The 114643-nt window shown below is 64.1% G+C and carries 98 protein-coding genes and 4 pseudogenes (2 of these 102 only partly in view); 38 read left to right on the forward strand and 64 right to left on the reverse strand.

Translation table 11 applies throughout. From position 1 onward, the window contains the following. From AC3RCJ_RS17060 to AC3RCJ_RS17070, 3 genes are all read right to left on the reverse strand, one after another. Positions 1–2925: the 5' portion of an efflux RND transporter permease subunit gene (locus AC3RCJ_RS17060; protein ID WP_492958576.1), read on the reverse strand. The gene continues 135 nt to the left of window position 1, outside the view; 2925 of the gene's 3060 nt are visible here — the first part of the coding sequence; the start codon lies at positions 2923–2925; the stop codon falls past the left edge of the window. After that, a complete protein-coding gene (locus tag AC3RCJ_RS17065; RefSeq protein ID WP_492958574.1) occupies positions 2922–4031 on the reverse strand; it encodes an efflux RND transporter periplasmic adaptor subunit in 1110 nt (369 codons plus the stop codon). The genes AC3RCJ_RS17060 and AC3RCJ_RS17065 overlap by 4 nt, the downstream gene beginning before the upstream one ends. An 84-nt stretch (positions 4032–4115) precedes the next feature. Beyond that, on the reverse strand, positions 4116–4736 hold the full coding sequence (locus AC3RCJ_RS17070) for a TetR/AcrR family transcriptional regulator (RefSeq protein ID WP_492958572.1): 621 nt from the start codon (positions 4734–4736) through the stop codon (positions 4116–4118). A 96-nt stretch (positions 4737–4832) separates the two neighbouring features. Between AC3RCJ_RS17070 and AC3RCJ_RS17075 the strand changes: the two genes are divergently transcribed. Continuing rightward, on the forward strand, positions 4833–6305 hold the full coding sequence (locus AC3RCJ_RS17075; protein ID WP_492958570.1) for an efflux transporter outer membrane subunit: 1473 nt from the start codon (positions 4833–4835) through the stop codon (positions 6303–6305). 14 nt (positions 6306–6319) lie between these two features. Here AC3RCJ_RS17075 and AC3RCJ_RS17080 read toward each other — a convergent pair whose 3' ends face one another. The 6 genes from AC3RCJ_RS17080 to AC3RCJ_RS17105 all read right to left on the reverse strand — a co-directional run bounded on the left by AC3RCJ_RS17080 (position 6320) and on the right by AC3RCJ_RS17105 (position 12497). Next, on the reverse strand, positions 6320–7411 hold the full coding sequence (locus AC3RCJ_RS17080) for a porin (protein WP_492958568.1): 1092 nt from the start codon (positions 7409–7411) through the stop codon (positions 6320–6322). 30 nt (positions 7412–7441) lie between these two features. Beyond that, entirely contained in the window at positions 7442–8086 is a 645-nt protein-coding gene (gene maiA / locus AC3RCJ_RS17085) for a maleylacetoacetate isomerase (protein ID WP_492958566.1), read from the reverse strand. Continuing rightward, positions 8083–9438 (reverse strand): MFS transporter, encoded by a 1356-nt coding sequence (locus AC3RCJ_RS17090; RefSeq protein WP_492958564.1) that lies wholly within the window; start codon positions 9436–9438, stop codon positions 8083–8085. Before AC3RCJ_RS17090 ends, maiA begins: the two co-directional genes overlap by 4 nt. A gap of 66 nt (positions 9439–9504) precedes the next feature. Continuing rightward, on the reverse strand, positions 9505–10212 hold the full coding sequence (locus AC3RCJ_RS17095) for a fumarylacetoacetate hydrolase family protein (RefSeq protein ID WP_492958562.1): 708 nt from the start codon (positions 10210–10212) through the stop codon (positions 9505–9507). 21 nt (positions 10213–10233) lie between these two features. Continuing rightward, positions 10234–11286: a gentisate 1,2-dioxygenase gene (gene gtdA, locus AC3RCJ_RS17100; RefSeq protein WP_492958560.1), complete on the reverse strand. Its 1053-nt coding sequence runs from the start codon at positions 11284–11286 to the stop codon at positions 10234–10236. Next, on the reverse strand, positions 11283–12497 hold the full coding sequence (locus AC3RCJ_RS17105) for a 3-hydroxybenzoate 6-monooxygenase (protein ID WP_492958558.1): 1215 nt from the start codon (positions 12495–12497) through the stop codon (positions 11283–11285). Before AC3RCJ_RS17105 ends, gtdA begins: the two co-directional genes overlap by 4 nt. A gap of 148 nt (positions 12498–12645) precedes the next feature. On the opposite strand from AC3RCJ_RS17105, the gene AC3RCJ_RS17110 reads away from it, so the two are divergent. Both AC3RCJ_RS17110 and AC3RCJ_RS17115 read left to right on the forward strand, forming a co-directional pair. After that, the gene (locus AC3RCJ_RS17110; RefSeq protein WP_492958556.1) at positions 12646–13566 is read left to right on the forward strand and encodes a LysR family transcriptional regulator; all 921 of its coding nucleotides are present in this window, start codon (positions 12646–12648) and stop codon (positions 13564–13566) included. A 48-nt stretch (positions 13567–13614) separates the two neighbouring features. Beyond that, the gene (locus tag AC3RCJ_RS17115) at positions 13615–14076 is read left to right on the forward strand and encodes a GNAT family N-acetyltransferase (protein ID WP_492958554.1); all 462 of its coding nucleotides are present in this window, start codon (positions 13615–13617) and stop codon (positions 14074–14076) included. A 156-nt stretch (positions 14077–14232) separates the two neighbouring features. Here the strand turns inward: AC3RCJ_RS17115 and AC3RCJ_RS17120 are convergent, their stop codons facing one another. Beyond that, positions 14233–14628, reverse strand: coding sequence for a winged helix-turn-helix transcriptional regulator (locus tag AC3RCJ_RS17120; RefSeq protein ID WP_070291514.1), 396 nt, complete (start codon positions 14626–14628; stop codon positions 14233–14235). Positions 14629–14790: 162 nt separating this feature from the next. Here AC3RCJ_RS17120 and AC3RCJ_RS17125 point away from each other — a divergent pair, with 162 nt between their 5' ends. From AC3RCJ_RS17125 to AC3RCJ_RS17140, 4 genes are all read left to right on the forward strand, one after another. Beyond that, a complete protein-coding gene (locus AC3RCJ_RS17125; RefSeq protein WP_492958552.1) occupies positions 14791–15363 on the forward strand; it encodes an FMN-dependent NADH-azoreductase in 573 nt (190 codons plus the stop codon). A 120-nt stretch (positions 15364–15483) separates the two neighbouring features. Next, complete coding sequence (locus AC3RCJ_RS17130) at positions 15484–15771, forward strand: putative quinol monooxygenase (protein ID WP_492958550.1); 288 nt, start codon at positions 15484–15486, stop codon at positions 15769–15771. 79 nt (positions 15772–15850) lie between these two features. Beyond that, a complete protein-coding gene (locus AC3RCJ_RS17135; protein WP_492958548.1) occupies positions 15851–16417 on the forward strand; it encodes a hypothetical protein in 567 nt (188 codons plus the stop codon). Beyond that, positions 16417–17148 carry a hypothetical protein gene (locus tag AC3RCJ_RS17140; RefSeq protein ID WP_492958546.1) on the forward strand — a complete coding sequence of 244 codons (732 nt, stop codon included), beginning with the start codon at positions 16417–16419 and terminating at the stop codon, positions 17146–17148. The genes AC3RCJ_RS17135 and AC3RCJ_RS17140 overlap by 1 nt, the downstream gene beginning before the upstream one ends. A gap of 15 nt (positions 17149–17163) precedes the next feature. Here AC3RCJ_RS17140 and AC3RCJ_RS17145 read toward each other — a convergent pair whose 3' ends face one another. The 5 genes from AC3RCJ_RS17145 to blaOXA form a co-directional block, all read right to left on the reverse strand. Continuing rightward, positions 17164–17532: a helix-turn-helix domain-containing protein gene (locus AC3RCJ_RS17145; RefSeq protein ID WP_492958600.1), complete on the reverse strand. Its 369-nt coding sequence runs from the start codon at positions 17530–17532 to the stop codon at positions 17164–17166. 9 nt (positions 17533–17541) lie between these two features. Further along, positions 17542–17901, reverse strand: a complete 360-nt coding sequence (locus AC3RCJ_RS17150; RefSeq protein WP_492964658.1) for a type II toxin-antitoxin system HigB family toxin — start codon at positions 17899–17901, stop codon at positions 17542–17544. Further along, the gene (locus AC3RCJ_RS17155) at positions 17902–20364 is read right to left on the reverse strand and encodes a penicillin-binding protein 1A (protein ID WP_492958544.1); all 2463 of its coding nucleotides are present in this window, start codon (positions 20362–20364) and stop codon (positions 17902–17904) included. It abuts the gene before it with no gap. 318 nt (positions 20365–20682) lie between these two features. Beyond that, the gene (locus tag AC3RCJ_RS17160; RefSeq protein ID WP_492958542.1) at positions 20683–21078 is read right to left on the reverse strand and encodes a hypothetical protein; all 396 of its coding nucleotides are present in this window, start codon (positions 21076–21078) and stop codon (positions 20683–20685) included. Beyond that, entirely contained in the window at positions 21075–21887 is an 813-nt protein-coding gene (blaOXA, locus tag AC3RCJ_RS17165; protein WP_492958596.1) for a class D beta-lactamase, read from the reverse strand. The genes AC3RCJ_RS17160 and blaOXA overlap by 4 nt, the downstream gene beginning before the upstream one ends. A gap of 220 nt (positions 21888–22107) precedes the next feature. Between blaOXA and AC3RCJ_RS17170 the strand changes: the two genes are divergently transcribed. Then, positions 22108–23097, forward strand: a complete 990-nt coding sequence (locus tag AC3RCJ_RS17170) for a hypothetical protein (protein ID WP_492958540.1) — start codon at positions 22108–22110, stop codon at positions 23095–23097. On the opposite strand, the gene AC3RCJ_RS17175 is transcribed toward AC3RCJ_RS17170, so the two are convergent. After that, positions 23094–23276 carry a hypothetical protein gene (locus AC3RCJ_RS17175; protein WP_492958538.1) on the reverse strand — a complete coding sequence of 61 codons (183 nt, stop codon included), beginning with the start codon at positions 23274–23276 and terminating at the stop codon, positions 23094–23096. The two genes, AC3RCJ_RS17170 and AC3RCJ_RS17175, sit on opposite strands and share 4 nt — an antisense overlap. 10 nt (positions 23277–23286) lie before the next feature. Continuing rightward, positions 23287–24225 carry a GTP cyclohydrolase FolE2 gene (folE2, locus tag AC3RCJ_RS17180; RefSeq protein ID WP_492958536.1) on the reverse strand — a complete coding sequence of 313 codons (939 nt, stop codon included), beginning with the start codon at positions 24223–24225 and terminating at the stop codon, positions 23287–23289. Positions 24226–24347: 122 nt separating this feature from the next. Here folE2 and AC3RCJ_RS17185 point away from each other — a divergent pair, with 122 nt between their 5' ends. From AC3RCJ_RS17185 to AC3RCJ_RS17195, 3 genes are read left to right on the forward strand one after another with little or no spacing between them, the layout of a single operon-like run. After that, positions 24348–24683 (forward strand): ArsR/SmtB family transcription factor, encoded by a 336-nt coding sequence (locus AC3RCJ_RS17185; protein WP_492958534.1) that lies wholly within the window; start codon positions 24348–24350, stop codon positions 24681–24683. 15 nt (positions 24684–24698) lie between these two features. Then, entirely contained in the window at positions 24699–24956 is a 258-nt protein-coding gene (locus AC3RCJ_RS17190; protein ID WP_492958532.1) for a hypothetical protein, read from the forward strand. A 38-nt stretch (positions 24957–24994) separates the two neighbouring features. After that, entirely contained in the window at positions 24995–25426 is a 432-nt protein-coding gene (locus tag AC3RCJ_RS17195) for a hypothetical protein (RefSeq protein WP_492958530.1), read from the forward strand. Here the strand turns inward: AC3RCJ_RS17195 and alkB are convergent. Continuing rightward, positions 25398–26060, reverse strand: a complete 663-nt coding sequence (gene alkB, locus AC3RCJ_RS17200) for a DNA oxidative demethylase AlkB (RefSeq protein WP_492958528.1) — start codon at positions 26058–26060, stop codon at positions 25398–25400. The genes AC3RCJ_RS17195 and alkB overlap by 29 nt on opposite strands. A gap of 47 nt (positions 26061–26107) precedes the next feature. Here alkB and AC3RCJ_RS17205 point away from each other — a divergent pair, with 47 nt between their 5' ends. Further along, positions 26108–26647 carry a heme-degrading domain-containing protein gene (locus tag AC3RCJ_RS17205; RefSeq protein WP_492958526.1) on the forward strand — a complete coding sequence of 180 codons (540 nt, stop codon included), beginning with the start codon at positions 26108–26110 and terminating at the stop codon, positions 26645–26647. On the opposite strand, the gene AC3RCJ_RS17210 is transcribed toward AC3RCJ_RS17205, so the two are convergent. Genes AC3RCJ_RS17210 through AC3RCJ_RS17220 form a run of 3 tightly spaced genes read right to left on the reverse strand, consistent with a single transcriptional unit; the run spans position 26648 to position 28851 of the window. Beyond that, positions 26648–27340: an aspartate/glutamate racemase family protein gene (locus tag AC3RCJ_RS17210; protein ID WP_492958524.1), complete on the reverse strand. Its 693-nt coding sequence runs from the start codon at positions 27338–27340 to the stop codon at positions 26648–26650. A 34-nt stretch (positions 27341–27374) separates the two neighbouring features. Then, positions 27375–28142 carry an SDR family NAD(P)-dependent oxidoreductase gene (locus AC3RCJ_RS17215; protein ID WP_492958522.1) on the reverse strand — a complete coding sequence of 256 codons (768 nt, stop codon included), beginning with the start codon at positions 28140–28142 and terminating at the stop codon, positions 27375–27377. Further along, positions 28117–28851: a GntR family transcriptional regulator gene (locus tag AC3RCJ_RS17220; protein WP_492958520.1), complete on the reverse strand. Its 735-nt coding sequence runs from the start codon at positions 28849–28851 to the stop codon at positions 28117–28119. Before AC3RCJ_RS17220 ends, AC3RCJ_RS17215 begins: the two co-directional genes overlap by 26 nt. Positions 28852–28986: 135 nt before the next feature. Between AC3RCJ_RS17220 and AC3RCJ_RS17225 the strand changes: the two genes are divergently transcribed. Then, a complete protein-coding gene (locus AC3RCJ_RS17225; protein WP_492958518.1) occupies positions 28987–29430 on the forward strand; it encodes an acyl-CoA thioesterase in 444 nt (147 codons plus the stop codon). Between the two features lie 16 nt (positions 29431–29446). On the opposite strand, the gene AC3RCJ_RS17230 is transcribed toward AC3RCJ_RS17225, so the two are convergent. Next, positions 29447–30130 (reverse strand): YoaK family protein, encoded by a 684-nt coding sequence (locus AC3RCJ_RS17230; protein WP_492958516.1) that lies wholly within the window; start codon positions 30128–30130, stop codon positions 29447–29449. 189 nt (positions 30131–30319) lie between these two features. Between AC3RCJ_RS17230 and AC3RCJ_RS17235 the strand changes: the two genes are divergently transcribed. Beyond that, entirely contained in the window at positions 30320–31684 is a 1365-nt protein-coding gene (locus AC3RCJ_RS17235; protein WP_492958514.1) for an amino acid permease, read from the forward strand. A 74-nt stretch (positions 31685–31758) separates the two neighbouring features. On the opposite strand, the gene AC3RCJ_RS17240 is transcribed toward AC3RCJ_RS17235, so the two are convergent. Further along, positions 31759–33387 carry a hypothetical protein gene (locus AC3RCJ_RS17240; protein ID WP_492958512.1) on the reverse strand — a complete coding sequence of 543 codons (1629 nt, stop codon included), beginning with the start codon at positions 33385–33387 and terminating at the stop codon, positions 31759–31761. A 263-nt stretch (positions 33388–33650) separates the two neighbouring features. Between AC3RCJ_RS17240 and AC3RCJ_RS17245 the strand changes: the two genes are divergently transcribed. The 3 genes from AC3RCJ_RS17245 (at position 33651) to AC3RCJ_RS17255 (ending at position 35967) form a co-directional block, all read left to right on the forward strand. Further along, complete coding sequence (locus AC3RCJ_RS17245; RefSeq protein WP_492958510.1) at positions 33651–35009, forward strand: sensor domain-containing protein; 1359 nt, start codon at positions 33651–33653, stop codon at positions 35007–35009. Positions 35010–35073: 64 nt separating this feature from the next. Next, complete coding sequence (locus AC3RCJ_RS17250; protein ID WP_492958508.1) at positions 35074–35442, forward strand: hypothetical protein; 369 nt, start codon at positions 35074–35076, stop codon at positions 35440–35442. An 81-nt stretch (positions 35443–35523) separates the two neighbouring features. Then, a complete protein-coding gene (locus tag AC3RCJ_RS17255) occupies positions 35524–35967 on the forward strand; it encodes a DUF411 domain-containing protein (RefSeq protein WP_492958506.1) in 444 nt (147 codons plus the stop codon). Positions 35968–36056: 89 nt separating this feature from the next. Here the strand turns inward: AC3RCJ_RS17255 and AC3RCJ_RS17260 are convergent, their stop codons facing one another. Next, complete coding sequence (locus tag AC3RCJ_RS17260; protein WP_492958504.1) at positions 36057–38288, reverse strand: NADP-dependent isocitrate dehydrogenase; 2232 nt, start codon at positions 38286–38288, stop codon at positions 36057–36059. A gap of 430 nt (positions 38289–38718) precedes the next feature. Here AC3RCJ_RS17260 and AC3RCJ_RS17265 point away from each other — a divergent pair. Next, positions 38719–38838: pseudogene (locus tag AC3RCJ_RS17265) on the forward strand (hydrolase); the annotation flags it as partial. Here AC3RCJ_RS17265 and AC3RCJ_RS17270 read toward each other — a convergent pair. Further along, positions 38832–39581, reverse strand: a complete 750-nt coding sequence (locus tag AC3RCJ_RS17270; protein ID WP_492958502.1) for an FCD domain-containing protein — start codon at positions 39579–39581, stop codon at positions 38832–38834. The pseudogene AC3RCJ_RS17265 and the gene AC3RCJ_RS17270 overlap by 7 nt on opposite strands. A gap of 194 nt (positions 39582–39775) precedes the next feature. Here AC3RCJ_RS17270 and AC3RCJ_RS17275 point away from each other — a divergent pair, with 194 nt between their 5' ends. From AC3RCJ_RS17275 to AC3RCJ_RS17290, 4 genes are all read left to right on the forward strand, one after another. Then, a complete protein-coding gene (locus AC3RCJ_RS17275; protein ID WP_492958500.1) occupies positions 39776–40621 on the forward strand; it encodes a fumarylacetoacetate hydrolase family protein in 846 nt (281 codons plus the stop codon). A 59-nt stretch (positions 40622–40680) separates the two neighbouring features. After that, on the forward strand, positions 40681–42447 hold the full coding sequence (locus AC3RCJ_RS17280; protein WP_492958498.1) for an FAD-dependent monooxygenase: 1767 nt from the start codon (positions 40681–40683) through the stop codon (positions 42445–42447). Then, on the forward strand, positions 42447–43406 hold the full coding sequence (locus AC3RCJ_RS17285; RefSeq protein WP_492958496.1) for a VOC family protein: 960 nt from the start codon (positions 42447–42449) through the stop codon (positions 43404–43406). Before AC3RCJ_RS17280 ends, AC3RCJ_RS17285 begins: the two co-directional genes overlap by 1 nt. An 87-nt stretch (positions 43407–43493) precedes the next feature. Beyond that, positions 43494–44213 (forward strand): SDR family oxidoreductase, encoded by a 720-nt coding sequence (locus AC3RCJ_RS17290; protein ID WP_492958494.1) that lies wholly within the window; start codon positions 43494–43496, stop codon positions 44211–44213. A gap of 183 nt (positions 44214–44396) precedes the next feature. On the opposite strand, the gene AC3RCJ_RS17295 is transcribed toward AC3RCJ_RS17290, so the two are convergent. From AC3RCJ_RS17295 to AC3RCJ_RS17315, 5 genes are all read right to left on the reverse strand, one after another. Continuing rightward, positions 44397–45080: an RNA polymerase sigma factor gene (locus AC3RCJ_RS17295; protein ID WP_492958492.1), complete on the reverse strand. Its 684-nt coding sequence runs from the start codon at positions 45078–45080 to the stop codon at positions 44397–44399. Between the two features lie 173 nt (positions 45081–45253). After that, entirely contained in the window at positions 45254–58042 is a 12789-nt protein-coding gene (locus tag AC3RCJ_RS17300; protein WP_492958490.1) for a filamentous hemagglutinin family protein, read from the reverse strand. A gap of 290 nt (positions 58043–58332) precedes the next feature. After that, positions 58333–59331: a FecR family protein gene (locus tag AC3RCJ_RS17305; RefSeq protein WP_492958488.1), complete on the reverse strand. Its 999-nt coding sequence runs from the start codon at positions 59329–59331 to the stop codon at positions 58333–58335. A 123-nt stretch (positions 59332–59454) separates the two neighbouring features. Continuing rightward, positions 59455–59970, reverse strand: a complete 516-nt coding sequence (locus AC3RCJ_RS17310) for an RNA polymerase sigma factor (protein ID WP_492958486.1) — start codon at positions 59968–59970, stop codon at positions 59455–59457. A 2-nt stretch (positions 59971–59972) separates the two neighbouring features. Beyond that, the gene (locus AC3RCJ_RS17315; protein ID WP_492958484.1) at positions 59973–60794 is read right to left on the reverse strand and encodes a hypothetical protein; all 822 of its coding nucleotides are present in this window, start codon (positions 60792–60794) and stop codon (positions 59973–59975) included. A gap of 233 nt (positions 60795–61027) precedes the next feature. Here AC3RCJ_RS17315 and AC3RCJ_RS17320 point away from each other — a divergent pair, with 233 nt between their 5' ends. Beyond that, the gene (locus AC3RCJ_RS17320; RefSeq protein ID WP_492958482.1) at positions 61028–61447 is read left to right on the forward strand and encodes a hypothetical protein; all 420 of its coding nucleotides are present in this window, start codon (positions 61028–61030) and stop codon (positions 61445–61447) included. Between the two features lie 48 nt (positions 61448–61495). On the opposite strand, the gene AC3RCJ_RS17325 is transcribed toward AC3RCJ_RS17320, so the two are convergent. After that, positions 61496–61840, reverse strand: coding sequence for a KfrB domain-containing protein (locus tag AC3RCJ_RS17325; protein WP_492958480.1), 345 nt, complete (start codon positions 61838–61840; stop codon positions 61496–61498). A 320-nt stretch (positions 61841–62160) separates the two neighbouring features. Continuing rightward, entirely contained in the window at positions 62161–62580 is a 420-nt protein-coding gene (locus AC3RCJ_RS17330; protein WP_492958478.1) for a hypothetical protein, read from the reverse strand. A 660-nt stretch (positions 62581–63240) separates the two neighbouring features. Here AC3RCJ_RS17330 and AC3RCJ_RS17335 point away from each other — a divergent pair. Next, positions 63241–63736, forward strand: a pseudogene (locus AC3RCJ_RS17335) (transposase); the annotation flags it as partial. A 92-nt stretch (positions 63737–63828) separates the two neighbouring features. Here AC3RCJ_RS17335 and AC3RCJ_RS17340 read toward each other — a convergent pair. From AC3RCJ_RS17340 to AC3RCJ_RS17355, 4 genes are all read right to left on the reverse strand, one after another. Then, positions 63829–65418, reverse strand: coding sequence for a hypothetical protein (locus tag AC3RCJ_RS17340; RefSeq protein WP_492958476.1), 1590 nt, complete (start codon positions 65416–65418; stop codon positions 63829–63831). A 393-nt stretch (positions 65419–65811) separates the two neighbouring features. Next, on the reverse strand, positions 65812–68184 hold the full coding sequence (locus tag AC3RCJ_RS17345) for a membrane-bound PQQ-dependent dehydrogenase, glucose/quinate/shikimate family (RefSeq protein ID WP_492958474.1): 2373 nt from the start codon (positions 68182–68184) through the stop codon (positions 65812–65814). 60 nt (positions 68185–68244) lie between these two features. Next, positions 68245–69489 (reverse strand): multidrug effflux MFS transporter, encoded by a 1245-nt coding sequence (locus tag AC3RCJ_RS17350; protein WP_492958472.1) that lies wholly within the window; start codon positions 69487–69489, stop codon positions 68245–68247. A gap of 125 nt (positions 69490–69614) precedes the next feature. After that, entirely contained in the window at positions 69615–70520 is a 906-nt protein-coding gene (locus AC3RCJ_RS17355; RefSeq protein WP_492958470.1) for a LysR family transcriptional regulator, read from the reverse strand. 118 nt (positions 70521–70638) lie between these two features. Between AC3RCJ_RS17355 and AC3RCJ_RS17360 the strand changes: the two genes are divergently transcribed. The 5 genes from AC3RCJ_RS17360 (at position 70639) to AC3RCJ_RS17380 (ending at position 73597) form a co-directional block, all read left to right on the forward strand. Then, positions 70639–71067: a (R)-mandelonitrile lyase gene (locus tag AC3RCJ_RS17360; RefSeq protein ID WP_492958468.1), complete on the forward strand. Its 429-nt coding sequence runs from the start codon at positions 70639–70641 to the stop codon at positions 71065–71067. A gap of 67 nt (positions 71068–71134) precedes the next feature. Next, positions 71135–71545 carry a carboxymuconolactone decarboxylase family protein gene (locus AC3RCJ_RS17365; protein ID WP_492958466.1) on the forward strand — a complete coding sequence of 137 codons (411 nt, stop codon included), beginning with the start codon at positions 71135–71137 and terminating at the stop codon, positions 71543–71545. A gap of 12 nt (positions 71546–71557) precedes the next feature. Continuing rightward, positions 71558–71875, forward strand: coding sequence for a carboxymuconolactone decarboxylase family protein (locus AC3RCJ_RS17370; protein WP_492958464.1), 318 nt, complete (start codon positions 71558–71560; stop codon positions 71873–71875). Between the two features lie 15 nt (positions 71876–71890). Then, positions 71891–72397, forward strand: coding sequence for a (R)-mandelonitrile lyase (locus AC3RCJ_RS17375; RefSeq protein ID WP_492958462.1), 507 nt, complete (start codon positions 71891–71893; stop codon positions 72395–72397). 21 nt (positions 72398–72418) lie between these two features. Then, on the forward strand, positions 72419–73597 hold the full coding sequence (locus tag AC3RCJ_RS17380; protein WP_492958460.1) for an MFS transporter: 1179 nt from the start codon (positions 72419–72421) through the stop codon (positions 73595–73597). Positions 73598–73634: 37 nt separating this feature from the next. Here the strand turns inward: AC3RCJ_RS17380 and AC3RCJ_RS17385 are convergent. From AC3RCJ_RS17385 to AC3RCJ_RS17415, 7 genes and pseudogenes are all read right to left on the reverse strand, one after another. After that, a pseudogene (locus AC3RCJ_RS17385) lies at positions 73635–73880 on the reverse strand (DNA cytosine methyltransferase); the annotation flags it as partial. Between the two features lie 336 nt (positions 73881–74216). Then, positions 74217–74756, reverse strand: coding sequence for a GNAT family N-acetyltransferase (locus AC3RCJ_RS17390; RefSeq protein WP_492958458.1), 540 nt, complete (start codon positions 74754–74756; stop codon positions 74217–74219). 12 nt (positions 74757–74768) lie between these two features. After that, positions 74769–75329 (reverse strand): AAA family ATPase, encoded by a 561-nt coding sequence (locus tag AC3RCJ_RS17395; RefSeq protein ID WP_492958456.1) that lies wholly within the window; start codon positions 75327–75329, stop codon positions 74769–74771. 42 nt (positions 75330–75371) lie between these two features. Beyond that, positions 75372–76643, reverse strand: coding sequence for an amidase family protein (locus AC3RCJ_RS17400; protein ID WP_492958454.1), 1272 nt, complete (start codon positions 76641–76643; stop codon positions 75372–75374). A 154-nt stretch (positions 76644–76797) separates the two neighbouring features. Next, positions 76798–78144, reverse strand: coding sequence for a flavin monoamine oxidase family protein (locus tag AC3RCJ_RS17405; protein ID WP_492958452.1), 1347 nt, complete (start codon positions 78142–78144; stop codon positions 76798–76800). Positions 78145–78347: 203 nt separating this feature from the next. Further along, positions 78348–79073: a hypothetical protein gene (locus tag AC3RCJ_RS17410; RefSeq protein ID WP_492958450.1), complete on the reverse strand. Its 726-nt coding sequence runs from the start codon at positions 79071–79073 to the stop codon at positions 78348–78350. Next, entirely contained in the window at positions 79070–79768 is a 699-nt protein-coding gene (locus AC3RCJ_RS17415) for an aspartate/glutamate racemase family protein (protein WP_492958448.1), read from the reverse strand. The genes AC3RCJ_RS17410 and AC3RCJ_RS17415 overlap by 4 nt, the downstream gene beginning before the upstream one ends. 89 nt (positions 79769–79857) lie before the next feature. On the opposite strand from AC3RCJ_RS17415, the gene AC3RCJ_RS17420 reads away from it, so the two are divergent. The 3 genes from AC3RCJ_RS17420 (at position 79858) to AC3RCJ_RS17430 (ending at position 83829) form a co-directional block, all read left to right on the forward strand. Continuing rightward, a complete protein-coding gene (locus AC3RCJ_RS17420; protein WP_492958446.1) occupies positions 79858–80676 on the forward strand; it encodes a helix-turn-helix domain-containing protein in 819 nt (272 codons plus the stop codon). A 668-nt stretch (positions 80677–81344) separates the two neighbouring features. Further along, a complete protein-coding gene (locus tag AC3RCJ_RS17425) occupies positions 81345–82520 on the forward strand; it encodes a tyrosine-type recombinase/integrase (RefSeq protein ID WP_492958444.1) in 1176 nt (391 codons plus the stop codon). Between the two features lie 412 nt (positions 82521–82932). After that, positions 82933–83829, forward strand: a complete 897-nt coding sequence (locus tag AC3RCJ_RS17430) for a TrbL/VirB6 family protein (protein ID WP_492958442.1) — start codon at positions 82933–82935, stop codon at positions 83827–83829. A 230-nt stretch (positions 83830–84059) separates the two neighbouring features. On the opposite strand, the gene AC3RCJ_RS17435 is transcribed toward AC3RCJ_RS17430, so the two are convergent. The 12 genes from AC3RCJ_RS17435 to AC3RCJ_RS17490 all read right to left on the reverse strand — a co-directional run bounded on the left by AC3RCJ_RS17435 (position 84060) and on the right by AC3RCJ_RS17490 (position 99503). Next, the gene (locus tag AC3RCJ_RS17435) at positions 84060–84854 is read right to left on the reverse strand and encodes a cyclase family protein (protein WP_465046826.1); all 795 of its coding nucleotides are present in this window, start codon (positions 84852–84854) and stop codon (positions 84060–84062) included. Between the two features lie 120 nt (positions 84855–84974). Next, positions 84975–86057: a porin gene (locus AC3RCJ_RS17440; protein WP_492958440.1), complete on the reverse strand. Its 1083-nt coding sequence runs from the start codon at positions 86055–86057 to the stop codon at positions 84975–84977. A gap of 78 nt (positions 86058–86135) precedes the next feature. Further along, entirely contained in the window at positions 86136–87731 is a 1596-nt protein-coding gene (locus tag AC3RCJ_RS17445) for a phytoene desaturase family protein (RefSeq protein ID WP_492958438.1), read from the reverse strand. Between the two features lie 32 nt (positions 87732–87763). Then, complete coding sequence (locus tag AC3RCJ_RS17450) at positions 87764–89344, reverse strand: phytoene desaturase family protein (protein WP_492958436.1); 1581 nt, start codon at positions 89342–89344, stop codon at positions 87764–87766. A gap of 353 nt (positions 89345–89697) precedes the next feature. After that, positions 89698–91083 (reverse strand): MFS transporter, encoded by a 1386-nt coding sequence (locus tag AC3RCJ_RS17455; protein ID WP_492958434.1) that lies wholly within the window; start codon positions 91081–91083, stop codon positions 89698–89700. 69 nt (positions 91084–91152) lie between these two features. Continuing rightward, positions 91153–91743 carry a flavodoxin family protein gene (locus tag AC3RCJ_RS17460; protein ID WP_492958432.1) on the reverse strand — a complete coding sequence of 197 codons (591 nt, stop codon included), beginning with the start codon at positions 91741–91743 and terminating at the stop codon, positions 91153–91155. Position 91744: 1 nt separating this feature from the next. Beyond that, positions 91745–92509: a maleate cis-trans isomerase family protein gene (locus tag AC3RCJ_RS17465; protein ID WP_492958430.1), complete on the reverse strand. Its 765-nt coding sequence runs from the start codon at positions 92507–92509 to the stop codon at positions 91745–91747. Positions 92510–92522: 13 nt separating this feature from the next. Then, a complete protein-coding gene (locus tag AC3RCJ_RS17470; RefSeq protein WP_492958428.1) occupies positions 92523–93431 on the reverse strand; it encodes a fumarylacetoacetate hydrolase family protein in 909 nt (302 codons plus the stop codon). A 25-nt stretch (positions 93432–93456) separates the two neighbouring features. Then, on the reverse strand, positions 93457–94566 hold the full coding sequence (locus tag AC3RCJ_RS17475; RefSeq protein WP_492958426.1) for a cupin domain-containing protein: 1110 nt from the start codon (positions 94564–94566) through the stop codon (positions 93457–93459). After that, a complete protein-coding gene (locus AC3RCJ_RS17480; protein ID WP_492958424.1) occupies positions 94559–95608 on the reverse strand; it encodes a carbon-nitrogen hydrolase family protein in 1050 nt (349 codons plus the stop codon). Before AC3RCJ_RS17480 ends, AC3RCJ_RS17475 begins: the two co-directional genes overlap by 8 nt. 21 nt (positions 95609–95629) lie before the next feature. Next, entirely contained in the window at positions 95630–97231 is a 1602-nt protein-coding gene (locus AC3RCJ_RS17485) for an indolepyruvate oxidoreductase subunit beta family protein (RefSeq protein WP_492958422.1), read from the reverse strand. Beyond that, complete coding sequence (locus tag AC3RCJ_RS17490; RefSeq protein WP_492958420.1) at positions 97224–99503, reverse strand: thiamine pyrophosphate-dependent enzyme; 2280 nt, start codon at positions 99501–99503, stop codon at positions 97224–97226. The genes AC3RCJ_RS17485 and AC3RCJ_RS17490 overlap by 8 nt, the downstream gene beginning before the upstream one ends. A 149-nt stretch (positions 99504–99652) precedes the next feature. On the opposite strand from AC3RCJ_RS17490, the gene AC3RCJ_RS17495 reads away from it, so the two are divergent. Further along, positions 99653–100555, forward strand: a complete 903-nt coding sequence (locus tag AC3RCJ_RS17495; protein WP_492958418.1) for a LysR family transcriptional regulator — start codon at positions 99653–99655, stop codon at positions 100553–100555. 127 nt (positions 100556–100682) lie between these two features. Continuing rightward, complete coding sequence (locus tag AC3RCJ_RS17500; protein ID WP_492958416.1) at positions 100683–101069, forward strand: transposase; 387 nt, start codon at positions 100683–100685, stop codon at positions 101067–101069. Between the two features lie 20 nt (positions 101070–101089). Here AC3RCJ_RS17500 and AC3RCJ_RS17505 read toward each other — a convergent pair whose 3' ends face one another. Together AC3RCJ_RS17505 and AC3RCJ_RS17510 are read right to left on the reverse strand one after the other, a co-directional pair. Beyond that, entirely contained in the window at positions 101090–101707 is a 618-nt protein-coding gene (locus AC3RCJ_RS17505) for a flavin reductase family protein (protein WP_492958414.1), read from the reverse strand. 8 nt (positions 101708–101715) lie between these two features. After that, entirely contained in the window at positions 101716–102171 is a 456-nt protein-coding gene (locus AC3RCJ_RS17510; protein WP_492958412.1) for an acyl-CoA thioesterase, read from the reverse strand. Positions 102172–102415: 244 nt separating this feature from the next. On the opposite strand from AC3RCJ_RS17510, the gene AC3RCJ_RS17515 reads away from it, so the two are divergent. The 3 genes from AC3RCJ_RS17515 to AC3RCJ_RS17525 all read left to right on the forward strand — a co-directional run bounded on the left by AC3RCJ_RS17515 (position 102416) and on the right by AC3RCJ_RS17525 (position 107508). Beyond that, positions 102416–104779, forward strand: coding sequence for a bifunctional salicylyl-CoA 5-hydroxylase/oxidoreductase (locus AC3RCJ_RS17515; RefSeq protein ID WP_492958410.1), 2364 nt, complete (start codon positions 102416–102418; stop codon positions 104777–104779). A 75-nt stretch (positions 104780–104854) separates the two neighbouring features. Continuing rightward, positions 104855–106393, forward strand: a complete 1539-nt coding sequence (locus tag AC3RCJ_RS17520; RefSeq protein ID WP_492958408.1) for a methyl-accepting chemotaxis protein — start codon at positions 104855–104857, stop codon at positions 106391–106393. A 98-nt stretch (positions 106394–106491) separates the two neighbouring features. Continuing rightward, on the forward strand, positions 106492–107508 hold the full coding sequence (locus AC3RCJ_RS17525) for an AraC family transcriptional regulator (RefSeq protein WP_492958406.1): 1017 nt from the start codon (positions 106492–106494) through the stop codon (positions 107506–107508). Between the two features lie 19 nt (positions 107509–107527). Here AC3RCJ_RS17525 and AC3RCJ_RS17530 read toward each other — a convergent pair. The 6 genes and pseudogenes from AC3RCJ_RS17530 to AC3RCJ_RS17555 all read right to left on the reverse strand — a co-directional run bounded on the left by AC3RCJ_RS17530 (position 107528) and on the right by AC3RCJ_RS17555 (position 113152). After that, positions 107528–108252: pseudogene (locus AC3RCJ_RS17530) on the reverse strand (SphA family protein). A gap of 293 nt (positions 108253–108545) precedes the next feature. After that, the gene (locus AC3RCJ_RS17535; RefSeq protein WP_492958404.1) at positions 108546–110138 is read right to left on the reverse strand and encodes a phytoene desaturase family protein; all 1593 of its coding nucleotides are present in this window, start codon (positions 110136–110138) and stop codon (positions 108546–108548) included. A gap of 23 nt (positions 110139–110161) precedes the next feature. Beyond that, positions 110162–110419, reverse strand: a complete 258-nt coding sequence (locus AC3RCJ_RS17540; protein WP_492964659.1) for a hypothetical protein — start codon at positions 110417–110419, stop codon at positions 110162–110164. Between the two features lie 38 nt (positions 110420–110457). Then, the gene (locus AC3RCJ_RS17545; protein WP_465046804.1) at positions 110458–111024 is read right to left on the reverse strand and encodes a flavin reductase family protein; all 567 of its coding nucleotides are present in this window, start codon (positions 111022–111024) and stop codon (positions 110458–110460) included. Between the two features lie 9 nt (positions 111025–111033). Continuing rightward, positions 111034–112281 carry a styrene monooxygenase/indole monooxygenase family protein gene (locus AC3RCJ_RS17550; protein WP_492958400.1) on the reverse strand — a complete coding sequence of 416 codons (1248 nt, stop codon included), beginning with the start codon at positions 112279–112281 and terminating at the stop codon, positions 111034–111036. Between the two features lie 82 nt (positions 112282–112363). Further along, the gene (locus AC3RCJ_RS17555; protein WP_465046802.1) at positions 112364–113152 is read right to left on the reverse strand and encodes an SDR family oxidoreductase; all 789 of its coding nucleotides are present in this window, start codon (positions 113150–113152) and stop codon (positions 112364–112366) included. A 299-nt stretch (positions 113153–113451) separates the two neighbouring features. Here AC3RCJ_RS17555 and AC3RCJ_RS17560 point away from each other — a divergent pair, with 299 nt between their 5' ends. Next, positions 113452–114240, forward strand: a complete 789-nt coding sequence (locus tag AC3RCJ_RS17560) for an IS5 family transposase (protein ID WP_492958398.1) — start codon at positions 113452–113454, stop codon at positions 114238–114240. Between the two features lie 219 nt (positions 114241–114459). On the opposite strand, the gene AC3RCJ_RS17565 is transcribed toward AC3RCJ_RS17560, so the two are convergent. Then, positions 114460–114643, reverse strand: the end of a protein-coding gene (locus AC3RCJ_RS17565) for a methyl-accepting chemotaxis protein (RefSeq protein WP_492958396.1). 1478 nt of this gene lie beyond the right edge of the window; 184 of the gene's 1662 nt are visible here — the last part of the coding sequence; its start codon lies off the right edge, out of view — the gene reads right to left on this strand; the stop codon is at positions 114460–114462.

Consider the following 114643-nt stretch of genomic DNA (forward strand, 5'->3'; position numbering starts at 1 on the left):
CGGGATGAAGGCCAGGATGGCCGCCAGCGCCGTGAGGATCACCGGCCTGGCCCGCTGCACGGTCGCTTCGACGACGGCATCGAAAGGCGCCAGCCCGGCCGCCTCGTTATGGTGGATCTGGCCGATCAGGATCAAGGTATTGCGCATCAAGATGCCCGACAGGGCGATCAGGCCGACCAGCGCGTTGATGCCGAACGGCTGCTGGAACAGGATCAGGGTGGGTACGACGCCGATCAGGCCCAGGGGACTGGTCAGGAAGACCATGACCATGGCCGCCATCGAGCGCACCTGCAGGATGATCATCAGCAAGGTCAACGCCAGCATGATGGGGAACAGGGGCAGCATGGCCTGCGTCGCCTTGGCCGATTCCTCGATCGAGCCGGCCTGCTCGATGCGGTAGCCGCCTGGCAGCTTGTCGATGATGGGCCGCAGCTGCGCCGTGATGGCGCCCGACACGTCCGGCGGCTGCATGCCGTCGGCGATGTCGCCGCGCACCGTGATCGTCGGCTGGCGATCTCTCCGGCGCATCACCGGTTCTTCCCAGCGTACCTCCACGGCCCCCACCTGCGACAGCGCGATGCGCTCGCCATTCGCACCGGCCAGGGTCAGGTCGGCGATACGGGCCGGGTCCAGGCGCATGTCGCCGGCCGCGCGCGCCACCACCTGCACCGTGCGGATATCTTCGCGCACGGCGGTGACGGGCACGCCGCTGAGCAAAAACTGCAGTTGCTGCGCCACGGCGCCCGAACTCAGCCCCATGGCCTGCAAGCGCTCCTGCTGCAGGCTGAAATGCAGGGTGGGCGTGCGCGTGCCCCAGTCGGTATTGACGGTGCGCATCATCGGACTGGCCTGCATCACGCGCCGCACCTCGTCGGCGATGCCGCGCAGCACCTCGGGGTCCGGGCCGCTGACCCGGTAGGCGACGGGAAACGGCGAATACGGGCCGAACACCAGCTGCGTGACGCGCACGCGCGCCTCCGGCGCCAGGCCGGCGGCAACGGCCCCGCGCAAGCGCTGCCTGAGGCTGTCGCGCGCCTGCTGGCTGTCGGTGCGCACGACGATCTTGGCAAACGAAGGATCGGGCAATTCCGGCCCCATCGCCAGGTAAAAGCGCGGCGCCCCCTGGCCAACATAGGCCGTGACGATCTTCGCCTCGGGCTGGCGCGCCAGCCAGGCTTCCACTTTCGCCGCCGCACCGCTGGTCTGCCCGATCGCGCTGCCGTAAGGCAGTTGCACTTCGATCAGCACTTCAGGACGGTCGGAGACGGGGAAAAACTGCTTCTTGACGATGGCCATGCCCAGCACGGCCAGCACGAACAGGCCGATCACGCTGGCGAACACCAGCCATTTGCGGGCGATCACGCGTCCCAGCAGGCGGCGAAAGCGGTGGTAGCGCGGCGTGTCGTACAGCGCATCATGGCCGCCGGCGACCTTGTTCAGCTCGGGCAGCAGCTTGACGCCCAGGTAAGGCGTAAACACCACCGCCACCACCCATGAGGCGATCAGCGCGATGCCGACGATCCAGAACATATTGCTCGTGTACTCGCCGGCGCTGGAGCGGGCAAAGCCGTTGGGCATGAAGCCGACGGCCGTGACCAGGGTGCCGGCCAGCATGGGCGCGGCCGTATGGCTCCACGCATAGGCGGAGGCGGCGATGCGGCTGTAGCCCTCCTCCATTTTCACGACCATCATCTCGATGGCGATGATGGCATCGTCCACCAGCAGGCCGAGGCCCAGGATCAGGGAACCGAGGGTGATGCGGTCGAAATTCTTGCCGGTCGCGGCCATTACGATGAACACGACGGCCAGGGTCAGCGGCACGGCGGCGGCCACGACGATGCCGACGCGCCAGCCCATGCTGACAAAGCACACCAGCATCACCACCAGCAGCGCGGCAAGGAACTTGAGCATGAATTCATCGACGGCCGCGCCGATATTGACAGCCTGGTCGGTGACCTTGGCCAGGCTCATGCCGAGCGGCATTGCCGTGCCGATGGCCGTCACTTCCCGCTCCAGCGCCTTGCCCAGGTCCAGGCCGTTCCAGCCCTCGCGCATGACCACGCCCAGCAGCAGCGCAGGCTCGCCGCCATTGCGCACCAGGAAGCTGGCCGGGTCCTCGTGGCCGCGGCGCACGGTGGCGATATCGGACAGGGCCACCGTGCGCCCCTGCGCCACCACGGGCGTGTCACGGATCTTTTGCAGCGCGTCGAGCGCGCCGTCGAGGCGGATGAACACTTGCGGCCCCCGCGTCTGGACCGAACCGGCCGGCGTGAGCGCATTCTGGCCGTGCAGCGCCGCAAACACATCCTGTGCCCGCACGCCCAGGGTGGCCAGGCGCTCCTGCGAAAACTCCACATAGATCCGTTCGGCCTGCTCGCCGATGATATTGACCTTTTTGACGCCCGGCACGTGCAGCAGGCGCTGGCGCAAGGTTTCCGCCTCGCGCACCAGCAGGCGCTGCGGCTCGCCCCGCGCCTTGAGCGCAAACAGGGCAAAGGTGACGTCCGCGTATTCGTCGTTGATCATGGGGCCGATGACGCCGGCCGGCAGATTGGCCGCCTCGTCGCCGGCCTTCTTGCGCGCCTGGTAGAACTCGGCCTGCACCTGCCCGGGCGGCGTGCTGTCGAGCAGAGTCAGTGTCGTGAACGCCAGGCCCGGCGTGGTATAGGTTTCGGCGCGCTCGTACCAGCGCAGCTCCTGCAGGCGCTTTTCGATCTTTTCCGCCACCTGGTCCTGCATTTCGCGCGCGCTGGCGCCGGGCCAGGCGGTGACGATGGTCATCACCTTGACCGTGAAGGCCGGGTCTTCCGCCCGTCCCAGCTGGAAGAAGGACAAGAAGCCGGCCAGCGATATCAGGCAGATCAGGAACAGGGTGACGGAACGCTCGCGCACGGCCAGCGCCGACAGGTTGAAGCCGGCGCTCATGGCCGCGCTCCCGCGCCCGCCCGCTCCAGCGCCACCTGCTCGCCGTCGCGCAGCAGGTGGGCGCCCAGCGCGACGATGCGCTCGCCGCTTTTCAGCTGGCCGCTGACGTCGGCGCCGTCATCGTGCAGGCGGCGCACCTTGACGGGCCGCCAGGCCAGGCGCGCCGGCTCGCCCTGGATCAGCCACACGCCCGGCCCCTTTCCGGCGTCGTGCAGGGCCGCGAGCGGCACCCGTACGGCATCGCCGGCATCGGCGCTGCCGGCGATGCGCACCGTGACGGTGGCGCCCAGTGGCGCGCTTGAGAGCGCCGCGTCGAGCACATAGCGCGCCTCGAAGGTGCGCGTTTGCCGGTCCGCGTTCTGCGACAGCTGGCGCAAGGTGGCTGGCACGCTGGCGCCCTGCCGGCCAAACAGCGTGGCCTGGGCGGTCGAACCCAGTGCCGGGCGCAGGGTTTCCGGCAGCTGGATCGCCGCTTCGCGCCGCCCGTCATGGACCAGGCGCACGGCCGGCTGCCCGGCGGCGAGCACCTGGCCCGGTTCGGCCAAGGTATCCGTCACGATGCCGTCGGCATCGGCCAGCAGCACCGCGTAGCGCAGCGCATTGCGCGCCACTTCGGCCTGGGCCTCGGCGGCCTTGAGCTGGGCCGCCGCGGCGTCGGCCAGCGCCCTGACCTGGTCGTAGGCTGAGGCCGAGATGGCGCCGGTGCCGCGCAGGTCGCGGTAGCGCGCCTCCTCGTCAGCCGTCTGGCGCGCGCGGGCGCGCTCGGCCGTGACCGCGTCCTGGCGTGCCTGGGCCAGCAGTTGCAAGTCTTGCGCATCGAGGCGCATCAGGGCCTGGCCGCGCCGCACGGCCTGGCCGGCATCGACCAGGCGCTCCTGCACCTTGCCGGCGACGCGGAATCCCAGCTCGCTTTGCACGCGTGGCGCGACCACGCCGGTAAAGCTACGCGCGCCCGATTCGGCACCCTGCACCGTGACGGCGCGCACCAGCGGCATGGCACTGCGGGGATCGGCTTGCGCCTTCTCGCCGCAGGCGGTCAGCCCCAGGGACAAGGCCAGGGGCAAGGCGGAGATGACAGCGGATGAAGCAAGACGGCGCCAGCGCATAAGAATCCCGTGAACGAATTGAACAGGGTTCTCATTCTGGTACTAGTGACCAAATAAGTCAACAGTCACAAACCAGCATTGCGATCAGGGTGACAAGCTGCGCAACACCAGGCTGGACAACTGTACCGGCGCCGTCTCGCTGGTCTCCAGGCTGTGCTGCAGCAGCAAGGGATTGACGTAGGGACGCATCACCAGGTAGATCGCGCTGGCCGTTTCGTCGAGCGGCGTCTTGCGCTCGAAGTCGCCCGTCTTGCGGCCCTGCTGCAGGATATCCTGCAGCAGCGCACCCATGGCCAGCTCATAGGCCTGCACGGCAGGCCAGCGCCCGGTGGCGGCCGAGGCGGCGATGTCGTACAGCTTGCGGTCCTGGAAGAACAGCCGCAGGCTGGCCTCGACGCTGGCCTTGAACATGCGCCGCAGCTTCTCTGGCGGCTGGCCGGCGGCGTCCACCGCGGCTCTCACCTCGGTTTCGATCTGCCGCAGGCAGTTGCCGCAGATATGCTCGCCGATGGCTTGCTTGGACTCGAAGAACTTGTAGATATACGCCTTGGAAAAGCCGATGGCCTTGGCCAGGTCGGACACGGTGGTCTTTTCATAGCCATACAGGCTGAAATATTCGGTGGCGGCGGCGACGATCTGGTCGCGCACGTCGTGGCCGGCCGGGCCGCGCGCAGGGGTCGGTAGTTCGGGTGTGATGGAATTCATGGCGACAGCTTAACGCGCCACGCCAAAATGCACAATAAGTGACCAAACTGTATTATAGTCACTCACCATTCCATTTTTGACGAACAGGACGATCCCATGCCCATCCCGCCCATCGCGCCCCTTGTGCGCCTCCCCCTCATGCTGCTTGCCGCCGGTGTGGCGGCCGGTTGCACCGCCGGCGCCGATTACCAGCGGCCCGCGCTGCCGCAAGCGGCGCAGTATCTGCACCAGTCGGCAGTCGGCTTGCGCCAGGATGCCGATGCGGCCGAACTGCAGCAGTGGTGGACGGCGTTTGGCGATCCGCGCCTGACCCGGCTGGTGACGCTGGCATTGGCGCAAAACCTCGACCTGGCACAGGCGGCGGCCAGGGTGCGGCAGGCGCGCGCGGCGCTGGGCGCGGCCGACGCCGCCCTGCTGCCCTCGGGCGATCTCGATGGCCAGACCGCGCGCGCCTATCAATCGGTGCAGACGCCGCTGGGCAAGGTGCTCGATGCCACGCCCGGATTCGCGCGCGCCGGCAGCGCGCACGAAGTCCAGCTGGCAGCGTCGTGGGAACTCGACCTGTTCGGCGGCCTGCGCCGCGAACGTGAAGCGGCGCGCGCCGACTACGAGGCGACGGCAGCGGGATGGGCGGCGGCGCGGCTGGCCGTGGCGGCGCAGACGGCCGACTTGTACCTGACCATCCAGGGCCTGCACACGCGGCTCGCCCTGGCGCGCAGGCAGGTCGACACCCAGGCGGCGGCGCTGGACATCGCCGCGCTGTTGTACGGCAAGGGGCTGCTGAACGAGCCGGCGCTGCGGCAGGCCGAAGCATCGCTGGCGCAGGCGCGCGCGGCCATGCCGGGCCTGGAAACGGCGCGCGACGTGGCACTGCATGCGCTCGACGTGATGCTGGGCGCGGCGCCCGGCAGCCATGGCCAGGAACTGCCCGCCAGCGCCATCATCGCGCTCGCGCCGCGCATCACGGCCGGCGCTACGCCGGGAGACCTGCTGCGGCGCCGGCCCGACCTGATCGCGGCCGAGCGGCGCCTGGCCGCAGCCAGCGCGCGCACCGGCGCGCAAATGGCCGAGTATTATCCCAAGCTGGGCCTGGGCGCCCTGCTCGGCAGCGCCACCGCCGGCGGCACCCTGTTCGGCAGCGGCTCCGGCCAGGCCGCGGGCGTACTCGGGCTGCGCTGGCGCCTGTTCGATTTTGGCCGCATCGCTGCGCAGATCGACGCCGCCCGGGGCCAGGAAGCCGAGCTGCTGGCGGCCTACCGGCTGGCCGTGCTGCATGCCACGGAAGACGTGGAGAATGCCTGTTCGGCATTGCTCGGCCACGAACGGCAGGCAGGCCTGCTGGCGCAAAGCGTCGATGCGCTCGGGCACGCGCGCGCCTCCGCGCTGGCGGCCTTTCAGAAAGGAGCGATCAGCCGCGACGAGGTGCTGCAGGCCGAGGCCCGGCTGTTGCGGGCCGAGGATGCGCGCGCGCAGGCGCAAACGGCCGCCGCGCGCGCCGCCGTCGCCACCTACAAGGCGCTGGGCGGCGGCTGGCAGACATCCGCGCCCGCGGCCCTGGCGGCGCGGTAAAACCGGGACAGCGCTCAGAAAAAGTGGCGCATCCCCGCCATCACGCCGTTCTGCGTGCGCCCAGCGCCCACGGTGCCGCCCGCGTCCAGCGCCACGGCAGCCGCGCCGTCGTTGTCCATGCGGCCGACGGCGCCGTAGACGGCCGTGCGCTTGGACAGGTGATACGTCAGGCGCATGGTCGCCAGGGTGGCATCGTTCGCACTGTCCTTGACGGCCAGTTTGGCCACCTGGCCATCCAGCACCAGCGCGGGGGCCAGCGGATACGCGACGCCGAAGTACAGCAGCTGCGAGTCGACCGGCCCCGTGGCGGCGCGGATCGTGCGGTCGATGATGCCGCCGCCGATTTTCAGCTGGCCGGCCATGGCGTAGGCGCTGGCGATCACGCGGCGGTCGAAATGGCGGCTCGACGTCAGGCCGTTGGCCGCGCCCGCGTTGCCGTACAGGATGTCGTACGACGCCGTGGCGCCATAGCGGCCCGTGTCGTAGCCGAGCAAGGCGGTGATCTGGCGGCAAGCCTTGGCATTGCCCGCCACCTCACCCGCGCAGCCCGTGGCGGCCGGCCCGCCCGCCGCCGAGGCGTCGCGCCCCAGGCTGTAGGTGGCGCCCACGGTCACATTGGAAAACGTGCCCAGGTAGCCGATGGCGTTGTCGCTGCGGGCGTTGGGCAGGTACAGATCGAGGCTGCTGATGGAAAACAGGGCCGGGCCCATGATGTCGGACTTTTGCGTGGCCCAGAACGACATATTCATTTGCCGCCCCAGCATCACGCTGCCATAGCGCCCCTTCAGGCCCACCCACGACTGGCGGCCGAACAGGCGTCCGCCCTGCCCCGCGATGCCCGTATCGACGCCGAAGCCCGATTCCAGCGTGAAGATCGCCTGCAGGCCGCCGCCCAGGTCTTCCACACCCTTGAAACCGAAGCGCGACGGCAGTGAGCCCGTGAGCGTCGGCATTTTCACCTGGCTGTCGCCGGCCGCATTGACATTGCTCGTGTAAGCCACGGAGCTGTCCAACACGCCGTACAGGGTGACGCCGCTTTGCGCGGATGCGGTGCCGCAGGCGCACGCGCCCAGCAGCGCCATGGTGATGGCCTTGATTTTTCTCATGCTTGTCTCCGTTTTTTGGTTTGTATTGTTTTATTCGGCGTCTGGCTGCGCATCCGGGTGCGCCTGCCGGAACGCCGGCAGCGCCTCGCAGTGCGCGACGATGCGGCGTATCACCGGATACAAGGCCAGGTCGCACTGGAAGCGCAGCGCGTTGTACACCTGCGGCACCAGGCAGCAGTCGGCCAGGGTCGGCGTGTCGCCATGGCAGAACAGGCCCGTGTGGGGACTATTTGCCAGCTGCGCTTCCAGCGCGGCCAGGCCCAGATGGGTCCAGTGCTGGTACCACGCATTCTTCTGCTCCTGCGACAGGGCCAGGGGCCCCGTCAGGTAATTGAGGACGCGCAGGTTGTTGAGCGGGTGGATGTCGCAGGCGCACACCATGGCCAGCTGGCGCACGCGGGCGCGGCCAGCCGCATCGGCCGGCAGCAGTTTTTGGCCCGCCTGCGTCTCGTCCAGGTACTCGATGATGGCCAGCGATTGCGTCAGCACGGCGCCGCCGTCCTCCAGCACGGGCAGCAGCTGCTGCGGGTTCAGGCTGGAAAACGCGGGCGTGAACTGCTCGCCGCCATGGCGGCTCAGGTGCACATAGGCCGTGTCGGCATGCAGCTGTTTCAGGTTCAGCGCGATGCGCACGCGGTAGGACGCGGAACTGCGGTAATAGCCATGCAATTTCATACGGTGCTCTCTTTCAGAGTAGCGGGAATGGCGCCGGCGGCAGTCCTGGCGCGCATCAGGCGTCCCATGGCCAGCAGCGCCAGGGAGGCCAGCACGGCGGGAATGGCCAGCAAAAAGAAAATGGTTTCGTTATCGAGTTTCAGGGTCAGCATCAGGCCGCCGGCCATGGAACCGAGCACGGAGCCGCTGCGGCCCACGGCAGCGGCCCAGCTGACGCCCGTGGCGCGGCTCGACGTGGGGTAGAAGGCGGCCGCCAGCGCATTGGCGCCCACTTGCGAGCCGCTCACCCCAAAGCCCACGCCAAACACGGCCAGCACCAGCAAGGCCAGGCTGCTGCCCGACAGGGCCACGACGACGATGCAGCCGGCGGCCGCCAGGTAGGCGATGCTCAGCACTTTATGCGGGCTATGGCGGTCCATCCAGCGGCCCAGCAGGATGGCGCCGACGGTGCCGCCCACCTGGAACATCATCGTCACCAGCGAGGCGTTCGACAGGGACAGGCCATTGCCGTTAAGCAAAGTCGGCATCCAGCTCGACAGCAGATAGATGATCAATAAGCTCATGAAAAACGTGGACCACAGCAGCAGGGTGCCGCCGATGACGCCGGGGCGGAACAATTCCGCCATGGGCGAGCCGGCCAGCTTCTTGTCGCTGACGACCAAATGCGGCAAGGCGGCCACGGTGGGTGCGATGCGGCGCATGATGGTCTGGCTGCCGTCGCGGCCTTTCAGTACGAGCCAGCGCAGGGATTCGGGCAGCGCCAGCAGCAGCACGGGCACCAGCAGCAGCGGCAAGGCGCCGCCCAGCATCAGCACGCCGCGCCAGCCGATCAGGTGCAGCAGCTGCGCCGAAGCCAGGCCACCGAGCGCCGAACCGATGGTAAAGCCGCAAAACATCATGGTCACGAGGCCGGAACGGCGCCGCTGCGGGCAGTATTCGGACGTCATGGTCACGGAAGTGGGCATGGCGCCGCCCAGGCCCAGGCCCGTCAAGAAGCGCAGCACCAGCAGCATCGTCAAGTCCGTCGACCAGGCCGACAGCAGGCTGGCCGCGCCAAAGAACGCGACGGAGACGATCAGCACGGGGCGGCGGCCGTAGCGGTCCGCCAGGGGGCCGAACAAAAACGAGCCGGCCATCAGGCCAAACAGACCGGCGCCGAACAGGGGCGCCAGCGCGGCGGGCGTCAAGCCCCATTCGGCGCGGATGGCGGGCGCGATGAAGCCGATCGAGGCCGTGTCGAAGCCGTCGATGGCGACGATGAGAAAGCATAGCCAGAGGATCAGCTTCTGGTAGCGGGAAAACGGGTGGCTGTCGAGGAAGTGCTGGACGTCGGTGCCGGCGTGGGTAGTCATTATCTTGTCTCCGTTATTGTTGTTCGTTTGGGCTGCGCGATCTGTGCCGCGCTGGCCCGATGTTGTTTACTGCACGGCGACGGTGATCGGCGTCAAACCGTCTATGCGGGCGTCCATGGTTTGTCCGCTGGTGACGGCGCCCACGCCTTCGGGCGTGCCCGTCATGATGATGTCGCCCGGCTGCAGCTCGAACAGCGTCGACAGATTGGCGATGACTTCATTGACGGACCAGATCAAATGCGTCAAATCGCTCGTCTGCACGACCTTGCCGTCCACTTCCAGCACGATGGCGCCCGTGGTGATCTCGCCGCTGTCGGCAATCGGCGTGAGCGCGCCGATGGGGGCCGAATAGTCGAAAGCCTTGCCGATTTCCCAGGGCCGGCCCTGTTCGCGCATGCGCATCTGCAGGTCGCGCCGCGTCATGTCCAGGCCCACGCCGTAGCCGAAGATATGCGCGGCCGCGTCTTCCAGGGCGATATTGCTGCCGCCCTTGCCGATGGCGACCACCAGCTCGATTTCATGGTGGTAGTTCGACGTCTGCGCCGGATACGGCACCGTGGCCGTCACGCCGGGCGGCACGGGGACGACGGACTTGTCGTCATTCGGCTTGCAAAAGAAGAAAGGCGGCTCGCGGTCGGGATCAAAACCCATTTCGCGCGCATGGGCGGCGTAGTTGCGGCCCACGCAATAGATGCGGCGCACGGGAAACTGGCTGTCGCTGCCGACGATGGGCAGGCCGGCGATGGCTTGGGGGGTAAAAATGAAGTTGGTCATGGTGACATCCTGTGAAAAAAATCAATCGGTCAAAAACTGCTCGCGCAGCACGCCCATCGCTTGCTGCACGGGGCGGTCGGAAAAACTGAACAGCACGACGTCGTCGTGCAGGCAGTCGAAGCAGACAACGGCCCACGAAGGCACGACAAAGGTGTCGCGCGGGGCGAAGTCGAATACCTGCTCGCCTATCGTCACCGTGCCGTGACCCTCGACGACGCTGTAGACGGTGCCGTCGGTGCTGCGCGCGCGCTTGCCCTTGAAACCTTTGGGCAGCAGTTGCATGAAGGTGGCCATGGTCGGCATGGGCGAGCCGCCCGTCAGCGGGTTCACGTATTTGAGCTTGTAGCCGTGCCAGTCGTCGATGGCGTCCGTGCGCGACAGCAGGTCCAGCGCTTCGCGCGAGCGGGCATACGGGTAATTGAAGATGGGCGAGGTGGCGCCCGCGTGCAGCGACTTGACGGGCGCCATGTTGTAGCCGTAGCGGGCGAAGCTCTGGCCTTCCGGACGGCTGACCGTCTGGCTGTCCTGCGTGTCGTTTTCCGCGAAACCGGAGTCGAAATAGCGCAGCATGGGAATATCGAGGCCGTCGAGCCACACCACCGGCTCACTCACGCCATCGATGCCCACATTGCCATGGTCATGCCAGGTCCACGAGGGCGTGATGATGAAGTCGCCCGGGTGCATGGTGGTGCGCTCGCCCGCCACCGTCGTGTAGGCGCCCTGCCCGCTCACGACAAAGCGCAGCGCCGACTGGCTGTGGCGATGCGACGGCGCCACTTCGCCGGGTAGAATCAGCTGCAGGCCCGCGTACAGCGACTGCGTGATCGACGAGCGCCCCGGCAAGGCCGGGTTTTCCAGCACCAGGACGCGGCGCACGGCTTCGTGGGCCGTAATGACTTCGCCGGCGCGCGCCAGCTGGGGCGCGATATCGGCATAGCGCCACAGGGCCGCCGCATACGGCGCCGTCGGATACGGCGGCACCAGCGTGTGCAAGGATTGCCACAGCGGCGACAGATGCATGCCGCTCAGGGCTGCATATAAAGCCTCGCGTTCGGGCGTTTGATGGGAAGTCATGCTGCATCCTTCTCGGTGGTGGCCAGGCAGGTTTGCGCCGTCCAGCCATACAGCCAGGCCAGCGCCTCATGGAATTGCGCGGGCGTGCGCCCGCGCCATAAATCGTTGCGCACCAGGCGTTCGACGCCCTTGGCGTGGTACAGCCGGCCCATTTCGCGCGCCGACAGCACGACCCTGGCCGTGCGGGCGATGCGCGAGGTTTGATACAGCTGGAAGGCGGCTGCCATGTCGAAGTCGCTGGCGCGCACGGCTTCGCCCAGGGTCACGGCGTCTTCCAGCGCCATGCAGGCGCCCTGCGCCAGGTATTGCAGCATCGGGTGGGCCGAATCGCCCAGCAGGGTCATGCGCTGCGTGCTCCAGTTGGCGACCGGGTCGCGGTCGGCCGTGCTCCAGCGTTTCCAACTGGTCGGCTTGTGCAGCAGCTGGCGCGGCTGCGCGTGCACGCCGTCGAAGTAGGACAGCACTTCTTCCTTGCTGCCGTCCGTGACGCTCCACGCTTCCTGCTCGCGGCTGTGGAAGGTCACCACCAGGTTGTATTGCTCGCCATTGCGCAGCGGGTAGTGCACGAGGTGGCAGTTCGGCCCGGCCCAGACGACGGGTGCATTCCAGCGCAAGTCGGCCGGCATGTCGGCGGCCGGCACGACGGCGCGGTACACCACGTGGCCGGACACGCGCACCTGGTCGCCCACGATGCGCTCGCGGATGACGGATTTCACGCCGTCGCAGCCGATCAGCGCATCGGCGCGGAAGCTGCGCCCCGCCGCGTCCGTGACGGTGACGCCCTTCTCGTCTTCCATGACGTGCGTCACGTGCGACGAGGTGACAAACGTGATCAGGGGCGAGCTGCGCACCGCGTCGAGGATGGCGCCGTGGATATCGGCCCGGTGGATCACGGCGTAGGGATTGCTGAAGCGCTGGCGGAAGGCCGCGTCGACGGCAAAGGTGCCCACTTCGGCGGCGTCGACGGCGTCCATCATCACCAGGCGTTCCGTGAACACGGCCTTGGCGCGCGTGCGCTCGCCCACGCCCAGCGCGTCGAGCGCGGCGAAGGCATTGGGCGCCAGCTGGATGCCGGCGCCGATCTCGCCCAGGGTCGATGCCTGTTCCAGCACGGTGACGGCCATGCCGAGACGCGACAGCGACAGGGCGGCGGCCATGCCGCCGATGCCGCCACCGACGATCAGCACGGACGGCTTGTGGTTAGTTTCCATTTCTCTCCTCCAATTGATCTGTGTGCTTGCGCGCAGCACGTTTGCTGTGCTCTTGGTATGGCAAGCAGTGTGCCGACAGGTCAATATTTGGTAAAGCGATGGAATACAATAGCCACAATCACGTTTTTAAATAATGGTGGAATCCCCTATGTCGCGCTTCGATATCGAATTGCTGTTCATCTTTGACGAGATCTATAAAAGCCGCAACGTGACGCGCGCGGCGGAAAACCTGGGCTTGCCACAATCGACGGTGAGCATCGGCCTGGGCAAGCTGCGCACGCATTTCGGCGACCGCCTGTTCGCGCGCACCTCGAAAGGCATGGAGCCGACGCCGCGCGCGCAAAACGCCGTGCAGGACGTGCGCGCCGCGATCGCCGCCTGGCAGCACGCGCTGGCCGACCAGCCCGTGTTCGACCCGGCCGCCAGCACGCGCGAGTTCGCCATCTGCATGACGGACATCAGCGAAATCGTGCTGCTGCCCACCCTGCTCAACCACCTGCAACGGACCGGCCCCGGCATCACCCTGGACGTGTCGAAGATCGCCACCGACACGCCCGGACGGCTCGAGGGCGGCGAAGTGGACCTGGCCGTGGGCTTCATGCCGCACCTGGAATCGGGGTTTTACCAGCAAAAACTGTTCGACCAGCATTTTGTCTGCCTGGTGGCCAGCGGCCACCCGCGCATCCGCGACACGATTACCGTCGAAGAGTTCCTGGCGGAGGGCCATATCGAAGTGAAAAGCTCGGGCACGGGCCACTCCATCGTGGAAAAGGTACTGGCGGCGGCCGGCGCGCAGCGGCGCATCGTGCTGAAACTGCCCAGCTTCCTCGGCGTGTCGCGCATCGTCGCCGAAACCGAGTACATCGTCACGGTACCGTACCGCTACGCGCTGCAGATGCAGGACCACGAAGCGTTCCGCATCCTGCCCCTGCCCGTGGCGCTGCCCAGCTTTTCAGTCAAGCAGCACTGGCACGAGCGCTACCACGAGGATGCGTCGAACCGCTGGCTGCGCCAGACCATGGCGCAACTGTTCGGCGCGGGCGATGCCACAACATTGCCTATTGAGTAATTTTTCTCCATACTGGCAAGCCTTGTCCTTGCATTCCATGGATTGAACATGCTCATCAGCCTGCGCCCCGTCACCGTCGACAATTTTGACCTCATCAGCGAACTGCCTTTGCTGCCCCAGCAGCGCGACTACCTGGCCAGCAACGACTATTCCATCGCGCAAGCGAGTTTCCATCCCACCCTCCTGCATACGCGCGCCGTGTATGGCGACGAGGAAGTGATCGGTTTCCTGATGTTCGTCTCGCCCGACGCCGACGACCCGCCCGGCTACTACCAGATCTGGCGCTTCATGATCGACCACCGGCGCCAGGGGCAAGGCCATGGCCGCGCCGCCCTGACCCTGGCCATGGCCATGGCGGAAATCCGCGCCCGCCCGGACGCGCGCAGCATTGAAATCTGCTACAAGCCCGGCAATGCCAACGCGAAACAGTTCTATGCCAGCATGGGTTTCGTGGAAAAAGGCTTGGATGCCGATGGCAATGACATGCTGGCCGTGATCGAACTAAGCTAAGTAATCCTCAGGAAATTATTGTGAATTTATGACGAACAGAACCGGATGCTATGCAAGGCGCCCACTGCGACGCAGTGCGAGCACTGCTAGCAGCGGGCAACGCCGCAGAGCGCCGGTTATGGAAGTCAGAAATCACAATAATTTATTGGGGGTTACTTAGCTGCCTGGCGTCGCGCCCGCATCGGCCCTGGCATCGAAGGCCAGCCGCGCCGCATCGATGGCGTCGCGGTGGCCATAGGCCCAGGCGCCCAGCGCGCTGATGGGGATCAACAGCGAACGCCCCAGGTCCGTCAAGGCGTAATCGACGCGCGGCGGCACGGTGGGAAACACGGTGCGCGTGACGAGTCCGTCGCGCTCCAGACCCCGCAAGGTCAGGGTCAGCATGCGCTGCGAGATGCCGCCGATCAGGCGGCGCATCTCGTTGAAGCGCTTGGTGCCATTGCCCAGCAACATCACCACCATGACGCTCCATTTGTCGCCCACGCGGGTCAGGATGTCCGTGATCGGGCGGCACGAGTCCGCCACGCCCGCATGGCCGCCGTGGTCGCGCATGCGCCGTTCCAGCTCGGCCCCGCGCGCGGCCACCTCGCCCATAGTCACATCCGTGTGCCCCGGTGTGGAAAAAGTGCCTTCTTGTGCGCTCATTGGATAGTCACTATATTTAACTCGGTTACAAAAACATACCATCCGATCATACCACCCAAGAAGGCAAGCATGAACATCCTGCATATCGATTCGAGCATCCTCGGCGAGCATTCCGTCAGCCGCCAGCTGACCGCCGCCATCGCCGCCCGCCTGCAAGCGGGCGCGCCCGGCGCCACCGTCCACTACCGCGACCTGGCCGCCCACCCCTTGCCGCAATTTACGGCCGCCCCCGGCGAGGCCGAGGGCGCCGCGCTGTCCGCCGCGCTGGAGCACGTGCTGGCCGCCGACATCATCGTCATCGGCGCGCCCATGTACAACTTCGCCATCCCCAGCCAGCTCAAATCCTGGCTCGACGCGCTGGCCGTGCCCGGCAAGACCTTCCAGTACGGCGCCAACGGCCCGGAAGGCTTGCTCGGCGCCAAGCGCGTGATCATCGCCTCGACGCGCGGCGGCTACTATGGCGCCGACACGCCGATGGCCACCCTGGAACACCAGGAAAGCCATCTGCGCAGCTTCTTCGGCTTCCTCGGCGTCACGCAACTCGAGATCGTGCGCGCCGAAGGCGTCAAGGTCAGCGACGACGCCAGGGCGCAGGCCATGACGGCGGCCTTCGAACAGATCGAGGCGCTGTGGGCGGCGTAGGTTCAGCTTGATTATCTGGCTGCGGCGGAAACTGTTTCGGCGCAGCCAGGCTGGGCAAGGCGGACAGGAAAGGGCAAACTACGCCAAGCTGCATCCGCCCCCCACTTTACAAGGACCACCATGCCCCTGATTATCGTCGCCACCATCGATGCCCAAGCCCAACATATCGAGGCCGTGCGCGCCGCGCTGGAAGCCGTCGTGCCGCCCAGCCGCGCCGAAAGCGCCTGCCTGCGCTACGAATTACACGTCGACAACAAGATTCCCACCCGCTTCATCATGCTGGAAGAATGGACGGACAAGGCAGGCCACACGGCGCATGAAGCGACACCCCACTTCAAGACCCTGGTCGCCGCCGTGGGCGACAAGGTAACAAAGATCGACATCGCGGAACTGAGCAAGCTCAAGTAATAGCCGGCGCACCGCGCAAGCGCGCGGCCATCTTGGCAAGTTGCCATCTATAATATGGCAACTTTTCTTTATGGCCATCATGACGACATTTTCCTCCATACGCGGCGCCGCAGCGGCGGCCGCCTTGACCCTGTGCACCGCCACCTTCGCGCAAGCGCCCATGCCCAATCTCGTGGGCGAATACAATCTGCTCTCGTCGAAGACCGTTCCGGCCAGCAACTGGGGCTATTCCAAGGCCCGTGTTTCAATCAAGCAACTTGACGACCATCACCTGCTGATCCTGCTCGCCTGCGAATGGAAGCGCGAACCGAAGGCCGTCTGCGGCGATTATTTCTATGCCCAGTGGCGCGACGACGGCCTGTACCTGCAGGACATGAACACGTTTGCCATGCGCCTGTACTTCGATCCCGCCACGCGCAAGCTCACCATCATTTCGCGCGGCGCCGACGCCAAGCAAAGCGTGCGCCACGAAGTGTTCGGCACGACGACGGAGCCGCTGGTCGATACCGCCCTCGTGCGGCGCATGAAGCGCGAGCAATCGAATGCCGACAGCAAGGAAAACCGGCGCGTGTTCGGGCCCTACACCAAGTGGCAGTATCAGGAAAACCGCATCGAATTCCAGCGCCAGGACTTGACGGCACCGTGATGGCGCGCCTGATCCAGCCCATGCGGCGCCAGCTGCTGCGCCTGGCCGGCGCCCTGCTGTGCTCGCCCGTGCTTGCGCGCGCGGCCGACAACGACCTGCCGCGCGCCGCGCGCCAGCGCATCCTGGCCACCCTCGACGCACCGCCACCCAAGGTACTCAATGTGCAGCACCTGGCGTTGATACGGCGTTTCAATATCGGCTGGTCGCCCGTGGAAAGCGGCGCGCCCATGCTCAATCCGGCCTACCCGCTGGGCAAGGGAGATACCCTGGCACTGGCCATGCAGGCCATCGCCAGCAAGGATGCGGCGCTGGCCGCGCAACGGCTGATGGAAGCGGCGCTGCTGCTGCCGCATTTCGTGCAGATGGCCGACCTGAAACCGGGCAACTATGCCGACGGCAAGACGCCGTTTACGTTGACTGCCCGGCATCTGACGCTGCTGCGGCAACAGTCGTGGATGACGCTGGACATGCTGGGCATGGCTGCGGAAGACTACCTGGCCGAAGGGTACTGGCCCACGCCTTCCGTCGACGGCAAGCGCCCGTATGGCGACTTCACGAATTACCCGGTGGAAATGGCACAGGCGCTGGGCCTGCCCGTGCGCCAGCAAGCGGACGGCAGCCTGGCCATCACGCCCGCGCTGAGAACGGAAATGAAAGCGCTGCACCAGCAGACCATGGCGGCGCTGCAAGTGTTCGTGCGGGAAGCGGGCTTGCGGCGCAATACGGTGTAAAGGCCGGCCGGGCAACTATGCCTGGGCTGCCGCAGGCCGTATCAGTACCTCGGCCGGAATGCCCAGTTCCTCATGCAGGCGGCGGATCATCGGCAAGGTCAGCTGGCGCGTACCATTGAGAATTTCGTAAACGCGGTTCAAGCACCCTATCATCGGCTCAAGATCCTTCGGCGACAGCGACTTCTGCTCCATGCTGAATTTGATGGCGTCGACTGGGTCAGGAAATTCCATGACAAGGTGGCGCGTCTCATAGGCATCCACGAGCGTGGCGAGCACATCCAGACGGTCACCTTCGGGGGTGCCAAGCCGGGCCGACATCAAGGACTCGACTTCCAGCAACGCGGCGCGGTAATCATCTTCCGTGCGGATAGGTTTGATGTGCATCATCTTGCCTTAAACAGGCTGTGCGTTGATGGCGTCATATTGCCGGTGCGTGCCGACAAATTTGATGTACAAGATGCCATATGAATAGTTGATCGATGCGACGAGCCGGTATTTATTACCGCCAATATTGCCCCCCCCTCTTTCAATATGCCTGCCGTGGCAAAGTCCGACTTCAGCGCTGCGGGACCGGACCACGGTGCCCTGAGCACATGACCATACCACGACAACAGCGGTGCCTTCGAATCCGCGCAGGTGGCCTGCGCATAGAAAGCAATCAGCGTTGGCTTGGCCAGGATGCGCATGACTTGATGTTAGTCCCATTCCGGGACTAGCGTCAATCCTGCTGCTATCCGGCCGGCGCAGTGGCATTTATCCTTGCGGCACAGGAATTGGTGCCGGAGCGGGCTGCGGATTCGGCGCGGGAGCAGGTTCCGGCACGGCCTTGCCATGCGTGTCCTGCCCGCCCTCTTCGGCCGGCACGGCCAGCGGCGCTGGCGGCGCGCCTTCCTGCAGCAAGTCGCCCGGCTCTTCCACCGGCTCGTCCTGCGGCGCCTCGACGGGCTCCACATGGCGCAGCGGCGGTGGCGGTTTGCCGCCGGGGAAGATCGCGTCGCGCGACAGCTTGCCCGTGTCCAGCGCCGTCTTGAAGAAGTCGCCCACCACCAGCACGGCGTTGTGGCCGCCCTGGCCCCAGTAATTACTGCGCATGGTGACGCGCGCGTCGTTGAAGCCCACCCAGGCGCCGCCGACCAGTTCCGGATGCATCAAAATGAACCAGCCGTCCGCATTGTTTTGCGTGGTGCCGCTCTTGCCGGCCACGTCGGAGCGGATGCCGAAGCGGCTGCGGATGGCCGTGCCCGTGCCCCGGTCGATGACGCCGCGCATCATGTCCGTCAGGGTGGCCGCCGATTCGGCTTGCATGGCGCGCTTGGGCTTGTCTTCGCCGAAGCGGGCGATGAGCTTGCCTTCGCGGTCCGTGATGTGCGTGACGACGAAGGGCAAGCGGGCCTCGCCCTGGGCCGCGATGCTGGCGTAGGCGTTGACCATTTCCAGCAAGGTGACGGGACTCGTGCCCAGCGCCAGGGACGGCACTTTTTCCAGCTTGCTGTCGCGGATGCCGAGCGCGCGCGCCAGCTTGATGATCGGCGGCAAACCGACGTCCTGCATCACTTGCGCCGTGATCGTGTTTTTCGAGTAGACAAGGCCGTCGCGCATGGTCATGTCGCGGCCCGTGGTGCCGCTCATGTCGGTCGGGCGCCATTTGGTGCCGTCGGCCGCCTTGATATCCATCACGGCGTCGCGGTAGACGTGGTCGGGGCTGAGGCCCTTTTCCAGCGCCGCGCCATACACGATGGGCTTGAAGGTGGAACCGGGCTGGCGCGCCGCCTGCGACACGTGGTCGAATTGCTCGCGCGCAAAGTCGCGGCTGCCCACCCAGGCGCGCACGGCGCCCGTGGCAGGGTCCATGGCCGCAAAGCCCGCTTCCAGCCGCGTCTTCGACTTGCGCAGGGCCGCCATGAAGGCGCGGTCGCCCTTCAGCTGCGCCAGCGCCGCGTCCGGCGTGCCGCCGGCCGCCACCAGCTTGCGGTAGTCGCCCGACTCGCGCACGAAGGCGTCGAGCAGGGCCGGATGCGATTTCCAGAAGTAGTCGAAGGCCACGCTGCCGCCCTGCATGCCCGCATACATGCCCGTCGAGGTGGACGACGGCACGCCGGCGCGGCTCCATTCCACGTCGGCGATCGCCTGCAAGGCATTCGCCTGGCGCTCGACGGCGCGCTCGGCCGCCTGCTGCAGGTCGTGATCGAGCGTGGTGTGCACCACCAGGCCGTCCAGTTCCAGGTTGTAGTCGTTTTCGTCGGCCCAGTCGATCAGCCACTTGCGCACGTAGGCCGTGAAATGGCTGTCCGACTGCGCCCGCTCGCTCTGGCGCTCGAAATGCAGGCGCAGCGGACGCTTGATCAACTGCTTGTAGCGCGCCTCGTCGATGACCTCATGCTTGCGCATCTGGCCCAGCACCACATTGCGCCGCTGCAAGGAGCGCTCGGGATTGCCGACGGGATTGTAGTAATTCGTGCCCTTGAGCATGCCGACCAGGGTGGCGCTTTCCAGGATGTCGAGGCGCGCGGCGGGCTTGTCGAAGTAGGTGCGGGCCGCCATCTCGATGCCGTAGGTGTTGTACAGGAAGGGCACGGTGTTCAGGTAGGCTTCCAGGATTTCCGTCTTGCTGTAGGTCGCCTCGATCTTCAGGGCCGTGATCAGTTCCTTGAGCTTGCGGTTCAGGTTGCGCGAGCGGCCGATTTCCTCGGGGAACATATTGCGCGCCAGCTGCTGCGTGATGGTGGAGCCGCCCTGGGGGTTGCCCCCGGCGGTATGCAGGATGGCCCCGGCCGTGCGGGTGAAATCGATGCCGTGGTGCTGGTAGAAACGGTGGTCTTCCGTCGAGATCAAGGCGCTGACCACGTTCGGCGAAATCTGTTGTAACGTGACCCGTTCCTGCAAACCCTGGTCGAAGCGGGCCAGTTCCTTGCCGTCGGCGCTGACCATGGTGCTGGGCGCGGCCGCGCGCGCCTGGCGCAAGTCGTGGATGCTCGGCGTCAGGGGGATCAGCAGCAGCATGTAGGCGGCTATCAGCGCCAGCAGGGCCAGAAACGACCACAGGCCCAGCACCAGCGCGCGCCGCACGGGCGGCAAGGTCATCAGATGCGCATGGCCGCGCCGGTACAGCGCCGCCGTTCTTGCCCATGCCAGCCCCGCCACGCGCCATGCTTGCGTGCGCGCCACTGCCAGCGCCTGTCGTGCCTTTTCCTGAAACTGCTCCATGCCTGATGCCATGCCTGTAACCTTGTCTGATGCCGGATGATCCGTTTCAGCAAGTATATAGGGCGGACTATGTGGCTGGCTGGAAATAAGTAAGCGGAAGTAAGGAAGACGCCAAGATGCTTGCCAATCGTGAAGGGCATGCGCTACGCTGTGTCGTATCGTCACTCCCTCCACTACCGGACGCCGCCATGCCCGCCCTGTCAGCACGCCAGCAACTGCACGCCATTCTCCTTGCCGCCAGCGGCTTTGCCATCCTGGCCCTCGGTATCCGGCTGGGCTACCAACTGGTGTCGCGCATGTATTTGTAAAATATCAAGCTGGCAATCCTGATCAGGCGCGGCAGGCATCGAGGCGCACCAGGGTCACGCCCACATACTCGCCCACGCAGCGCGCATCCCGCGTGTAGAAGGCGTCTTCCACCAGCAGCACGCCGCAGTCGCAGACGACGGGATCGACCTGCGTCACGACGCCCAGCGCCAGGTAGCGCCAGCCATCGAGCCGGCGCAAGCCCCTTTCCCGTCCCGGATTGGCGCCGAAGATGGCGTCCCAGTCATCGCTCTCGCTGGCCACCGGCCACAGTTCGGCCTGGAACTGCGTGCCGGCGGCCATCTCGGCGCCGCCGAACTCGTCCATCACATGCAGGCGCTGGCCGCCCACCTCGATGACGGCTTCCAGGTAATCGCCGTCGGTGGCGATAAAGGTCGCCCCTAGCTGGCGCGGACTCACTTCTGCGCCTGCTCCAGCAGTGCCGGCAATTCCTTCAGCATGGCCTCGCGCGTGCGCAGGCCCGCCGATTGCGCCCCCTTTTTCTCGTCCTGCACCAGGCGGGCGAAGACGATGGTGCGCTCCCCCTTGCTGGCCCAGCCCACGAACCAGCCATAACCGTGGTCCTCATCGAAGCTGCCATCGGCCTTGCGGGGATAGGCGGCGCCCGTCTTGCCATGCACTTGCCAGCCGCCCGCGTCTTCCAGGCGCGTCAGGCGGCGCGTCTGCTCCATCGCCTGCTTGCTGACGGGCAATTGATCGTTGACCAGCTTGCGCAAGAAGCCCACTTGTTCCAGCGGGGAAATCTTCAGCGAGGAGCTGATCCAGGAACGCTCCAGGCTATTGTTCTTGCCAGGATCGCCCGACACATCCGCGTTGCCATAGCGCAAACCCTTGGCATATTTCTGAAAGCGCTCGGCGCCCAGCGCCTGCGTGATCTGCTGCGAATACCAGACGACGGAGTACTGCATCCAGCGTGACGGATCCGTCTCTTGGCGCCACGCGTCGCCGCCCCAGTCCACATAACCGTGGCGGTACGGCAGGCTGGGCTTGTGCGCGTCCTTGAGGAAACCGGCGTCATAGCCCATCAGGCTGAGGGCGATCTTGAAGGTCGAGGCGGGCGTCACGCGGTCGATGCAGTTTCCTTCCTGCAGCAGGACGGTGCCGCTCCTGGCGTCGGCCATGGCGGTGCAGATGGTGGCGGCCTGGGCCGGAACAGCGCCCAGGAAGGCGGACAAGGACGCCAGGGAAATCAGTCGCAGAGGTGGCATAGGCATGGGTTCTCATCTATAAAGTCGGTCGCCAGGCCGGCGGGCGGCATACGCTGCCGCGCCCGGCACGCCTGGGTGCCAGATTGGAATCGCAAGAATTATAAGCGCTGGCGGCAGCGAAGAAACACCCGTGCGCAAGATATGGCGGGCGAGCGTCAATTCGACGCATAAAATGAAATTAATACTTTGCAGGAACTTACTTTATTGATAACATTGAAGCATGAAAATCGCCCTTTATACCCTGCTACTGTCGCTGGCCAATGCCACGGCAGGCGCCGCCGGCTACACCGTGCCGCCCGACTCGGTCGCGCAACGCGATCACGCGCGCTCGCCCCACCAGATGCGGGAAAAAGGCTTGCGCCACCTCAACATCAGCCTCATTGGCCTCTCGCAGGAAAGCATGGAGCTGGTGCTGATCGGCACCATCGACGCGGGCATGGCGCAGGTCGTCAAGGAGCATACCGAGCGCTATCCCATACGCGCCGTCGTCGTCGATTCCTATGGCGGCAATATCGACAGTGCCATGGATATCGCCGCCATCCTGCGCGCGAAAAAGCTGGACCTGATCGTCGATGGGCGCTGCCTGTCCGCCTGCGCCAACTACCTTTTTCCCGCCGCCGCGCGCAAGACCGTGCTGCCCGGCTCCGTCGTTGGCATCCACAACGTCCGCGTCACCCATCTGGACAAGGGCGCCGTCACGCTGGTGCCGGCCACCGATGCGGCCCGGCTGTTACACAGCAAGGGCGACATGGGTAGCCTCGCGCAATTCCAGCGCATGCAGCGCCGCGAACAGGCGTTTTACCGCGACATGGGGATCAAACAGGACAACTACCAGGCTTACCTGCGCTACCTGGCCAACCGCAAGACCAATTTCGGCACAGAAACGATTTCGAGCAAGGAGGCCACGCACGATGGCTGCCCGCCCGTCGAGATGTGGGCGCTGGACCGTGCGCAATTGGAAGCGATGGGCGTGCAAGGCATCGGCGAATTCTGGTTTCCCGCGACCGACGGGGAAAAGCAAGAACTTGCGCTGGACCTGGGCTTTTCACAAACCTTTTTGTACTTCGGCAGCGCCAGCGGCATGGCGCAGCTGTGCAGCACGCCACCAAGTCATTTTGCAAGGCTGGAACGGGGCGTCAAGGAAGCCTTCGCTGGCTTGCTGCGGCGCAGCCAGACGCATAAGTCCCCATCGCCCCATTCATCAGATTAGCGGCGGCTTGCCACTGGCAGCGGCACGATGTCTTCCTTCAACCGCTCCTGTTCCAGCTCATCCATCCCCAACTTTTCCGCATCGATCAGCGCATGTTCGCGCCGCTCACGCTCCAGTTCCAGTGCCAGATCCTGCTCCAGGGTGCCTTCGTCGGCATCGCGCTCGTTCTTCTTCGGCATGCTGCTCTCCTCAGGGTATCTGACAACAAGCACCGGCAAAGGTGCCCGCCTGCGCCACGGCGTCGTGCGGATGCAGGCTTTCCATATGCCTTACAGTAACACTTGCCTGCGCATAATGTGGTGCCAGCGCCGCCTGCACGCGGCGCGCCGCATCTTCCACGTACATCAGATTAGCACCATTGAGGCGCGCGAACGCCTGTTCATCGGCCCGTTTCACGGCCGTCTGCAGGGGCGTCGCCAGCGCCGCTTCCACCCGCTCGATCAGGGGAAACAAGTCCAGCTCCGCCTGCTGCGTCAATGGCACGCTGACCGCCGCCGTGCTGCGCTGGCTGTGCGGCGTGGCCAGGCTCGCGTGTTCCAGCAGCCAGTCGCGCGCGGCGGCGCCATCGATGCCGCCAGCGCCGAACTGCGCCGCGAAGGCCTCGGCCAGCAATTGCCGCGCCAGCGCCGCCGAGCATGGACAAGTCGATGAATAGCCGACTTCCACGGTCAGGGACAAGCTAAAGCCTTGCGGCGAGAGCGTGGCCCGCAGGCGCACGGGATACGATTGCCAGCCCGCCAGCCCCGCCGTCAGCAGCGCCGGCTGGCGCCGCAGCAGGGGAAACGCCAGCGCGATGCGCGCCTGCGTGCTGCCGCAATCGGCGTGGCTGGCCACCATGCGCCGCAGCACGGCGGCCAGCGCGCCCGCATCGAGCGGCTGCGCGGCCGCGAACGCGTCGAGCAGCAGATACAGACGCGACATGTGAATGCCCTTGACTGTCGGATCGGGCAAATCGACTTGCACGTCGGCCCAGGCATGCACTTGCTGCGCCTGCCCGCCCTCTTCCAGCCACAGCGGCAAGGCGATGCCCTGCATGCCTACCCACTCGAGCGGCAAGGGGCTGCCCGTATGGGCACCGGCCGCCACGTCGGGCAGGGGCGTGGAAACGGAATCGCGCTTCATGGTCATGGCTCCATATGCAAACAAGTTGCATATGATGGAGAAAAGCAGCCGTATTTGCAAGTAAATTGCATTAAAAAGGCGCAGCGATTCCGCTTGACTCGCTAACACATGTCAGATAATGTTGACACATGACAGATACAAACACTTCCCTCGCCGGCGAGCGCTTGCTGGCCATGCTGGCGGCGCTCGACAATCCCCACCGGCTGCGCATCATCGCGGCGCTGGCCAGCGGCGGGCGCAACTACATCAGCCAGCTGGCGCGCGACCTGGGCATCAGCCGGCCCCTGTTGCATCTGCACCTGCAAAAGCTGGAACACGCGGGACTCGTCACCAGCCAGCTGGAACTGTCGCACGACGGCAAGGCCCTCAATTACTTCGAGGCCAGCCCTTTTGAATTGCTGCTGACGCCGGCCAGCATCGCCGCGGCGGCGTCCTCGCTCGCCCCCAACCCGGATCAATCCTGAACTGTAGAGGTCATCATGTCTGAAAACATCTTTTTCGCCGCCTTCTTCTTCCCCTGCACGGCCGCCGTCATCATCTTCGCCCTCAAATATACGTCCGGCATCGTGCAGGCGCGCGCCCGGCTGGCGCAGGACGGCGCCTACCAGGAACTGGCCAGGTCCATGGCCGCCGCGCAGGCGGAAACGGCAGCGTCGCTGGCCGCATTGAACGCCTGCGTGGCGCAGATCGAGGCGCGCCTGGGCAGCCTGGAGACCATTCTCAAGGAAGTCGAATAAACCCCGACTCTGCCAACCCACGACCAGGAGACCGCACCATGAATACCGTATCGACCGCCCGCCTGTATGCGCTGCGCGCCATGTATCTGCTCGTTGTCGTGGGCCTCGGCAGCGTGCTGTGGCCCGGCATCGTCACGCCGCACGCGCCGTGGGAACTGGCGCGGGGCACCGTCAACTGCATGCTGGCCGCGTTTTCGCTGCTATGTTTGCTGGGCTTGCGCTATCCGCTGCAGATGCTGCCCCTGCTGCTGTGGGAGGCGCTGTGGAAGACCCTCTGGTTGCTGCTCGTGCCGCTGCCGCAATGGCTGAACGGCCAGATCGATCCCGCCACCGCGGCCACCGCGTTTGAATGCGCGTTCGTGGTGCTGGTCTACCTGGCCATTCCGTGGCGCCATGTGCATGCGCAGTACGTGCTCAAACCGGCCACGCCGTGGCGCCAGCTCAGGCAGCCTTGCGAAACGTCAGATTGATGCGCTGCGCGCCCAGCTGCGCGTGTTCGCCCTCTTTCAGGGGCGCCACGCCGTGGAAGCGCAGGCGGTCGGCGCCACCCCACACCACCACGTCGCCATGCAGCAGCGCGATGCGCGCCGCCTTGTCGGCCCGCTCGGCCCCGCCGAACAGGAAGGTGGCCGGCAGTCCCAGCGAGACGGACACGATGGGCGCCGTGAAATCGCACTCGTCGCGGTCCTGGTGCAGGGCCATGCGCGCACCGGGCGCATAGCGGTTGACCAGGCAGGCGTCGGGCATAAAGCCCGCATAGCCGGCCGCCAGCGCCGCCTCCCGCGCCAGGCGCAGGAAGACGGGCGGCATCGGCGGCCACGCAAGGCCGCTGGCCGGATCGCGCCGCGCATAGCGGTAGCCGCGTCCATCCGTGACCCAGCCCAGGGTGCCGCAGTTGCTCATGGCGACCGACATGCGCAAGCCGCCCGGCGTGGCCATGTGGCGCGGTGGCGCCGCCTGCACGATCGCGTCCAGCGCCGGCAGCAACTCGGGCAGATACGGCAACGCAAAAGCGCGCAGCAGCACCGACGCGCACGAACCCGGCACCAGCGGCGCGGGGCCGGCCGGGGCCTGGTCTTCATCGGCAAACAGGGACAGGTTCATGAGCGCTATTGTAGACCCGGCGCGCAAAAAACGCGCGCGGCGGCGCCATGGTGCGCTACAGTAGCGCTTCCAGCCACTCACACTTCTCGACGATGGATCACTACGCGGATTTGCTGCACACCCTGGCGCAACAGGAACAATCCCTGCAATTCGAGCGCTTCGACAACGATGACGCGCTGGCCGTGGGCCTGTGGATCGTCGAAGAAGTGCGCAAGCGGGGCAAGGCCGTCACCGTCAATATCACGCGCAACGGCCAGGTGCTGTTCCATCACGCCATGACGGGCGCCACGGCGGACCAGGCGGACTGGATACGCCGCAAGAACAACACGGTGCAGCGCTTTTGCCGCAGCTCCTACCACATGGGCATCTCGTATAAAAGCCGCGGCAGCACCTTCGAAGACGTGAAATATCTCGATGACGCCGAATACGCGGGCCACGGCGGCGCCTTCCCCCTGCTGATACGCGGCGTGGGGCTGGTCGGCACGGTCACCATCTCCGGCCTGGCGCAGGCCGACGACCATGCGCTGGTGGTGGCCGCGCTGCAGGCGCAGCTGCAGGTACAACTGGACGCGCAGCGGACTACATAGTCAGGCGGCCAGCGCCCGGCGCAGGGCGGCGCGCGCCAGCAGGCGCGTGGAATCGAGGGTCGGCAGCGGCGAGTTGGCGTCGCCGATGATGAGCGGGATTTCCGTGCAGCCGAGGATGACGGCGTCGCAGCCCCGCTCTTGCAGGCCGCCGAGGATGGCCTGGAAGCGCGCCACGCTGCCCGGCTGGACCACGCCCGGCACCAGCTCCCCCATGATGATGCGGTTGATCTCGCTGCGCTCGTCCTCGCCCGGCCGCACGCAGGCAATGCCGCGCGCGGCCAGTTTATCCGGATACACGGCGCTGTCGACCAGCCAGCGCGTGCCCGTCAGCCCCACGCGGCGAAAACCGCGCGCGGCCGCCTCGCCCGCCACGACGTCGGCGATATGCAGCCAGGGCAGCGGCGAACGGGGCGCCACCAGCTCGAATGCCTGGTGGATGGTGTTGTCGGGGCAGATCAGGAAATCGGCGCCGGCGGCGGCCAGCTTGTGCGCCGACGCCAGCATCAGCTCGGCCACGCCGGCCAGGTCGCCTGCGTTCAAACAGGCGACATAGCGCGCCAGCGACGGCGTGTGCAGCGTCACTTCCGGATGCGCATACGCTCCCAGCGCATGCGCGCCCTCTTCGCAGATCGTGCGGTAGCACAGGGCCGCGCCTTCGGCGGAACAGCCGACGATGCCGATATGCAGGGTCATATTGAGGTCTCCCAGGGTAGTGTATTGATGTGTATCAGATGCGCTGGCCGCCATCGATGGGAATTTCCGCACCCGTGATGTACGAGGCGCGCTCGCTGCATAAAAATTCCACCAGATCCGCCACTTCGGCCGTCGTGCCCAGGCGGCGCAAAGGGATCTGCGTGTCGACGATGTGCGAGGTGCCCGGCGATAAAATCGCCGTGTCGATCTCGCCCGGCGCAATGGCGTTCACGCGCACATTCATGGGCGCCATGTCGTTGGCCATTTCGCGCGTCAAGGACGCCAGCGCCGCCTTCGAACTGGCGTAGGCGGAACCGGCGAACGGGTGCACGCGGTAGCCGGCGATCGAGCACAGGTTCACCACGGAGCCGTGCGCGTTCGACAGTTCCTGCGCGAAGCCGCGCGTCAGGGCCAGCGGCGCGAAGAAATTCGTGTTGTACATTTCCTGCCACGTCTGCATGTCGGTGGTCAGCGAATTGACGCGCGAGCCGCCCGGCCCCTTCGGCGACACGCCCGCATTGTTGACCAGCGCGTGCAGCTTGCCGTCGCCCAGCATGGGGCGCAGCGTATCGACCATCTGCCCGATCTGGCTCAGGTCCGACAGATCCATGCACACATGCGTGTTGTGCTCCTGGCCGCGCGGGCAGCCGCCCGGTATCGGGCTGCGCGAGACGGTGATGACGCGCCAGCCCAGGCTGCGGAAGCGCTCGGCCACGGCGTGGCCGATGCCGCGGCTGGCGCCCGTGACGATGGCGGTTTTCTGTTCCACGTTCTGTTCAATCTTGTGCTGGATGTGCGTCATGTTCTTCCTTGTCCTGTCCTTGTTCGGTTGCGCCGGCGTGCAGGCGCTCCTGGCGCATCACATACGCCAGCATCTGCGCGCCGCCGTCGAGAATGTCCTGTTCGATGGCGTGCCGCGCGGCCGCGCCGTCGCGCCGGCGCAGCGCGGCCATGATGGCGTGGTGGTGGCCGACCCGCATGTCGGGCGAAAAGCTGGCGTAGCCGGCGGCGATCAGGGGCGCCGTCTGCATCCACAGGTGCTCGACGAAGCGTTTTAATGTCGGCATGCCGGCCGCCTGCGCCAGGCCCAGGTGGAACGCCTGGTTGCACTGCAGGGCCGCCGGCAGGTCGTGCCGCGCAATTGCCTCTTCGTTCGCCTGCAGCAAACGCTCCAGGTCGGCCAGGGTGGCGGCGTCGATGCGCCGCGCCGCCTCGAACGCGCCCAGCCCTTCCAGTTCCAGGCGCAGCGCGCGGATTTCCAGGTAGCGCGCCACGCTGAGCACGGGCACGCGGAAGTCGCGCGGCGAGCGCAGCACCAGCGCCTCTTCCTGCACCAGCTGCAGCATGGCGTCGCGCACGGGCGTGACGCTGGTACCGAGCTGCAGCGCCAGCTCGCGGATGCGCAGCCGGTCGTTCGGCTGGAAGCGCCCGGCCGCCAGCGCATCACGCAGCGTCGCATACACGGACTTGCCCAGGTTGACGTGCTGCAGGCTGTCCAATTGATGATTCATGCGTGTTTTTGATCTTTTGAAATTATGATGCATCATACATCAAGGTGAAAAACAGTGTTTTTCCAGACGTGCGCCGCAGACAGGAACCGCCGCAAGCACGTACAATCAGCCGCCACCGCATCAAAAGGAGCGCACTTGAACTGGGATTATCCGCACGCCCACACCCTGCCCGTCACGCCCGCACCGGACGACATCGACGGCTTGCAGCATACGAACAACGCCGTCTACGTGCGCTGGTGCGAGCACATCGCCTGGCACCACTCGGCTACCCTGGGGCTGGACCTCGACGATTACCGGCGCCTGGACCGGGCCATGGCGATACGCCGCGGCGAATACGACTACCTGCTGCCGACACGGGCCGGCGAAGCGCTGACCCTGGCCACCTGGCTGTGCGCCAGCGATGGCCGCTCCAGCATGGAGCGGCGCTTCCAGCTGGTGCGCGACAGCGACGGCGCCACCGTCGTGCGCGGACGCTGGGACTTGATCTGCATCGAATTGGGCAGCGGCCGCGCGCGCCGTTTGCCGCCCGAATTCCTGGCCGCGTACGAACCGGCCATCGTCGCGGCGCGCCAGGATTAAGCGCCAGGATTAAGAATCAGGCCGCAAGGCGCGCCGGTTCCAGCGCGATCAGCACCAGCAAAATGGCCAGCGGCACGGCCAGCGCCGCAAAACCCACGGCCAGGTAGGCAAAGGCGGCCAGGACGGCGCCCACGGCAAAGCCCAGCAGGGGCCAGAAGAATTTCACGCAGCGTTCGCGCGTGGCGCCGTCGGCCGCGCCGCGCAGCACGTCGACCGTGTCGATGACGAGTTGCGTGACATTGCCCGTCATCATGGACGTGGGCGCCAAATGGGCCAGCAGCAGCCGGCTGATGGCGCTGTGCGCGCCCATGGCCGCCGCGCCGAACAGGCCAGCCGTCATGGCCAGCGCGCCCGGCTCCGCCGTCACCGGTTCGGCCAGCATGCCCAGCACCATGAAGCCGAGCAGCAGCGCCAGTTCCAGCAGCAACGCCAGGCGCAGCGCCGGGCCGCCGCGCCGTTCGGCCGCCACCGTCAACAGCCGCGCCGCCACCACGCCCAGGATGAAGGCGGGGAAAGCCAGCAGCTTGAGGGCGATCGAGGCATGCGTGGCATTGGCCAGCGCCGCGCCGATCAGCACGAAGTTGCCCGTCACGTGGGCCGTAAACAAGCCAAACAGGGCGACAAAGCCCAGGGTATCGACATAGCCGGCCAAAAAGCCCAGGCTGATGCCCTGCAAGCGGCTGCGCTGCGCAAGATTCATACACACTCCTTGAAATTGGCCATCATGATACCGTGCCGCCATGGCGGACGGCAGCGGTTTTGCGCGCCGTTCGGCGAAGATGCGGGGCTTTTCTTGCGCCTCCGCAGTGCAACATGCATTTCACTGCTGATTTGCCCGTGCATGCATTAGAATCAGCGACCTCAGCCCCGTAAAAACAGGATAAAACATATGACGGCAGTCGGGAATACCGAACCACAAGAGCTCAAGCGCGGCCTGAAAAGCCGCCACATCCAGCTCATCGCCCTGGGCGGCGCCATCGGCACCGGCCTGTTCCTGGGCATCGCACAAACCATCAAGATGGCCGGCCCCTCGGTCCTGCTCGGCTATGGCATCGCCGGCGTCATCGCCTTTTTGATCATGCGCCAGCTGGGCGAGATGGTGGTCGACGAACCGGTGGCCGGCTCCTTCAGCTACTTCGCCGACAAATACTGCGGCCACCTGCCCGGCTTTTTGTCGGGCTGGAATTACTGGGTGCTGTATGTGCTCGTCAGCATGGCCGAACTGACGGCCGTCGGCATCTACGTGCAGTACTGGTGGCCGGGCGTGCCCACCTGGGTCTCGGCGCTGATCTTCTTTTGCGCCATCAACGCCATCAGTTTGCTCAATGTCAAAGCCTTCGGCGAGATGGAATTCTGGTTCGCCATCATCAAGGTGGTGGCCATCATCGGCATGATCGTCTTCGGCGCCTACCTGCTCGCTTCCGGCGACGCGGGCCCGCAAGCATCGGTCGCCAACCTGTGGCAGCACGGCGGCTTCTTCCCGAATGGCTGGCAGGGGCTGGTGATGGCCATGGCCGTCATCATGTTCTCGTTCGGCGGCCTGGAACTGGTGGGCATCACGGCGGCCGAGGCCGACGACCCCAGCACGACGATACCGCGCGCCACCAACCAGGCCATCTACCGCATCCTGATCTTTTACATCGGCGCGCTCGGCATCCTGCTGTCGCTGTACCCGTGGCAGAACGTCGTCACCGGCGGCAGCCCCTTTGTGCTGATCTTCCATGCGCTCGACAGCAACCTGGTGGCCACGGCCCTGAACGTGGTGGTGCTGACGGCGGCACTGTCCGTCTACAACAGCGGCGTGTACTGCAATACGCGCATGCTGTTCGGCCTGGCCAAGCAGGGCAATGCGCCGCGCGCGCTGCTGCGTCTGAACCGCCGCGGCGTGCCGCTGGCGGCGTTGGGCGTGTCGGCGCTGGCCACGGGCGCCTGCGTGGTGGTCAATTACTTCATGCCGGGCGAAGCGTTCGAAGTGCTGATGGGCCTCGTCGTCTCGGCGCTGATCATCAACTGGGCCATGATCAGCTGGATCCACCTGCGCTTCCGCGCGCAAAAGAAGGCCGAGGGCAAGACCACCCTGTTCCAGAGCCTGGGCTACCCGTTCACCAATTACCTGTGCCTGGTCTTCCTGGCCGGCATCCTGGTGATCATGTACCTGACGCCGGGCCTGCGCATTTCCGTCTACCTGATTCCCGTGTGGCTGGCCGCGCTGGGCATCGGCTACTGGATCAAGCAGAACAAGGCCAGCGCCTGAGCCACGCCGCAAGGCAAGCCCGTCTTCGCGGGAAGACGGGCCGTCGCCTATGCGCGCATTCAGCGCGGGCTGGCTCAGGCCAGGGCAGGCTGGGCCGCCTCGCCCGCTTGCCAGGCGCCGTTGGCCTGTACCGGATACGCTTGCAGGAAGATGTCCTGATTCAGTGCCGATAGCAGTTGCGTGCGCTGCTCGGCTTTTTTCTCCGAGCTCATGCCGGACTCGCCCCCCTTGTACGGCCCCAGGGTCGACACCAGGTCGCGCAGCAGCGACGTTTCCCTCGGTATCGTCACATCCGATTTCATCTTGCCCATCACATACGTCATGATGCGTTCCGACTGGCTCGACGATTGCTGCAGGCTGGCACTGACGATCTTGCCTTCCTTGTACTGCATCTGCGCGTCGCTGCTGGCCGAATCGCTGATCTGGTGATAGGTGTAATTCTGCGATTCGGCCGCGCCGTCCAGGCGCAGCTGCGTGCCGGGCGTCAGCGGCATGTGGAAGCTGGCGTTGAGCTGCGACTTCTGCTGCTGCGAGATGGCACGGTCATCATAGCTGCGTCCCGCCACGCTGGTGCTTTGCGACACTTCATAGGCAAAGCCGTCCTGCTCCGACAGGCGCATCGGGTTGCTCATCTTCGGCGTCTGCGACACCGACGCGCTGAAGTCGGCCAGTCCCGTCAGCATGGCGCGCTCCTCGGCCGCCAGCGCCCACTTGCCGGGCTTGGCGCCACTGGTGCTCAGTTGCTGCGTGGCATCGCCATAATTGCTGTTCATGGCGCTGAACGCATCCTTGAACATGTCCATCAGCGCGCCGTCCGCATGGCCGCGCGTGGCCGCCTGGTCGAACTGCTTCATATAGCTGGACATGGCCCTGGCCTGCTGATCCTGGCTGCCCAGGCTGGCCAGCTTGCTCGTATCGACCTGCACGTCGAGCGTGCCGGCCGCGCCGCTGAAACTGAGCTTTCTTTGCGCGCCATCGGCATGGAAGGACAGGGTCTGGGTGCTTTCCGGTTCCGTATTGAGCTTCACTTCCGCGCGCAGGTCCACCGAGGCCAGCGTCTTCGCATCGAACTGCATCAACCCGGCCAGCTTGATCTGCGGCGGCTCCTGCGCCATGCCGTCGATGGCATCCTGGAATGCCGTCGACAGGCTGCCCAGCGCGCGCGTTTCATCCTCGCTGAGCTCTGCGCTCGTGGTCATCTGGACGGCCAGGCCGTCGCCCTGGCTGTCGAGCGACAGGCGCACCTCCACCCCGCTCCTGGTGGTGATGTTCAGGCTGACCTTGTCGTCGCCGGTGCCATGCAGCGCGCCGGCGGGATTGGCGCCGAGCGCCGCATAGGTATCGGGCTTCAGGCCGGGCGGCGTGCGCAGCGCCGATTGCGACAGGTTCGTCACGCCGCCCTTGAGCTGGTCGAGCAGCGCGGCGCCCAGGCCGCTGAAACGGCCGCTGCCGGCACGCGCGTTGAGGTTTTTTGCCATGGCGTCGCTGACCGGGTCACGCGAGGCGCGCTCCCACATCAGTGACGGCGCCGGGTCCATGCCCGCCACGCCGGAGGCGGCGTTGACGCTGGCCTGGCTGAGGGCAACAATGGTCGATGGGGTCGACGCCGACGCCGCTTGTGGCGCGTCGTCCCTGCCCGTCGTCGCGACAGGCGCGCGGGTGGGGGTCGGATTCCAGCTCTGGATCGAGGAGACGGAAGTCATGGTCGCTAAGCCTTGCTTGAATGGTGAAAGAACAGATCGGTTTTACTGCCTTGTCGGCGGGCGAGGCCCGGCAATAAAGGCAATACTGCATTAACGGCAAGAAATACCAAACCATGAGCCGCCCGGCAGGTGAAAATTTTTCATGCTGAAAACAGCGCATCGGCACGTCCAGGCGGCCTGGTGTGGCGCGGATGCGCCAATGCAGGCGCCGAATCGCCGGCAACCGCCATCGCGGCAGAGAATGTCCATTAGAATACCAACCTATGGAACACAAAATCAGCGCCCCGGTTGCCAGCTTTACCGATTTATTGCTTGACGCCGTGTGCATGGTCGACGTGCATGGGCGCTTTGTGTTCGTCAGTGCCGCGTGCGAGCGCATTTTCGGCTACACGCAACAGGAAATGATCGGCATGGTCATGCTCGACCTGGTCGCGCCGGCCGACCGCCAGCGCACCCTGGCCGCCGCGCAGGCCATCATGGATGGGCACGCGCAAGTCCACTTCGAAAACCGCTATACCCGCAAGGATGGCCGGCTCGTGCACATCATGTGGTCCGCCCGCTGGTCCCCCGCCGACCAGCTGCGCGTGGCCGTGGCGCGCGATATCACCGTACTCAAGCAGACGCAGGCGAAACAGGCGGCCCTGTATGCGATATCCGAGGCCGCCCATACGACGGACGAGCTGCCGGCCATGTTGCGCCGCATGCTGCACATCATCGGCGAACAGCTGCCCGCCTGCGGCCTGACGGTGGCCCTGCATGACGAGCATGGCCAGCAGTCGCACTTCTGCTTTCATGTCGACGACAGCCTGCCCCAGGCCCTCGTCCCGCTGGCCGGCCTGCTGTGCGAGGAAGTTTTGCGCGGCGGCCGCGCGCTGCTGCTCGCGCCAGGCAGGCTCGATGGCTTGCCTGGCGCGCTGCAGGCGGCCGCCGGCGCCGCCCCCGAATGCTGGATCGCCGTGCCGCTGCAGTCGCCCAGGGGCAGCGTGGGCGCGCTGGCCTTGCAGAGCTGCCAGGATGGCTGCGCCTACACGGAACAGGACCAGGACCTGCTGCAATTCGTCGCCAACCAGCTCGGCACGGCCATCGAGCGCAAGCAGCTGCATCGGCGCATGCAATTCATGGCCATGCACGATGAACTGACGCGCCTGCCGAATCGCCGCCTGTTCCACGACCGCCTGCAGACGGCCTTCGCGCGCGCGCACCGCCAGGAAGGCCGGCTGTCGCTGCTGTTTCTGGACCTGAACCGCTTCAAGCTGATCAACGACCGCTACGGCCATGCCTGCGGCGACCTGCTGCTGCAGGCGGTGGCGGGCCGCATCCGCGACTGCATGCGTGAAACCGATACCCTGGCGCGCCTGGGTGGCGACGAGTTCGTCGTCTTACTGGAAAACAATGCCCAGCCTGGCGACGTGAAGCTGATCGAGCAAAAGATCCACCTGGCGCTGGCCAATCCGCTGCAGCTGGGCGATGGCCGCCAGCTCGGCATTTCCGTCAGCATCGGCGTGGCGCATTATCCCGACCATGGCGAAACCATGCAGCAACTGCTGCGCCATGCCGACCGCGCCATGTACGATGCCAAATCCCTCTCGGTCGCGCCGGACTTCCAGCACATGGCCGATTGAAGGCGCGGCGACGGCAGGCGCGCCGCGCCGTCCCGGCCGCGCGCGCATGCTATACTTTTCAGCGATGATGCGACTTTTCAAAACATGGCTGATCCTGATACTGATGGTGCTGCTGCCGCTGCAAGCGGTCGCCGCCGAGATCCGCATGGCCTGCGCAAATGGCCAGCAGCAGGCGGCACGCGGCTTGCCGGCCGATACAGCGGCCGCGCCCTGCCACCAGGCTAGGGAAACGCCGCTGGCAGCCGATGCGCACGGCGAGCGGCACGCCGCCTGCGGCGCCTGCGCCGCCTTCTGCCTGGGCGCCTTCATGCCTGCCTCCTTCGGCACCGGCCTGCCAGATGGCAGCGGCGCGGAAGACGTGACGGTCACGGAAACGCCACCGCCGGCCGGCTTCATCCCCGACGGCCCGCGCCGCCCTCCCCGGCACGCCTGAGCTTTCACGGCCATACCAGCATGCGCCTGGACGAACGCGTCCACGGCCATCATCCTCTATTCGTATTTGAAAGATAACACCATGATTCGGAATTTTCTCAAGCGCGGCGCGTGTGCGGCCGTGCTGGGCCTGCCCCTGTTCGCCGCGGCGGCCGGCCCCGTCATCGACGTCTATAAAAGTGCCGCGTGCGGCTGCTGCGGCGAATGGGTCAGGCACCTGGAAGCGAACGGCTTCACGGTGCGCGCAAAGAACGTCGACATGCCGGCGCAATATCGGCAGCGCGCGGGCATCCCGGACCAGTTCGGCTCCTGCCACACGGGCATGGTCAACGGCTATGCGATCGAGGGCCACGTCCCCGCCAGCGACATCAAGCGCCTGCTGCGCGACAAGCCGCAGGCAAAAGGCCTGGCCGTGCCGGCCATGCCCATGGGATCGCCAGGCATGGAAGGGCCGCGCAAGGATCCCTACGACGTCTTCCTGGTAAAGGCCAACGGCGCCACCGCCGTCTACAAGCACTACGACTAAAATGCAAAAACGCCGCCGGGAAGGTTCCCGGCGGCGTTTCTTGGGCGCTGCGGCAAGGTCAGTCACCGCCCGCCGGTATCAGCGCGATATCAGATGCTGTCCAGGGCCGCATTCAGGCTGGCGCTCGGACGCATGACGGCGTCCGTTTTCACCGGATCCGGCAGGTAGTAACCGCCGATATCCATTTCCTTGCCTTGCACGGCCTTCAATTCCTCGACGATCTTCGTCTCGTTTTCCGCCAGGGCTTTCGCCAGTGGCGCAAAGTGAGCTTGCATTTCTGCATCGTCCGTTTGCGCAGCCAGCGCCTGTGCCCAGTACAGGGCCAGGTAGAAATGGCTGCCACGGTTGTCGAGTTCACCGGTGCGTGGCGATGGCGACTTGTTGTTGTCGAGCAACTTACCCGTCGCTTCATCCAGGGTCTTGGCCAGCAGTTTCGCCTTGGCGTTGCCGGTCTTGATGCCCATGTCTTCCAGCGACACGGCCAGGGCCAGGAATTCGCCCAGCGAATCCCAGCGCAGGTGGTTTTCTTCCACCAGCTGCTTGACGTGCTTCGGCGCGGAACCGCCGGCGCCCGTCTCGTACATGCCGCCACCGGCCATCAATGGCACGATGGACAGCATCTTGGCGCTGGTGCCCAGTTCCAGGATAGGGAACAGGTCGGTCAGGTAGTCGCGCAGGATGTTGCCGGTCACGGAAATGGTGTCCAGGCCGCGGAAGGCGCGTTCCAGCGTGTAGCGCATGGCGCGCGTCTGCGACATGATCTGGATGTCCAGGCCCTTGGTGTCGTGATCCTTCAGGTAAACCTGTACCTTCTTGATGACTTCGTTCTCGTGCGGACGGTAGGAATCGAGCCAGAACACGGCAGGCATGCCCGAGTTGCGCGCGCGCGTGACGGCCAGCTTGACCCAGTCGCGGATCGGCGCGTCCTTGACCTGGCACATGCGCCAGATATCGCCCTCTTCCACCGTTTGCGTCAGCAGCACTTCGCCCGTGGCCAGGTCGGTGATGTTGGCGATGCCGCCTTCGGGCACTTCGAAGGTCTTGTCATGCGAGCCGTACTCTTCCGCTTGCTGCGCCATCAGGCCCACGTTCGGCACGGTGCCCATGGTCTTCGGATCGAAGTTGCCATGCCATTTGCAGAAACCGATCATTTCTTGGTAGATCCGCGCGAAAGTCGATTCCGGCATGACTGCCTTGACGTCCTTCGGACGGCCGTCGGCGCCCCACATCTTGCCGCCGATGCGGATCATGGCTGGCATCGACGCGTCGACGATGATGTCGTTCGGCGAATGGAAGTTGGTGATGCCCTTGGCCGAATCGACCATGGCCAGTTCCGGACGGTTGGCGTGGCAGGCGTGCAGGTCCTTGAGGATTTCATCCTTTTGCGACGCTGGCAAGGTATCGATCTTGTCGTACAGGTTGCTCATGCCGTTATTGACATTCACGCCCAGCTTGTCGAACAGTTCGGCGTGCTTGGCGAACGCTTCCTTGTAGAAAATGCGCACGCAGTGGCCAAACACGATCGGGTGGGACACCTTCATCATGGTGGCCTTGACGTGCAGCGAGAACATCACGCCCGTCTTGCGCGCATCTTCCAGTTCGCGCTCGTAGAATTCCAGCAGCGCTTTCTTGCTCATGAACATGCTGTCGATGATCTCGCCCGCTTGCAGCGCCACCTTCGGTTTCAGCACGATGGTCTTACCGGAGGCCGTGACCAGTTCCATCTTGACATCGCGCGCACTGTCGAGCGTCATGGATTTTTCGCCATGGTAGAAGTCGCCATGGTGCATATGCGACACGTGGGTGCGCGAAGCCTGGCTCCACTCGCCCATCGAATGCGGATGCTTGCGCGCATATTCCTTGACGGCCTTCGGCGCGCGGCGGTCGGAATTGCCTTCACGCAACACCGGGTTGACCGAGCTGCCGATGCACTTGCCGTAGCGGGCCTTCAGTGCCTTTTCTTCGTCGCTCTTCGCGTCTTCCGGATAGTCGGGCAGCTTGTAGCCGCGGCCTTGCAGCTCGCGCACGCAGGTGATCAGCTGGCCCTGGGAGGCGCTGATGTTCGGCAATTTGATGATGTTGGTGTCGGGATTCTGGGTCAGCTTGCCCAGTTCAGCCAGGGTATTCGGAACTTTTTGCTCGTCCGTCAGGAATTCGGGGAATTCAGCCAGGACGCGCGCCGCCACCGAAATATCGCTGGAAACCACGTCCACGCCAGCCGGCGCGGTGAATTTTTTGATAATTGGCAGCAGGGAATACGTCGCCAGCAGCGGCGCCTCGTCAGTCAGCGTGTAGATGATTTTGGATTTTTGTGTTGCCATGTTCATTCCCTTGTATGCGGTGATGCCTGTGGTTCAGGTGGTTAACTTACTTCGTTCCAAACACATGGTGGTTGACCCTGCCCTGGACGGCTTGTGTCTCGGCCCGGAGGCCTGCCCTAGCCTAACCATCTATTTTAGACTGTCCTGCCGCAATTTGTGTAAACTCCGGTTTTGCATCGCAAAACGCCCCACCGGATGACGAGACGCCAGGCGCGCCGCAATGGCGCCGTTCCTGCACCTGGCCATGGCCGGCATTACGCCGCGCGGGTGCAGACAGCAAAGATCGTTCTATTTTTGGAACACTGCGTGCGGATTTATGCTCTATTGCAAAAGTATTTGCAGGATTACTATCCAAAATCGCCTTTCAGCATCGGCCATTCGATGGAAGGCGCCTGCTGCCTTGCCGATAGCGGGTAATGCAAACGCATATATCGTTGGCGCCTCGAAGGCGGCCATGGCCTACGGCTTGCCCATCGTCCATTCGACCGTCAACGTCGGCGCGGGACTGGTTTGGCCGCAGCTGACGCCGCCGGTGCCGCGCGCTCAGGCCTGCCGCGCGGCCTGGGCCTTGCGCGCCGGGGCCGGGCGCCGCGGCGCGCCGGCCACGCTGGCCAGTACCATGCGCGTCGTGGTGGCGAAATGGCGCGTCAGCAAGTCGCACGCCACGCCCGTGTCGCGCGCCAGGATGGCGTCGAGCAGCGCCTTGTGTTCGGCCGCCACGTCGCGCGGCTCGGCCGTTTCAGCCCGTACCGACAGGTGGCGGTAGCGGGCCGTCTGGTCGCGCAACACTTGGGCGAAATGCAGCAGCCAGCGCGACGTGCAAGCGGACAGGATGGCTTCGTGGAAGGCATCGTGGGCCAGTTCCCACTCGCGGTTCAGCGCCGCGCCCGGGAGATTCGTCATGCTCAGCCTGGAAAGCCGGTGGAACGAGGACAGCATGCGCCCTTCCCATTCGATGTCGCCATGCGCGATTGCATTGCTGAGCGCATCCGTTTCGATGCGCTGGCGCGTCTGGGTAATGTCGTTCAGTTCTTCGGTAGAGATGCCGGTGACGCGAAAGCCGCGCTGGTCCTCGGCACGCACAAAGCCTGTCATCGCCAGCCGCGACAGCGCTTCGCGCAGCGGTATCACGCCCGCGTCATAACGGACGGACAAGTCCTTCAGGCGCAATTTGCTTTCCGGCGCCAAGGCGCCGGCAATGATGTCGTCGCGAATGCGGTCGGCCAGCATGGACGCCATGGTGCGCGGGCTGGCCATCTCGGCGCCATGCGCGGCAGTTGCAGATTCATTCATATGCTCTCCTTGATGACATTATAGCGTAGGCCCCTGGAAAACAATATTTTACGCATTTTGTATATTTTTCTTGTTTTGTATATTTTTTCTGCCTATACTTTCCTGCATGGCGGCGGCGCAAGCGCTGTCCGGACATGCACTGGCCGCAGCCTTACCGGCCGGTGCTTACGCAACGTTCACAAGCGAGAACACTGATGAAATTCCTGCAATTTTCCCTTCATGGCGAGCGCCATCTTGGCCTCGTCCGCGGCAATGAAGTACGGAGTCTGGGCCTGCACGACATGGGCGACCTGCTCGCCGCCGGCATCGATCTGTGCAGTTTTGCCACGGAAGCGGGCGAACACGGTCCCGTCTTCGCCCTGGACAGCGTGAGCTGCCTGCCGCCGCTGGCCCGTCCTCCCAAAATCATCTGCATCGGCCTCAACTATGCCGACCACACGCGGGAAAGCATCTACGAGCAGCCGGGCTACCCCACCGTGTTCAACCGCTTCCACACCAGCCTGACCGGCCATGGCCAGCCCATCGTGCGTCCACTGGTCTCGGATTCGCTCGATTTCGAGGGCGAACTGGCGGTGGTGCTGAAGAGCGGCGGCCGGCATATCGCGCGCGCCGCGGCCCTCGAACACGTCGCCGGCTACTCGATCTTCAACGATGGCTCGGTGCGCGAATTCCAGTTCAAGTCGCCGCAATGGACAATCGGCAAGAATTTCGACGCCACCGGCGGTTTCGGCCCTTTCCTGGTGACGCCCGACGAATTGCCGCCCGGCGCCAGCGGCCTGCGCCTGGAAACGCGCCTGAACGGCGTGGTGGTGCAGTCGGCCAATACCGCCGACATGCTCTTCGATGTCGCCGCCCTGATCTCGATCCTGAGCGAAGCGGTGACCCTGGAGGCGGGCGACGTGATCGTTGCCGGCACGCCATCGGGCATCGGCTGGGCACGCGAACCGAGGCTGCTGATGCGCCATGGCGACGTGTGCGAAGTGGCGATCGAGGGGCTGGGCGTGCTGGTCAATCCCATCGCCGACGAAGCCGCTGCCTAGCGGCAGTCCTGAAAGCAACAGCATTGCCTATAAAAAGACAGTAGATAGAGGAGACAAACATGCGTGAAATAGAAGTCGCGGTACTGGTCGTCGGCGCCGGACCGGCGGGACTGGCCGCCACGGCCTTGCTGGCCCAATATGGCATCGACACCCTGACCGTGTCGCGCTATCCGGCCACGGCCAATTCGCCCCGCGCGCACATCACCAATCAGCGCACGGTCGAGGTGTTGCGCGACCTGGGCATCGAAGAGCGCGTACGCGCCATCGCCACGCCGAACCAGCTCATGATGAATAACGTCTGGGCCACCAGCTTCACCGGCACGGAGCTGGCCAGGCTGCAAACGTGGGGCACGGGCGAACAGCGCAAGCTCGATTACGAAACGGCCAGTCCTTGCGAAATGTGCAACGTTCCCCAGCACCTGCTCGAACCCGTGATCCTCGGCGCGGCGCGCGAGGCGGGCGCGCCGTTCCTGTTCAACACGGAACTGACGCGGATCGTGCAAGAAGGCGACGCGGTCGTGGCGGACTTGAAGGACTTGCCGACAGGCGAGGTTTTTCGGGTGCGCGCGCACTATGCGATCGGCGCCGACGGCGGCAACAGCCTGGTCGCGCGCGACATCGGCTTTGAGCTGGAAGGGGAAATGGGCCTGGCCGCCGCCGTCAACTGCTGGCTGGAAGTGGACCTGAGCCAGTATTGCGCCCACCGTCCAGGCGTGCTGTACTGGATGACGCAGCCCGGCAATAATGACTGGCTGGGAGCCGGCACCTTTGTCTGCGTGCGGCCCTGGAAGGAATGGGTGATGCTGTTCATGTATGATCCTGCGCAAGGCGAGCCCGACCTGAGCGACGAGGCCATCGTGGCGCGTGCGCGCGCCATCATTGGCGACCCCGGCATTGCCATCCGGGTCAAGTCGGCCAACAAGTGGAAGATCAACCATGTGGTGGCCCGGGACATGCGGCGCGGCCGCGTGTTTCTTGCCGGCGATGCCGCGCACCGCCATCCGCCGGCCAACGGCCTGGGAACGAACACCTCGATACAGGACAGCTTCAATCTGGCCTGGAAGCTCGCCATGGTGCTCAAGGGCCAGGCCGGCGATGCCCTGCTCGATACCTATTCGGCCGAGCGCCAGCCCGTGGCCCGCAAGGTGATCGACCGCGCGCTGCAGTCGGTGCAGGACATGCAGGCCATCGCCGACGCCATCGGCTTCCAGCCGGGCCAGTCGGTGCAGGAAGGCTGGCACAATGTGCAGGAACTGCTCAGCGATTCAGCACAGGGGCGCGCGCGCAGGACGACGCTCGATGCCGCGGTCCAGCTGCAAAACTACCAGTTCAACTGCCATGGCGTGGAACTGGGCCAGGTATATGCATCGGACGCGGTCATCCGCGGCACTGCCGAGCCGGACCCCGTCTTGCGCGATCCCGAGCTGTACCATCAGCCCAGCACGTATCCGGGCGCGTCGCTTCCCCATGCCTGGCTCGAATACCGCCAGCAGCGCCTGTCGACCCTGGATTTGTGCGGCAAGGGACGCTTCACCCTGCTCACCGGCCTGGCCGGCAAACCGTGGCTGGCCGCTTGCGAGGCCGTCGCGGCCGAACTGGGCGTGGAACTGGCGGCATTTGCGATCGGCCCCGGCTGCGAGGTGCTCGATGTGCACGGCCGCTGGGCGCAAGTGCGCAATATGGATGAGTCCGGCTGCGTACTGGTGCGCCCCGATCGCCACATCGCCTGGCGCGTCCAGCAAGGCGCAAGCGAGCCGGCGGCGCAATTGCGCGCGGTGCTGGCGGCAATACTGCAGGGCACCAGTGCCCGGACGGGAGGATTGTAATGTCACTCCATCAAGTATCGAGTCATGATGCCACGCCAGACCTGCCTGCGCTCTTCGGCATTCACTCCATCGACCATTTTGCGCTGCAGGTACCGGACCTGGAACAGGCGCGGCATTTCCTGCACGCCTTCGGACTGCGCCTCGATGACAGGGGCGACGGTTTCGACGTGCGTGCCCTTGGCGACGCTCACCGCTGGGCGCATATCTCCCCGGGTCCGGCCAAGCGGCTCGCCTACCTGAGCTTTAACTGTTATGCGGAAGAGTTCGACGCCTTGCTGGCCCAGGCCGAGGCCCAGGGCGCCCGCATCGTGCCTGCCCCGCCGCAGTCCGACGCGCAGGGATTCTGGCTGCATGATCCCGATGGCAATTTGCTGCAGATCAAGGCTGGCCCGAAAACCTCGCCTTACGGCAAGGAACTCCTGCAAGTGTTCAATGTGCCGGCCGGTGCGCGCGGAGCGCTGGGCCGCGCCGCGCGCCCGAAAGCCCAGCCGACGCGCCTGTCGCACGTGTTGATGTTCACCCCGGATATCGAGCGCGCGCTGCAGTTTTACGCGCGCGTCCTGGGCTTGCGGCTATCGGACCGCTCGCGCGACATTGTTGCCTTCATGCATGGCCGACATGGTTCCGACCATCACCTGGTGGCCTTTGTCCAGGATGCGAACAAGGGCTGGCATCACAGCGCCTGGGATGTGCCAGGCATCGATCATATCGGCTGGGGCAGCGAGCAGATGCGCGACGCCGGCTACCGGGAAGGCTGGGGCCTGTCGCAGCATACGCTCGGTTCCAATTACTTCTATTACGTCCGCGACCCATGGGGATCGTTCTGGGAATACTCGGCGCACATGGACTATGTGCCCGCGGGGGCGCACTGGGCCAGCGGCGACCATCCGTCGGAGGATGCGCTGTATATGTGGGGGCCGGCGATGCCCGCCTGCTTCATCGAGAACGGGGAACGCTGAGACCTGGCGGCGTATCCGCATCCCGTGTCCTGCGCAGAGTATTGAAGCAGGCTGCGGCTCATTGCAACACCAAAAACGGAATAAATTATGCCCAAGGCAACGGAACACATCGTCATTATCGGCGGCACGTCAGGAATCGGCCTGGCCATCGCCCAGGCGGCCCATTCGCTCGGCTGCCTGGTCACCATCGGCGGCCGCGATGGTGGCCGCGCTGCCAGCATCGCTGCCAGCATCAGCCCGCAAACGCGCAGCATCGGCATCGACCTGACGCATTCCGATTCGATACAGGCGGCCCTGGCCGAGGGGCCGCCGATCCACCATCTCGTCATCACGTCCATCCACCGCGTCAATACCAGCATCAAGGATCTTGCGATCAAGGACGCGGAAATACTCTCGCGCCTGAAACTGGTTGGCTATCCGGAGGCCACGCGCGCCGCCCTGCCCCGTTTACTACCAGAGTCGTCCGTGGTGCTGTTCGGCGGCGTGTCGAAGGTGAAACCTTACCCGGGCTCGACCATGGTGTCGGCCGTCAACGCGGGCGTGGTCGGCCTCACCGCGACCATGGCCGTGGAGCTGGCCCCGATCCGGGTCAATTGTATTTCCCCGGGCATGGTTCCTGATTCGGCCGCCTGGCAAGCAGGGATTGCCCCGAGCAGAAATGCGGTCTTTGAGCATATGGCGGCGCGTACGCCGGCACGGCGCCTGGCTTCGGTCGCCGATGTGGTGCATGGGGTGTTTTTCCTGCTCGACAATCGGGCAGTCAATGGCACCGATCTCGAAATCGATGGCGGCATTCGCTTGGTGTAAGCCCGGATCGCCCGGCGCCAGCGCATGCTCGCCGGCAAGACGATGGCGCTGGAAGTCCTGAGCGCTTCCCAGGCTCTGGCGCAACTGGCGGCGCCACGCCTGATCAATGTCTTGCCTGTCGAGGTGAGCGCGCGCAAGCCCGCCATCCTTGCCGCCGTCCTTACGGGGCTTTTCTTCGCCGTGTCAGTGCCGGACACCGCTGCGATGGTGCAGCAGCGCAGTGGCCTCCGCGGCGAGCACCTTGGCTTGCCAGCGCCGCGAGAAACCTCGCCGCGCCTGGCTGATGCCACCGCTTGCCTTCTGCCCGGTTTCGCGGGCGCAGTGATCGAGGGCCTGGCGCAGCATCGTATCGATCACGGTCAGCGACACCTGGTACTCGTCCGCCACTTCCTGGCGCGACTTTTCTTCTATCCGCAGGGCAACCAGGACAGAACGATGCCGAAATGGCATGCGCTGCATCGCGCGCTCGACCGCGGCCAGGTCGGAGCGGGCCAGGGCGATGAGGTCAGGACCGGGGGCCGGGTCCGTCAAATGGTCGATAGCCGCCTCGTCGTCGTGCTGCGTGCAGCGCTTGCCGCGCAGGTAGTCCATCGCCACGTTGCAGGCCACGCGGTAGACATAGGCGTTCGGGTTTTGCACGGAAACCGGAGTACTCGCGCCCGCCAGCCGCAGCCAGGCATCGTGCAGGCAATCGCTGGCCAGGTCGGGGCAGCCGAGATTGCGCATCAGCCGACGGTGCAGGCGGGCGTAGTTCGCCGCCACGAAATCGCGCAGCACGATGCCCTGGCCATGCTCGCTGCATGCTTCTCCAGCGAGCTCCTCGACAACATTGGACGCCTTCAGGCCATCCAGGATACTCAGGTTCATGACGGATATACCTCGGTGTACGTCTGCACGACGCGCGGGCTTCGGGGCAGCGCGACGTCGGCAGCAAAAAAGGGGGACAGCAGGGGGCCATGCACGGCAAAGGCAGGCAGTTCCCCAGCCTGTTCCCTGCGCGGGCAGGAAACAGGTGGGTAATACCGGTTCAGGCCACTGGCCTAGCGGTCCTGCTGCAACAGGCGCCGTTGCTCGGGACTCAAGCGTGCCAGCTGCCGGGCGTCGAAATCACCGCCGACGCCAATGAATTGCACCGGATTGGCGGCATCGTATGGCACGCCGCGAGACGACTGCAGCCCGGCACGTGGCGGCGGCGGTGCATCCCCTCCTCCCTCCATCGCTTCGTTGCCAAATCCGATCAGCCGCACCGTGAAGATCGACGGCAGGTTCTGACGCGCCGCCGTGCGCTCGCGCTGCAGGACGTCCTGCGCGGCGGCCGTTGCCTGCGACGCCGCCGCACTCGCATTGCTCAATGCGCCGACATTCACCGCCGCAATGCTCGGCATGCCCATAGCCTCCCCCTTGACGGCGATGTTGGCCGCGTTGACCACCTGCAGCGCCGCCAGGTTCACGTTGCCCGACACGCGGATGCCCGCCTCGCCCGCGTCGATGGTGCCAAGCGGGGCGATCAGGTCGATGTCGCCGGCCGGCACTTCCGGGATCGGCGCCAGCGTGGCGATGCCCGCGCCGGTGCTCGGCACGTTGGACGACAGCGTGACGTTGCCCCACTGATCGTAGACACGCTTGGGCGGCGTGTAGACCAGCGTGGTCTTCGAGCCGCGCCCCGCGTTGATGTCTCCCTCGGCCGACCAGCCCAGGATGCCGCCGCCGAAGGTGGTCATGATACGGCTCTGGCCCAGCAGGATGCTGCCCTGCGAATAGATCGCGATGTCGCCCGCACCCTGGGTCAGCACGCCCGCGTCGGAGGGCGGCGCCTCGCCCTCGATGCCGTAGACCTGGCGGCCGCCGGGCGTCATCAGCGCGATATCGCCACCGAACAGCGTGCGTACGAAGCCGCTGCGCGGCGTGGCGCCGAGCTTGCCGCGGAACATAGTGATGTCGCCGCTATAGCTGATCGGCGCCCCATCCGCAGCCCCCTTGGGGAACAGCGCCGCGATGGCATTGCGCCCGCGCAGGTAGCTGCCGAAGCGCGCGCCGTCGGCGTCGTTGTACTCGCGCCCGCCGGCCTTGAGTTCGGCGAAGTACACCTGGCGCGCAAAGATGCGTTGCTGCGTCGCCGGCAGCGCGTCGAAGAAGGCCTGCGCCTCGCCGGGCGTACCGGTGAAGCCCAGGCCGTGGAGCGGGTCGGCCAGCCAGGTGGCCAGCTCGGCCTCGTAGGTCTTGACGACCTTGCCAGGCTGGTCGGCCAGCGGCAGGCCTGGCTGGGCGCGCTTGCCTTCGCCCAGGTAACGCGCCAGGAAGCCCTTGTAGTCGGGGCCGTTCGGGCCCACGCCGGCCAGCATCGAGATGCTCGCGCCCGGCCGGCTGTCGCCCGGCACCACCGGGCCCAGGCTCGTCACGCCCGCGCGGTCTTCCATCTGGATATGGCGCCCTGCGGTGATCTCCAGCGTGCCGGGGCCGGCCACGTTAAAACTGCTGTAGACGATGTCGCGACCGGCCGACACTAGCGACACGTCGGTCGGGGCGCTGTGCGCGAACAGGTTGCCCGAACTGTCATAGAGCGCGCCCAAGCTCACATCAATGCGCTGGGCCTGGCCGATGGGCGTGCCGCTGCCGACGATGTCGCGCCCGGCCATCATCCACACCGGCTGCCCGGCCTCGTAATAAGTCTGGCCGGCGCGCGTCGGGTCGTTGGATGCAAAAACGTTAATGCGGCCCGTTGCCACGCCCACCAGGTCGCCGTGCAAGGCATAGAAACGCACCGGTTCGCTGCCGTGTTGGCCGCCTGCCGACACGGTGTTGGCGCCCAGCGCGAACAATGGCCGGTCATTTTCGACGAGGTTGCCGGCCTGGACGAGATTGCTCACAGCGGTGCCGTTCTCTAGCGTTCCCCGGAACGCCGGATGGAAGGGGGTGGCCATCGCACTCTCGGCCGCGCCCGAGGGGCTCACGGCGTAGCCGCCGCCATGGATCGAATTGCTGGCAAGGAACTCCAGCCGGCTGTTCGCCGATGGCGCGAGTACCAGCGCGCCGGTCGCCTCTGTCGTCCTGTCCGTGACCATGCTGCCATAGTAGAGGCTGCCGCTGGACGCGACCGCGCTCAGGATCGACGGGTAGACGTGGGCCATGTCGGTCGGGAGCGCGCCGGGGTTGGCCATCTGCGGCGTCAGGTCGCCGCCGGCCGAGAACAGGCGGATGGCGGTGTTCGGCGTCCACAGCGTGAACCAGCTGTCGCCGCTGCCCTTGGCGCCGTCCACCATGAAGGCGCTGCGGTTCTGTATCACGGCGCGGCCCGCGTCGTTGGCACCCGTCACGACCAGGTCGCCGCGCGTGTTCAGCTGGTAGCTCGCATCGCCCGGCACCAGCAGCATGCCACCCTGCGACACCGCGCGCCCGGCCGAGAACGGATCGAGGGTCCGGGTATCGCGCTCGGACAGCTGGCCCGTGTACTGCGCATAGCGCAGCGACTGGGTGCCCATCGCGCCGGCTTGCATCTGCACGTCGCCGCGCAGGTTGACGACGGCGCCGTTGAGCACCGCGTTGGACTGGATGTCGTTCAGGGGATCGAGCGCCAAGGGATTGAGTGCGCCGCCGACGCGCAGGCTCAGATCGCCCCCGCCGGTGAGCGCCAGGCTGCCATCGGCCAGCACGCGGCCGGTGCCGCCCACGGCCAGCACCAGGCCGTCGCTGCGCCGGTTGTCCGTGCCGGTGCGCACGGCCGTACCCCGCTGGGACACGAGGCCCGCGTCGCCGCCCACGTCGACGCGCAAGTCGCCGCCGCCCAGCGTACCGTAACCGGTAAAGCCCACCAGCGTGTCGGTCGTACCGCGCGTGGCGTAGCTGCCAAAGTTGATCCACCAGGCCGCAGCCTGATCGTTGCCTCCCCCGAGCGTGTTACCACTGCCCTGGCGCCACAGCCAGTTGGCGGTGTCGTTGCTCGTCACGCCCGCATCGGCCGGATTGGGCCGGCTGGCGCCGATGGCGGAGATTGCCGCCATCAACTCTCCGGTCAGGTTGCCGCCGGCCTGCAGCGTGAGGTTGCCGCCGCCGGCCGGGTACCAGGCGCGCGCCAGGCTCTCGGCACCGCCGTTGACGAACTTCTCGTAGCCCTTGTTCTTGTCGCTCAACACCGTACCGCTGCTGCCCACCACGCGCGGCAGGTTGTACGGGTCGCCGGCCTGCGTGGCCTGCGACGAGGCGCCGGCCGTATAGACGCCGTAGAGCGAGTTCATGCCCAGGTTGCCGGCCGCGCGCAGGTCAAGATCGGCAGCGCCGGTGCGCAGCACGCTGAAGCGGGTGTTGCCAGGCAGGTATTCGTAGTAGATGTTCACGGGCAGCGAGATGCAATAACTGGAACTTCCCTCACACAGCGCGTTGGCCGTCTTGAACGCGCCTTTGGTCAACCGCACAACATCGGCATCGAGAATCGGCGTATCCGCAAGCGCAGGTTCTTTGAATCTCCGGGCGGCGGACGCCGACCAATTGAACGCATAGACGGGCGTGCAATAGGATCCGTTCGCCGCGCACAGCGCCGCCGCGGTCTGGTATCTGCCGCCCAAGAGTTGCTGCGCGACTTCGTCGGTGATTTCTACGCCTGCCTTCAAGCCCAGATCGCTAGCCGCGAGCGATGTCCACGCGAACGCGCCCTTGAACGGCAGGGCCTTGGCGAACAGACCGTAATGGGTGTCGGCCAGGCGCAGTTCACCCGCCGCAGGGTGCTGCTGCAGCGTGCGCGCATCGGCCGCACTCAGATCAGCGCCGGCCAGCAGTTGCAGCGACCACGACTGCGAGCCTTCCGGCAGCATCACGGCCGCGCCCCACAGCCGGCCCGCGCCGCCAGGGCGAAGCTCGACCGACTTGGCCGCGCCCGGCAGCTTGATGTCGGCCGAAGAAGGCAACAGCGCGCCCATGGGCAGGGCCGTGTCGCCATGCATCAGGTACTTTGCGCCCGCGACCGGCAGCGCGATGCCCTTGGGCCAGACCAGCGCGTCCAGCGTGGTGGCGCCCGGCAGGCGCATGCCGGCGTCCAGGCGCGTGCCTTGAGGCAGCGTCACGGTTTCGCCGGCGATGCTGCCGGCCGCGTGAATAATCTGGCCCCCGGCATCGCGCACGTTGGCAGCGAGCACGGTGCCGGCGGGCAGCAGCATCTCCGCCATCAATGCGCTGGACACGGGGATCAGCGTGCCGGCGGCAAAGTCACCTGACTGGATCGGCAGGTCGAAGTTGAGCGCGTTGCCGCCTTCGAACACCGTGCCGTCGCCCAGCACGATGCCGGCGCGCGGGATCACCGTGTCGGCGCCAAAGAAGTTGATGCCTGTCGTCAGCAGCCAGCCCTTGTCGTCCTGCGTGGCGGGCGGCGGCGCGAAGCCGTCGTTGATGCTGCCATAGATATCGAGGTTGCCGGCCGCGCGGATGCGCAGGGTCGCGACTTCGCCCGAGCCAGAGACGCCGGTCTTTTGCGTGTGCGGGTTGACGCTGGCGTAGCGGTAGCCCGACAGGTCCAGGTCGCCCGACACGACGATGTCGCCGCCCGGGTTGCTGGTCGCATTGCTCACGATCTCGATGCCGGGGCGCAGATGGAAGGCGTCGGCGTCAGCCGGCTTGCGCAGGCCGGCGAGCCTGCCGGTCATGAGGCTGGCGCGCGCCAGTGCGGCATCGACGAAGTCCTTGTTGTCGTCGTGCTTGCCCTTCAGCCAGGCCTGGGTGATCTCCTGGTAGGGTCGTCCGCTGGCGGCCGGCGTGCTGACCAGCGGGGCGTCGTCGTAGCGTTGCATGGCGTTGACCGCGATGGAGCGAGCGCCGCGGATGTCGAGCGCGCCGCGCGCGTCGATGGCGATGTCGCCATAGACCGCCGCATCGCTTGTCCCGTTGATGCCCGGCAAGCCGTTGGCGCCGATGCGCGGCGCCGAGAGATCGAGCGTGCCGCGTGCGCGGCCGTCGTTCTGCCCCGCTTGCGTGCCCAGCGTCGCGGCCGTGCCATGGCGCAGGTCGATGCGCGCGCCGTCGGCCAGCGTCAGCACGCCGCCCTGCGTGCTCAGGTCGACGATGGCGCGGTTGGGCGAATCGATGATCTTGCCGTAGCTATCCACGCGCAGCAGCGTGCCGTGCGCATCGAGCACGGCCGAGCCAGCCACCGTCAGGGCATTCTTCGCCGCGAGGGAAATGCGGCCCACGCGCTCGCCGCTGGCGTCGATGGTGCCGTTGACCGTCAGGCTGCCGTTGTCGAGCGACACATTGACTTCGCCGGCCTTCAGGCCGTCGCCGATGGCAAGGTCGCCCTGCCTGAGCTGGAAGGTGCGCGTGCCGGACACGCCGCCTTCGTTGAGCCGTTGGTTGAGCGATGCGAACTGGCTGTCGAGCGCTGCGCCATCACCGAGGTGCTGTGCGCGGATTTCCACGCCGCCTGCCAGATACGGCAGCAGCGTGCCGCCCGCGTCATAGCGCCCCGTGCTGCCGGCGCGGATGGCGCCCTGCAGGTCGACCACGCCGGCCTGGTCGCCCAGCGCCAGCGCCTTGAGCGTGCCGGCACGGTTGTTCTGCGCCGCCAGGTCGATCACCGAGCCCGTGGCCTGGCGCACATTGCCGGCCAGGCTTTCGAGCGTGACGTCGCCGCCCCAGCTGTACTTGGACACGTCGTTGAAATCGATCTTGCGGCCGGCCAGGTCCAGTTGCGCGCGCCCGGTCAGCGTGAGATCGTTGTCGGCGGTGATGACGAGCTTGCCGCTGGGCAGTGCCAGCGTGGTGTCGACGATCACGTCACGGCCCGCAAGGCGCAGTTCCGCGCCGAGTGCGGCATCGGCGAGCGCTCTGTTCGCCGGCACGGAAGCGCTCACGCGCAGGTCGCCGCCCGCGGTGATGCGGTTGACCGAGCCCGCCGCGCCTGTCACCAACGGCGCGTCGATGCTGAGATTGCCGCCGCTGTAGGCATAACCCTTGCCGGCTTCATACGCGCCTTGCGACTGGTAGACCGACAGGCTGCCCTTCTGGTTGGCCGTGACGCGCTCGCTGGCGGTGAGTCGCACATCGGCAAAGCCCAGCGCCAGACGCGCGTCGTCGCTGGTGCCCGTGGCTTGCGCGCCCGGGCCATAGCCGAATTCGATGGTCCCGGCCTCGATGGCCAGCGCACCGCTGCCCGTGCCGGCGCCGCCCATGACCGCGACGCCGGGCGCCACGGTCGATCCCTTCCAGACCAGGTGGCCGGTGCGGATGGTCGCCACATCGCCGGCCGCGCCCGCGCCGTAGATGGCGGGCGTGCCCAGCACCAGGCGCGCAAGCGTGGATTTGCCGCTGGCCGGGTCGATGGTGTCGAGCGAGGCGCTGCCGAAAAAGCGCAGGCCGCCGCTGGCATTGAGCTCCAGCGTTTCAAGCGCCGGGGCGCCGTACTGCGTGTCACCGTGCAGCAGGCGGTTGAGCACGCTCTGGTTCAACACCAGGCCGGAAGGCAGCGTGTTGCGCGCGGCCGCGTCGGCCAGCACCGCGCCGTCGCCGACGTTGATGCCCTGCACCGCCAGCGTGAGGTTGCGCGTGCCATAGCGCACCGTATCGTCGAGCACGAAACGGTCGGGCGTGGACAGCGCGATGGTACCCTCGGAATACAGCTCGGTCTGGCCCGCGCAGGGCGAGACGATGCACACGCCGACTTGCAGGCTGCGGTTGCCCAGCCGGTCGACACTGGGCGGCACCGGCAGCATGCTGAGCACGCCGTTGGACACGGCCACCAAATTGCCGGCCGAGCCCGCGTAGACGAAGCCGTCGGCCGAGTCGTAGGCCGCGCGGCCCTTGCCCAGCGTGCGGATCGCCGCGCCCTGCTCGATCACGAGATGACTCGCGTCATCGGTGTTGGTGGCATCGGCCAGCAGGAACACCTCGGGCGCCGACAGCACCGCCCCCTGGCGCAGCGTGAGGCTGTTCGTGCCCGCGCCGAACATCACGATGCGCCCGCCCGGGCCGTAGGTCACGTACTGCAGACCGCCGAGCATGAGCCGCGCGGCCCCCATCGCATTGAGCGCCTCGGCGTTCAGCGTCACGCCCTCGAAGCCGGCCGTGGCCTTCGCACCGCCGCCCACGATCTCGATCTGGCTTTGAGGCCCCCCGGATCCCGCAAACACGGCCACCGTGCCGCCGTAGCCGCCCTTGGCCGCGTCGAAGCGGCCGATGCCCCCGAAGTGGAAAGCGTCGGCGCCGGCGCCCGTGTTCGGCATGAGGGCCAGCAGCAGCGTGCGCGCGTCGGCCGGCGCCATCGCGCGCGGCACGCCGGTGCGCGCGGCGTCGCTCACGATGAACTGGTTGAACGAAGTCTCGTTGTACTGCGAGTAGCTGCGCAGCACCTCGGCCGGTGTGAGGATAGCCTGGCGGAACAACGTATCGCCGATGCTGGTATTGGCAATGCCGAGCCGCGCGGCGGCCGACCACGAGCCGTTGCGCATCGCGCTGCTGGCCTGCGCCGCGCCCTGGCCGACGCTGCCGTTGAGCTCGACGCGGAAGGCGCCGGGCAACAGGGCATAGGTGGAAGGCATCAGCGTGTAGGTGCCCGCGGGCAAGCCCGGCACGCCGGCACCCAACGTGATCTGCTGGCCGATCAGCGGGTCGACCGCGCCACGTTCGCCGCCCACCGGGGCGACCGGGGCTTGCACGCCGGGCACGACGGCATACACGGGGTTGCCCGCGAGACCGGGAAGGCTGAAGCTGCCATCGCTCGCATTGCGCACCAGCGGGTGGTAGCGCGCATCGGTCGAGCCGCCGCGGCCACCGATAAAGCCGGCGCCAGTGAGTTCGCCGCCGCCCGAGAGGTCCAGCACCGCGCCGGGCTGCACATGGGCGCTCGCCCCGCCCAACGTGATGCCGACCGCCAGCGTCTTGCCGTACGAGCCGGCGCCACCGACGCCGATCAACTCGACCTTCGTGCCGTCGTAGAGGTAGTTCAGGCCATCGACCGTGCCGCCATAAGGCATCAGCAGGCCGTTGCCACTGACCGAGGTCAGGCTCCCTGGCAGGAAGTCGACACGCGTGGTGTTTGCGTCGCCGATGCGCAGGCTGCCCAGCGGCACGCGCAGCACGCCGCCCTGCTCGATGGTCGCGGCGCCGAGCGTCAGGCCGCCAAAGGCCGCATAGGGCACCGCCGGCGCGGCTTGACCCTTGCCTTCGATGCGCAGCACGCGATCCGGCGCATAAGTGCCGTCGTGCAGCACTCCCGCCTGGATCGAGGCCGAGACACCGATGGCCGGGTAGATTTGCGCAGCCCGCAAGGTGAGGTCGCCTGGGGTGGCGAGGCTGGTCGTCGGCACGCCGTTGCTCAAGGCCGGCACGTCGGACAGAAAGCGCAAGTCGCCGTCGCTTTGCAGCGTGGTCTGGCCGAAGCCACGCCGCTCGACCCTGATGCTGCCAAGGTTCTCCGGCGCGTCGATGTCGGACGATATCGGTATATCGCCGTTGACACCGGACATACGCACCGACGAGCGCACGTCGATGAGGCCGGCATGCACCTCAAAATGCGCCTCGGACGGTAGCCAGTCGCCGGTGCCGATGACGCCGAAGCGGCCTCGGCTTACGTCCAACGCCGAGCTCTGCGTGATGCCGGCCAGCCGCACGTAGGGCGCTGCCAGCGTGATGTGCGCGTCGTTGCGTGCGTTGTTGGCCAGCATCAGCGCGCCGTAGGCCGACAGACTCTGGCCAAGCCGCAGGCTGGCGTTGTCTTCCAGGCTGATGCCGCCCGCGCTGAGCAGCGCGAGGTTATCGAAGCCGCCGCGCGTGACGCTGTCGACACCCAGCCGGCCGTGGCCATAGACCAGCGCCGCATCGGTCGCGCCGGGGGCCAGTCCGGCCGGCAGGTCCGACGGCCCCTGCAGCCCGCCGATGACCAGGTCGCGGTAGTTGCGCACCGCGTTCTCGGCCAGCGGGTACTCCGCCTGGCCGGCACTCGTGCGCACTTCGGGCGATTCCAGCGCGACTTGCAGCGTGCCGCCGGCCGCGCCCGCGCCGCCCGAGCGGGCCCGCAGTTCACCGTCGAGGTAGAGGCCGTTGTTCGAGGCCAGCGCGATAAGCCCGCCGCGGCTCGCGACCGCGACCGGGCCGGCATCGCCCATGTCGAGCACGGCGGCGGTACCCGAGGCATCGAGCACGGCGCCCTCGCGCACGACGATGAAGCCGTTGGCGGCCGTGGCCGAACCGTCGCTTTCCTTGATCTCGCCGCCGATCACGATGCTGCCGCCGTCGCGCACGATGCCATAGCGCCGGCCCTGCACATCGAGCGCGGTCGCGGGCGTGGCGGACACGTCGATCACCGCCTGCTCGCCGATCCAGATCGAGCGGCTATGCGCCACGTCCACGGCGTGCTCCTGCTCCATGCGCGTGAGATCGAGGTTCTTCAGCGAAATGCTGCCGCCGTGCGCTTGCAGCCGGCCTTGCAGCGTGAGCTGCCCGACGCTGCGCACGTCGATGGCCTGGCCGGGGTCGACCGTGATCCGCGCCTCCTGGCCGATGACCGCCGCCACCGTCGGCAGGTCGGCCGCCAGGGTCTGCGCCGTGCCCGCCTGCAGGCTCAGGCCCGCGCCCGCGCGCTGCGTGAGCACGCCCTTGACGGCATCCTCGGCGTAGAGCGGCGGCGTCCACGCTTGCAGCGCTTGGCCCGCGTCAAAGGTGGTGGCGACATTCCTGGCTTCTGGCCTTACGCGCAGCACCGGCATCGTCACCTCGACCTGCGTGCCGTCGGTCACCGTGACGCCGCGGTCGCCGATGAGTGCGTAGCGGCTGAAGCCCTTGTCGAAGAAGTTGCCTGAGAGAAGCAATGTGCCCGCTTCGGCCGACGTGTCCGCCCACCCTGGGCCGTCCGTGACGAGCATGCGCCCGGCCTGCAAGCTCAGCGTGCCGCCACCCGAGGTGCCCCAGCCGCGCAGCGCGCCATCGATCGCCAGCACGCCTTCGCCACCACCGGTCTGCGCATTCGCCTGCAGCCGGACGTCGCCGCCCTTGCCGCCTCGCTGCGAGGTGCCGTTGGCCAGCAAGGCCGCCCCCGAAGACACGTCGATGACGCTACCCTGGGCCAGCAGCACGTCTCCGCTGCTGCGGATCGATACGCTGCCGCCGTTACGCCACGCCATGTTGCCGGTATCGCCAGGATCGAGCCACAGATTGCTCCACAGGCCGCGCGTGTCCAGTGTCACGCCTTGGGCCACCGCCACGCCCGCGCGCACACCTTCGGGCGTGGTGATCTGCGTGGTGTCATCGAGGTAGTTGGTGCTGGCCTGCGCGAGCGTGTCGCCCAGGCGGATGCTGCCGCCGTGCGCCGTGAGGTCCGCGTTCACCCCGAGCTTCGGGCCATACAGCGCGATGTCGCCGCCATTGCCCAGCGTCAGCGCCGCATCCACCGTGATCGCGTTCGCGGCCGCAATGCGCACCGCGCCCAGCGAGAAGCCGTTCAGCAACGTGGTGTCGAGGATCAACGTGTCCTGGCGCGCGGCCGGCAACGCCGCCGTGAGGTCCAGCCCGGCGGCAATGCGTTCGGCCGTGTCGCTCAGCACCACGTCCTTCACGCCGGCGGTGTCGAGCCGGCGGTGCATCAGGCCGGTGCTCTTGTCGTAGAGAGTGCCGTAGCTGCCGACCACCAGCTGCCCGCCGCGCGCCACCGCCACCTGCGACTGCTCATACCCGTCGAGTCCGGCCTGCGCCGCCTGCGTCTGGTGGCTGCCATGGAAGGTGTCGCCCGCGATGTCGCCCTCGATCACCGCACTCTTTGTCCCGATCACCAGCAGGCCGGCATCGCGGCCCACCGTGTAACCGTTTTCCAGCCTGCGCTGCTGTCCGATCAGCGGGTTGTAATAATAACCGGTCGCCTTCTCGCCCCAGCGTTCGTGCTTGTCCTCGTAGCCTTTGTAGACGCCCGTGTAGCGCTGCTCGCCCGGGGCCCTGGAAACTTCATACAGCCGCCCATCGGTTCCCTTGAGCCAGGTCTGATTGATGAAACCGCTCTGCACATTGAGCGTGCCGCCCGAGAGGTTGATGCTGGAGCCGGCCTGCGTGACCACATCATTGCCGCCGAAGCTCAGCGTGCCGCCCTGCGCCATCCATTCGCCCACAGTGTGGCCCTGGGTGCCCAGATAGCCGCCGACTTCCAGCAGGCCGCCGGCCGTGTACCAGCGGTCGCTGGCGTAGCCGTTCGTGCCCTTGGGTACGAGCACCAGGCTGCGGCGGTCGATCCACACGTCGTTGCTGTTAAGGGCCTTGCCATCCCGATTGAGCGGCGCGTCGCGCTGCTCGTTGCCCTGGACGTTGACCTTGATGTTGTTCGATTCCATGGCCAGGTTCACGCCCACGGCACCGGCAACGTCGATCCGGGCGCCTTCGCGCACCAGGCTGCGCTGGGCTGCATGGATGTCGATCTGGCCACCGGTGGCCAAAGTCAGGGAGTCGCCCTGGAAGTCCACCGTGCCGCCGCTCGTGACTTCGATGCGCGACTGGTCGCGCCGATCCGTGATGGCCACGATATTCTCGGAAGTCGTAACTGCCGGTCCCCGCAGGCCGGCGCGCTGGCTGTCCAAGGCAGTGGTCTTGCCGTCGTCCTCGATCACCACGGCAGTCGCGGCACCCTGGCCGAAGGCAATCTTGCCATCGGCGCCGATGGCATTAAGGTGCACGGTGCCGCGGGTGTTGACGCTGGTGCTGGCCAGTACGACACCGTTTTGCTGCACGTCACGCCCCAGCATGGTCACGTCGCCCTCGCGAGCCTGGATCAGGCCGGTGTTGCCGACCTTGCCCGCCAGGCTGTCGCTGCCGAACTGCGCGGTGATTTCGTTGCCGCGCGTGGTCGACGCCTGGTTGCCGTCGGTGCCGAACCCTTTCTTGATGACGAAGCTGTCGCCGGCCACAAGCGCGGTTTGGCTTTTCTGCGTGGCAATGTCCCCCGCGTTGTGCACGTCCTTGCCGAGCAACAGGACATAGCCGCCGCCTTCGGTGGAAGTCTTCGGGGCCAGCGTGGCGATGCGGGCGCCGGCCTGAAATTCTACCTTGCCCTGGGCGTTGGTGAAACTGGGTTCGCTGGCGTTGGCGCTGTAGATACCGTTGGCCTTGAACTGGCCGTCGCCGATCTCGGCGGCGGCGGCGACGAGATTGCGCGTGTTGACCTGGCTGGCGCCATTGAAGACGATGCCGTTGCGGTTGACGATGAGCACCGTGCCATCGGCTTTGATCTGGCCCTGGATCTGGCTGGGCCGCATCAAGGGGTCGTTGATGCGGTTCAACACCGCCCAGCTGGCATCCTGCTTGAAATCGACGGTGGTCTGCTTGCCGACGTTAAAGGTTTCCCAGTTCAGGATGGCCTTGTCGGCGGTCTGCCGGATTGTCACGTTGGTGCGGCCGTCTATCTGCGATTGCACCGGGGCATTGGCGTTGATCCAGCTGGCGGTGAGACTGTTGCTGTCGACCTTCAATCCGCCTTCGGCCATGCCGTCCGCGACAGCCGTGCCGTTGGCGGCGGCCTGCCGGGCGGCGGCTTGTGCCGATTGCTGGGCCGCGATGCTGCGCGCAGCAAGATTCAGGTTGCTGATGGAGCGCTGCAGCTGGGCATTGGCCTTTTGCTGTTCTTGCCCGGGAAGGCTGGCCAGACTTGATGCAGGCATGCCATTGGGCAAGCGACCGCTCTGCGCTGCGGATTGCCGGATCGCGCCTTTGTCCGCGAACCATGCCGGACCAAATGCGCGCTGCGCGTGGGCCGGCAGCGTGACCGCGCCGGCGGCCAAGGTCAGTGCGATGGCCTGCGCCAACGGTGCCAGCCTGAATGCCTGATCCTGCCTGCGTATCGTTTGATTTTCCTTGCCACTGCGCCCGCGTGTGTTCATGTAAGTTTCCGCCTGATCATTGAGTCGATGCCATTCGGCTGGCCGTCTCGCGCCGGCCAGCCACATTCACGAAGACTTTCTGCCTGCAGCCGACTGGCGTCAGCGACAGAAAAGGCTCCCCATGTATGAGTGACGAATAGCACCACACAAATACCGCAAACTTTTTTGGAACTATTTTCCGCAGGCCCGGCAACACCCTGCGCAACACGGGACACACACGGCCGCGCAGGCCGCGCGCATGACACGGCACCGGCCCCTGGCCCGTATGGCAACACGATGGCGGGACTCGTTCAGCTCAAGACCAGCAAGCCCGCCGGCAGCGCGCGGGCACGCAGCTGGAAGGATTCCTGCAACTGCCACAGCGCCAGATCCAGCGAGGCCGTGGCAAAGCGCCCGCTGACCGGTTTGCTGCGCACGGCGTCGTTCAGCAGCACCACGCGACCGGGCCGATAACGATTGATTTCGTCGAGCGCATCGTCCAGACGGGTCTGGTTGAACACCAGTATGCCTTGGCGCCAGGCAGACACCGTTTTCGGGTCGATGCTGGCAATGCCGCCAACCGACCTGGCGCCATAGACTATTTGCTGGCGGGCATGCAATTGAAGCGCGCCTGCCGGATGCTCCATGCGAACACTGCCTTCGATGCAGGTGACGCAGACCTTGCCATTCAGATGGCGCACTTCAAACCGCCCGGATTCGAGCAGGCTGCGGCCAACGCCGGCCACCACCGCAAACGCCCGCCCTGCTCCCGTCGAGTCGATGGCGGCCTCGCCCGTGATCAGCTCCAGGCCGACCAGTTTGCCGCCATCGGTCTGGCGGCGAACGCTGGTGCGCGTGTTCAGCGTGACATCGACGCCGGCCGACAGCGCCAGCGTGCGCTGTTCACCGGTGGCGGTGCGGTCATCGGCATCCCACTCGTCCGGCGCCGGCCACAAGCCCAGCGGTGGCTGAAGCACGGCCACGCCGGCGACCGCCGCCGCGCTGATGGCCGCACCAAGGAAGGCACGGCGTCCGGCCAGCGGGATGCGCGGACGGCACTCGCGCACCGCCACGGCTTGCGGTTTGCTGCGCAACAATTCGCGCGCCGGGGCTTCAATCGCGTCCCAGCGGCGCTTCGCCTTGTTATAGGCGGCCTGGTGTGCAGGACTGGCCTTGATCCAGCGCCGGAACCGCTGCGCATCGACCTCGCGGGCGTCTCCCGAAGTAAGCAGGCGCAACCAGTTCCACGCCTGCGCGTCCGGGTCGGCAGGCGTGGCGACGCGACTGTCCATGGGCGGCGGCGTCTTCATCGCGTCCGCTCCAGCGGCCCGGCGCGGCCGCACTGCGGCAAAACGGCCGCCTGCCGCGCCTTGCGTGCATGTGTTTTTTGTTGTTTCATACTCAGTGACGAATGGCAGCCCATAAAACCCGCATTATTTATTCTCTGCTGCAAGATATGTATCAAGGCGTTCATGCACGCGTTTCAGTTCGTACTCGACCGTCCGCAACGATACACCCAGCCGCTGGGCGGCCTCTTTCTGCGTCACCCCTTCCGCATGCACGAGCAGCGCGATGGCCCGCCGGCGTTCCGGCATGCGGTCGAGCAGCTGGAGCAGCGCATCGAGCTCCGAGCGTATCTCGGCGGTCCGCGCCGGACCAGGTGAGGGGTCGACCTGGTTTTCCAGCAATTCCTCGATATCGTCGCCCGACAGCAGGCGGCTGTGCCGACGCTGGACGTCCACCGCAATGTTGATCGCCATGCGCGACAGGTAGGCGCCAGGGTTCAGGATCGGGCCGTGCTCCTCGCTGCCCTTGAGCCGCAGCCAGGTATCGTGCAGGGCATCGCCGGCATCCTCCGCATTGCCCAGCTTGCGCGTCAGGCGCTGCTTGATGGATGCGTAGTGCTTGCCCAGGTAGTTCAGCAGGAACAGCTGCGTGCCGTCGGACATGGCTAGCCTGTCCCCTGTTGCTGGCCGCATTGCGGCCCGGCATCCGCAGCGCCGGGGGCAACCATCATGGTCAAAGGCTGCCGCCCGATGGCCGCCGGCGGCAGGCGCTCGATACGCACACCCCGCAGGGTGTGCAGCAAGGCCGCATCGCGGCGCGCGTCGCCGCTGCTGCCGATGAGACGGGCACCACCGAGGCGGCCATCCGTCTCCAGGTAAAAGCGCAGCAAGGAAGTATAGTTGCCCGGCCGGGTAAGCGCATTCGAGCAAAGGGCCTGCCAAACACGCATCTGTAGCAGGCCGGAGTAGCCATCCTCACTGAACAGCTCGGCCATGCCATTGCGAGGCGAGGCGGATGCCAACGTGGCTTCTTTCAGGATGAATGTGTGGCCCAGGCTGGAACTGCGCTTGTCGGCAATCAGCCCCGTCCCCTGGAGCAGGATGCGCAACGCCGCTTCGGCCGAGTAAACGCCCTGCACCGCCGTGGAGGTGCGGGCATGAACGATGTCACTGGGAAACAGCGCCGGTTGTCCGGACGTGTCCGCATACTGGCTCAGTGCCGCATTCAGCGGCTGCGCCGGGATATTGAAGGCAATGGGGGGCTGCACCGCGGCCGAAGCGAGTCTGGCACGGGCATAGCCCGCAGGCGGCGGATCGGCAGGCGCACCACGGGCGCTTCCCAGGGAGCCGCTCATCGCGCCCAACACCCAGAAGAGCGCCAGTCCCTGACGGCTCAACCGGCTGGCGTACACACGCACCCCGCTCGCTCCCGCCGCCGTGCATTGCCGCGCGCGCCGCCACGCCGGCAGCGGTGCTGCAAGTGCCATGGCAGGGAGAAGGATCGAGTCGGCAAGGTAGGCACACCATTCTGAAAATGTGCATGGTGGCACTCAAATATGACGGTGTCGTTACATCAATTCCATTGCATCCTCGAGATTGCGCGAGCACGCCGAAATGGGAAGAGCAAATATCTTGCATTGATACTCAATGGCGACATCAAGCAGGTACAATTGAACAGATCATCGGTCTTCGACTAACAATTCTTCCATAAAGACAAACAATGCGTTCCACCGTATGTCATATCGCCGTCCTTTGCGCAACGCTATGCGTCCCCCTTGCCGCATCCGCGGAAAAGCATGAGACTGCCGTTCAAACCGCACGTGATCTTCTGGGCTATCGTAGCGAACTTACTTTTGCCTATCTGGGTGCCTGCTCGCAACTGTTTAATGGACAATACAGCCAGGTACAACGCGAACTGCAGACTAAGCTCGATGCGATCATCGTCGCGGCAGACTATCCCTTGGCGGAAAGAAAGCCCGTTCTGTTAGCAAAGTATGCAGCCACGGCACGGCTCGTACTCGGCCCTCTGGAAGACGATGTAATCGCGGCACGCAAGGATTGTGAAACGTCACACCTGCCGAATGCACGCCAACTTTCGGGAGAATTCTCGAAATACGTTGCCAGCCTGCCAAAGAACTAGAACTGCTGGCGGTAATCCCATGCGGCGGCAAGGCGCCAGCCCCCCCCTCTACCGGCCCAGCTTGCGCCCCAGGCTGACGCCGGCACTGCTGCTGTGCGCCTGGCCGTGCTCGTAGCGGACACTGGTGTCGATGCCCGTCCCGGGTACCGCAGCGAAATCGCCGGCGGCGTGCTTGATCAAGGTCTTGCCTGCCTGCTGGTACACGCCGGCGCCATCGGCATGCACGATAACGCCGTCATACGTCTTCGCCTTGTCGGCAGCCACCGCCCGGCAGATATCGTAGATGCCGGGCTTGATCGCCCCGGCCTTGTCCACCTTGCTGGTCACCCACTGCCCGCCCCACTCGTTCTGCAGCAGGCGCTGCCCGTTCATGACCAAGACTCTTTGCGTCATCAATGCGCTCCTGTTTATCGATAAGACGTGACAGCGGACAATTCGTTCGGCAATGGGCCATTTTAAGCGCCCGATACTTGCCGCTGAGCAGCTAAACGCCTGCGATGTGATGCACATCAAACTGTGCTGGCGCCTGCTTTGCCATGCGGCAGCCCCTGAGCCGCCGGACCTGGCCAGACAGAACGGCCGCACCCTGTCCGATAGCGGCAAGCGCACGGCAGGAACGCTACAATGCAATGACAGGAAATAGACTGTCATTCCGCTTTACAGCCTGGGGACTGTGTCTTGCGCACGCCAGTCGATGTCAGCCAGGCATCCGTTCAGTTGGTGCTGTGAAATTTCAACCAGAATGCCTCTCGGCAACTACTGTCAAAGCGCCTGCTCGCTGGCAACACCTCGACCGGCGCCTGCCCGTTCGATGGCACCTCGTAGGTGATCCAGCACTCCGCGCAGGCCGCCTGCGATGGAAAGCTGTCTTCCTCGGACGTGCGCCGCACCACCACGCCATTGCTGAAGTAATAGGTCGCCACCTCCTGGCGTACCTCGAAGCCGTCTTCCTGCCAGGAGGCTTGCGCGATGTCGCGCCGCTCGATCACGGCCTGGCTGGGCAGCTTGAAAATGGCAGCGATGTAGGTCAACAAGTCATTCATGATCGTGTGGCGAATAGTGGACTGCTCCTGCCGCACGTCGAGCCAGGCTGGCGGCAGCTGCAGCAACGCGCAAGAGCCGCAGTGTAGCACCAGCCCTGCTCCGCGCGGCACGCGCCATCGGCACGGATGCATCAATTCCCGGCGCCATGCAGAGCGGAGCGCCGATTCGATGACGTCAACAGCAGAAGCGCCACGCGCACTCTTTCGCACAACTCTCAAACAATGAGTACAACCTGAAGGCAGCTAGGCCAGGCAAAAGGAAGTTTGTCGCCGGCGTCGTGTTGGGTATCCTGTTGTCGTTTCCAGCCTTCGCAGCCGAGGCCCCGCCCTTGAAAGGGGGGCGATCGCACGATGATCGTGCAGACGCTGGCGCAAAAATTGAGCGCGAAGAAACGTCGACTACATCGATCTGCGCCGCTTCGGCGATCCGGAATTCGTCGGCCCGGCGTACGCGGCGGCAATGTCGCCCATGGCGGGGACGGATGCGCCGACTCTCGAGCCGCGCCGCAACGGCCGCCGTGGCCGGGTCAGCGTGGCTTAGCTTCCCGCTTGATGACGTGCTTCACCTGACCGACATCTGCCATTGCCCGAGCGATAAGATGCGGCAGATCTATATCTCCGGTCGGTCGCGCGCTCAATTTCTTCACCAAAAGCAACTGGGAGCACGTCGGCGTAAAGGACGACAACGAGGACTCGCGCTCTGACCGGCCATTTCTACAGAGTGCGAGGTGCACATCGTTGAATTTTGCACGGTCCGGATGCGAGTGGCGCATGCTGTTTCGTACCATTCATAATCCGGCGCTGATGCTTGATCGTATGTGCAATGAGCGGGAGGTGCTGCCAAGTGCCGGCATTATCGATAGCCAGAGCGTGAAAGCGCCCGGCGCGCGAGCGCGAGGTGATGACGCCAACAAGAAACTCAGCGGACGAAAACGCCATATTGCGCTCGACACGGATGGTCGCTTGCTGGCGATGAGCCTGACGCCAGCCGACATTGCCGGCTCCACTGGCGCGCAGATGGTGCTCAAGGGATTAATCAAACGCTGGCCGTGGGCGAAGCGTCTGTGGTGGTATGCGACATACGACCGCAGGCAGTTGCTGGACAAGGCCGCGTTTCTCGACTTTACCATGGAAGTCGTGCTGCGTCGGCAGGGGCAAAGGTTTCGCTGTTCAGCCATGGCGCTGGGTAGCCGAGCGAACGTACGCTTGGCTGAGGCTTGAGCGGCACTTCGTACGCGACTACAAACACGACAGCGCATGACATGGCGAAAAACATGATCTACTTGGCAATGGGATCGTTGCTTGCATCAATTAAATTTTCGCTCAGTTATTAAACCGTCAATCAAAAGTTTTTTTATCACCAATCTGTGGATTCAGTATTTTTTCGTCATTTTTAAACGGAAGCAATCCCTCTTTTAATGCAATATTTGAATTTTCCTTGTCCACCAATTCTTCGCCATCCGGCAATTCATCCGTTACCGGATAATCTTCAATAAATATATATTTTGGCCCAAGATCCACGGCCAATAAAGGCAACTTCGCAGGCCCAAGCATTTTTTTTATTATTGGACTTTCTTTATAACTCAATACTTCTTCAAGATCTATTTTCGCCGAGACAAATGAATTGTATGACACATTGCGTGCCATACGATTTAGATACCCAACCTCGCTTAAATCCTGGATTAGACTCGAAAAAACATCTGAATTTTTCAGTGCTATCCTATCCATATTTATTTCAATTCTTGGTGAAATTGATTTTTGAATTTTCGCAACCCCATTTCCAACAGGAATAAAAGTCAGAATTTTTCTATCGTTAAAATTTGAATAAGGATGTCGATCAAAAACTTCAAGCGGATTTACTATGCAACCATCGGTTGAATCGTTCTCCACATCAGGAGGATCGAGATCATCAATTGTATCTTCCGCCTCGTCCGAGGTTGATTCAGTTGATTCATCCGCTTTATTTCCGGTCGTTTTGTTTTCGTTCGAATCAGCATCTCCACCATTATTGTTTTTCTCTCCTTTTGAATCTCCAGAATGACCATCAAAGTCGAAATATTCTTCCATTTTTCTTTGGATAGCACATGAAGCGTCGAGTGCGGAATATGCCATTCTGAAGGCCGCAATTCCGACGCCAACTCCGGCAATAGCTCCGACGAGTGGGCCTCCGGCGACTGTGAAAACTATTCCGGCAGAGTAACCCGCTATGTGTGCAACAGTGCTTGCTGTAGTGTATTTGTTCTCGGATTTGCAGCGAACCGCCTCCCATCCGCTCATGCTCTGAATGTTTCTCTCATTCAGTTTTTCCATCAAGTCTTTCCTTATGGAAATTTTACTATTTAACAATTCTTTCAGATCATCAGGCTTAATATTAATTAATTGATCACTATTTCTATTGAAAATAGAGATAATCTCATGGCCGGCAGGTTTTTTTTCAATTCCATCCAGCGCTTCAAACTCAGACAGAAAATTTTCAAGTACATCACTCTCGGCTGTCGACTCCGGAATGTTTACGATCCCGCTCAAGATAAGTGGACTCAATCCTTCAGCACTGCCAAGTTGCGTTGCAATGTAAGAAATACTGGAAAAGTGAAGATTTAAAAGATCTTCTGGAATCATCTGGATGTCGCTCAACAATGCCGTCAAGATTACTCGATAATATTTTCTAGCGATGGCTGGCGTCATCTTAAAATCAGGATCAATTTCCAAAATCGGCTCTTGTCCAACCGATCGGAGATGTAGATCCTGCAAACGTACCAAAGCATCACGAAGTGAACATACGTTAACAATTCCTTCCCTGAAATAAATAGGGCTCTCTTCATTACCTAAATTTTTACTCAGAATTCTTCGTTTGGCACTTAAATATCTAGAACGCAATATCGCTTCTTCTGGATTTTTTGCCGGACCACCTATCCATGAGGCATTCATATCATTTCCCGATAATTTATATTAAAAATACGGAAATATTTCTTCGTGAAATATAAGCCCTTAGACGAGCATGCTCGCCTTGCCTAGCCTTGCTTGCCTTGCTCTAGTGCCTGGAACACTTGCGCCACGCGCTTCTCACTGCAATCCTCGCTCCGCCAGCCGTAAACGACTTTGATCCAGAACAAAAACGGTTTCCGTTAGCGGCGTAATTTCTAGCGCTTATACACAGGTCGGATGTGCTCCAAGCACTAGACCTCGAAGAATGCAAGAACTGGTTAAAGGGAAATCAAGTATGTCAGTCTGGAAAAACAGAAAAGGTAAACTCCAGGTCGGAATCATGATACTTGGCGGCACTTGCCGCACTATCATGTCGATGCCGGGCGCCACACGGAGCTAGCGCGGCAGCGCATAGGCGACGATATAGTCGCCCTTCTGCGTAGTCGCGGAGTTTCCACCTGCACTGATGGCGACGAACTGGCGGCCGCTACGCGGTGACAGGTAGGTCATCGGCGTCGCCTCCGCGCCTGCCGGTAATTGCGCGCTCCAGCGCTGCGCCCCTGTGCGCACGTCGAAAGCACGCAGTTGGAAATCCTGGCTTGCACCGATGAATACCAGACCTGACGAAGTCGTCAATGGTCCGCTGCGGGTGGGCATGCCGATCGGGATCGGTATGCGGGTGGCGATGCCCAAGGGGCCGGTTTCCTGCGTGGTGCCTAACGGAACCGACCAGACGATCTGGCGCGTTGTCAGGTCGATCGCTGTGAGCGTACCGTAGGGCGGCTGCTGACAGGGAATGCCCAGCGGCGACAGGAACCGTCGCTGCTCGACGCCCCACGGCGTACCCGCCTGGGGCGCACTGCCCTCGTGCCCCCCATCGGCTTGCACCTTGCGGTCATAGTCTTCACGCCGCACCAGCTTGTTGGTCACGGCCACGCGGGTATCGTTGACGATCAGGTAGCCCAGGTTTTCGGCGATGCTGACGGAACCCCAGTTCATGCCGCCCAGCCAGCTTGGATACTGGATGGTCTGGCGTTCGCCAGGCGGCGTGAAGATGCCTTCGTAGCGCGACTGGAGAAACGCCACGCGGCACGCCAGTTGGTCGACCAAGGTCAGTCCCCACATGCGCGCTTCACTGAGCGGCTCGGTGCCGATGGACGGCATGCCCACCGAAAACGGCTGGGTGGGCGCAAGCCGGTCGTCGGCCATGCCGCCCTGCGGCACGGGACGCTCCTCAACCGCTGCGACTGGCTTGCCGTTGCGGCGGTCAAGCATGAAAATTTCGCCGCGCTTGGTGGTCTGGATCAGGGCCGGGATGACGCCGCCGTGGCCGTCGGCGACATCATACAGCGCCGGCTGAGATGGCACGTCATAGTCCCACAAGTCATGGTGTACGGTCTGATATCTCCAGCGCTCCCGGCCCGTCGCGATGTCCAGCGCGACGACCGAGGACGAATAGCGGTCGCTGGCCGCGCTGCGATGACCACCCCAGAAATCGGGCGTCGAATTGCCGGTCGGCAGATAGATCAGACCCAGCTTCTCGTCAAACGACGGGATCGACCAGACATTCGGCGTGCCCGGTGTGTACGAGCCGCCTTCCGGCGGCAGTCGGGTGATGGCGGGATTGCCCAGGTCCCAGGCCCAGGCCAGGGCACCGCTGCGTACGTCGAACGCGCGCACCACGCCAGACGGCTCGCCCACCTTCTGGTTGTCCCACACCAGCCCGCCGACGACGATCAGATCACGCACCACGGTTGGCGCGGCAGTGGGAAAATACAGCTCGGGATTCGGATTTTGCATGCCCGGACGCAGGCTGACCACGCCATGCTCGCCGAAATCCTCGCAAGGTTTGCCATTCGCGGCGTCCACCGCGACCATGCGCGCATCGACCGTGGTGGCAATGATGCGGCGCGTGCATGCCGGCGCCGACGCGGCCGCAGCTGCCCTGCCATCGGCGCCGGCATCGTGATAGGCCACGCCGCGGCAGCGCGGATAGACCTTATTCGGCGCGGCATGGGAATCGAAGCGCCAGCGCTCTTTGCCCGTCTCGGCGTCCAGGGCGAAGATGTTGCTCGACTGGGTGCAGCCATACAGGGTGCCGTCGATGTGCAGGGGCGTCACCACGTGCGCCGCGCTGCCGCTGGGAATCTCGCCCGTGCGGTAGGTCCAGGCGACTGTCAGGTTGGCAACGTTGGCGGGCGTGATCTGCTCAAGCGGCGCGTGCCGGGTGCCGGATGCGGTGCGTCCGAAATACGGCCAGCTTGCCGCCGCGACCGTGCCGACAGCCAGGCCCGCCACCGGTGCCGGTATCAACTGTGGCGTGGCAAGAGGACGCGGCTGCAAGCTGGCATAAAAAGCCAGGCACAGCGCAATTGCCAGGGCGGCGGCCAACAGCTGGGCCGGGCGGCGCCGGAACGCGTCACCGCCCCGATGGAAGGCTGGCATGAGCAGCAATAGCAGCAGAGCCAGCACCGCCATGGCGAACAGGCGCGAAAACAGGGGCCAGAAAGCGAGGCCGGCTTCCCATAGCGACCAAGCGACCGTGACGGCGAACACGGCAAGGTACAGCGCGGCTCCCAGCGGGCTGCGCCGAACAATGAGCCAGCCGGCCGACGCCAGTGCCAGTCCCGCCGGGGCGAAGAACCAGGAACCGCCGAGCGCTATGAGATACACCCCGCCGGCCAGCATGGCGAACCCGTACAGCAGGATCAGCAGGCCCAGCAAGATCAACGCTGGCACGGCTGCTTTTATGGTTTTTTCAGTCGACATGCATATTCTCCGCTTCATTCATGGAATTGTTTTCCGGCCACCCGCATGGGCCGCGCCACCTCACCGCGTCTGCACCGGCGATGTAATCGCGTGCCGCTTCCCTGCCCGGCCAGGCAGAAACAGCCACGCGCACAGCATGCTGGCGACGCACATCCAGGCGATGACGTTCAAGGTCGAGCGGGCGCCTGCGAACGTGCCCACCAGTACGGAGCCAACCATGCCGGTGCCGTACTGCACGCTGCCAAGCAGCGCCGAGACGGCACCGGCGCCCTCGTCGAAATGGCTCAAGGCGCCGGCAATGGCATTGGCGCTAATGAAACCGTTCGCCGCCACCACGAAAACCAGGGGAATGGCGACGCCGCCCAAGTGGCCCCAGCCTTCGAATGCATCGAGCGCGGCAACTGCGCCTGCCAGGGCCGCCATGCCGGTCCCGAAACGTATCAGCGCGTCGGCGGAAAAGCGTTTCAGGAGCTGCACGTTGATCTGGTTAGCCAGCATGATCCCCGACACGCCTGCAGTGAAGAGCATGCCGTACCATTGTGGCGATACATGGAAATAGGCAATGTAGAGGAACGGCGAACCTGCCACGTAGGCGAAGCAGGCGCCGAAATAGCATCCGGCAACCCCTGCATAGCCAAGCAGGGCGCGATGGCGCAGTAAATGGCCATAGGTGCCCAAGGCTGGCGATAGCGGTGCGCAAGTGCGTCGCGCCGGGGGCAGCGTTTCCGGCAACCATGACAGTGCCGCCAGAGTGGCGCCGCCGAGCGCCGCCAGCGTCCAGAAAATCGCCCGCCACGACGCCACATGCAGGATCAGGCCGCCTACGCCGGGGCCGAGCAGCGGCGCCACCGCCATCACCGTCATCAGGGTCGACATCAGCCGCGCCGCGCGCGGGCCCCGGTACAAGTCGCGCACCATGGCCCGGGCGATGACCACGCTGGCGCTGGCACCGGCGGCCTGCACGGCACGCCAGCAGACCAGCGCGCCCACCGAACCCGACATGGCACAGCCCGCGCAGCCAAGGATAAACACCAGCAGGCCGCCAGCGACCGGCCGGCGCCGGCCATGGCGGTCAGACAGCGGCCCCCATGCCAGCTGACCCAGGGTGAAGCCGGCCAGGTAGGCGGCAATGCTCCACTCCATGTGCCCGGCGTCGGTACCCAGCGCCTCGGCCATGGACGGCATCGCCGGCAGATACAGGTCCGTCGAAATCGATGCAAACGCCATCAGGACGCCGAGTATCGCCACCGTGCGCAGCGACTGCGGGCCGCTCGCTACCCTCCAGTGTTGCGTTGCCCCCTCCATGTCATTCCCCCTGACTGTCATCAGCGGACGATGTTAGCCAGGTCCTGAACATTGATCAATTCGGGTAAAGCGCATGCACTTATGAAAATGACTCATGAAACGAGCTGCCAGGCGGATCCAGGCCCTTACGTTTGCTCAGGACGGTAGCGCAAGGCCTCGACCACCAGTTGCATCGCCCGCGACGATTGCCGGCGGCTGGCGTAATACACGTGCAGGCCCGGCACGCGCGGATACCAGTCCTCCATGACGCGGCGCAGGCGGCCGGTCGCCACGTACGGCTCGGCGAGGTCCGTCGGCACGTAGGCAAGGCCCATGCCGGCCAGGGCCGCATCGAGGATCTCATAGGCGCCATTGAATGCGTACTGACCCTCGACCCTGACCTGGATGGCGCGCCCGTCCTTTTCCAGTTCCCAGACATAAAACGCATCGTGCGTCGGCAGGCGCAGATTGATGCAGTTGTGCATCATCAGGTCCTGCGGCGTCATCGGCGCTTGCCGTCCGTCCAGATAAGCGGGCGCGCCGACGATCGCCATCTGCAGGTCAGGGCCGATGCGTGCCGCGATCATGTCCTTGGCCACCTGGTCGCCATGGCGCACGCCGATGTCATAGCGTTCGGCAACAATGTCAGCCAGGCCGTAGTCGTTAATGATCTCTACCCGGATTTGTGGATAGTCACGCAGGACGGGTGCCAGGCGCGGCAGCAGGATGGTGCGGGTGGCGTAATCGGTCGAGGTGATGCGGATGCTGCCGGCCGCCTTGTCGCGAAACTCGGCCACAGCAGCCAGTTCTGCCTCGATGTCGTCGAAGTGCGACGGCACGCTTTGCAGCAAGCGCTCGCCTGCCTCGGTGGCCGAAACGCTGCGCGTGGTTCGCGTCAGCAGGCGCACGCCGAGCCGCGCCTCAAGGGCACGCACGCTGTGGCTCAGGGCAGACTGCGAGACGCCCAGCTGCGCCGCGGCGCGCGTAAAGCTGTGCTCGCGCGCCACCGCGATAAAGAAAAGCAGATCGTTGAAATTATTTGTGCGCGCCATTTATGATTCATTTTCATAAGTATTTGCCGATTATAGCCACTAGTCGCATCAGCGCCTTGTCCCTATAGTACATAAAACATAGCGGCGGTTTCGCCGACTCATTCATAGAGGACATTCCATGGAACTGAAACGTGCAGCAACGCTTCTCACGGTCGCGGGTCCCGAGGCCTGTTTTACTGGCCAGGTACGTGTACAAATGCTGAGTAACCCGGCGGCGCCCGCCCGTACCTCGTGCGGTAATGTAACCTTCGAGGCTGGCGCCCGCTCTGCGTGGCACACCCATCCGCTGGGCCAGACGCTGATCGTTACGGCCGGTTGCGGCTGGACCCAGTGCGAAGGCGGGCCGATCGTGCAGATCCAGGCAGGCGACGTGGTCTGGTGTCCGCCTGGCCACAAGCACTGGCATGGCGCCACGCCGACCACGCCCATGACGCATATCGCGGTGCAGGAAGCACTCGACGGCGTAGCGGTGGTCTGGCTGGAGAAAGTCACGGACGCGGAATATGCCGTCGGCCTGCCTGTCGAGTGCGCCGACCATGCCTGCTAAGCGCGTGATGAAATCCTGCGCAACACCTGCTATCGCGGCCTGTCTGAGCCTGGGTGCCTGCGCCCCCATGCCGCAGCACACAACGGCGTTTGGCGCCCGGCACGCGTCCACGCTGGAGGACATGCAGGCAGTGTCGCCGGGCCTGGCCCGCTACACCACGGACACCGTGCATGGTGGGCTATGGGCGCGCCCGCAGTTGTCGCCACGGGACCGCAGCGTCGTCACGCTGGCCGTGCTGATTGCCCGCAACCAGTCCGTCGACCTGCCCTATCAGCTGGACCTGGCGCTCGACAATGGTGTGACGCCAGGCGAAGTCTCCGAAATCATCACCCATCTGGCCTTTTACTGCGGCTGGGGCAATGCCACAGCCGCCGTGACGGCGGCCAGACAAGTGTTCGCACAGCGCGGCGTCGGGCCGGCGCAACTGCCGCCGGCCCGGCCCGAACTACTGCCGCTCGACCTGGAAAGCGAGGCATAGCGCGAGGCCGCCGTGGTGCAGAGCGTCGGTGCCACGGCGCCGGGCGTGGTGGAATACACCACCGACGTGTTGTTCCACGACCTGTGGCGGCGTCCGGGCCTGGCGCCGCGCGACCGCAGCCTGGTGACGGTCAGCGCGCTGGTCGCCAACGGTCAGGTGGCGCAATTGAGCTACCACCTGAACCGCGCGTTGGACAACGGCTTGACGCAAGAGCAGGCGTCAGAGGCGATGACCCAGATGGCGTTCTACGCTGGCTGGCCCAGCGTCTTTTCGGCACTGCCCGTCGTCAAGCAAGTGTTCGCGCAGTATTCCCCGCAGTGTCCCCATTGACAGAAAGGAAAGTGCATGCCATTTCACCTCCCCGGCAGTGTCGCCCTGCTTGTCTCCGCCTTGCTGTACGCACCTCGCGCCGCCAGCGCGCAAGCGCTGCAGCAGGAGATTTCACCAGCAGCAACGCGTCCGACCATCGACGCGCCGGCACGCTTTTTTACGGGCCGGGTGCGCATCACCCCCCTGTTTGAACCGACCCGAGAGGCACCACTCACCGGCGGCTTCGTCACGTTCGAGCCGGGCGCGCGGTCGGCCTGGCATACCCACCCCACCGGCCAGCGCCTGGTGATCGTGGCCGGCACCGCCCGGACCCAAGCGTGGGGCGGACCGGTGATCGAGCTGCAGCCCGGTGACGTGCTGTGGTGCGCTCCCGGCGTCAAGCACTGGCACGGCGCGACGCCATCGACGCCCATGACCCATCTGGCGCTGACCGGCACTGTCGATGGCAACAACGTCGTCTGGATGGAGCAGGTCAGCGACGCCCAGTACGGTGCCAGCATGCCTCCGGCAGGCCGGTATTAATTCTTACATGATATGTGAACTATGGAAAATCAAAACAAGGCGCTGGTCTGGAAACTCAGCTTTGGTATTTTTGGCATCCTTACCACCGAGCTGGGCGTCGTCGGCATCCTGCCGCTGATCGCGGACACCTTTCACGTCAGCGTGACGCAGGCGGGATGGCTGGTGAGTATCTTCGCGTTGGGCGTGGCGCTGGCGGGACCGGTCATGCCCTTGCTGTTCTCCGGCGTCAACCGGAAAACAGCCATGTTAGGGGTGCAAGGGATTTTTGTACTCAGCAACCTGGTTTGCATGGTGACAGACAATTTCACCGTGCTGCTGCTGGCGCGCCTGATTCCCGCGCTATGCCATCCCGTCTATTGCACCCTGGCCTTCACCATCGCTGCAGAAACGGCAGGCCCGCGCGACGCTTCCAAGGCTGTGGCCAGGATCATGATGGGTGTCTCGGCCGGCATGGTATTCGGGGTGCCGATAAGCAGCCTGATCGCAGGCGCGACCTCGTTTTCCGCCGTCATGCTATTCTTCGCCGCCGTCAATGCGGTCGCTTTCATGCTCACCCTGCTGGCCATGCCGTCGATGCCGGTGGGCTGCAGGGTTGCCTACGGCACGCAGCTGAGCCTGCTACGTAGCGGCCTGACGTGGATTTCCCTCGCTACCGTGGCCTTGATCGCCGCCTCGATGGCCAGCGTGTACAGCTACGTGGCCGACTATCTGAAAAACGTCGCGCAGCTGGCGCCACACACGCTGAGCCTCACCCTGCTGCTGTTCGGCCTGGCCAGCATCTGCGGCAATCCTGTGGCGGGCCGGCTACTGAGCACGAACCCGCTGCGGGCCGTGTTTCTCTTTCCATTCGTGCTGAGCGCCATCTATATCGCCCTGTATTTCGTCGGCGCCTCCACCTTGACGACGCTCGTGTTGGCCTGCCTCTGGGGTGTGGTCTACGGCGCCGGCAACAATTTCCAGCAATACTGGATCGCCTCGGCTCTACCCGACAGCCCCGAACTGGCGACGGGCCTGTTTCTGTCCTTCGGCAATATCGGGATCACTCTGGGTACCACGATCGGCGGCATGTTCATTGCTGGCATGGGTATCCGGTCGATCATCTTGGGTGGCCTGGTCTTCCTGGCGCTGACCTTCGTGTCCATCCTTATCCGCAACTTGATGCTGAGGCAGATCCCAGCGCCGGTGCTTGCCGCGAAATAAGCCACAACGTGCTGGTCACCACAGGCCGCGTGCCGACTAGTAGGTGTCGGCCGCGCGTGGCGAGACGCGGCACGTTCTCGAACACGATGAGGTCGACAGGATTGTCGGCCCAGGCCTCGCACATCAGCCAGATGCAGCGCAGCGTCAGTTCGTTCAGCCCTTGGTACTTGGCTGTTTTGCTCAATGTTTCGCTCAGCAGGCCGCTGGCACCCTTGCATGGGGAGCTGATGAACACGATGTTCGGCGTTTCATTCCCTGCCGCGTGCCAGATATCGACGGCGGATTAGAGGCAGTCCACCCCGGCCGACCAACAAATAGCGCTCTCGGCCGAACTTGCCACAATCAGTCGAGTTTCGGTCACTGTGCTCGCAGCGTCAATGCTGGTTCGATCCGATATGATGTTGCTCACGAAGCAGACTCAAGATCGCTTCATGGACGGTCCGTCAAACGCTTTCTTGCACCATTCCGTGCAGTCGACGCTAGCACGTCATGACGCTGTCACAGCCCAGTTCACACTACGGCCAGGCATGGCGGCTACCGCCTGCGGATCTGCGGGATGATGGCCTGACAAAGTAATGTTTATGGCTCTTCAGTTATTCTGAAATACATCCTGGCAAAATCACAACGCGGGTTTCATTGCCGTAAACAACTTGACCGTCGCGTTGTAATACGCTGAACTCAATCCCTCGTAGCGCATGCCGATTCGTTCACATACGCTGATAGACGCAATATTCTCAGGATAGGTGACGGCGACCACTCGTTCAAGACCTTCACCGAATGCATGCTGTAATAGTGCTGCCGCACTTTCGGATGCAAAGCCCTGGCCCCATGCTTTTGGGTGAAGATGCCATCCAATTTCTGTGTCGTCGGGTGAGCATGATGCATTGTTTTCGAATGAAAATGGAATCGGCTTTAAAAATACAGTACCAAGCAAGGCTCCTGATTCTTTGGATGTGATGGCCCAGAAACCGTTGATCTCATGCCGCAGACTTTGCCATTGAAGGATTTTTTCCTCAGCCTCTGCTCGGCATGCCAGTACTCGGGGGGAGAATCCGATGAAGCGTTGGACCTCCCATCGAGAATACATGTCGAAAACGAACTCTACATCATCTAGCGTCCATGGACGTAGTATGAGCCGATCGGTGGTATGTGATTTCATAAGGTATTTCTTCTAACTGAAGCGTATCTGATTGTCGGCTGGTAGGGCTGTGCCTGTTGCAAAGCCAACAACGGAAAGAACCTTCTCTGCTATTTCATGTGGCGAGCTCCCGGCGCATTCAATCACCGTGTCATCCACATTTGCATCGCGAAGAATTAAATCGAGCTCAAGGCTTCGTTGCAGATGCCATTGAAGCGCTTTCGAGTCATTCTGATGCCGTACCTGCAAGCGCCGCAGTATCACTTCGGATGGGGCCATGAGCCGACAGATGAAGAGCGGCTTGCCTCGCAGGGCTGCACGGTAACGCGCCGCGCCATTTTTGTTCTCAATAACCCCGGCTATCACCAGGTACTGCGCCCCAGCACGTTCAAAGTTGGCGGCAAGTGCTGCCAGGTTCAATAGCTCAATTTCCAGGTTGAACGGATCGCGTGCCGACGCGGGCCAGTACTGCCGAATACTGTCCAGATCAATGACTGCATGGGGCGTGCTGCGCGCGGCAAGGCATGCCCCTAAGTGTTCGGCGGTGGTTGATTTCCCGATACCAACGGTACCGTTGAGGAAAATTGATTTCATATTTTCTTTTCTAAAAATTAATACGCGACTGACGCCTAATCATTAGGACGCCAGGCGTGCGCCCCATAAGTGCTGACTAGCATCAAGAAGAAATTCATCTTGATAGTGGCCTGCAGCTAAAGACAGACCGATTGGAACTCCATCGACATGGGCCAGCGGGAGGGTTATCTCTGGCAATCTGGCAACACCCGCGAAGGACGTAACGGCCATGTTCCGGTCGTAATAGTCGAGAACGGCGGGAAGGTTGTCGCCAGTTAATGTGCCCTTCTTCGGTGCCAATACTGGTGCAGTGGGGTAACAGAAAACATCACCCGGCTTAGTGAAAGCAGCGATTCGGGTAAAGAGGTTCTCGCACAGGTTCAAGCCGTCACTCAGGGTACTGCGATCATAGTCTTCGACATTTCGATATCCAGCCTGAAAATTTGGCCCTAGCTCGGGTTGATTTGTACGAATCCAGCCACCTATCGCATTGCCCACCTCTACCGTCTGCAGAACGCGCAGCGCTGTCTTGTTGCAGGACATCAAGTCCAGGTCCAGCCCTGTTATGTCGCGCAACGTAATCAAAGAAACGGTGATGTCAGTGCGGTTGCGCAGGCAAGCAAGATGCTCAGATAGCGCAGCTTGGATAGCAGGATCGGCCAGCTTAAAGGCATCTTCCAATAGATACACATTTTTAACCGTTGGGGATATTACATTTTGGCTGCGAAGAAGCACGCGCATTGCTTTGCGCAGAATGGGTAGACTTCGAGCCACTACACCGACGGTGCTTACACTTGGTGCAAAAGGAAGCACGCCGGCTTCGGAAATGCGGTGTAAACTTGGACGCATCCCAAATACTCCGCAAAGGCTGGCTGGAACTCGAATAGATCCACCGCAGTCAGTGCCAAGTGCAAAATCCACCAACTCGCAGGCAACCGCTGATGCTGAACCACTAGATGAGCCCCCAGGAATTCGATCAGGTGCACGCGGATTCAATGGGGTGCCAAAGAAGTGGCTCTCCCCATCCAGGCTGTAGGTGAATTCATCGGCCACGGTTTTTCCGACGCAGTGAGCACCGACCGCCAACAACTGTTCAACACAAACCGCGTGAAATGCTGAAGGCGGATGCACATCGCGCCAGGGTTTACTGCCATATGAGGTCAGGCGGTCACAGATGTCGATGTTATCTTTGACCGCGAATCGCAAGCCGTCCAAAGCGCCAGGCGCATAGGGCTTAAGTTCAAATTCTTCCATAAAGGCGCCGCTGGCTTGAAACTGACTTTTGTCATAGCCGTCCTGAACACACGAAAATGCGGCGGGTACACGTTGATTCATAGGGTGTTTTTAGTCTGAGAAAAGTCTACGAAAACAGGCGCTGTCAATTGGAGCGTGACGACGTCTAGCAAGGGTACTGATCACCGAGAACAAGGTGGTAGTGGGCACCGGATTCCCGACGCTTGTCACCGATAGTCCGTTTTTTTGCATTTCACTATCCCTGGGGATCGTAGTTAATTGCTGATAATTGCACCCGAGGAGCGCTGACCAACCTCTGTGCCTCGCGAAGACCCGAGATGTAGGCCCCGTCAACATAGCCGAAACGTTGCATAGAAGTCGCCTCGCCGGCGAAGAGAATACGACCTGCGGGTTCGCTTAGCGACTGCAAATCCTCAATTGTAGAAACGGGAGACAAATGTGTATATGCGCCGCGACTACAGGGATCGCCAGACCAATTGGTCTGATGGACGGCCGTAGGTTTCGGTATTTCACAAGCAAAGGCGGTAGCGAGCGCCGCTAAAGCCATCGCGAGCGCTGCATCGGGGCTGAAGGCAGGTAATGCAAGGGCTGGCGGGCCTGCGATGTGCGCGACCAAGGTCGGCCGACCGGCGGTGGAGGTTACATCAATCCAGTACGGGAAAACTGGGTGATCCCGAATGAATACACCACTGGGACTAGCGTTCCCATTTTTCCAAAATGCCTGCTCGAATTGGAGAATAAATTTTTCGAATGTCCCAAAACCCAGCTGCTCGATGGCTCTCTTTTTTGCCGCTGGCAAGTCCGGCGAAAAACGGATGCCACCGGCCTTCAATACGCCCAGCGGCACGCTGATCACCACATGCGATCCCCGTTCTACGCGCCCGTCGGTACAGCGTACCGTAACGCCCTCAGTGGTTTGCCGCACCTCACTGACGAGCGCGTCGCAGTATATTTCCAAACCATCGGCAAGACGGGAAAGCATTTTTCCGTAACCGCCCACGATGCGGTGATCTCCCCCGCTGAACCCTGCATCCAAGGCGTAATTGGCGATGGAAATATCTTCTGCATGACAAGCTAAATCAGCCTGAAACCCCGTGTATACAACAAAGCGCACCCACGCCCGTAGAGATGGATCGGTGATTGAGCGTAGTCGCAATTCGAGCAGTTCGGCGACGTTTTGTGTGGGCGCATATTTAAACGCTAACTGCGTCAGCTCCGTCTCAATCTCATCGGCAAGCTGCATAACACGATCACGCTCCAGCGTATCTAACACTTCCCCGTGCAAGCCTGCCAGCCGCATCTCCGAAAAAATGTCGCTCAGCGCAAACCGGCGTTGTTCGATGAAAAGAAAGTTGGTCAGGTCGGTCAAAGGATTACCGATCGGTGCATGAATCCAGGCGCCCCCCGCCTCTACACTTGCACCCAGGGCGGGCAGCGTGCGCGTACGCCCACCGATCTGCGAGCGCCCTTCCAACACCACCACTTCCACACCGCAGGTTTGCAGTGAATTAGCGGCAGCAATACCCGAAAACCCTGCTCCCACGATAATCACCCGAGTGACGGGATCTTGAACTTTCGCCACAAAGTCTTGTCCAATTGGCTCAAAGATGCCTCTATTATTGCCTAAGTTTGAAGATCTGATATTAGGGTTCCTTTATTAAAAAATGCCATTGAAATTACTTATCTTAGAGTTCTGAACCAGTCCTGGCGCACAGTGTCGTTATCGCGCTCTACGTTGGCGTTTCGTTGCGGCTGGCCTAGAGTTTGCAACACCGCATATTGCTATTATTTCCACAAAATCAAATAACTTGCCGCTGCTTGTGCGGCGCTGCTGCGTTGTTCAACGAGTACGTAGCGTGGCGCGCCGTCAACGGACAAGCGGAATGCCTGAAGCCGGGTAGTGATGCCTATTTCCGTCAATCCTTCCTGCCCCAACATGCGGTCTACTTCGGTGGCAGTGTAGGCAGTGGTCACGCCCGAGCCACCAGGCTGATGCGTGGTGCGCCACAGCAAGTTGCCCGCGCTGTCGAAGCGCAGACTTTCGCTGGCCGTGTCGTCCGCACAGTCATCGAAACTGCTGTCGAATCGTTGCTCCGCCAAAGCGGCTGCTGTACTCACTACTTCGGCGACGGCGGCCACCAGTATATGAGTGGCTTTGCGGTTATCCTTTCCGCCTAAGCCGGACATGCACAACATGGCTGCATAAGGCAAATGCTTCGCCTGCGGATGGTGGTATGCAGTAACTCCCCCGTTTAGGCCAGCCCCCCAACTTGCCCGGCCATCGGCCGCTATCGTCAGGCTGCCACGCGGCGAAATCGCTGCTGGTGTACCTGTTGGTGCAATGCCAATACTGCCCGTGCCAGGTTGCAGCTTGGGCGCGTCATGGGTGTACACCAGGTAAGGAATGGTGGATGGGGGCGTGGTTGCATCGACGCTGCCGCCGCAGGCGGACAACAGGGCGACGAGCGACGTGGGGAGCATGGTCCATGCGGCGCGGCGAGGCGGCATCATGCCTCGCCTTCCAGGATGAAATCGACTGCAGCGAGTGCATGTAGTTGGGTGCTGTCGAGCAGCAGCAGGTCGCTGTGTTCCTGCTGTAGCAGCAAGCTGATTTCCGTGCAGCCGAGGATGACGGCTTGTGCGCCGCGCGCGGCCAGCGCATCGATAGCGCGCAGGAAGACGACACGTGAGCAAGTTCGCACAATGCCGGCGCACAGTTCGGTATAAATGATGTCGTGCAAGGCAGTTTGCTGTGCCTCGGGTGGTACGAGGACTTCCAGGCCGTGCCGTTCCAACCGATCGCGCAGAAAGCGTTGCTGCATGGTGAACGAGGTGCCGAGCAGACCGACCGTACGCAATCCTAGCGCCTGTGCTGCGCTGCCGACGGGATCGGCGATGTGCAGGAATGGCAATGGCGATGCCGAAGCGATTTCGTCTGCGAGCACATGCATGGTGTTGGTGCATAGCACGATGCCATCGGCGCCCCCCGCATGCAGACGGAACGTCGCATCGCGCAGGATGGTACCGGCATCTTGCCAGCGGCCTGCATGCTGCGCTTGCGCGACGGGGCCGAAATCAACGCTGTATAGCAATACGGGCGCAGAGCGAAGCGGCCCCAGGCGGGCGCGTACGCCCTGGTTAATGATGCGGTAATATTCTGCACTGGATTCCCAGCTCATGCCGCCGATCAATCCGATTGTTCGCATATGCTTTCCTGTCGTGTGTGGTAAATGTACTGCTGTGAGCCCGGCTAGTATCTCCATTACCAACATTTTGATCTATCAGGAAATTTCACATGGCACGGCCACTTATCAAGGAGAGTACAGGCGGCGCAATGCCTGTCGTCACACACGCAGCAGGCGGACTGTGCCTGCAGCTTTTGCCGGGCGCACCTTACAGCGCGCGCGACCCCGTGCAGTCACAAAGCATGGGCGTGTCGCTGCAGCGTCAGCGGGGCGTGCATGCGATAGGTTCCGACCGGCGCGTCGATTTCGATACATGGCCTGGCGTGCTCGCTTGCACACCAGCCGGGATTGATGTTTTTTCCGAATCTGCGCAAGGTGGCGAGTACCTGGTGCTGCGCTGGCGTGGCGCCGCGTTGACCGGCGCGCCGGAGGCGAATCCTCTTGAAAGGCGCGTGGAAACGGCCGGACACCGGCAGGCTCTCGCTCTGGCGCTACGCCTGCGACGGCTAATGCTGAATACACAGGCCGATCCACTGGCGCTGGAACACTCGGCGTTGGAATTGCTGTCGCTACGGCAGGGATGTCAAGAGGCACCGACACGCACGGCGCGGGTAGACATGGCGCGGGTGTTGGAGCGGATCGCTTGCCAGTTCGGGCAGGGACTGACCCTGGAACAGCTGGCTGCAAACGAAGGCTTGCCGGTCCTGCGCTTCCTGCGCGACTTTACTCAGGCGACAGGCATGACGCCGCATGCATACATTGTGGAAACGCGCGTGCAGGCGGCACGAAGCATGCTAATGGAGATAGACAGGCCGCTGGCGGACATCGCGTGCGCTAGTGGCTTTGCACATCAGTCGCACATGGGCAGTGCCATGCGGGCCGCCCTGGGCATAACGCCAACCCAGTATCGCCAGCTGCTAGGAACTTAAAGATCTGGAATCAATTCATCCACCGCCTGCGGCGGGGCCTCGTCCCGATACCGTGTCGCCACGACTCATAAAGCAAAGGGACCGCCAGCTAGATCTGCAAAGGGCGGCGAGATCCCAGGCAATTCGGCCGCATCCGCAAACGATAGGATGTGATCTTCAACACTCCTGTAGCTTAGGCGTTTAGGGTAAAGGGTTGCGGCCATCGATTGGTTTAGCCGCCGATAGAGGACAGTCGGCGTGGCTCAGTATACGAAGTTTTTACTTTGAGGGAAAGTGAGAAGTTTGTCCGCCCTTCTAAGCCACTTTGATGTGAAAACGGCCGCAGGAAGCGGCCGTATCGTTTGAGGTTGGACAATGGACGAAAATCCCATTGCCCCAAGTTTGCCCCAAGTTCCTATTCAGATAAGATGTGAAATCTTAAGCCATTGAATACAAACGAAAAATTTGGTGGGAAGTGCAAGTTTCGAACTTGCGACCCCTGCAGTGTGAATGACGAAAACGTGCACCTGCTTGGATGTCACTGGACTATTCCTTCATAGGAGAAAGCCTCATCTTGATCTGCTAACGTCCGCCGAAATGTGCTACCGTTTCCCGTACTTTCCCCGTACATTGAGCACTGATTCTACGGTTGAACACATACAACATTCTTGCACGTTACGGAGGATGGCATGGCCAACAAAATCGATACAGTTACAGCGCGCAACAAGCTGAAAACCCGGCGTGAACCGTATTGGCACAGAATCAGTAAAGGCTTCTATGTAGGGTTTCGCAAAATGTCAGATAGCTCAAGCGGAACGTGGTTACTTCGACATCGCGATGAGACAGGAAATGAAGTCGAAAGTAATCTAGGCACGTTAGATGAATATATGCATCATGAACGTTTTGACAGAGCTGTAGCAGCCGCACGTGAATGGTTTTCTCACGCGGCCGCAGGCGACGCTGGTGCCATTCATCAACCGACAACTGTATTGGATGCCTGTAACGCGTATGTGAAGCGGATCCAGGAGCTGAAGGGTACCAAGCCAGCACAAGACCTCGCCGCACGTTATCGCCGATGGATCACGCAGGACCCTCTACACAAGATAGAACTGATGAAATTGACCCGGGACCACATGAACGACTTTCGTCGTCGCATGGTAGCTAAACCCGTCACCATTAACAAGGCTGGTAATGTCCGGGAACGTTCAAAGGACAGCGTCAACCGCGACCTTGCGGCGGTACGTGCAGCCCTCAATTCTGCATTTGCTGACGGCAAGGTCAATTCGAACTTCTCCTGGAGCGAAACTCTGAAAGCATTCAAGAACGTCGCCAAACGAAGGGATTTATATCTGGATCGCGAGCAGCGGCGAAATCTCATCAGACATGCGCCAGACGATCTCGCAGCATTCCTGCGGGGATTGTCCATGCTGCCACTTCGCCCAGGGGCTCTTGCCGCCCTCACCGTGGCGGATTTTGACCAGCGCCTAAGCGTACTGAAAATTGGCAAAGACAAGGGCGGCAAGGACAGAAAAATTAAACTTCCCCCGGAAATTGCTCAGCTATTCGAGATAGCGGCCGCAAACAAAACAGCGACCGCCCCCCTTCTGGCACGTGCCGACGGAAAAGCCTGGAACAAGGACTCATGGAAAGATCCTATCAAAAACGCAGCAAAAAATGCAACTCTGCCAGCAGAAACAAGTGCATACACATTGCGTCACAGTGTTATCAGCGATCTTGTCCATGGGGGGCTGGATCTTCTAACCGTTGCGCAAATTAGCGGCACATCAGTTGCAATGATCGAGAAGCATTATGGTCATTTACGTAGTGACGTCGCGGCTGTCGCGCTGGCCAAACTCGTTTTATAGTTACTACTTGTCACGGCCCTCTCGCTCAATGCAACATCGTCTGTGGGTCTTTTGAATTAAAGGATTTGCCGGAGCCTGTGGAGTCGACGGTGTCCGTAGAACATCCCCTGCCTTCAGCATTGATAGCACCTTGCCGAATTCGACTCGGTCCTCGATTTTGACGCTGCTGATTTGTTCCTGTTAAATCGACTGGTAGGTACAGCCAGCACCTTTGAGCTTAGCAATTTGATCTACCAAGCCTGCGACCTGCTCAACAGTTGACGTGCGCGCGTAGCCATAAATTGTCATTGCTTCCCTTTCTATCAATAGGTTTTAGATGTAGTGAAATTATCAATAAGCTCTAAAATGAGTAGCCGTTTTGATAGTGTTTTGAAGAGGTGTAAAGTCGTTCATTGACCAGTTTTACACCAACATGAGCTCTGCCTACAAGATGAATGAACTGGCCGTGATCATGGTCGTCGCCATCATCCTGCTCGCTCTCGTCAACAGGGTTCCGGCGCTGGTCGGCGGATTGGCTATGGGAGGCGGCACCGGCGCGCTGGGCAGCGGCTTCGGCGCAGGAACGGCCTTGGGCGCCGCCGCGATGGCTGCAACAGCTACCGCGACGGCAGGTGCGGCGGTCGTGGCAGGAACGGCGAACGTCGCAGGCGGAGTGCAAGCACTGATGGCGGCAGTATCCAAGGCGAACGCAGCGGAAAGCGCTGGCGGAGGCGTACGCGACTTCGCAGCCTCGGCCTCAGGTGGAGGCCATGAACAAGCAGCCAATACTGGCACAGGCAGCGGCGCACTGGCAGCAGCCATGGGCGACACTGCACAGGAGGCAGGCAGCGATACCGATGCTGGAAGTCGAACTGCAGAAACGCAGTCGACAGACAGCACTCCGCAGGCAGCGCAGCCGCCCGCCTCGCCTTGCGCGCAGGAAGGCGCGAGCGGATCTTCCAAGGCGAGCACTCGTGAAAAATCAGGGCAACGTCAAACGAAAGCGGCACCGGGCATGGGCAGCCCAGCCGCAGCGGCGGCGCTAGCGGCGAAGACGGGCCGGATTGCAGCAAGTGCGGCGGCAATCCTTGCGCAGGGAAATTGGGAGGTTGGCAAGGCAAAGGTTGGACAGAGACTTTCAGCGGCAAGCGACCGCGTCGGTAAAACCATCGGTGGCCAGATCGCCGCCACCATCAGGTCTCACGATCATTCCGGAACGCCAGATCGCGGGACATCAGGGCTGGATGATGACAGTATCTCTGAAGGAGCCAACTCCCCCGATGATGCGGCGGATGAAGTTGCGGCATTCCGCGACCGCAAGCCCGAATAGCCCGAGGACCGAAATCACAGCAAAGGAGAAACTTTATGCTCGACCTCCCGCACCTTCAGCAGGAGCGCATTGTGTGCTCGATCACGGCTGCAATCAAAATTACGTGCCTGCCAATACTTTGCTCGCAATCGCAGAGAAGTAAGGCGGCAAGCCGGGATGACCGTCGAGAAACGCTAATCGGCGCGGAAACGGTCCGCCCGCACACCGGACCGTAACCATGCCCCGAGGCGTCAGGGAGCGGCCGATATCAGCGCGAGCGCGCGGCAAGGGCTGCCGGAGCCGTTGACGATCTTCAGCGGCGCCGCGATCAGGATGGCGCCGGTAGGAGGCAACTGGTCAAGATTAATCAGGCTGGCCAGACCGAAACGGTTCGAGCCGTGCATGCCGGCGTGGCAGGGAAACGGCGGCAAGAACGCAAAGGCTTGGCCGGCGTCGGTTCCCACCCCTTCTGTCCCCCATCCGATCACGTCGCGCTCCTCCACCAGGAAGGACACCAGGTCAGGATGTGGACCGGGAACGTGGCACCCGTCCTCATGCAGATTGAGGAAGTCCCTGTCCATGCTCCGCTTGCTCCAATCGGAGCGCATCAGGACCCAGGAGCCTGCTGGAATGCGCCCGTGTCGCTCCTCCCAGGCCAGCACATGCTCCTTGGTCAGCAGGAAATCGTGGTTGGCCGACGCTTCACGGACGACATCGATGACGCAGGCAGGCGCGATGAATTTCTGCGGCGAAATGGTGTCCGTCGCGTTTTCCGGGAAATCCTTGCCGGTTACCCAGTGTATCGGGGCGTCGAAGTGTGTGCCGGTGTGCTCGCCGCAGGCGAAATTATTCCAGTACCACCCCGGGCCGCGGTCGTCGTACTTCGAAATCTCCTCCATGCGGAATGGCCAGGATTGCCCCAGTTCCGGCGGCAGGGGCAGGGTCGGAGTGCTCGCCTGCAGCGGCTGTGTCAGGTCGACCACGCGGATCGCTCCCGACGCCAGCGATTTGGCGAAATTCATCATGTCTTGTGCGCTCAATTTCATCTCCTAATAATTAAATAGCTCAATATACAGGCTATTGAAGTGCGCCAGACCGGGCATCGGCCTGACGCAAGAAAGTGGATCGGGACCGGCCCGCGCTGCCGCCGGCGCCCTCGCCGCGTACTAGAAACCGTGCTGCAGGCCCAGCCGGAAGATAGATTGCGTGCCGGTCGAGGATTCGCCGCCGGCAATCGGTAGCCATGCCTTGGCCGAGGCGCCGCCGTCGGCCTTCTGGTACACCGCAGCCACATACAGGGCGGTACGTTTCGACAGCGTCTGGTGTAGCGTGAGGTTGTACTGGTGCGCCTTGTTGTCCGACAGCGCCGCGTTCCCTTTCATATAGGTGTACGCTGCGACGAAGTTGAGCGCGGTCGAAACGGGGAACAGAGCCCCGGCCTCGATGGCGTCGATCTCAGCGCCGCTCATCGTGTTTTTCGTGTTGGTGTAGAGCGCATCGAGCGAGACCCCGCTACCGACATCGTAGCGTCCGCCCGCGCCCCAGCTGCGGATGCCGTCACGGCCGCCGTTGATGCTGGCGTATTTGACATCGGTATAGGCCGCGTTCAGACTCAGCGCGCCAGCGCTGTAGCTGGCGCCAGCACTCTTGGCGCCGCTGCGCGAGCCGCCGCCGGGCTGCTCGCCGAATGCGTACAGCATACCGAAGGTGAGGTTACCCAGCGCCGGACTGTCATAGCGCACGGAGTTGGCGAGATGCTGGGCGTCGCCGACGCGGTCGAAGTCGAAGGAGCCGCCCGGCACGTTTGGTATGCCAAGCGCATTGAACGGTCCCTGGCGCAGGTTTTGCAGCGAGATGAAGCGGAACATCGGTCCGTAGCGCTTCAGCGCCAGCTCGGTAAACATGAAATCGGACTGGATGCCCGCCTTGACAGCGCCCCACTGCTCGCTCTGCACGCCGACATAGGCCTGGTGGGAAAACAGGCCGCCCAGGGATTGGCCGTCGTCGGCGGCGAACTGGTTTTCCAGCTTGAAAACGGCGGAGACGCCGCCGCCCAGGTCTTCCTTGCCGGTGAAGCCGATCAGATTCGGCGACAACACGCCGGTCGCCAGCGTGGTGTTGGAGCGCCCCCCGATGTTCGAGACGTGGCTCACACCAGTGTCGATGATGCCGTATATGTTCACGTTACTCTGCGCCTGCGCCACGCCGCACAGTGCCAGGCAAGCTGCTGCTACGCTTGAATTTTTCATTGTTCCCCCAAGTCAATTGATATTATTTTTTCAGTGCATCTGCCGTTCCGGCGCGTCCCGCGTCGTTAGTTCATCGTGTCATCCCTCCTTGCGTTGTGAGCGCGCCAGCAACTGGGCGCACAGGAAGCCGGAACCGGCGCCGGTGCCGGCGCCGGGCCAGGTGGAGGCGCCGACCATGTACAGGCCCGCGACGGGCGTGCGGTAGCGCGAGTAGCCGAAGGCCGGGCGGAACAGCAGGTTCTGGTCGAGGTGGTGGCTGCCGCCCAGGCTGTCGCCGCCCACCAGGTTCGGATTGTCGCGTTCCAGGTCTTGCGGCGACAGCACGACCCGCGCCAGCACGTTCTGCGACAAGCCTGGCGCATAGGTCTCGAGCAGCGCCAGCACCCGGTCGGCATAGGCTTCCTTAATGTCGTCCCACTGCGTCCCGGCGATCTCCCCGGCGGCGTCGCCGCTCACCGTTGCCGGCAGCACCCGCACCTGAATCCAGAGTACATGCTTGCCGGGTGGTGCACGAGAAGGGTCGACGGCGCTGGCTTGCCCGACCACGATGACCGGCACGCGCGGCAGCAGGCCGGCGACGGCTTCAGCGTAAGCTGCCGTCATCGCCTCCATGGACGGCGCCAGATGGACGTAGGCGTACTGCTGCAGCTCCGCCCCGGCGCTCCATTGCGGCAAGGCGTCCAGCGCCAGGTGAATCATCATCGTGCCGGGCCCGTGGCGGAACCTCTCACGTTGGCGCCGGGCGGAGGCGTTAGCGGACTTCAGCAGCGTGCCGTAAAGGACCTTGGGGCCGAGATTGGCAATAACGGAGCGACGCGCGAGCATCCGCCGCCCATCCGCCAGCAGTACACCGTAAGCGTGGCCGCCTTGCGTCAGGATCTCGCTCGCCTCGGTTTCGAGCAGCACGTCGCCGCCGAGCGCCCGGAAGGCCGACAGCATCGCCTTGATCACCGTATCCGCCCCTCCCTGACCGATGAAGATGCCGGCGCTCTGGCAAGCCATTGATTCGAGGTAGGGAAACAAGGCACCGCCGGCCATGTCGGGCGGAAAGTCCAGGTGCATCCCCCACACCGCCAGGGTCGTCTTCAGCTGATCGTTTTCAAAGTGCCGGTCCAGCCAGGCCCGCGGCGACAGGGTCAGCAGCCGCACCATGCCCGCGATCCAGGCGGTCCCCCGGTCGCGCCAGGCACGCCACAGCACGCGCAGCAGCGCCAGCGACGGCATCGGCGCGGCGAGCAGCTGGAACAGCGGCGGCGCGTCCGCGCCGAAGGCGGCCACCAATTGGCGCCAGCGCCGCGCGTCCTTGGCGCTCAAGGCCTGAATGCGGCCCGCAGTAGCCTCCAAGTCGCGTTCGACGCCCAACCAGCTGCCGTCCGGGAACGCGCTGGCGAAGGTGCGCTCGGCGGGACACAAGCGCAGCCCGTGCTCCACCAACAGTTGCTGGTGTTCGGCGAAGAACGGCGAACCGGCGAACATGCTCAGGTTCATGGCGTAAAGGTCGTGTCGAAACCCCGGCAGGGTCAGCTCACGCGTCTTCACGGCGCCGCCCGCCATGTCGCTTTTTTCCAGCAACAGCACGCTCCAACCCTTGGTGGCGAGGTGAACCGCCGCGGCCAGCCCATTGATGCCGGCCCCGACCACCACTGCGTCATATTTCTTGTTTTGAACTTGCACGGGGCACTCCTTGTCGTTAATCGAATCCGCGTTCAATGCAGCGCCTTGGCCAGCAGATAGCCCGAGCTGCCGCTCAAGCCAGGACCGGGATGGGTCGAGGCGCCAATGTGGTAAAGCCCGGGTATATGGGTACGGTGGTTGACCGAGCCGGGGAACGGCCGCCATACGAGGAACTGGTCGAGGTCGCAGGCGCCGCCGTAAGGGTCGCCGTCGAGCAGGTTCACGTTGAGGGTCTGCAGGTCGGCGGGCGAGTACACCTTGCGCCCGATCACCGTCTCGCGGAAGCCATGCAGATGCCGGCACAGGATTTCCTCGACCCGGTCGGCATATTCCTCCTTGATGCGCGCGTTCCACGCGCCGCCGTCGGGCACCGCCAGTTCACCCTTCGCGTCGCCCAATATGCAGTGCGGCATTTCGAGCAGTTGAAGCCACAGGATCGCGCCGCCCGGCGGGCAGCGGCTAGGGTCCAGAACGCTGGGCTGGCCGAGGCAAATGGTCGGCTCAGCCGGCAACATGCCCCGTTCGGCCTCATTGCACGCCTTGGATATGCTGTCGATGCCGCCGCTGAGGTGAATCAGTGCCACCTGGCCCAGTTCCGCCGCAGACCACGCCGGTGCGGCGGACAGGGCATAGTGGATTTGCATACAGCCCTTGCCAAGGCGGTAGGCCGCGCTGGCCTCGGCCAGTGCGGGGCCGACCAGGTCGGGGGCTAGCAGCCGCCCGTACAACTGTGCCGGGGTGACGCCGCAAATGACGCCCTTGCGAGCGCGGATGTTACGGCCGTCGGACAGGGCGAGGCCGCGTGCGCGCCCCTTGCCGTCCAACAGCACCGAAGCGACGTCGGCGTTGAGATGGATCGCGCCGCCGTGGTCGCCGATGAGTTTTTCGAAGGCAAGCAGGAATTGCTGCGCGCCGCCGCAGACCACCGGCGCGCCAGCGCCCTCCAGCGCGTAGACGATGACCTTCGCCATCTGCGCCGAGAATGTGCTTTCCGGCGTGAGCCCGGCGTGCAAGACCCACGGCGCCAGCAACGCCTTGACCAGGTCGGACTGGAAGCGCGCGTCAAGCCAGCCACGCGCAGTGCCGAGCGCCTCGCCGAAGAAGGCGGCCAGTCCGCGCGGCCCGCGCCGCCAGGCCTGGCCCGTCAGCAGTCGCAGCGTGGCAAACGACCACAACGGGCCGCCCAGCAGCGCGAACAGGAACGGCGCATCCCTGTCGAGCCTGGCCATTTCCAGGCTCCAGCGCGCGCCGTCGCCCCGCGCCAGCGCATCCAGGCGCGCGACGTTCTCGTCGCGCTGGTTCGACAGGATCGTGAAGCGCCCGTCAGGCATCAGCACCCCGGTCGGCGTTCGCGTGTGCGCGAAGCGCAGGCCGCGCCGCTCCAGGTCGGGGCCCAGTTCGGCATAGGCAGGCGATGTGAGGAACAGCGCAAAGGTGGTCGCCATCACGTCGTGGATGTAGCCCGGCGCGATGATCTCCTCGCTGCGAATGCACCCGCCGATGCGGTCATTGCGTTCGTACAGCGCGACGCGATGGCCTTCCTTGGCCAGCATGGCCGCCGCCACCAGCGCGTTGATGCCGGACCCCACGATCAGATAGTCTACTTCTTCCATGATAACTCTCCTGCGCAGCCACTAGGGCCGCCTATGGTTGTGACAGCTGCGGCGCCGAGCCAGCCGAACCCGTGCTCGGGTCGCGCTTCGGCAACGCCACGTTGTAGTCCAGCGTCAGCGTATGGGGTTCGCCGCGCGACACAGCGTGAGAATCAGCAGGGGGATCGCCACGGCCAGCGTGGCGGCATGGGAATTTTTAATGCGCGCAAACCATCTCATAGGTCCTCCAAGACGTCGAGATTGAATTTCGGGACGTGTCCCCGTTTGATGCCGGAGATCGAGTATTCATTGCATTTACTGCATATAGATATTATTAAGTGGCAACATATCAGTCCAATAGATTATTAATATTTTCAGAATAAATACGGTGGATGTGATTGGGCGCGATCGCCCATCCGGTTGTCGAGGGAGCCGCATTGTTTCAGGAAGCAGGTGCTGGCCAGGTTTTTTTCGTTGTGCGTTGTGCTGGAATCATCAGCACGGCGCCGGCCGCGATCAAGGCGGCAATCGAGAAGCCATAAAAGTTCCAATGCGACCCCGATGGCGAGGCTGGCAATGAAGCCGCCCAGCAAGGGGCCGCACAGCGCGCCGATGCGGCCGAAGCTCAAGGCCCAGCCGGTGGCGGTGGCGCGGGCAAACGGCGCCACGTAATTGGCCAGATGGGCGGTCAGGATCAGCGACGCCGACACGCTGCCGAAGCCGGCCACCGCCACCAGCGCGTAGTTGGTCCACAGCGATCCCTTGAACGCCAGTGCCGCGATGCCGGCGGCGCCGAGCAGGTAGGACGCAGCGACAACGGCGCGCACGCCGAAGGCGTCGGCGATGCGGCCGAGCAAAATGCCGCCGACCGCCGAGGCGAAGCTGAAGATGGCCAGGAAGGACAGGCTGTCGCCGAGGTCGTAGCCGCTCTTGCGCATGATTTGCGGCAGCCATTGCGTCAGGCCGTAGACCAGCAGCAGTCCCATGAACAGTGCGATCCAGAAACAGGCGGTGGCGAAGATGTTTGGCCGAGCGAAAATTTCTCTCACGCCCGGGCGCCAGCCCGACTGCGTCGTAATCCTGGATGCCCCACCATGGCTGCCGGCGACGCCCAGCCGGGTAGCCAAGGCCCTGGCGCGCTGATGCAGTCCCCTGGCGCGCAGAAATTCGATCGATTCGGGCAGCAGCCAGACGATCAAGGGGATAAAGGCCAGCGGAAACGCGCCGACGGCTACCACGCCGCGCCAGCCATAGATGGGCAGCAAGCCTTTCGCCGTGAGCGCGGCGGCAAAGATGCCCAGTGAGTAACCCGAATACATCAGGCCATAGTTGAAGCTCTTGCGCGACGCCGGCGAATACTCGGTGCACAAGGCGGCGGCAACCGGAATGATGCCGCCCAGGCCCAAGCCGCCCAGCACGCGGCTGACGCCGAACCACAGAGGCGTCGGCGCCATGGCGACGCTGACCATGCTCAGAGTAAACAGCGCGAGGCAGCCGACGAACATCGGCTTGCGTCCGTAAACGTCGCTCATGGTCCCGATCACCAGCCCGCCGACCAGCATGCCGACGATCGTGTAGGCGCCCAGCGCGCCAAGTTGCAGCGGAGTCAGCTGCCATGCCAGGTCCACCGACAACGACGGCAGGATCGCGCCAATGACGCCTACGTCATAGCCTTCCGCAAAAATCCCGAGCCAGCATAAAAACAGGGTCAGGTAGGTCGTTCTGGCAGGAATATTCTTAGTATTTTTAATTGTTTGCATTCCATGTCTCCCGATGCACTCGAACAAGGCAGTCGCGCCGCGCGCCCGCGCCGCGGCTGCCCCTCTTTTTTATTGCGCCACCCCGTAGCGGAATTGCTGCGCCACCGTGGCGACCCGCTGGCCAAGGCAGAATGCCGTGGCGCGGTCGCTTTCCGGCGGCGCGTGCTCGGCGCTCTGGTCGACATTCGACTGCGCCATCGCGCCGAGGAAGCTGCCCAACCGGTTCAGCTCATCGACGCTGCCCTGCGTCGAGTTGTTGCCCGCGCGGAGCCCGAGGCTGACCCACAGCATGCTGTGCTGGGCGGCGAAAATGGCCAGTTGCACCAGAGTGTTGAGCTTGTCTCCACTCTGGCTGGCCGAGTTGGTGAAGCCGGCGGCAAGCTTGTCGCGCCACTGGCCGCGCGCCAGCCGACTCTCCTCCATGAAGGCCTTGAAGCCGGCAGACACGCTGCCCATGTAGGTCGGCGAGCCGAACACCAGGGCGTCGAAGCGCTGCAACTCCTCCATGCGCAGGATCGCCGCAGCGGCGTCGAACAGCTCGCCGTTCGCGCCGACCGCCTCGACTCCGCGCAACACCGCCTGTGCCAGGGTGGCCGTGTGTCCCTCGCCGCTGTGGAAAATCACAGCGACGCGGACGCCACCGCAGTCCGGCGCGGCCATCTCAGTAACGCCCAGTCAGCAAACTGCCAGCGTCCGGCACCCGGGTTTCCAGGCCAAGCATGGTGAGCATTTTCCAGGTCGTGCACACCGCCGCCGACACCACCGGGATGCCGGCCTGCGCCTCGACCGCCGGCACGGCGGCCAGCGATGGCATCTGCACGCAGGCCGAGATCACCAGCGCGTCGATGCCCTGCAGAGATACGTTCTTGTAGATGTCCAGCAACGCCAGCGGGTCGCGCGCGCCCACTTCGAGGTTGTCGGGGATCTCCAGCGCACAGTAGTCGTGCACGTGGATGTCCTCGCTCTCGATGTAGTCGACCACCAGCTTGGTGAGCGGCTTCATGTAGGGGCAGATGATCGAGACGCGCTTGGCGCCCATCGCGTGCAAACCCTCGATCAGCGCGCCGGCACTGCTCACCACAGGGGCGGCGCCACCGTTTTGTACCGTGCGCGCGTGCAGACGCTGCTCCGACTGGCGATGGTAGCCGGTGCCCATGCTCATGATGGCGACCAGGCAGGCGTAGCCCATCACGTCGACGCGGGCGTCGGAGAGCTCGTCGGCGCAGCGGTCGGAGTCGCGGTCCATCGCCTCCAGTTCCTCCTTGGTGACCTTTTTCATGCGCATGCGGCTGGAATGGAAGCTGAAGCGCTCGGGCAGGATCAGTTCCCGCGCCCGCAGCATCGCCGGGATCTCGGTTTCCATCGTGGTGTTCGAACTGGGCACGATCTGGCCGACACGGAAGCGCTTGGCGGTCTGCTGGTTCATATTGGTTGTCATTTCACACCGCCACGACAGGGTTGCGCAGCTCGCCGATCGACTCGACGCCCAGTTCCACCACGTCGCCGGGCCACAGCCACTCCTGCGGGTTGCGACCTGCGCCCACGCCCGACGGCGTGCCGGTGGCGATGATATCGCCCGGCTCCAATGTGATGGCCGAGCTGATGTCCGCGATCAGGGTCGGAATGTTAAAGAGCAGGTGGCGGGTGTTCGACTGCTGCTTGATCTGGCCGTTGACTTTCAGCCACAGGTCGAGGTTGTGCGGATCGGCCACTTCGTCGGCGGTGACGATGCACGGCCCCATCGGCGCGAACGTGTCCTGGCCCTTGGAGAAAATCCATTGACCGGCGCGGCGGCAGTCGCGCGCGCTGATGTCGTTGATGACGGTGTACCCGAACACGGCATCCATGGCTTTTTCCTGGCTGATGCGGCGGCAGGTGGCGCCGATGACCACAGCCAGCTCGACTTCCCAGTCCAGCTGCTGGGTGATGTTGGCGTTGTGCTCGATGGCGTCGCCCGGGCCGATCACACTGGTCGGCGGCTTGGAGAACACCACCGGCTGTTTAGGCAGATCGGTCGACGTGTCGAGCGTGCGGGCCGACTCGGCGACGTGCTCGACGTAGTTCAGGCCGATGCCGAAGATGTTCTTGCGCGGACGAGGAATCGGCGCCAGCAGACGCACATTGGACGCCGGCGTGGCCACGCCTACCGGCCAGCTGTCGGCGAACTTACCCAGCAGCTCGCGGGTGAATTCGAGCGAGGCCGGCGCGGCGTCGATGAAGTCGAGCATATTGTCGGGGAGCGCGACGCCGGCGGCGGCGCCCAGGCGCTCGATGTCGATGACAAGGCCATCGACCAGTGCGCCAAGGCGGGTCTGCAACTTGCGGTTCTGGAAGGTAATTAGTTTCATGTTGTTCTCTTTTCTTTTGATTGAACTACTGTTGCGCTGTCACACGCTGGTGGCCGCCGTTGTCGTCCCATGCCTCTTCGCGATACAGGCCGAGGGCGCGCATGACGGGAAAATCATTGAAGGAAAACAGGCAGGCGTCCTCGCTGGAGGAGCCGTTGGCGTGCTCGTGCACTTGCCACGAGGGCACGCAGAAGATGTCCTTCTCCTGCCAGTCGAGGCGTTTGCCGCCGACGATGGAATAGCCGCTGCCCTTGGCGACCTGGTACATCACGCTGCCGGTGTGGCGGTGCGCCCTGGTGTGCTCGCCCGGGCGCAGCAACTGCATGCTGGCGCCCATCGTCGGCATGACCGGCCCGCCCGTCACCGGGTTGACGAACTGCTGGATAATGCCGTCGTAGGGCGAGCCGTCACTGACCCTGGCGTAGTTCTGCAGCGCCTCGTAGGTGGCGTCCCACTGGTACTTGAACAGCGGCGAATACGGCTTGTCCCACTTGAAATTGACCGGCATCAGCCCGGGTCCGCCGAAGGTCAGCGTCGAATCGTCCACTGGGAAGGTGGGCTTTTGCATCAGGTCGGGATGCACCGCGTAGAAATTGGCCTCCAGGGCGTTGACCAGCGGGATGTCGAGGCCGTCCTGCCAAACGCACCACTCGCCTGACTCCTCCACCCCGTGCTGGTGCCAGGTGCCGTTCGGCGTGAGCACGAAGTCGCGCGCGTTGAGCGTCATCTTGTGGCCGTCGACCACCGTGTATGCGCCCGAGCCTTCCATAATGAAGCGCAGCGCCGAAGCCGAATGGCAGTGTGCGCTCGCCTCCTCGCCGGGTCGCATTACCTGCAGGCCGGAGTAGAGCCAGCCGACGCTGGCGCTGACGTCGCGCCGCCCCGGATTGGTCAGCATCACGACGCGCCGGCCGGCCTGCTCAGGCGTCACCAGCTCGACCGAGCGCAACACCAGTTCGCGCAGGTCGCGGTAGCGCCACAGCGTGGCTTGCGACGACGATTTCGGGAACCATGGCTCAATCTTGTTGGCCACGGTCCACAGCGCCCCGGCCTCGTGCTGCGCCAGCTGGCGGTAATATTCCTGCAGTTCAGGGGTGTCCTCGACGTTGGCCCGGCCGATCATGTTTTCACGCATGACGTTCTCCTTGTTGCAGGTCGGCGGCGGCGTCCGCTTCATCGGCATGCGCGCGGCCGGCCTCGCCGCCGGCAGGCGCGGCGCCATACAGGGTGATAGGGCGTTGCGGCGCAGTGTTGACCTTCAGCTCGAAAATGTCGAAGCGGTTGTAGTGGCCAACGATGTCGTGCATCTGCTTGAGCTGGATGCAGCGTCCCAGGTCGATTTCGCCGTAGACGATGCCTTCCTCGTCGAGCAACGGCTCGCCGACGACGCGGCCGTCGGGGCCGATGATGGCCGAGAACGCGCTGTTCTTGCGTTCGAGCAAAGTACGCACGCCCGGCTTTTCGCGCTCCATCGCGCAGATGATTTCCTCAGACACGGTCGAGCAGGAGACCACGGTAAACACCTTGCCCTCGAAGCTGTGCGCCATCGCCCGCACCTTGATGGCCTCGGCCATGTCGTAGTCGGGCGGCGCCACCGGCAGCGATATATAGTTGGCCACGTGGACCAGCTCGCCCTGCGCCAGCAGCGCGTAGCGCGCCAGCGTATTGGTGTTCTCGCCGCACGCCAGCGCGCCCAGCGGGCCGATGTCGGTCTGGTGCACCTTCAGGCCGCTGGCGTCGCCCGGCGCCCAGGTCAGTTTTTCCGCCCAGGTCGGCACCAGCTTGCGGTGACGACCCAGCAGGCGCCCGTCGGCGCCGATCGTCAGTACGGTGTTGTAGATGGTCCCCAGGCTATGCCCGGCCCGCTCGTTGACGCCGATGACGACATTGATGTTGGCCTTGCGCGCGGCACTGCACAGGGCGTCGACTTCCGGCCCGGGCACCAGTATGGCGCTGCGGTAGAGTCGTTCGAACCAGGCGCTGCCCTCGAGCGGCGTCATGATCCAGCTCCAGTAGGGATAGCCGGCGATGAAGACTTCAGGGAAAGCCACCAGGCGCGCGCCGCCGGCAGCTGCCTCGTGGATCAGCGAGACCGCCTTGTCGACGGTCGCCGCCGTGTCCAGGAAGACCGGCGCGGCCTGCACCGCCGCAGCGGTAAACTTCGGTAATTCAAGCATGGTATTTCCTCCAAAAAGTTTTTAGTGCGCCGCCACCGCGGCGTCGGACCAGTTCCAGCCCTGCAACAAGGTGGCGAGCTGCACGCCCTCCTCGTCCTTCAGGGCCGCCTCGCGCAGTTGCCGCATGCGGCTGACGCCGTCGTCGTTGGCCAGCAGTTTCGGCAACAGCCCCTCGATCAGTTTGAAATTGCGCATGCCGCGCGCGTGGGTATCGCCGTAACCTTTCACCAGGCGTTGACATTCGGCGATTTCCAGCGCCATCTCGTAGTGCGACCCCGCGTGCTGCTGGATATGCGCGAGCCAGTTGCACATTTCCGCATGTTCACGCTGGTAGCGCAGCGACTTCGGCCGCGTGCCGCGCAGCGCCGCCACGCCGTACAGCAGCAGGAAGCCGCGTAACGAGGTAGTGCGCACCACGCGCCCCTTCCTGGTGGCGCGCTCCAGAGCGTTGCGCAGGGGGCCGGGACGCATCAGCAATGTGCCCAACCAGACCGGCAAGGTGTCGGCGATCTCGTCGAGGCGCGGATGGAAGTATTCATTGATGTGCAAGACCTGGTCGGCCTTGGCCTTGACTTCCTTGTTGACGCGCTGGAAGCGGGTGGCGCGGATTTTCAGGTCCGCCACGCGCACCGTGTCCTCGTACGACATCCACAGTGCCAGGTAGCGCGCCGTCTCGACCAGCAGCGGCGCCTTGCTGTCGCCGCGGCGCTTGTCGATGTCACGCAGCGGCGCCAGCCGTTTCAGGTACAGCTCGGCGTAGGCCAGGCTTTGGTAGTCGGCCAGGCGCCGCACTGCGGCCTTCAGGACAGTGCCGGCCACCGCCGGGAACTCGGTGGCGATGCGCTCGTCCATCGCCTTGAGCAGGCCCTGGGTGCGCTCCACAACGGCCGGACGCGCTGCCGGAGTCTGCGGGGCCGGGCCATTTTGCGCCAGGTCGAAGCCGGCGCCGAAGGCTTTCAGGCTGCTGTCGACGCCGACGCCGGCGCGACGGATCGCGGCTTCGAACTGCTCGCGGCTGAAGGGCAAGGCGCCGGTGCCGGCCAGCGCACCGAACAGGGCCGCGCTGATGACGCTGCCGTTGCGCTCGGCCAGCACGGCGAAATCGCCGTAGACGAAACGCTTGGCCGCCTTCTGCGCCGCCTCGATGAAGGGCACGGGGTCGACGCGGCCGTCGCCCATCGCGCTCTTCTCGGTCATCGAATAGACCCGGTTGGTGGAGGCGACCAGGGTGGTCTGGCCGGGGCTGACCAGGCCGCGCTGCACGGCGCGCCCCATCTCCATCAGCTCGGAGGCGACCACGATGTCGACGTCGCCCGGCACCGGCATCAGCGACAACACCGGCGCCAGCGCGTGGCCGTTAGCCGACGCCGCCTGAGGCAGGAATTCGACGTAGTAGATAGTGGTGCCTGTGCGCTGGGCCACGCCGGGCACCGAGGTGCTCTGCGCCGGATAGCCTTGCTGCTCGGCGAGGTCGACGATCCAATCGGCCAGCACGCCGCCACCCTCGCCGCCCATGGCGAGGATGGCGATGCAGATGGGGCGCACCTGCGGCGCCGGCTTGGCGATCTCCCCTGCGTAGCGGGCTTCTGTGAATGTGCTCTCGCTTGGTACGGTTTTATGCATGGCTCAACTCCCGGGTGGCAAGTCGCCGTTGCAGGAAGCCGATCACGGCCGTGGCGACGCGCTTGCTCAGCTTGTCGAGGCGGGTCGGGTTGCTGATGATCTGGGCGCGATAGAAGGACGGGCAAAGAACGGCCGCGTGCGCCACTTCGCCACACACGCCGCAGCCGACGCAGCTATCGAGCACGGTGGCGACCGGGTCGCGCCGCAGCGGATCGGGGTTGTCCTTGACCGACAGCGAGGGGCAGCCGGACAGACGGATGCAGGAGTGGTCGCCGGTGCAGGTGTCGGAATCGACACCGAAGCGCTCGCGCACGACGCGCTTGCCCTCGCCAGCGAGCTTGCGCATCAGCGGCTTGACGCGCCGCTGTTTGTTGAGCATGCACTCGGACTGGGCAATGATCACCTTCGGACCGCTGACCTTGGTGGTCAGCGCCTCGCGCAGCGTGTCGCGCATGTTGGCGATGCCATAGGTGTTGGTAATGGTGCGGACCCACTCGACGCCGACGCCGCGCACCGCCTTCTCGATCGGCAAATTGGTGATGCGGTGATCATTCTCGGCCTTCGACGACAGGATGTCCTGGCCACCGGTGGCGGCCGAATACCCGTTATCGATAATAACGAGCACGTTGTCGCTCTTGTTGAACACCGCGTTGCCAACGCCGCTGGTCAGGCCATTGTGCCAGAAGCCGCCATCGCCCATGATACTGATGGTGCGACGCGAGGTTTCAGTGGTGTTGAATGCCGAGGCGCCGGCCCAGCCCAGGCCATAGCCCATAGTGGTGGCGCCGAGGTTGAACGGCGGCAGGATCGAAAACAAGTGGCAGCCGATGTCGCAGCTGATATGGTGCGAACCGATTTCGCGCTGCACCAGCTTCATCGCGGTGAAGATCGGCCGCTCCGGGCAACCGGTACAGAACGACGGCGGCCGCGCATGCACGTCCATGACGGGGTCCAGCACTTCCATGGTGACCGGCGCCGCTACTTTCAGTGGCATTGGCGCAGGCGCTGGAACGCGTGCGGGCACCTGGGGCGGCGCGGCCGATGCCATCTCGGCGGCGCTGGCCATGCGCACAGGAATCGTCACCGGGCGCGGCGCCAGCGCGGCGCGCACACCTTCCGGCAGGCGCTCGCGCACCGCCAGTTCAGGCCGGTAGCGGTCGAAGAACTTGACGAGAGCCTTCAGCACCACCGTCGTCGTGTAATCGCCGACGCGCGGCAGGAAGTCCTTGCCGTGCACGCGTGTCTGCATGTCGACGCGGCGCAGGCTGGTGTTGACCTCCTGCTCGATGAACTCTGGCTGCCCCTCCTCGATCATCAGCACCGCCGCCTTGCCCTGGCAGAAGCCGCGCAATTCCTCGTCGATCAGCGGGTAGGCGACGTTCATGACATATAGCGGCACCGCGGTATTGCCTTCCACATCGGCCAGGCCGATCAGTTGCAGTGCGCGGATGACCGTGTTGTACATGCCGCCCTGGATCACCAGGCCGTCGGCGCCTTCGGGATCGCCGAAGAATTCGTTGAGCTTCTCGCGGCGAATAAACTCCACCGCCGCCGGCCAGCGCTTGTTGATCTTTTCGTCTTCGTGGACGAAACTGGCAGGTGGCAGGACGATGCGGCTGATGTCGCGCGACGGGTTGTTCATCGCGTCGCTCAGCGTGAACGCGGGGCGCACGTTGTCGCGGGCGATGAAATGGCCATGCATGTGGCAGGCGCGGATACGCATCTGCAGCATCACCGGGGTGTTGCTCGCCTCCGATAATTCGAAGCTTTTTTCGACAGCACGGACGATCGACGGCAGGTTCGGTCGCGGATCGAGCAGCCACATCTGCGACTTCATGGCAAAAGCGTGCGACCGCTCCTGCATGATGCTGGAACCTTCGCCATAGTCTTCGCCGACGATGATCAGGGCGCCGCCGGTGACGCCGCCCGACGACAAGTTCGACAACGGGTCCGAGGCGACGTTGGTGCCGGCCGTGGCCTTGAAGGTGATGGCGCCGCGCAGGGGGTAATTCACCGACGCGGCCAGCGTCGCCGCTGCCGTTGCCTCGCTGGCGCTGCTCTCGAAGTGCACACCCAGCTCTTCCATGATGTCGCTGGCGTCCGCCAGCACATCCATCAAATGCGAGATCGGCGAGCCTTGATAGCCGGCCACATACGACACACCAGATTGCAGCAAGGCCTTGGTGACGGCCAGGATGCCTTCTCCGGCAAAGACTTCGCCCTCCTTGGCGCGCAGTTTCTGCACTTCTTTCTTAAATGATCTTTCTGCCACGAATATCTCCCGCTGAATAAACCTGATCCCCTCCGTCTCCGCCTTTCTTGAAGGGCGGTTAAACGGGCTTGAATACACCTTGTGACCGAGTGTATTGGCGGGTTAGAATATCAGTCAAATAAATAAATAAACTATGGAGAATAGGTGGCATGGATATCCTTGAAGCCGACCTGAACTTGCTTCGCGTGTTCCACGCGATCGCCGAAGAGCAAAGCCTGACCCAGGCGGGCAACCGTCTGGGCCTGTCGCAACCAGGCGTCAGTTACGCGCTGGGACGGCTGCGGGCGATGTTCAACGATCCCCTGTTCGTACGGTCGGGCAACACCATGCAACCGACTTCGGCGGCGCTGGCGCTGCGCGAGCCTATCCGGCGCGCCATGTCGGCCATCCAGGACGCGCTGCGCCACGGTGAGGACTTCGATCCGGCCACCAGCACCCGCACCTTCCACCTGACGATGTCGGACATCGGCGAGATGGTGTTTCTGCCGCCACTGTGCGAACGGCTGCTCGAGGTCGCGCCGCATGTGCGCCTGGAAGTCAGCCAGTTGCCGCTTGGGCAGATCGAGGAAGCGTTGCGCAGCGGTCGGGTGGACCTTGCGGTCGGCAACCTGCCGACGCTCAAACCGGCGACGCAGTGGCATGCAGTGTTTCACGAAGCGTACGTTTGCATCACCCGCAAGCGGGCCGGCGACACCCGACGCAAGCTGACGGTCGGGGAATACACGGCCATGGCGCATGTGTTCGTGGCCTCGGCCGACAACAGCCACCGGCTGATCGAGGATTTTTTGCGCGAACACAACATCCACCGCAACATCGTCCTGCAGATACCGCATTTCAGCGTGGTGCCGCAACTACTCCAGCGTACCGACTGGGCGGTGACCTTGCCGCGCCGGGCTGCGCAGAACCTCAACAACGGACGCCACTTCTCGATCTTCGAACTCCCCGTGGCGATACCGGAGGTCGAGGTGACCGTGCACTGGCATGCAGACTTCGAAGAGAGCCAGGCAAATCGCTGGCTGCGCGAGCTGCTGATCGCAACCCTGTCCACCTGATCCCGGTGATGCAATATTCATGCGCTTTGGGATAGGACCCGCCGATATCGGATAGCGCATCGCGCGTATGCACCCCATAATGACTTTGAAGGAGTAGTCAATCATGAACAAGGCAGGCAGCAGTCAGGTGGCAACCGATCGGTCCGGCGCGACCCCGTTCAGGGAACTCGACGACGAAGAATGGCGGCTGGTCGCAGCATTGCACCATGCCAGCGACGGCGGCGCGCCTCAGCGCGGCCGGCCTCGCGCGGCGCCGCGCGCCATGGTCAACGCCGCGCTGTGGATATTGTGGAGCGGCGCCGGCTGGCTGACGCTGCCGCCGCACTATCCGTCGCCGAGCACCAGCCGGCGCCACTTCGAGCGCTGGCTGGCCGACGGCACCTGGCATGCGATGACGCAGCGCCTGGCGGCACGCGGGCGCGTGATGGAGTGCGCCAAGGCTGTCGCCGCACACGAGCAGACCAGCGCCATGACGCCGGTGCGCGCCACCTTCTGCAGCGCCTTGATGCGTTGAACTCGCTCTGAGGCGGCGCCCTAGCCCGGCGAGGTCGGCCGAGCCAGCGTAAAGCGTTCATGCGTGGTGCAATAGCTATCGCCTCCGAGCTTGCCGACCACGTCCAGGCGCGCCGAATCGACGTGGCCGCGCTCGTCCAGCATCGTCTCGTCGACACTGACGTGCACCACGTCGAGCAGCACCAACTGCCCCGCCATCGGCTGCTCCCCGAACCGCACGATGTCGCGCAGCCGGCATTCGAAGCGCACGGCGGCATCGCGCAGCGATGGCGCCGCCACGCAGTGGCTGTCGATCATGGCAAGGCCGGCCAGTGCGAATTCGTCGCAGTCGGGTGGAATCTCGGCGCTACTCAGGTTCATCGCCTCGGCCATCGCCTGCGCCACCGTGTGCACCACGCAGCCGCCGCCGTGCAACAAGTTGACCAGGGTATCCTTGTCGCGCAGGTCGCGCCGGTTGACATGGCTAAAAGCCAGCACCGGCGGCGCGATGCTGGCGACCGTAAAAAATGAAAACGGCGCCAGGTTGGGCACCCCCCGGGCGTCGCAGGTGCTGATCCAGGCGATCGGCCGCGGCAGCACACTGCCGCTGGCCAGGCGGTAGAAGTCCTGCGGCCGCACGGCCGCGATCGGGCTGTCCATCGGCCGACTTACTCTGCCGCTGCCGCCTGGGGTCCGCGGAAACGCAGCAGCGCCGCGCGCAGATCCTCCGGCAGCGCCATCGCCCCCCCCTGGTGCACTGACGTCGCGACCAGGACGCTGTGCAATTCAAAGCGGAGTTGGTCGCCGTCGACGCCGCGCACCATCAGGCCGATCGAAGAATTGCCAACCCGCTCCACTGACAACTGCCACTCGATCTCGCTGCCAAAGACGCCGGGCGACAGGAAGGAGCACTCCAGCTTGACGGTAGGCAGCCCGAACTTGCGCGTCGTGATGAACTCGGCGTAGTTGATCTCGAGGGCCTCGTCGAACCAGTCCTCGACCAAATCGTTCAACTGCACCAGGTAACGTGGAAAGAACACCATGCCAGCCGGATCGCAGTGTGAAAAGCGCACCTTGCGTGTCTGGCGGAACAGATTTGGCTGGGCGGTAAAAGGCATGTTCATGATTCGACCTTGGCAATAAATGATGGGGTTGCGGCATCGCCGGGAGCGTGCGCGGCGCGGCCGGAACACGGTAGTCGGACAGCATAAATCGGGCTGGGCGGCAACGTCAAATCGGCCATAAACATAGTGCAAATCGACCCTCCTTATTTCTGCGTCGCAGGACTATTTTTTTCTTGTGGCACAAATTTTTATCCAATATATTTGAAGCTTAAAGTATTTAAATATCCGGACACGAGGTAGAAAAATGAAGATTCTTTGCATAGGTGGCGGACCTGCCGGCCTGTATTTCAGCCTGTTGATGAAGCTGCGCAATCCAGCCCACGAGATCACTGTGGTCGAACGAAACCGCCCCTACGATACCTTCGGCTGGGGCGTCGTCTTCTCCGATGCGACCATGGACAATCTGCGCCAGGCCGATCCGGTCAGCGCTGAGACCATCTACGCCGCCTTCAACCGCTGGGACGACATCGACGTGCATTTCAAGGGCCGCACCATCACTTCCGGCGGCCACGGTTTCATCGGCATTGGACGCAAGCGCCTGCTCAACATCCTGCAGTCGCGCTGTGAGGCGCTGGGCGTGAACCTGGTATTCGAAACCGACGTCAGCGATGACCAGGCCCTGGCGCTGGAATACGACGCCGACCTGGTGATCGCCTCGGACGGTTTGAACAGCCGGGTGCGCACCCGCTATGCTGCCACCTTCCAGCCAGACATCGACCTGCGTCGCTGCCGCTTCGTCTGGCTCGGCACACGCAAGCTGTTCGACGCCTTTACCTTCGCTTTTGCCGAGACCGAACATGGCTGGTTCCAGGCACATGCCTACCGCTTCGACGCCGACACCTCAACCTTCATCGTCGAGGCGCCGGAGGAAGTCTGGCGTGCCGCCGGCATCGAAGACATGTCGCAGGCGGAAGGTGTCGCCTATTGCGAGCGCCTGTTCGCCCCGTGGCTGGACGGCCATCCCCTGATCAGCAACGCCACCCACTTGCGCGGCTCAGCCAACTGGATCCGCTTCCCGCGCGTGATCTGCCAGAGCTGGGTACACTGGAACGAATTGGCCGCTCCTGCAGGAGCGCGCAAGGTACCGGTGATCCTGATGGGCGATGCCGCCCACACCGCACACTTCTCGATCGGCTCCGGTACCAAGCTGGCGTTGGAGGATGCCATCGAGCTGAGCCGCTGCCTGGATGCCTATAACCAGCCACAAGCGGACGCTACCGCGCCCCCGATCGAAGAAATGCAGGCGGCGCTGAAGCGCTACGACGCCCTGCGCAGCGTCGAGGTGTTGAAGATACAAAACGCCGCACGCAACTCGACCGAGTGGTTCGAAAACGTGTCCCGCTACGCCGCGTTGGAGCCGGAACAGTTTGCCTATTCGATGCTGACACGCTCGCAGCGCATCTCGCACGAAAACCTGCGCGTACGCGACCGCGACTACGTCGCCGGTCTGGAAAACTGGCTGGCGGAGCGCAGCGGCATGGCGCCACAAGCAGCACCGGTGCCGCCAATGTTTACGCCATACACGCTGCGCGGCACCACCTTGCAGAACCGCGTGGTAGTGTCGCCGATGCTGACCTACTCCTGCAGCAAGGGCGTGCCGGGCGACTTCCACCTGGTACACCTGGGTGCCCGCGCGCTGGGCGGTGCCGGCATGGTGATGGTGGAAATGACTTCAGTGTCGCCGGAAGGCATGACGACGCCGGCCTGCCCGGGCCTGTGGAACGACGCGCAGCAACTGGCCTTCGCCCGCATCGTCGATTTCGCCCACGCCAATTCGTCCGCCAAAATGGGCTTGCAACTGGGGCACGGCGGTCCACACGGCTCGACCGAGCCCGGCGACAGCAGTGGCCGGCCGCTCGGCGACGGCAACTGGCCGCTGCTGGCCGCCTCGGCGCTTCCCTATCACGCCGGCGTCTCGGCGCTGCCGAAGCCGATGGACCACAGCGACATGGCGCGCGTCTGCCAGGACTTCGCCGCCGCCGCCGAACGCGCCAACGCCGCCGGCTTCGACTGGCTCGAGCTGCAATGCGGCCATGGCAATCTGCTGTCGAGCTTTATTTCACCGCTGACGAACGAGCGCGACGACGAATACGGTGGCAGTCTGGAAAACCGCCTGCGTTTCCCGTTGCAGGTGTTCGCCGCCGTGCGCCACGCCTGGCCCCAGGACAAGCCGATTTCGGTGCGCATTTCTGCGCACGACTGGGTCGAGGGCGGCATCACGCCCGACGACGCGGTGGCCATCGCGCGCTGCTTCAAGGAGGCCGGTGTCGACCTGATCGATTGTTCCTCGGGCGAGGTCAGCGAAAACCAGAAACCGGTGTACGGGCGCATGTACCAGACGCCGTTCGCCGACCGCATCCGCAACGAGGCGGGCGTACCGACCATCGCCGTCGGCGCCATCTTCGAGCCGGATCACGTCAACAGCACCATTGCATCAGGCCGTGCGGACCTGTGCGCCATCGGCCGGCCACACCTGGCCGACGCGGCCTGGACGCTGCGGGCAGCAGCTTCGCTAGGCTACCGCAAGCAGGCTTGGCCGGCGGCATATGAGGTGGCGCGGCAACAGTTCGAGAGCAACCTCAAGCGGGCCAGCACCTTGCCAGCCTAAGCTGCTTCATCCATCCAGGTGCCCCGGACCTTCCCTCCCGCAGCGGTCGGTCCGGGTGCCACAATCGGAGTTCCCATGCCTGCCACGTGCCCAGTCGATGTCGAATATCCCTTGTTGGCAGACCAGTTCCTGATTTCTCGTACCGACGCCGGTAGCAAGATCAGCTATGTCAACCGGACATTCCTCGACGTCAGCGGCTACAGCGAAGCCGAATTGCTGGGCGCCACCAATGAGCTGTTCCGCCATCCCGACATGCCGGACGCAGTCTTCGCCGATATCTGGAACACGCTCAAGGGTGGCAGTATCTGGTCCGGCATCATGAAACACCGGCGCAAAGGCGGCGGCTTTTTTTGGGTGCAGGCGACCATCTCGCCGATGTTGGCCGACGGGCGCCTGCTTGGCTACGCCACCGTGCGTACCCGGCCCGAACCTGCCTTGCTGCACCACACCGCCGCCTACGCGCTGATGCGCAAGAGCGGCCGCGCTGGCGGGTTGCGCCTGCATGGCGGCGCGCTGCGCCGCACCGGCCTGGCCGGCTGCTTCGATCAATTCGCCCGCCCGACGCTGGCTGCGCGCCCGACAATGGTCATGGCGTGTTCCGCAGCCGGACTGTTTTGCCTGGCGGCGTTGCCCTATTCCGGCCCGGTCGCCGCCTGCCTGGTGGCGCTGCTGTTCGCCGCCCAACTCGGTACCGGCTGGCGCTTGCGACGCGCTCTGCAGCAGTTGCTCCCGGCGCACGAGCTATGCCCTAAGCTCGGCGCCGGCAACCTGAGCCTGCCAGCGACGGCGCCACCGCATGGCGCCCTGGACGGTCTTGCCGGCAGCCTGAGTATCATGCAACAGAGCCTGCGCGAACTGGTGCGTCAGGTTGGCGGCGGCAGCGCGTCCGTGGCCGCCGCCGCGCGGGCGATCGACGACGGCAACCGCAGCCTGGCGTGCCAGACCGAACAGCAAGCGGCCGCGCTGCAGCAGGCGGCCGCCACGATGGCGCAACTTGCCGGCACGGTGAGACAAAACGCCGCAGGCGCCGGCGAGGCGAAACAGCTGGCCGGCGCGACCGTGGCGCTGGCAACGTGCGGCAGCGACGCCGTGCAATTGCTGGCTGACCAGATCGGGAAAATGGCCGCCGGCGCGGCCGGCATCGCCGAATTCATCGGTGTTATCGATGGCGTCGCGTTCCAGACCAATGTGCTGGCGCTGAACGCAGCCGTGGAGGCGGCCCGGGCCGGCCAGCAGGGCCGCGGCTTCGCCGTGGTGGCGGCGGAAGTGCGCAACCTGGCGCAGCGCAGCGCAGCAGCGGCACAGCAGATCGGCATACTCATTAAGGCTGCGACGGGTCAGATCGCCGAAGCCAGCCGACTCGGTGCGCAAGCCACGCTTACCTTGCAGGAAGTGGTGCAGGCCGCGCATGTCGTCTCGGACCTGGGCGGCCGCGTCGCCATCGCCTTGGCAGAGCAAAGCGACGGCATCGCCCAGTTGCACCAGGCGGTGGCGCACATGGATGAGGCCACCCAGCGCAACGCCGCCCATATCGAAGAGTTATTAGCGACTGCCGCCGAGTTGGCCGGGCAATCCTGGGCACTGAACAACACGTTGGCCGTGTTTCATTCATAAAGCAGTTCGCCAGAGGTCCCTTCTATCCGGTTGTAGAATACTCAAAGACAATTTCCCGGCCAGCGCCCCAGCGCCTCCCGGGAGCAGGAGAATGCATCATGCCGAATGCTCAATTCACCTCACAGGCGCTGTCTGGCACCTTGCTCGACGCGCCGCATCTGCAATTGTTCGCCTCGCGCGACCTGGTTCAGACGCGCATGCTCGTGGGGCAGGTCATGAAGCCACACAGGCTGGAAATCCACGGCGGCTCCCAGCAACTCGCTTCGCGCATGCACCACATGACGCTGGGCGGTGTGGCGCTGAGCAGGCTGAAATACGGCGCCGAAGTCGATATCGAGCCAGGTTGTCTGGAGGATTTCTTTTTGATCCAGATGCCGCTGGCCGGGCATGCCAGCATTGAAAGCGGCAGCCAGCGCATCGTCTCGAACGCCAACCTGGCGGCGGTGATCAGTCCGAGCGATTCGACGGTGATGCGCTGGAGCGCGGATGCCGACCAGCTGATGGTGCGCATCGACCGCCAACTGATCGAGCGCGCCGTGAGCGCGCAAACTGGCCGCGCGGACCAGGAGCCGGTGCGCTTCGAGCTCGACTTCGGCTGGCGCGAGTCCAACGCATGGCGCTGCATGCTGCTCTACCTGAGCACGTTTGCCGCCAATGAAATCGATGTCGTCAAGTATCGTCTGCTGGTGGCCAACATCGAGCAACTGGTGGTGTCGACGCTGATCGCCTCGCAACCGCACAATATGAGCGAACTGAAGAGACCGCGCCGCATGGCGGTGCTGCCGCGGCATGTGCGCAAGGTCGAGGACTTTCTGCGCGAACACGCGCACGAGCCGATCTGCGCCGATCAACTGGCGCAGCTGGCCGGCGTCAGCATACGCAGCCTGTACGCCGGCTTCCGCGAATACTGCGGCATCAGTCCGCTGCAATACCTGCGCAACCTGCGCCTGGACGGCGCGCGTCAGACCTTGCTGGCCGAGCCCGACAGCAACGTTACGAGTGTTGCCATGCGCTGGGGCTTCAGTCACATGGGCCGCTTCAGCATCGAATACAAGCAGCGCTTCGGCGAGAGCCCGAGCCAGTGCCTGCGCAAGCCACCGGCGCCGCGCCGCTAAGTCACCACGCAGAGCGACATTAGAACGGCATCACCGCTTTCACGTACAACTGCTGGCCCTCGGGCCGGTTGCGCACGGCATACTCGCGTTGCAGCTTGGCGGTGAAGAACACGCTCTTGCCTGTGTCGTACTTGAGCGTCGGCCCGATGGCGACCGCGCGCGCCTTGCCAGCCGCAGCAGGGCCGTCGTCGGCGCTGACCTGGCGGAACACATGACCGCCAACGCCCGCCACCCAGCCATTGCCGAACCATAGCCCACTGCGTAGTCGGCGTGCAGCGCCTGGCCGGAGCGGGTATCGATCGCCGAGTTGCGCTGGTTAATGTCATACATCAGTTTGAGCTCGGCGTTGACCCCCGCCGCCTGCAGATAGCTCAAGGCGACGACAGGCTGCGCCATCCAGATGTTCTTGCCGAGACTGGACGGATCGTTGCGGTCGTACTTGCCGGTCGGCGCATACAAGTCCAGCGCCACCAGATAGTGGAAATTCGGCGACGCATGATAGCCCAGCGCGGCGCCAAGCATAACGTCGCCCAGCCCGCTGCTTTTCCAGTGACCGGCGCCAATCCTGGCATCGACGTCTAGCAGGGGCGCAACAGAATGCAGCGCGAGCTGGCCGCCGCGCCTGATCTGGCCCGTGACCCAGATCAGGCGCGGCGCCAACACGCCGACGCTGACCTTGAAATTGGACAGCGCGATGCGCTCGCCGCGCAGCGTGTCGTACCTGGCGCCGCCGGCGTAGGCCATGCCATATAGTCCGGGCGGAGGCAAGGTGCCCGCCAGGAAATTTTCCAATCCGTCAGGATACACGGCGCAGTCCTGCGCCCTCGGTAGCCATGGCGGTTATGCCGCACAAGGACAAGGTGGTGGCCAAGGCGGCGCGGCTTATTTCAATAGCTAGTTTCATTTTCTCTCCCGGCCTGGACAGGCCTTATAATTGGTTGGATTGATTGCGTCGGGCACCAGGTTGCGACTGGCGTGCGCTCCCGACAGCGCGTTGCAGTTACACGCCGGTAAAAAATTCTTTCCCAACCTAGCTGCTAGCGCGGTTCCAACTGCTGCGCCATCAGGTAGCCGGAGCCGCCACCGAGCCCTGGCCCAGGATGGGTCGATGCGCCTATGTGGAACAGCTTGCGGTAGGCGGTCTGCTGGCCGCGCGCGCCGGCGGCGCCAGCAAACGGCCGCAGCCAGAAAAATTGGTCGGGCGAGCAGACCCCGGAATACGGATCGCCGCCCACTAGGTTGCAGTTCATGCTCTCTAGGTCGGCCGGTGAGTAGGCGCGCCGCCCGACGATCAGCTTTGACAGCCCAGGCATGACCATCTCCAGCCGGGCCTGGACCCGGTCGGCCACCGCCTCGCGCACCGCCTCGGTCCAGCGGCCGTCGGAAGGCACTGCGATCTCGCCTAGCGCATCACCGCGCAAGCGGCTCGGCAACTCCTGCATCTGGATCCAGAGTATCCAGCCGCCTTTCGGCGCGCGTGAGGGATCGACCGCGCACGGTTGGCCGATGCCCAGCGTCGGATGGCGCGGCAGCAGGCCGTTGTTGGCCTCCACCACCGAAGCGCAGACGTTTTCCATGCTTTCCGTCAGGTGAACCAAGGGTACTTTCAGCATTTCCGCGTCGCGCCACCCCGGCGGTGCGCTCAGCGCGAAGTGCAGTTGCATGTCACCGCGGCCGAAGCGATAGGCGGCCGCGCGCGCGCGCAACGGCCCCGGTGCCTCGGGCAACAGGCGTCCGTACAACTGCGGCGGCGTAACGTTGCACACCACCGCCTGCGCCGCCTCGTAGACCTGGCCACCGGCGACGGCGACGCCGGTGGCAACCTTGCCCTTCGTCAGGACGCGCTCGACGTCGACGCCGGTCAGCACGCGACCGCCATATTGCTCGATGACGCGCTGCAGCGCCTCGACGATGCGACCGCTGCCACCGCGCACTACCGGCATGCCGCCGGCCACCACCGAAGCAAAGGTGAGCCTGCCGATCAGCGCGGAGCTCGCCTCGTCCGGACCGAGGCCGGTGTGCAGGACCCAGGGGGCGACCAGCGCGCGCGTCAATTCGTCGCCGAAGGCCCGCTCGGACCAGCGCCGGAAGCTCTCCAGCGCCTCCGCGCCGAACTGGGCCAGGCCGTCGACGCCGCGCTTGCGCCACTCCTTGGCCAGCAACCACGCCACCGACAGGCCGTAGGGGTTATGGCTCAACAAGCCGAAAGTCAGGGCGGCGTCCTCGCCGAACAAGCGCCGCGCCATCTCGCCGAAGGCCAGGCCGTCGCCTGGGGCCAAGCGCTCGATGCGCTCGACGGCGTCGCCGATGTCGCATTTCAGCGCCAGCCCGCGGCCATCCGGCATGGCCACGCCAGTGCTGTAGTCCGAGCGCAGGAATTCCAGCCCGGCCGCCTGCAGCTCGTCCTTGAGGTCCGCATACCCGGGGCTGCCGACGAACAGGGGATACCAGGAAGACATCACGTCATGCAGATAGCCGGGAAACAACTCCTCGGTACGGATGCAGCCGCCAGCAACCGCGTTACGCTCCAGCACCAGTACAGACTTGCCGCGCTTGGCCAGCAGCGCCGCACACACAAGCGAATTGATACCGCTGCCGACGATCACCACATCCGTCATTTTGATGTTCATGAGAACGCTCCTGTCGACACCCACTAATTGGACTGCATCAGCGCGATCACCCGCAGCGGGCTACCGGTGTGCTCGTTGCAGGAGAAGTTGTTCCAGTACCAGGCCAGGCCGCGCTCATCGTAGCGCGACACCTCTTGCAACTGGAACGGCGCGCACTGGCCGAACTGTTCGGGCAATTGCAGCACCGGCGTCTGCGGGCTCAGCATCTGCGTCAGGTCGACAATCTTCAGTGCACCGCTGGCAAGCGCCTGCACCAACTGGAGTAACGGCGAGCTGTTCATATGCGTCTCTTTCATGGTTTCGCTTGACAGCGGTTGCTTCAGCACGGCAGCGCCGGCGACAGTTGGGTGAACTGGCCGCGGTGGAACACGACAGGGTCGCCGCTGCCGGTGTAGTAGCGCAGCACGCGGCCAACAAACAGCGTGTGGTCGCCACCGGCCTGCAGTTGCTCCCGCGAGCAGACGAAACTGGCCAGGCTGTCCGGGATCAGTGGCACGCCCTCCGGGCTGTCGAAGGACTGCGCTTGCGCGAACTTGTCAGGCACGGACGAAGTGGCGAAGCAGCGCGCCAGGTCGGCCTGCCCTGCGGCCAGCACGTTGATGCTGAAGTGCTCACTATGGCTGAACGCCGCAAGGCTGGGCGAGCGGTTCACCAGGCTCCACAGTACCAGCGGCGGATCCAGCGACAGCGAGGCGAAAGAGTTGATGGTCAATCCCACGGCGCGCCCCTCGGCGGTGCGGCAGGTAACGATGGCGATCCCGGTCGGATAGCAGCCGAGGGCATTGCGCAGCGCCTTGGTGTCATGGGGCAGATGCCCCTGCAGGTCCATCGCTTGCTGAGCGCCAGCCAGCGGCGCACAAGCGCGCATATCGGTCATGGTATTCATGTTCTCTCCTCAGGCCGGCACTGCCATGGACGCCATCTTGGTGGCGATGAATTGCCGGGACGCCTGTGCATCGGTCCACCAAGGAAAGAAGTCCGGCGGATTGTCGAAGGCGTTGGCGATGGCGCCGGCCAGCGGCGGGCATTGGCCGGCGGCGCCGAGCAGCTCGAGCATGTGCGGCGCCGGCGGCGTCAGCAGCGTGTTGGTCCAGGTCACGACATGCTGCGCATAGTCCCAGAAGCGCTCGAAGGTCTCCTCCATCCAGGCGCGCGAGAAGTCCTGCCCGCCATGCGCTAGGATGGCGTCGAGGTAGACCTTGGCCGCCTTGGTGGCGTTGTTGGAGCCCTGCCCCGTGATCGGGTCGTTGACAGTGACGGCGTCGCCAAGGCCGAACACCAGCTTGCCCGATGGCAGCGTCATCACCGGCTTGCGGATAGTCGGCGCGAAGCTGCCGGAGAGGAAGCCGTTGGCGTCGCTGAGTTCGACCTGCCTGGCGCGATCGGCTTCCCACGGCAGATATGTCTGTAACAGCTTCAGGCTTTGCGCCAGATGGTCCTGCGGCGTCTTGATGTCGCGCCAGCAATCCATCGGACCGCCCAGCACGCCTTCGAAGACCATGATGTCGCAGGGACCGTTCACGCTCAGTGCCGGAAAAACGAAATACTCGCCGACGCCGGGAATCAGATTGAACGCGACCCGTGAATAATCCGGCTTCGGCTGCAGGCCCTTCACATAGGTCAGCGCCAATACGCGCATCGGCTTGTCAAACGGCGAACGGGCGGCGTCGCGCTCGAACATTTTGACTACCTCGCCCTTGCCGGCGGCCAGGATCACCAGATCATTTTCGGTGGCCAGGCGCTCCAGCTCCGCCACGCCGACATCCTCGATCAGCAGCGTGCCGCCGCGCTGCTCGAACAGCTCCATCCAGGCCGGCATCTTGATGCGCTGGTCGACCGCCTGGGCCGGGCGGTCCAGCCGCGCGCTCCAGTCGATCGCTTTCTCGCCAGCGAGCTCGGGATGCGGCACCGCCAGGCCGATGCCTTCCACAGGCGGGCACTGCGCCTCCCATTGATTCAGGCCGAGGTCGCGCTCGATCTGCAAGGACTGATCGAACATACATTGGCTGGACATGACGCGTCCGCCGCGGATGTCGTCCGGCGTCCGGTTGGTCGCTACCGTCACTTGATAACCCTGCGCCAACAAGCCCAACGCCAGCGGCAAGCCGGCTTGTCCACCACCTACTATTGCAATACTGCGCATATCGTTCTCCTAGATTTATATTAGTTTTACCGTTCTGTCCGTCACCAGGACAGCCGGCCCTGCGGGGTCGATGGCGCCCCGCTTATTCCATCAAACGCGATATTGCCGGCAGGGCCTGTTCCGGCCCCATCGCGGAGTAACCGCCATCGACCGCATAGTCGGCGCCGGTGACGAAGCTGGCATGGTCCGACAACAGGAAGGCGACCACCTGGGCCACCTCTTCCGGGTCGCCGACGCGGCCCAGCATGTGGTAACTGGCGGCGACCCGGTCTGTCTTGGCGCGGTCGCCATGGGTGAGCTCATCCATCAGGCGGCTCCAGGTCCATCCCGGCGAGACGGAGTTGACGCGGATGCGGTCGAGCGCCAGATCCATCGCCATGCTGCGCGTCACTTGGACCAACGCCGCCTTCGACACCGGATACAGCCAGCGGCCTGTTTGCGCCACCCGCGACGAGATACTGGTGAAGTTGACGATGGCGCCTGCGCCCGCCTTGAGCATTTCGCGCCGCACCGCGCGCGCCATCATGACGGCACTGACCACGTTCACGTTCAGCGCCTGCTGCCAGTCGGCGCGGCCGGCGCCGGCGCCGCCGTCGGTATAGGTGCAAGCCAGGTTGACCAGGAAATCGACGCTGCCGAAATGCGCCGCCACTTCGGCCACGCCCTGTTCGACCTGGCGGTCATCGGTGATATCGAGTTCCCAACTGCGCGTCGTGGCTGGATGCTGCGCCACCGCCTTGGCGGCGTTGACGCCGTCGATATCGAACACCGCCACTTTGACACCGGCCTGCCTGAGCACCTCGACGACCGCCGCCCCGATCATGGTGGCGCCGCCGGTAACGATAGCCGTCTTGCCTGTCAATCCTTTCATCGCCCATCTCCCTGTTGTTGGTTTTTCTTGGATAACGGTTTGATTATCAAACCAACGATGGGGTCGGACTAGCCAGATCCCGCACCGGCTATCCGCAAAGTGCAGATATGCAAGGGGTGAGCAACGAGTGGCCAACGTTGACAACGAACCGATCGTGACGATCACTGTCACAGGCCATGCAAATGCGCGCCAAATTGGGCCATCGGGCACAATGATGCAAGCTGTCGGGCGTTGTTGAATAATTCGACCGGTCGCCATAGGAGTGTAGAATCTGGCATCATTTTCTCCCAGGTAGACCCGTGCCGTACAGACACAGCGAAGAGCGTCGCCACAAGTTCGAAAAGCCGCTTTACAAGGTGACGAACTGGCCTGAGTACAACGCCGCGCTCAGGCGGCGTGGCGACTTTACGATGTGGTTTACCGAGGAGGCGATTGCCCAGTGGTGCCCAGCCAAGACCGGTTCGCGCGGCCGACCAACAAAGTATTCCAATGTGGCAATCGAGACCGCGCTGTTCATACGACAGGTTTTTCATCTGGCATTGCGGCAGACCGAAGGCTTCATGAAATCGCTTGCCCGTTCCCTGAAATTTGAGATCAGCATTCCGGATTTCAGCTGCATTTCCAAGCGAAGCATCGGTTTGCCAAGACATGCCTTTAGCAAATTCTTGGACCCTGGTAACTTCGTCATCGTGGACTCCACCGGGCTCAAGGTATACGGGAAAGACGAATGGCACCAGGAAAAACATGACGTCGCCGCCCGGCGCACTTGGCGCAAGCTGCATCTGGCGATCAACGAACATCATCAGGTTCTTGCGTGCGAACTGACGACGCCGGATGTGGGCGACACGACGGCCGTGCCGGATTTGCTCGATCAAATCACGACACCGTTTGAAACGTTCATGGGCGATGGCGCCTACGACGGCGAGCCGGTAGCGCAGGCGGTGCTGGCGATGCAGCGCTACAAGCGGATCTTCGGCAACACGATGAAAGCGCTTGCTCTGGCGCGCCAGAAAACGGAGGCGTGGATCAGTGCGTCCGCACTGAACAGGATGACCAGCTTCGGCATGCCGGTGTCGATAAAAATCTAAAAACGGACGGAAACTGGAGACGTTTTTTCCTGGCGTCGATTAATTTAACAACGCCCCTTCGCGGCGTAGCTGGCGCCAGACCTTCTCCGCACCCTAGACCTGCCCACCAGTAGCCGGACGGGCGACCTGCAAGACTTTGCAAATCGCTGGCCCCCACAGCGCGTACGCGTTTCCTTTGCTATTAGATTCTGGCATTGGCAATGCGCATCGATGCAACTATCAAGCTTCCGTGGTTGGCCCTCCCCGCCCATTCAAACGATTAACGCCGCCGGCCACCAGTATCATTTCGCCGCGCGGCAGCGACCCGGTCCGCACTCCGGCATGATCCGCAAGCTTGAACACGGAGACAGCCTGTACCAGTTGTTCTGCCTGCACGCGCTGGCTGGCCGAGGCTGCCGCCGTC

The sequence above is a fragment of the Janthinobacterium sp. GW822-FHT07H11 genome (assembly GCF_058798615.1).

Coding starts and splice junctions, on each gene's coding strand:
- AC3RCJ_RS17065 (WP_492958574.1), bottom strand. CDS start 4,031: ATGCGCTGGCGCCGTCTTGCTTCATCCGCTGTCATCTCCGCCTTGCCC.
- AC3RCJ_RS17070 (WP_492958572.1), bottom strand. CDS start 4,736: ATGAATTCCATCACACCCGAACTACCGACCCCTGCGCGCGGCCCGGCC.
- AC3RCJ_RS17075 (WP_492958570.1), top strand. CDS start 4,833: ATGCCCATCCCGCCCATCGCGCCCCTTGTGCGCCTCCCCCTCATGCTG.
- AC3RCJ_RS17080 (WP_492958568.1), bottom strand. CDS start 7,411: ATGAGAAAAATCAAGGCCATCACCATGGCGCTGCTGGGCGCGTGCGCC.
- maiA (WP_492958566.1), bottom strand. CDS start 8,086: ATGAAATTGCATGGCTATTACCGCAGTTCCGCGTCCTACCGCGTGCGC.
- AC3RCJ_RS17090 (WP_492958564.1), bottom strand. CDS start 9,438: ATGACTACCCACGCCGGCACCGACGTCCAGCACTTCCTCGACAGCCAC.
- AC3RCJ_RS17095 (WP_492958562.1), bottom strand. CDS start 10,212: ATGACCAACTTCATTTTTACCCCCCAAGCCATCGCCGGCCTGCCCATC.
- gtdA (WP_492958560.1), bottom strand. CDS start 11,286: ATGACTTCCCATCAAACGCCCGAACGCGAGGCTTTATATGCAGCCCTG.
- AC3RCJ_RS17105 (WP_492958558.1), bottom strand. CDS start 12,497: ATGGAAACTAACCACAAGCCGTCCGTGCTGATCGTCGGTGGCGGCATC.
- AC3RCJ_RS17110 (WP_492958556.1), top strand. CDS start 12,646: ATGTCGCGCTTCGATATCGAATTGCTGTTCATCTTTGACGAGATCTAT.
- AC3RCJ_RS17115 (WP_492958554.1), top strand. CDS start 13,615: ATGCTCATCAGCCTGCGCCCCGTCACCGTCGACAATTTTGACCTCATC.
- AC3RCJ_RS17120 (WP_070291514.1), bottom strand. CDS start 14,628: ATGCGCGACCACGGCGGCCATGCGGGCGTGGCGGACTCGTGCCGCCCG.
- AC3RCJ_RS17125 (WP_492958552.1), top strand. CDS start 14,791: ATGAACATCCTGCATATCGATTCGAGCATCCTCGGCGAGCATTCCGTC.
- AC3RCJ_RS17130 (WP_492958550.1), top strand. CDS start 15,484: ATGCCCCTGATTATCGTCGCCACCATCGATGCCCAAGCCCAACATATC.
- AC3RCJ_RS17135 (WP_492958548.1), top strand. CDS start 15,851: ATGACGACATTTTCCTCCATACGCGGCGCCGCAGCGGCGGCCGCCTTG.
- AC3RCJ_RS17140 (WP_492958546.1), top strand. CDS start 16,417: ATGGCGCGCCTGATCCAGCCCATGCGGCGCCAGCTGCTGCGCCTGGCC.
- AC3RCJ_RS17145 (WP_492958600.1), bottom strand. CDS start 17,532: ATGCACATCAAACCTATCCGCACGGAAGATGATTACCGCGCCGCGTTG.
- AC3RCJ_RS17150 (WP_492964658.1), bottom strand. CDS start 17,901: ATGCCACTGCGCCGGCCGGATAGCAGCAGGATTGACGCTAGTCCCGGA.
- AC3RCJ_RS17155 (WP_492958544.1), bottom strand. CDS start 20,364: ATGGCATCAGGCATGGAGCAGTTTCAGGAAAAGGCACGACAGGCGCTG.
- blaOXA (WP_492958596.1), bottom strand. CDS start 21,887: ATGCCACCTCTGCGACTGATTTCCCTGGCGTCCTTGTCCGCCTTCCTG.
- AC3RCJ_RS17170 (WP_492958540.1), top strand. CDS start 22,108: ATGAAAATCGCCCTTTATACCCTGCTACTGTCGCTGGCCAATGCCACG.
- AC3RCJ_RS17175 (WP_492958538.1), bottom strand. CDS start 23,276: ATGCCGAAGAAGAACGAGCGCGATGCCGACGAAGGCACCCTGGAGCAG.
- folE2 (WP_492958536.1), bottom strand. CDS start 24,225: ATGACCATGAAGCGCGATTCCGTTTCCACGCCCCTGCCCGACGTGGCG.
- AC3RCJ_RS17185 (WP_492958534.1), top strand. CDS start 24,348: ATGACAGATACAAACACTTCCCTCGCCGGCGAGCGCTTGCTGGCCATG.
- AC3RCJ_RS17190 (WP_492958532.1), top strand. CDS start 24,699: ATGTCTGAAAACATCTTTTTCGCCGCCTTCTTCTTCCCCTGCACGGCC.
- AC3RCJ_RS17195 (WP_492958530.1), top strand. CDS start 24,995: ATGAATACCGTATCGACCGCCCGCCTGTATGCGCTGCGCGCCATGTAT.
- alkB (WP_492958528.1), bottom strand. CDS start 26,060: ATGAACCTGTCCCTGTTTGCCGATGAAGACCAGGCCCCGGCCGGCCCC.
- AC3RCJ_RS17205 (WP_492958526.1), top strand. CDS start 26,108: ATGGTGCGCTACAGTAGCGCTTCCAGCCACTCACACTTCTCGACGATG.
- AC3RCJ_RS17210 (WP_492958524.1), bottom strand. CDS start 27,340: ATGACCCTGCATATCGGCATCGTCGGCTGTTCCGCCGAAGGCGCGGCC.
- AC3RCJ_RS17215 (WP_492958522.1), bottom strand. CDS start 28,142: ATGACGCACATCCAGCACAAGATTGAACAGAACGTGGAACAGAAAACC.
- AC3RCJ_RS17220 (WP_492958520.1), bottom strand. CDS start 28,851: ATGAATCATCAATTGGACAGCCTGCAGCACGTCAACCTGGGCAAGTCC.
- AC3RCJ_RS17230 (WP_492958516.1), bottom strand. CDS start 30,130: ATGAATCTTGCGCAGCGCAGCCGCTTGCAGGGCATCAGCCTGGGCTTT.
- AC3RCJ_RS17235 (WP_492958514.1), top strand. CDS start 30,320: ATGACGGCAGTCGGGAATACCGAACCACAAGAGCTCAAGCGCGGCCTG.
- AC3RCJ_RS17240 (WP_492958512.1), bottom strand. CDS start 33,387: ATGACTTCCGTCTCCTCGATCCAGAGCTGGAATCCGACCCCCACCCGC.
- AC3RCJ_RS17245 (WP_492958510.1), top strand. CDS start 33,651: ATGGAACACAAAATCAGCGCCCCGGTTGCCAGCTTTACCGATTTATTG.
- AC3RCJ_RS17250 (WP_492958508.1), top strand. CDS start 35,074: ATGATGCGACTTTTCAAAACATGGCTGATCCTGATACTGATGGTGCTG.
- AC3RCJ_RS17255 (WP_492958506.1), top strand. CDS start 35,524: ATGATTCGGAATTTTCTCAAGCGCGGCGCGTGTGCGGCCGTGCTGGGC.
- AC3RCJ_RS17260 (WP_492958504.1), bottom strand. CDS start 38,288: ATGGCAACACAAAAATCCAAAATCATCTACACGCTGACTGACGAGGCG.
- AC3RCJ_RS17270 (WP_492958502.1), bottom strand. CDS start 39,581: ATGAATGAATCTGCAACTGCCGCGCATGGCGCCGAGATGGCCAGCCCG.
- AC3RCJ_RS17275 (WP_492958500.1), top strand. CDS start 39,776: ATGAAATTCCTGCAATTTTCCCTTCATGGCGAGCGCCATCTTGGCCTC.
- AC3RCJ_RS17280 (WP_492958498.1), top strand. CDS start 40,681: ATGCGTGAAATAGAAGTCGCGGTACTGGTCGTCGGCGCCGGACCGGCG.
- AC3RCJ_RS17285 (WP_492958496.1), top strand. CDS start 42,447: ATGTCACTCCATCAAGTATCGAGTCATGATGCCACGCCAGACCTGCCT.
- AC3RCJ_RS17290 (WP_492958494.1), top strand. CDS start 43,494: ATGCCCAAGGCAACGGAACACATCGTCATTATCGGCGGCACGTCAGGA.
- AC3RCJ_RS17295 (WP_492958492.1), bottom strand. CDS start 45,080: ATGAACCTGAGTATCCTGGATGGCCTGAAGGCGTCCAATGTTGTCGAG.
- AC3RCJ_RS17300 (WP_492958490.1), bottom strand. CDS start 58,042: ATGAACACACGCGGGCGCAGTGGCAAGGAAAATCAAACGATACGCAGG.
- AC3RCJ_RS17305 (WP_492958488.1), bottom strand. CDS start 59,331: ATGAAGACGCCGCCGCCCATGGACAGTCGCGTCGCCACGCCTGCCGAC.
- AC3RCJ_RS17310 (WP_492958486.1), bottom strand. CDS start 59,970: ATGTCCGACGGCACGCAGCTGTTCCTGCTGAACTACCTGGGCAAGCAC.
- AC3RCJ_RS17315 (WP_492958484.1), bottom strand. CDS start 60,794: ATGGCACTTGCAGCACCGCTGCCGGCGTGGCGGCGCGCGCGGCAATGC.
- AC3RCJ_RS17320 (WP_492958482.1), top strand. CDS start 61,028: ATGCGTTCCACCGTATGTCATATCGCCGTCCTTTGCGCAACGCTATGC.
- AC3RCJ_RS17325 (WP_492958480.1), bottom strand. CDS start 61,840: ATGACGCAAAGAGTCTTGGTCATGAACGGGCAGCGCCTGCTGCAGAAC.
- AC3RCJ_RS17340 (WP_492958476.1), bottom strand. CDS start 65,418: ATGAATGCCTCATGGATAGGTGGTCCGGCAAAAAATCCAGAAGAAGCG.
- AC3RCJ_RS17345 (WP_492958474.1), bottom strand. CDS start 68,184: ATGTCGACTGAAAAAACCATAAAAGCAGCCGTGCCAGCGTTGATCTTG.
- AC3RCJ_RS17350 (WP_492958472.1), bottom strand. CDS start 69,489: ATGGAGGGGGCAACGCAACACTGGAGGGTAGCGAGCGGCCCGCAGTCG.
- AC3RCJ_RS17355 (WP_492958470.1), bottom strand. CDS start 70,520: ATGGCGCGCACAAATAATTTCAACGATCTGCTTTTCTTTATCGCGGTG.
- AC3RCJ_RS17360 (WP_492958468.1), top strand. CDS start 70,639: ATGGAACTGAAACGTGCAGCAACGCTTCTCACGGTCGCGGGTCCCGAG.
- AC3RCJ_RS17365 (WP_492958466.1), top strand. CDS start 71,135: ATGCCGCAGCACACAACGGCGTTTGGCGCCCGGCACGCGTCCACGCTG.
- AC3RCJ_RS17375 (WP_492958462.1), top strand. CDS start 71,891: ATGCCATTTCACCTCCCCGGCAGTGTCGCCCTGCTTGTCTCCGCCTTG.
- AC3RCJ_RS17380 (WP_492958460.1), top strand. CDS start 72,419: ATGGAAAATCAAAACAAGGCGCTGGTCTGGAAACTCAGCTTTGGTATT.
- AC3RCJ_RS17390 (WP_492958458.1), bottom strand. CDS start 74,756: ATGAAATCACATACCACCGATCGGCTCATACTACGTCCATGGACGCTA.
- AC3RCJ_RS17395 (WP_492958456.1), bottom strand. CDS start 75,329: ATGAAATCAATTTTCCTCAACGGTACCGTTGGTATCGGGAAATCAACC.
- AC3RCJ_RS17400 (WP_492958454.1), bottom strand. CDS start 76,643: ATGAATCAACGTGTACCCGCCGCATTTTCGTGTGTTCAGGACGGCTAT.
- AC3RCJ_RS17410 (WP_492958450.1), bottom strand. CDS start 79,073: ATGATGCCGCCTCGCCGCGCCGCATGGACCATGCTCCCCACGTCGCTC.
- AC3RCJ_RS17415 (WP_492958448.1), bottom strand. CDS start 79,768: ATGCGAACAATCGGATTGATCGGCGGCATGAGCTGGGAATCCAGTGCA.
- AC3RCJ_RS17420 (WP_492958446.1), top strand. CDS start 79,858: ATGGCACGGCCACTTATCAAGGAGAGTACAGGCGGCGCAATGCCTGTC.
- AC3RCJ_RS17425 (WP_492958444.1), top strand. CDS start 81,345: ATGGCCAACAAAATCGATACAGTTACAGCGCGCAACAAGCTGAAAACC.
- AC3RCJ_RS17430 (WP_492958442.1), top strand. CDS start 82,933: ATGAGCTCTGCCTACAAGATGAATGAACTGGCCGTGATCATGGTCGTC.
- AC3RCJ_RS17435 (WP_465046826.1), bottom strand. CDS start 84,854: ATGAAATTGAGCGCACAAGACATGATGAATTTCGCCAAATCGCTGGCG.
- AC3RCJ_RS17440 (WP_492958440.1), bottom strand. CDS start 86,057: ATGAAAAATTCAAGCGTAGCAGCAGCTTGCCTGGCACTGTGCGGCGTG.
- AC3RCJ_RS17450 (WP_492958436.1), bottom strand. CDS start 89,344: ATGGAAGAAGTAGACTATCTGATCGTGGGGTCCGGCATCAACGCGCTG.
- AC3RCJ_RS17455 (WP_492958434.1), bottom strand. CDS start 91,083: ATGCAAACAATTAAAAATACTAAGAATATTCCTGCCAGAACGACCTAC.
- AC3RCJ_RS17460 (WP_492958432.1), bottom strand. CDS start 91,743: ATGGCCGCGCCGGACTGCGGTGGCGTCCGCGTCGCTGTGATTTTCCAC.
- AC3RCJ_RS17465 (WP_492958430.1), bottom strand. CDS start 92,509: ATGAACCAGCAGACCGCCAAGCGCTTCCGTGTCGGCCAGATCGTGCCC.
- AC3RCJ_RS17470 (WP_492958428.1), bottom strand. CDS start 93,431: ATGAAACTAATTACCTTCCAGAACCGCAAGTTGCAGACCCGCCTTGGC.
- AC3RCJ_RS17475 (WP_492958426.1), bottom strand. CDS start 94,566: ATGCGTGAAAACATGATCGGCCGGGCCAACGTCGAGGACACCCCTGAA.
- AC3RCJ_RS17480 (WP_492958424.1), bottom strand. CDS start 95,608: ATGCTTGAATTACCGAAGTTTACCGCTGCGGCGGTGCAGGCCGCGCCG.
- AC3RCJ_RS17485 (WP_492958422.1), bottom strand. CDS start 97,231: ATGCATAAAACCGTACCAAGCGAGAGCACATTCACAGAAGCCCGCTAC.
- AC3RCJ_RS17495 (WP_492958418.1), top strand. CDS start 99,653: ATGGATATCCTTGAAGCCGACCTGAACTTGCTTCGCGTGTTCCACGCG.
- AC3RCJ_RS17505 (WP_492958414.1), bottom strand. CDS start 101,707: ATGGACAGCCCGATCGCGGCCGTGCGGCCGCAGGACTTCTACCGCCTG.
- AC3RCJ_RS17510 (WP_492958412.1), bottom strand. CDS start 102,171: ATGAACATGCCTTTTACCGCCCAGCCAAATCTGTTCCGCCAGACACGC.
- AC3RCJ_RS17515 (WP_492958410.1), top strand. CDS start 102,416: ATGAAGATTCTTTGCATAGGTGGCGGACCTGCCGGCCTGTATTTCAGC.
- AC3RCJ_RS17520 (WP_492958408.1), top strand. CDS start 104,855: ATGCCTGCCACGTGCCCAGTCGATGTCGAATATCCCTTGTTGGCAGAC.
- AC3RCJ_RS17525 (WP_492958406.1), top strand. CDS start 106,492: ATGCCGAATGCTCAATTCACCTCACAGGCGCTGTCTGGCACCTTGCTC.
- AC3RCJ_RS17535 (WP_492958404.1), bottom strand. CDS start 110,138: ATGAACATCAAAATGACGGATGTGGTGATCGTCGGCAGCGGTATCAAT.
- AC3RCJ_RS17540 (WP_492964659.1), bottom strand. CDS start 110,419: ATGAACAGCTCGCCGTTACTCCAGTTGGTGCAGGCGCTTGCCAGCGGT.
- AC3RCJ_RS17545 (WP_465046804.1), bottom strand. CDS start 111,024: ATGAATACCATGACCGATATGCGCGCTTGTGCGCCGCTGGCTGGCGCT.
- AC3RCJ_RS17550 (WP_492958400.1), bottom strand. CDS start 112,281: ATGCGCAGTATTGCAATAGTAGGTGGTGGACAAGCCGGCTTGCCGCTG.
- AC3RCJ_RS17555 (WP_465046802.1), bottom strand. CDS start 113,152: ATGAAAGGATTGACAGGCAAGACGGCTATCGTTACCGGCGGCGCCACC.